The sequence below is a fragment of the Nonomuraea sp. B10E15 genome, assembly GCF_039871615.1.
GTDB lineage: Bacteria > Actinomycetota > Actinomycetes > Streptosporangiales > Streptosporangiaceae > Nonomuraea.
Genome location: NZ_JBDPMB010000001.1, coordinates 796,120 through 909,657, shown reverse-complemented (window position 1 = coordinate 909,657; position 113,538 = coordinate 796,120). Strand labels below are relative to the sequence as shown.

The following is a 113,538-nucleotide window of genomic DNA, read 5'->3' as shown; positions in this document are numbered from 1 at the left end:
CGCCAACAGAGGTCGGGCGCCCGCCACCTGGGCGTCTGCCCCTTCTGAGGCTTAGGGAGGGTTGTACGCCGATCATGGCGCCATGCCCATGACTTCCCGGCTCCGTTGCACTGTGCAATCATGGAGGCGACCCCGATCGCCGCACGTCCCGGGCGGGGACGTCGCGGATGCTGGGAGCGGAGGAGCGGCATGGGGAGCGAAGACCGGACCGGGTTCACCTGCGTCGTCACCCAGCGCGATGGAGCCGCCGTCCTGACGGTGACGGGCGACCTCGACATGACCTCGGCGCCCGAGTTCCGCCGTGGCCTGCTGCAGGCGATGTCACGCCGCACGCCGCCCTTCATCATCGCCGACCTGCGTGAGGTCGCCTTCTGCGACTCCTCGGGGCTGGGCGCGCTGATCTCGGCCGCCAACACCGCCGAGGCCGCGGGCGGCCGCCTCGTGCTGAGCGGGGTCCAGTCCCGCCTGGCCCGGCTGCTCAAGGTGACCGGGCTGGACAAACGTTTCCAGTTCTGCGACCCGCCCGGCGGTCTCCTGGCCACGCTGACCCGGGTCCACAACGCCGGCACGGCGGTATGGAACTGACGGGGACGTCCCTCACCGTCCGCCGGTGAAGGCACACCGCCGCGGCGGTGGATCCCCGGAGGCGTCCTCACTCACGCGAGCTCCACGTCGTGCGCGAGCACCGTGCCCGTGCCGTCGAGCCGGCAGGTCGCCGGGTAGCCGTACACGCCGAACGCCGTGGACAGGCTCTCCCCGCGGCGCTCGGTGAAGACGCGGGCGACGGGCCGCAGGGCGCCGGCCGGCTCCGCGGTCTCGCCGGGCTCGCCGACGACGACGGCGATCACGTTGTCGTGCCGCGCGGCCAGCTCGATGAACCGGGGCAGCCGCTCGGCGCACGCGGGACCGGTCGCGGAGAAGAAGCCCACCAGCCCGGCGCCGAGGTCCTGCCTGGACATCTTCGCGCCGTCGACGTCGGCCGCCACGAAGTCACCCGGCGCGCCGCCCACCGGCAACATCACCGGCGGGCGGGCGTCGGCCGCCCGGATGGGCTCCGCCGGAGCGAACAGCACGGCGAGCCCTCGCCGCCGCGTCACCAGGGCGACCCCGGCGAACACGGCCAGCACCGCCGCCGCGAGGGCCAGCCCGGCCGCGCGCCACGGGGTGAGCAGCAGGACCGCCGTGACGAGCTCCGCACCGGCCGCTGTGCCCGCCGCTGTGCCCGCCACTGTGCCCGCCACTGTGCCCGCCACTGTGCCCGCCCACCGGTCCGGGAGCAGCCGCAACGCGCGTACGGAGGCGGCGAAGCCGCGGAACGCCTCCGCGCCGGAGACCTTCGCCAGCGACGAGACCGCGAAGACGACCACGAGCAGCACCGGCGGAAAGACCCGCAGGAACTCCCCCATCCTCACCCCCGGCCCGTCGGCGTCGCCATCGGCACACCCTGCACCTGGCCGTTGGCGTCCGGTTGGTCTTTTCCTGGCGCGCCTGGACGGCCGCGCCCTACCGGAGCGCGATCAGGTCGGCGTACCCGGGGTTCCACAGGTCCTCGGCCCCGTCGGGCAGGAGCAGCACCCGGTCGGGCCGCAGCGCCTCGACGGCCTCGGGGTCGTGCGTGACCATCACCACGGCCCCCCGGTACGCCCCGACCGCCGCCAGCACCTCGGCCTTGGACGCCGGGTCGAGGTTGTTGGTCGGCTCGTCGAGCAGCAGCACGTTGGCCCGCGAGCTGACCAGCCCGGCCAGCGCCAGCCGGGTCTTCTCCCCGCCCGACAACACTCCGACCGGTTTGTCGACGTCGTCGCCGCCGAACAGGAACGACCCGAGCACCGTCCTGGCCTCGCCGCCGGTGAGGTGCGGGGCGACGCCGGCCAGATGTTGCCCGACGGTGTGCGCCGGGTCCAGGGTGTCGTGCTCCTGGGCGAAGTAGCCGAGCCTGAGCCCGTGGCCGGGCACGACCCGGCCGGCGCTGGGACGTTCGTGCCCGGCCAGCAGCTTCAGCAGCGTCGTCTTGCCGGCGCCGTTGAGCCCCAGCACCACGAGCCTGCTCCCCCGGTCGATGGCCAGGTCGATCCCCGGCAACACCGGCACCGTGCCGTAGGACTTGGTCAGGCTGATCGCGCCGAGCGGCATCCGGCCGCAGGGCGCGGGCTCGGGCAGCCGGATGCGCGCCACCTTCTCGTCCCGCCGTACGGGCTGCGTCTGGGCGAGCATGCGGTCGGCGCGGCGGGCCATGTCCCTGGCGCGCACGGCGGTGGCCGACCTGGCGCGCATGCGCCCGGCCTGGGCGTGCAGCGCGGCGGCCTTGCGCTCGGCGGCGGCCCGCAGCCGGGCCCTGCGCCGGTCGTCGGCCTCGCGGTCGGCCAGGTAGGTGTGCCAGCCGGTGTTGTGCACGTCGAGCGCGGCCCGGTCGCCGTCCACGTGCCAGATCCGGTTGGCCACGTCGGCCAGCAGCCCGGTGTCGTGGCTGATCATGACCAGGCCGCCCGGGTAGCCGGCCAGGAAGGAGCGCAGCCAGGCGATGGAGTCGCCGTCCAGGTGGTTGGTCGGCTCGTCGAGCAGCAGGACGCCCTGCTCGGCGAAGAGCGCGCGGGCCAGCTCGACCCGGCGGCGCTGCCCGCCGGACAGGGTGCCGACCGGCCGGGCGAGGGCCTGGTCGGGCAGGCCGAGCCCGGCGGCGACCCTCGCGGCCTCGGCCTCCGCCGCGTAGCCGCCGCGGACCTGGAACTCGGCCTCCGCACGGGCGTAGCGGGCCATCGCCCGCTCGTCCGCGGCGTCTGCGAGAGCGCTCTCGGCGGACCGCAGGGCGCGTACGGCCTGGTCGAGCCCGCGGACCGAGAGGATGCGGCCGAGGACGGCGGTGTCCGGATCGGCGGCGGCGGGGTCCTGCGGGAGGTGGACGACCGGGCCCGAGCGGGTGACGGAGCCGGCCGCGGGCTGCGCCTGGCCGGCGAGGATCTTCATGAGGGTGGTCTTGCCGGCGCCGTTGCGGCCGACCAGGCCGACGCGGTCGCCGGGGGCGACGTGGGCGGTGACGCCCGACAGCAGGAGGCGGGCGCCGACGCGCACGTCGACACCACGGAAGGTGATCATGGGATGACGCTCCGGATAAGCTCAAGGACACACAGGTGACGCGGAAGCGGGTGTCCTGGCTAAGAGATCCGGGGCGTAGACATGCGGCCAGTGTACCGGCCGCTTCGCGAACCTTCCTCCCCTTTACCGCCGGGCCCGCGCGGCACGCCGGTCCTGTTACGCGGACGAGGCATTGACGTTTCTGGAAGCAGGGCCGATGATGCTCTGCAAGCCGATGTCAACGTTGACATATGTCAACGTTGACACTCGCACTCCCCGAGATGGAAGGCCCTGATGTCATGAGACGGCTCGCCCGCGGCTTAACGTCCCTCATCGCGCTCACCGGCATGGTCGTCGCCGCGGCTCCGGCCGCCGCCCAGGCCCCCGAGCACCCCGAGTTCCCCTACCAGCCGACCACGTACACCGAGCCGTACCGGGGCCAGTTCCACTTCAGCTCGCGGGGCGGCTGGATGAACGATCCGAACGGGCTCCTCCACTACAAGGGCACCTACCACTTCTTCTACCAGCACAACCCGCACGGTCTCGGCTGGGACACCATGCACTGGGGCCACGCCACCAGCACCGACCTGGTCCACTGGACCCAGAAGCCGATCGCCCTCGAACCCGGCGTGCACCCCGGCGACCTGTGGTCAGGGGCAGGAGTCGTCGACGCGGCCAACACCTCCGGCCTGCGCGAGGGAGCCGAGGACCCGCTCGTCGTCTTCTCCGGCACCAACGGCGTCTCGGTCTTCTACAGCACCGACGCGGGCCGCACCTTCAAGGCGTACGACAACGGGCGCAAGGTCGTGACCATGCCCGGCACCAGCCGCGACCCCAAGGTGTTGTGGCACGCCGCCACCAAGCGGTGGGTGATGCTGGTCTGGTCCGACGCGGGCGGCAACGGCGTCAACATCTACTCCTCCCCCGACCTGCTCGACTGGACGTTCCAGAGCAGGTACGCGGCCGACTGGCTGTTCGAGTGCCCCGACTTCTTCGCCCTCCCCGTCGACGGGGACAGGCGCAGGACGAAGTGGGTGCTCACCGACGCGAGCGGCGAGTACGTCGTCGGCGACTTCGACGGCACGGCCTTCACCACCGGCTGGGACAGGCCGCAGCGCATGGACCACGGCACCAACCACGCCGGCGGCTCCTTCTACGCCGGGCAGGTCTTCAACGACATGCCCGACGACAGGGTGGTGCAGATGGCCTGGATGGGCGGCAACCAGGGCGCGACCTGGACGGGCAACGCCAGCTTCCCCGCCGTGCTCGGCCTGCGCACGACCGGCGACGGCGTCCGCGTCACCCGGCAGCCCATCAAGGAGCTGGAGAAGCTGCGTTACCGGACCTCCTCGTGGCACGGCCGCGGGCTCACCCCGGCGTCGGCCGCGAAGCTGCTGCGGGACCAGTCCCTCGACACGTACGAGGTGGAGGCCGAGTTCGACGTGAGAGGCGCCACCGCCAAGCGGTTCGGGTTCAAGCTGGACGTACGGCCGGGCGGCGACGCCGGGAGCGAGGTCCTCTACGACATGGCGGCCCGCACGCTCATGGGCGCTCCCCTGGAACCCTCCCGCGGCCGGGTCACGATGCGGCTCCTGGTGGACCGGGGGCAGCTGGAGGTGTTCGGCAACGACGGCCTGGCCTCGATCACCAGGAACGTGGCCTTCGATCCGCGCGCCGACAGCAGGGGCGTGGCGCTGCACGTCGAGGGCGGCGGTGTCAGGCTCGTCTCGCTCCGCATCCACGAGCTCGCCCCCGCGTGGGGCATGGGCGAGCCGACGCTGGAGCACAACCTGCCCGGCCAGTGGCGGGTGGTCAGCGGCTCGTGGACCGACGTGGCGGCCGGCAAGCAGGGCTCGGCCGGCGGCGACGCGTTCTACCTCAGCGACCACACCGGGTCGGACTTCACCTACGAGGGCGACGTGCGGCTGGTCGACGGCACCGCGGCGGCGCTCACGTTCCGGGCCGACCCGTGGGCGGGGAGGCACTACACGGCCAACGTCGACAGCAAGGCGGGCGTGGTGAAGTTGTGGCGGCCCGGCCGCGACATCGCCACGTACAGGGCGCCCATCAAGGCGGGTCAGACCTACCACCTGAAGGTCGTGACGCGGGGGCAGAACATCAAGGTCTATCTGGACGATCGTGCCGAGCCCGTCATCGACGCGCAGGACGACCAGTACGCGGGCGGCCACTTCGGGCTCAACGTCTTCGACGGCACGGCCCAGTTCCAGAACATCCGGGTGAGCTGACCACGAAAGGCCACGGCTCCAGGGCTGCGAGGCAGCCCGCCACCTCCGCGAACTTGGCATCGAGTCCCCGGCCCACCGTGCCGAGGTCCCGGTGCCGCGTCCGGGGTCACGGGCTCGGCCTCGTCACTTCCAGGACAGCAGGCGGTTCTTGAACTTCGGATGCTTGGTCTCCCAGTAACGCCAGCCCTCCACCCGGGAGGGGACGTTCGCGATGCCGGTGCCGACCTCGACGTGGCGGCACGTGCCGAGCACCCGCCAGGCCGACCAGCCGACGCGGTAGCCGAAGACGCGGTACCACATGTTGCCGTACTTGCCCTTGGTGATCTCCCGGGTGTATTCGTGCCCGGTGAAGACCATGTGCCGCTCCTCCAGGTGAGGAAGCCCCATCTTGCGCAGGGCTCTGACCACCTCGGTGACGTGGAAGCGCGAGGGGTCCTCGGGGGTACGTGTGGAGGTGACGTCGATCCTCCTCTCCCGCTCGGTCTCGAGGAAGGCGAGCACCTCGTGCTCGCGCGTGACGGACACCGTCATCGAGCCGCCGGGGCCGTCGATGAAGCGGGTGCGCGGCACGAAGAAGTTGCGCGGCGAGAGGCGCTTGACCCTGAAGAACGTGTGCGGGCTGCACCGTCCGTGGTGGTCGCGGTGACGGAACTTGCGGAGGCGGTCGTCGTCGTCCTTCGCGAGCGCCGCCGGGGCCATGGTGACGACCAGGGCCATGGTCAAGGTGCCGTGCACTGTCGATTTCGTCATACGCCGCAGCGAATGTCCCATTCTGGACCGGGCGGACATAGCTGTTTTCTCGGTTCGGGGAATAAGTGTGAACATGTACCGTTCCTTTCGGAATGCGACCCGTGGCCGCGACTGTCGGCCGGGCAAGCCAACGAGATCGGTACGATGCTTACAGTTGCCGCGACCTGCGCAACAACGCCACGCCGCGCCCGAAGTCCCAGCACCGGGAAAGAACCAGTGAAAAAAAGTCAATATCGACTCATCAGCTCGATACGGGCACTCCACGCAACCCTACTCAAGACAAGTCGACATGGCACGAAATAACGGACATTCGCCTCTATATGTTAGGCGCGACAAGAAAGCGCGAGAAACTGTGATAACGCTTGATAACTGCGATCGCACGGAAACACGAAAGGGCCGCGAGCGGATCGGACGCTCCGCTCGCGGCCCGCGGCGGCCCTAGGCCGCCGTGGACAACATGTTGTGCGGGTCGAGCACGTACTTGCGCGCGGCACCCTCGTCGAACTCGTGGTAACCCTGCGGCGCCTGGTCGAGCGAGATGGGCGTGGCGTTGACCGCCTTCGCGATCTGCACCCGGTCGTGCAGGATCGCCATCATCAGCTCTCGGTTGTACCTCATGACCGGGCACTGGCCGGTGACGAAGCTGTGCGACTTGGCCCAGCCGAGACCGATCTTGATCGACAACGATCCGTGCTTGGCGGCCTCGTCGGCCGCACCAGGGTCTCCGGTCACGTACAGGCCGGGGATGCCCAGCGCACCGCCCGCCCGCGTGACGTCCATGAGCGTGTTGAGCACCGTGGCCGGATGCTCCTCCTCCGACTCGCGCCCATGGCCGCGGGCCTCGAAACCCACGGCGTCGACGGCGCAGTCGACCTCCGGCGCGCCGAGGATCTGCTCGATCTGGTCCTTGGGCTCGCCGGCGGACACGTCAATGGTCTCGCAGCCGAAGCTGCGCGCCTGGTCCAGGCGCTCCTTGTTCAGGTCGCCGACGAACACCACGGCGGCGCCGAGCAGGAACGCCGACGCGGCGGCGGCCAGCCCCACCGGGCCGGCGCCGGCGATGTAGACGGTCGATCCCGGGCCCACGCCCGCGCTCACGCAACCGTGGAAACCCGTCGGGAAGATGTCCGCGAGCATGGCCAGGTCAAGGATCTTGGCCATGGCCTGGTCCTTGTCCGGGAACTTGAGCAGGTTCCAGTCCGCGTAGGGAACCAGCGCGTACTCCGCCTGTCCTCCGACCCAGCCGCCCATGTCGACGTAGCCGTACGCCGACCCGGGACGGTCGGGGTTGACGTTCTCGCAGACGCCCGTCTTGCGCTCCTTGCAGTTGCGGCAGCGCCCGCAGGAGATGTTGAACGGCACGGACACGAGGTCGCCGGTCTTGATGAACTCGACGTCCGGCCCGGTCTCCACGACCTCGCCGGTGATCTCGTGGCCCAGCACGAGGCCCGGCGGAGCCGTGGTGCGGCCGCGGACCATGTGCTGGTCGCTGCCGCAGATGTTGGTCGCGACGGTCTTCAGGATCGCGGCGTGCGGCAGTTTGCGCCCCACGTTGGCCTGGTTCACCCCCGGACCGTCCTTGAGCTCGAACTCGGGGTAGTCGGTCTCGTGTACCTCGACCTTGCCTGGACCTTCGTAGACGACGGCTTTGTTGCCAGGCATGACGTTCCTTCCCTCGCGCAGTGGAGTGACGGTCTTCTCGGAGAGAGGGCATCACCTCCAGCCGCCGCGGCTGTGCCGCGATCTGCGGAATTCATACCTCAATGCCCGATTCTACCCGTCGCGACGGGAGTCACCCAGGAGCCGGACAGGGCCGGCCTCGGCGGCACGAGCGGGCCGCCGGTTTCGCCGAGCCGGCACGCATGCCTTTTCCCACTGTCTGGGCTATGGTCGGCCTTATGACGGGACCGTGGAGAACACCACGCGGGCCCATCGCGTTCACCAGCGTGATGGGCCTGGTCCTGCTGTCCCTGTTGCTGGTCGGATCCACCTACAACTGGCACGGCGGCGGCCGTGCGTACCAACCCGGCCTCGGCGCCACGCAGACGTGGACACCGGAGGCATGGGACGCGCAGCTGTCGAGCATGCCGCCGCAGACGGCGACCGGCGAGCGGCAGGTGCTGCCGTTGTGGCCGCCCCTGCGCGGTGAACGCCGCCACGAGGCCGGCCGGCTCGCGATGTCGCCCGCGTCCGGGCTCGACCCGGGCGGGATCCGCGATCCCCAGCAACTCGCGCACCGCACCGCCGGGTCGCGCAGCCCGCCGCTGATCTAGCGCTCCTCTTCTCCTGCCGCTCGCGCGGCGCCAGGCCCGGTCACGCATGCCCGGGCCCGCTCGCGAGCGCTCCTTCGGCCACCCCGGAGGTGTGCCGTTTCCCGCAAGCAAGGAGCCGAGCATCGACATGGCCGACGTCAGATCAGTCCACACGCACCTGCAGCACTACGAGCGGCACCTGGCGCGGCTGGAAGAACTCCGTGAGCTGCTGCAGGACCAGCTCGCGGCCGCCCTGTCCCGCCCCCGGCCGGCGGATGCCACCCCTGGCGTCACGGCCGATCCGCGCACGTCCGAGATCGAGGCCGCGCTCGACCGCATGGACCGGGGCATCTACGGCACGTGCCGGTGCTGCGGGACTTTCATCGCCTACGAACAGCTCCTGCGGAGGCCGTACCGGAGCATCTGCGACCGGTGCGCGCTCCAGAGAGGACATCAGCATGACTGACACCAACGGAACGACCCACCTCAGCAGCGTGCAGGCCGAGACGCTGCGTCAGGAGCTCCAGGAGCAACTGTCCCGGCGCAGCAACCAGCTGACCGGTCTGCAGGCGGCGGCGCGCGAGGGCAGTGGTGCCGACGACACGTGGCAGGAACTGCTCGTCAACATCGCCGCCGCCGACCGTGCCATCGCCGAGCTCGGCCAGGCCCTGGAACGACTGTCCGAGGGCACCTACGGGCGCTGCTCGCACTGCGAGGCGGGCATCCCGTTCGAGCGGCTCAAGATCCGGCCGCTGGCCCGCTACTGCATCGGCTGCCAGCGTCGGCACGAAGCCGCCTGACGGCGCCGGGCCGGGAAGAGCGGAGTCAGCCCCGCTCTTCCCGGCGCGACCATCGGGGCGCCGGCCGGCCGTACGGTTCGGCGCGCGGGAAGTACGCGTGCCACGCGCCCGGCCGGGCCCCTGGCAGCCGCCCCTTCTCCCATTCCAGGAGGAACGGCGCGGGAACCGGCCGGCCCTTGTCGACGGCCACCACCCGCTTGCCCGCGTCCTGGGCGTCGCGCACGGCGGACGGCGTCTCGTCGCCGCGCGGCCAGTCCAGCACGGTGTGCCCGTCGCAGCCCAGCCGGTAGGCGATGATCACCGCGTGCTCGCCGTACACCAGGCACGGGCCGTGTACACCGGCGGCCCGCAGGGCGCCGGCCACCTCGACGTCGGCCTGCCGCTTGGTCACCCGAAGGGCCACGACCTTGTCGAGCGTGAGCCCCTGCATCGTGAACTGGGCGAGCAGACCGGCGGCGACGAGGCCGAACCCGGCCCGCCGCGACCTCTCCAGCGCCCAGACCGCACCGTACGCGATGGGCAGGGCCAGCAGCGCGTACGCGGGAAGCAGGAACCGGGGCGCCGCGTAACCGACGAGGAAAACGTACGGCACGGCCAGCGCCAGCCCGGTGGCGGCAGGCAGCGCGCACTCGGCCAGGAGGGCCGAGCGCCGAGCCGCGTACAGGCCGAGCAGGACGAGGACCGGGATCGTGCTCCACCACACCAGCCAGGGCAGTACGACGGGCCCGCAGTGGGCGGGCGGCCGGCACAGCAGCGGCCCGTTGAGTGCCCGGGCGTGCTCGTACAGGGAGACGTGCAGGCCCGTCTCGTTCGCCGCGCCTGCGGCCTGCCAGCGTGCGGCGAGCCCGCCGAAGCGCACGTACGCCTCCACGATCCAGTCGGCCCAGCCCGCGGCCAGGCCCGTTCCGAGCGCGATCACGGCCTTGACCCGCCGCCGGCCTGGTGTGATCAGCAGCGCCACAGCCAGCGGAAGGGCGAGCCAGACGCTGTCCGGCGGGCGCAGCAGCCCCACCGCGGCCACACTCGCCGCCAGCCCCAGCAGCGGGCCGAGCCCGCCATCCTGGCGCAGGCAGCGCACGCACCACCCGGTCGCCGCGACCGCCGAGAACGCCACCCACAGGTTCGGCATGGCCTCGTTGCCGTAGAACAGCGACGACCACAAGGACGCGAACAGCAGGGCCGCCATCGGCACGACCGGTCCTGGGCGCACCCGCAGCCAGGTGCCGAACGACACGGCCAGCGCCAGCGCCGACAGCACGCACAGGTAGATTCGCAACGCCTCCGTCGACGACGTGACCAGCACGAGAGGGGCGACGATCAGGGTGATGCCGCGGGCGCGCGGCGCGATGAACTCAGCCGCGGGCACACGCGGGTCGACCTGGCTGACGTAGACGACCTCGTCCCAGCCCAGCCCCATTCCCGGGCCGACCAGGAGCAGTTGGGCGATCCCGTAGGAGGCGGCCACCAGAACGAGCAGCACGCGCCACGGGTCGGCGCGCAGCCGTGAACGCAACGATGAACTCACCGGCATGTTCTTAGCGCGCGACGCGGGCGCGGGACGGCCGTAACGGCAGGACTTTTCCGAACGTATGCCCGCCGGTGACGCTCACCCTCGATGGGCGCGCATGTCGAGGTGGAGATGCGAGCGGTGCAACCGCCGCGTCCGCAGCAGCCGCCTGATGTCCCCGGCGGACTGGTGGCTGAGCTGCCAGTGGAAATAGTTCACGTACTCGGCCACCGCCAGCAGGTAGAACAGGAACCCCGGCGCCGACCCGAACCCCGGAGCCTCGCGCGCCACGGACACCGCGAGGATGACGAGCCCGGCGATCAGGCCGGCCTCGCACAACCGGCGCAACCACCCGAAGGCGCCGATGAACGGCGGCTCCGGCAGCCGCGCGCGCAGTTGCCGCACCTTGATCGCCCAGTAGCCGCCGCCGATCAGCAGGTGCACGGCCACCAGGACGAACCCCGTCACGTTGACCGCGTTCAGCGGCGCGGGCAGGAGCACGAACGCCACCACGCCGAAGATCACGATGTTCACCGGCTCGAGCACCGCCAGGTTGCGCAAGCGGCGTACGAGCATGGTGCGGGGGATGATCCTGGACGTCACCCTTGAGAGGATGCCTCACGCCGCCACGCGGCGCATCACCGGCCGGTCGCTCCAACGGCCGCTCTAGCGGTCGCGGGCCGCCTCGACCAGCGGTGTGTCCACGAGGTGCTCGATGAGGAACCACGTCTGCAGCTCTCCCGTGCGGATGACGTCGGAGACGAGCAGGTCGTTGGTGCCGTCGTCGCCCATCTCGGCGGCGCGGGCGGCCGCGTCGTGCGCCGCCACCAGGATCGCCTCGTGCGCCTCGATCAGCCGCGACAACATCGCGGGCACCTCCTCCGCGCCGTCCGGCGGGCGCGGGATGACGGTGATCTCAGAGACGTGCCGCGGATCGCCGACGGCCACGCCGCCGAGGGTCTGCACCCGCTCGGCGAGCGCGTCGACGAGCTCGAGCTGCTCCGCGGCATGCTTGTCGAGCAGCAGGTGGAGCTGGTAGAAGGTCGGGCCGCGCATCAGCCAGTGGTGCTTCTTGTACAGGCTGTAGAGGATCTGGGTGTCCGCGAGCACCTGGTTGAGGCGCTGGCAGGAGTACATCCGCGCTTCGTACGTGAGCCCGAGCGGGAACATGCGGACCGTGCCGAACTCCTGGATCTCCACGCCGTCCTGGTGAATCCACGGCTGGCTGGACCCTTTCCGGCGAGACTTGGCGGTGCGTTTGATGGTGGCCACGGTCCGATCCTTCCTGTACGGGTCACGTCGGACCGAACATTCCCCTGGACCAGGGCGTACGAGCACCACGTTCGCCCATCAATCGGAAAAGACCCGTGCGCCCGCTACAGCAGGTCGCCGGCGCCGGAGCGGGTGAGCTCGGCGAACGCGTCGTCGACGGAGTCCACCTGGTCCAGGGCGCCCAGCTCCAGGCGCTGCGCCCCGCCGCCACCCGCGACGATCATGCGCCCGCCCGACGCCCGTGCGTGCCGGTCGGCCGAGCGCAGCGTCTCGCGCCCCGAGTCGTCGGTCTCGGTGAGGCCCTCGACGTTCACGATGAACAGCGGCGGTATCCGGGCGACCAGCACCTTGACGAGGTATTGCTGGAGGACGAGCGATGCCACCCCGGCGAGGCGGCCCTTCAGGTGCAGGAGCGCGATGCGGCCGTGGCGGTCGAACCCGATGTCGAAGTCAGGATGAGCCCCGTAGGCGCCTGGTTCCATCGGGTTCATGGCATCCGTCCAGGTGGGGGGAGCGTGTTGTGCGAGCCCACCCTAGCAGTCCGTTGCTTCGCGCAACGGACTGTCGCCGCATTCCGGCCCAACGCCTCGCGCCTTTTCGGCCCGCCACCTGAACGCTTCTCGCGGACGCCGCGTATCCCGTAGTGACCCGGCGCAGCCCATGCAGGGGCCGAGCCCTGAAACCCAGAGGGGATGACGGCACATGCGACTCCGACGCAGCCGTCCGGTTATCGTCGTCTGCGGCCTGGCCGCGATGGTCCCGCTCGGCGCGTGCGCCCCGTCGTTCCCCGCGCAGAGCGCCGGCCTGCCTGATGTCGCCGCCGTGCAGACCACCGCCCCGCTGCCGACGGACACGGCGTTCCCCGAGGAGACGCAGGACGCCGCGGAGACCCCCAAGGCGGATCAGGAGGGCGATTCGGGCACGTGGCTCACCAAGTGGGGGCCGCTGTCGGAGACGGACCGCTCGCTGATCAAGAAGGTCCGGCTCGCCACCCTGTGGGAGATGGTCATCGCCCAGGAGGCCGTCCAGAAGGCGAGCACGGCCAAGGTCCGCAAGATCAGCTCCGAGATCGCGTCGCAGCACCACGAGCTCGACGAGGCGGCACGCGACCTCGCGACCAAGCTGAACGTGGAGCTGCCCGTCAGGCCCACCGACGACCAGCAGAGCTGGATGTCCGACATTTCCGGGCGCACGGGGATCGACTACGACACCACGTACGTGAAATGGCTGCGCCTGGCCCATGGCCAGATCTTCGGCCTCATCGGCACGGTCCGCGGCAGCACGCAGAACACCCTGGTCAGGGCGTTCTCCGAGCAGTGCAACGCGGCCGTGCTCAACCACCAGCGCCTGCTCGAGAGCACCGGACTCACCACGCCGGAGAGCTTCCCGACCCCGAGCGCCTGACGCCGGGCAGCCCCTGTCACAGCGACCCCTCCCTGGGCGACATGACCGGGCGGCCGTCCGGCACCAGGCCCAGCGAGATGGACAGCTGGCGCGCCGCCTCACCGACGGCGGCGCCGATCTCGTGCAGCCGGGCCGCCGTGTGCGTCCGGGTCACCGACACGCTGAGCGCCGCCGTGATCAGCCCCCGGTGATCGCGTACGGGCGCCGACACCCCGGCCTTGCTGTCCTCCAGCTCGACGTCCGTCACGGCGTAACCACATGACCGTACGTGGGCCAGGTCGGCCAGCCACTCCTCCGTGCCGCTGACCGCCGAGTCGAGCCCGGAGGGCAGGGTGGTGGCGCGCAGCAGCTCGCGTATCCGCTGGTCGTCCCAGTCGGCGACCAGGGAGCGGCCCGCGGCGGCCATGAGCAGCGGCACGGAGATGCCCTCCCAGACCCGGTGGTAGACCCGCGACGACGGCACCGACATCAGCGTCAGCACCAGGTTGCCGCGCAACACGCACAGGTAGGCGTCCTCGTCGAAGGCGGTGGCCAGGCCCCGCAGGTAGGGGGCGGCGACCTGGACCAGCCTGGCGTGCTGGGTGCGTGCGGCCAGCGCGAACAGCCGCCACCCGAGGCGGTAGCGCCGGGTGATCGGGTCGCGTTCGACCATGCCTTCGAGTTCGAGCGCGCGCAGCGCTCTGGACACCTGGCTCTTCTCCCGGCCCAGCCGCTGCGCGATCCAGCTGACACCGAACCCGTCGGCATCGCGGCCATCCCCGTGACCTGCGAGAAGTTCGAGGATCTCCATGTCCCGGCGTAGACCTGCCGAGGGCACCATCGGCTTGTCCGTCATCCCTATCCGTTCATAACAGAACCATTGCACTACTGTTGCGCTAGTTGCACCTAGTTTTGCGCTCACCGCAACTAATCGCATACGTTTGCGAACCCATGCAAGCGTAAAGGAAGCCGGTACCCCCATGAATTTCAGCGAGTACGTGGTCTCACGCTGGGACACCCTCTCGCTGGCTGCAGCCGAGCACGCCCTCGTCGTGGGGATCGCCATAGCGATCGCCACCGTGGCGGGCGTCGGGATCGGGCTCCTCGCCTATGACGCCCCGAAAGTGCGGAGCACCTCGGTGGCGATCTCCGCCGGGATCCTGACGGTCCCGTCGCTCGCGCTGCTCACCCTCCTCATCCCCATCGTCGGACTGGGCTGGGGATCCACGCTGGTCTCGCTGACCGCCTACGCGTTCCTGCCGATCATTCGCAACACCGTCACCGGGATGCGCGGCCTCGACGCGGCCACCGTCGAGGCGGGCCGCGGGATGGGCCTGAGCCGCACCCGGCTGCTGCTGCGGGTCCAGCTTCCGCTGGCCTGGCCGCTGATCCTGACCGGCGTGCGCATCTCGACGCAGATGCTGATCGGGATCGCCGCCATCGCCGCCGTCGTCGACGGCCCTGGCCTGGGCACGCAGATCTTCGAGGGCCTGTCCAGGCTCGGCTCGGTGAACTCGCTCAACGCCACCCTCGCGGGAACGCTGGGCATCGTGGTCATCGCCATCCTGTTCGACCTGTTCTTCTTCGCCGTTCGCTACATCACCACCCCGAGGGGGCTTCGTGTTCGACCGTGACACCGAAGGCGTGCGCATCGAGCTGCGCTCGCTGACCAAGCACTATCCGGGCCAGCCCGCCCCAGCGGTCGACAACGTCACCCTCGACATCCCGGCCGGCGAGCTGGTCGTCTTCGTCGGCCCCTCGGGCTGCGGCAAGACGACCACCATGAAGATGATCAACCGCCTGGTCGAGCCGACGTCCGGCGAGATCCGCATCGGCGGGCAGGACGTGCTGAGCCTCGACCCCGACCAGCTGCGCCGCCACATCGGGTACGCCATCCAGCAGGTGGGCCTGTTCCCCCACCAGACCATCGCGCAGAACATCGGGCTGGTCCCCAACCTGCTCGGCTGGACGGCCGACCGGATCTCCGCCCGCGTCGACGAGCTGCTGTCGCTGGTGAACCTGGAGCCGTCGGCCTTCCGCGACCGCTACCCCCGCCAGCTCTCCGGAGGCCAGCAGCAGCGCGTGGGCGTGGCCAGGGCGCTGGCCGCCGACCCGCCCGTGATGCTCATGGACGAGCCGTTCGGCGCCACCGACCCCATCACGCGCGAGCACCTGCAGAACGAGTTCGTCAAACTGCAGAAGCAGCTGCGCAAGACGATCATTTTCGTCACGCACGACTTCGAGGAGGCCATCAAGCTGGGCGACCGCATCGCCGTGCTGCGCGAGGGCTCGCACATCGCGCAGTACGACACGCCCGCCGCCATCCTCGCCGACCCCGCCGACGACTACGTCGCGAGCTTCATCGGGCAGGACGCCACGCTCAAGCGGCTCGCGCTGATGCGCGTGTCGGACGTGCCCGCCACGGGCTCGCCGGCCGGCCCGGGCCTGCCGCGGGTGTCCGCCGACGCCAGCCTCCGCGAGGCGCTGGACACCATGATCGCCCATGGGGCCGACAGCTGCGCCACACCGGCCGGGGTGCTCACCTACTCCGCCCTGTGCGAGGCCGTGGGCACCCGGTCCGGCGCGCAGGAAGACGTGGTGTCCAGTGACCGCTGAGACCCTGGCCGTCGGGCGGTCCCGGAAGCTCGGCCGTACGTTCGGCGCGCGCCACCTGTTCACGCCCGTCGCCCTCTGCGCCGTCCTGGTCGCCCTGTACGCCTGGGTCAGCACGCTCGAACTCGACTCGATCGAGCAGCGCAGCCTCAACCAGGCGGTGATCCTGGCCAAGGCCGTCGAGCACATCCAGATGACGGTGGCCGCCACCACGCTCGTGGTGATCATCGCGATCCCGCTGGGCATCGCCGCCTCGCGGTCGAGGAACCGGCTGATCACCCCGATCATCCTCACCGTGGGCAACCTGGGCCAGGCGGTCCCGTCCATCGGCCTGCTCGTTCTGGCCACGTTCCTCATGGGCGTCGGCTTCCAGACCGCGCTGGTCGGCCTCGTCGCCTACGCCGTGCTGCCCGTCCTGCGCAACACCATGGTCGGGGTCCAGCAGGTCGACCCGGCGCTCATCGAGGCCGCCCGCGGCATGGGCATGACCAGGGGCCAGATCCTGCGCCGGGTCGAGCTCAAGCTGGCCGTGCCCGCCATCCTGGCCGGCCTGCGCACCGCGCTGGTGCTGACCGTGGGCGTCGCCACGCTCGGCGCCTTCGTCGCCGCCGGCGGCTTCGGCGAGCTGATCGTCAACGGCCTCAAGCTCAACCGCATGCCCGTGACCATCGTCGGAGGCGTGCTCACCGCGTGCATCGCCTTCTTCATCGACTGGCTCGGCGGGCTCGCCGAGGACCTGCTCAAGCCACGCGGCATGTGACCACGCTTTCGGTAATCACCCGATCACATAGCAAGAAGGTGCTTCGAATGTTCTCCCGCCCGCTTCGACGGACGTTCACCCTGCTCGCAGCCGCCGCACTCTCGATCACGACCCTGAGCGCCTGCGGTTCCTCCGACGCCGTCGAGGCCGGCAGCGCGGGCGACGAGCTCAAGGGGACCAAGTACATCGTCGGTTCCAAGGACTTCACCGAGAACATCGTCCTCGGCAAGATCGCCGTGCACCTGCTCAAGGCGCACGGGGCCGAGATCGTCGACAAGACCAACCTCGGCGGTACGGTGCCCAACCGCAAGGCCCTGGAGTCCAAAGAGATCGACATGTACTGGGACTACTCCGGCACGGGCTGGATCGAGTTCCTGAAGAACACCAAGCCGATCCAGGACTCCGCCGAGCAGTTCAAGGCCACCGCGGAGGCCGACCTCCAGAAGAACAAGATCCACTGGATCGGCCCCACCCCGCTGAACAACACCTACGCCCTGGCCATCCGCTCCGAGAAGGCCAAGGAGCTGGGCGTCAAGACGGTCTCCGACGTGGCCGAGCTGGCCAAGACAAACCCAAAGGAAGTCACGATCTGCATCGAGACGGAGTTCTCGACCCGTGACGACGGGCTGCCCGGCCTGAGCAAGGCGTACGACATGACCATCCCCAAGGACAACATCTCCCTGCTCGACACCGGCGTCGTCTACACCGAGACCGACAAGGGCGAGACCTGCAACTTCGGCGAGGTGTTCACCACCGACGGCCGCATCGCCGCTCTCGACCTCACCGTGCTGGAGGACGACAAGAAGTTCTTCCCGATCTACAACGCGGCCATGACCCTGCGGGAGGAGACCTACCAGAAGAACCCGGCGATCGAGAAGGTGCTCCAGCCCGTGATCGCCAAGCTGGACGACGCGACCATGCAGCAGCTCAACGCGCAGGTCGACGTCGAGGGCATGGAGCCGGGCAAGGTCGCCGCCGACTGGCTGGACAAGCAGGGTTTCCTCGGCAGCGCGGCCTGACCCCCTGATCGCGCGGTCCGTCACCTGGGGTCCATCAGGTGACGGACCGCCGGACCCGGCGCTCGCCCAGGTTGCGGGCCCGTCGGGCCGGGTGGCACGTGGCGTGCCCGCTCAGGCGTCGGGCCAGCCGAGCGGGTGACTGCCGGCTCCCAGGGCCGGCGCCGCCGGCTCGCCGCCCGCCTCGTTGAAGGCCGTCATCGCCGAGACCAGCGCCTGGCGCTCCGCCGGCGACATGCGCGAGACGATCGCCGCGATCTCGTCCCGGCGGCGGGCTGTCACCTGGCCCACGATGCGCCTGCCCTCATCGGTCAGGCGCATCAGGCTCTCCCGCCGGTTCATCGGATTGACCTCGCGGACCACCAGTCCCGCGGCGGCGAGCCGGTCGGCCATCCGCATGGCGGTGGAGGAATTGACGTCGAGCAGCTCCGCCATGGTGACGAGTTTGGTCTCGCCGTGTCCCGAGAGCACCACGAGCATCCGGAACTGCGGCAACGTCACCCGGTCGGCGACGGCGCCGAGCGAGCGCGCCGCGATCGCGACCAGCAGCCGCGAGCCCGCCAGCACCGCCGAGATGACAGCGGCCTGATCCTCACCGTTCATCTGGGCGGATTGACGCTCTGGCATAGAACTGTTCTACACGGTCGAGGCCGTGGATCCGCAGGGCGACCCGGCTGCCGATTCCGTGGATCCGCAGGTCGCGTGATCGCGGGCCGGCCTCGACAACCACGGCGCGCCACGCGCGCGGGGACGGATCCCGGAACTCCGCCCGCGGTGACAGCGGAGTCACTAATGTTGCATACTGCAAGAATGTGGAGAGCCACGTTGGGAGTCCCTCAGGTGCATGTGCCCCCTCTCCAGACCGGCCGCCGTTCCCGTCATGTGGAGACGGCCTGAGACATGGCGATGTCCAGAGACGAGCGGCGAGCGCTCGCGGAGATCGAGGAGCGGCTGGCGCACGAGGATCCCGTGCTCGACAAGCTGCTGGCGGGGCCGCGCGGCAAGGGCGTCGAGCTCGATCCGCCCCGCGGGCTCGACGCCCTGAGCACTCCGGCGGTCGTGTTGTGGGCGCTGGCCGCGGCCACCAGCGTCGTCCTGGTGCTCGCGGTGGCCATCCTGCTGTCCTACCAGGACTGGTCGGGCACGCTGCGGCCGTCTCCGACCGCGATCCCCTTCAACGGCCCCTTCCCCGGCCCCGGCGCCACCGAGCTCAACGACCAGATGAGCTGACGCCGCTCCAGTGAGCGGCGGTGGAGGCGCGTTCGACCAGGTCGGGCTGGTAGACGACCTGGCGATGTTCGTGACCGGCCGGCTGGTTGGCCTCCTCCAGCAGCATCAGCGCGGCGGTGTGGCCGAGTTGCTCGCGCGGCTGCCGGATCGACGACAGCGGCACGGCAGCCGCGGCGGCGAAGTCGATGTCGTCATAGCCGAGGATCGCCACGTCGGCCGGCACCCGCAGGCCCCGCTGGGTCATCTCCTGCAACGCCCCGATCGCGACCAGGTCGTTGGCGCAGAAGAGCGCGGTGGGGCGTTCGTCGGGAGGGAGCCCGGCGATCTCCGCGCCGGCCGTGCGCCCGGTGACCACCGTGAGGTCGGGCAGCGGGATGACGGTCAGCGCGTCGGCCGGGCCCAGCACGCTCGCCAGACCGTGGTGCCGCTCGCGCACCTGGCGGACGGTGAACGGCCCGCCGGTGAAGGCGATGCGGTGATGCCCCCGCTCGCGCAGGTGCAGCCCGGCCAGGCGCCCGCCGAGCACGTCGTCCACGGCGACGGCACAGCCGTGGCTGTGCGGGGCGGAGCTGTCGAAGCGCACCACCGGGATGCCGCGGGAGAGGAGCCGGCTCAACCGCTCCTCCTCGCCGCTGTCGTTGACCGGCGTGATCAGCACGCCCAGCGGTCGCTGCTCCTCGAACGTCTGCAGCAGCCCCGCCTCGCGGGCGGCGTCCTTGTTGCTGTTGAAGACCATGACGTTGACGTCGAGCGGCTGTGCCGCGGTCTCCACGCCCCTGAGCACGTCGATGAAGAACGGGTTGGCCAGATCGAGGGCGACGACGCCGAGGGTCCGGCTGCGACCGGCCCGTAACTGCCGGGCGGAGCCGTTGCGGACGTAGCCGAGCCTGGCGATCGCCGCCTGCACCCGCAGCCGCGTCTCGGGGGCCACCATCTCGGGCCGGTTGAGCACGTTGCTCACGGTGCCGACGGAGACCCCGGCGAGCCGGGCGACCTCTTTGATGCTCGACATCGTTCCTCGTGTCCGGTGGTCACCGCTGATCCTACCGCTTCTTCGCACGGTTGTTCCTGGACGCTGCGCCGACCCGCGTCACTGCGTGGACGTGCCTTTTGTGGGTACGTGGAGCGGACACTCGTACCGTGGGGAGGGCGGATGCGCTCATCCATCAGTCTCGGCCGGATCGGGGGGATTCCGGTCGGGCTCAACGCCAGCGTGCTGGTCATCGTGGTGATCCTGCTCGTCGGGCTCGCCTTCGGCCGGTTCCCCGCGGTCTTCCCCGGCTACTCTCCCGTGGTGTACCTGCTGGCCGGGCTGGCCACGGCCCTGTTGTTCCTGGCCTCGCTGCTGGCCCACGAGCTCTCCCACGCGCTCATGGCCAAGCGCCATGGCATCGACGTGGCGCACATCACGTTGTGGCTGCTCGGAGGGGTGGCGGAGCTGCGCGGCGAGCCGCGCTCGCCGGGAGCCGACCTGAAGATCGCGGCGGTGGGCCCGCTCACCAGCCTCGTGTGCGGCGTGATCTTCGGGGCCATCGCGCTCCTCGTCGCCGCCGCCGACGGGGCGCCGCTGCTGGCCGGGATGTTCGTCTACCTCGCCGCGGTCAACGTGATCCTGGCCGTGTTCAACCTGATCCCGGCCGCGCCGCTGGACGGAGGGCGCGTGCTGCGCGCCGCCCTGTGGTCGCGGTGGGGCGACCGCACCAGGGCGGCGGTGACCGCCGCCCGCGCCGGCCGGGCCTTCGGCTACGTCCTCATCGTTCTGGGCTTCCTGCAGATCGTCACCGGGAGCGGGTTCCAGGGGCTGTGGCTGGCCCTGATCGGCCTGTTCCTCGTCAACGCCGCCAGCGCCGAGGAGCAGCAGGCGCAACTCGGCTCCGCGCTGCACGGCGTCAGGGTCGGGGACGTCATGTCGGACCGGCTGGTCATCGCCCACCCGGACGAGACCGTGGCCGAGCTCGTCGACCGGGTCGTCATGCGCGAGCGGCTGTCGACGTATCCGCTGGTGGAGCACGACATGCGCTTCCTCGGGCTGGTCACGCTCAACCGCATCCGGCAGGTGCCGCCGGACGCGCGGCCGGTGACGCGGCTGCGCGACATCGCCTGCCCTCCCGGCCAGGTGCCCGCCGCCCGGCCGGACGAGGCGCTGACCGACCTGCTGACCAGGATGGGCGGGTGCGCCGACGGCCGCGCCGTGGTGCTCGACCCGGACGGGCGGCTGATCGGGCTGCTCACGCCCAGCGACATCAGCCGCGTGATCCAGACCGCCGGGCTGCACGCCGGCGACCCCTACCACGCCCCCCGGGGCGCCGACCTGACGACGCGTCATCCGGACCGGCCCCTCGACCGCTCAGGCCGCTGACCCGCCGCCGCGCAGGATAGGGCAGCCGGGTGCGCGTTCCCGCACGGGGAAACGCGCACCCGCCGGGCTTACGGTTGCCTCGCAACGCACGCCGAGAGGACGGGGAGAGTAACGTGCGAGCGAGGACTGCGGCCGTCGCGGCCGCACTTTCACTGACAGGGACCCTGGTCGCGGCGAGCCCCGCGGCGGGGTCGGCGTCGTCCACCTTCTCCTTCAGGCCCGCGGTCACCACCCATGAGGCTGGCACCGACAAGTGCCCGGGCACCGACCAGTGGTTCAGGGACTCCGCCGAAGGCAAGGGGATCGCCTGGACGTGGACCAACGGCAGGCATGTCTGCGTCCAGGTCGCCTACATGGTCAGGTACACCTGGACGACGTGCGACTTCTTCTTCTACGTCCCGCCGAAGCTCGCGACGGCGGTCGTACGGTTCCACATCCGTGGGGACGGTGACTTCCGCCCGGCACGCAGTGTCGTGCGAGGGCCGGGCATCCCGGTGAATGAGGAACCGGTCAGTGGCTGGGTGCGGATCGGAAGCGGGAACCGGGTCAGGTCGATCCACTTCACCGACGCCAACAGGCAGGACTACCGGGCGGCGCGCATCGGCTGGGGCATGGAGGCCGACAACGGGATCAAGCAGGTGTGCGGCCCTGAGCGCCGCCGCCCGCTCTAGCGGACGCGGCGCCGGACAGGCGGAGCCGGCCGCGGATGTCGCCGAGGCGCTCGGCGGCGTGCGCGGCCAGCACCGGGTCGATGGTGCCCCGGTGCCGGCGCAGGCGTTCCTCCGCGGCCCGTACGTCACGTTCGACCAGCTCGAACACCTCGGCCCGCCCTCGCGCGTGGCCCTCGCGCTCGGCGGCCCGCCGGCGGCGGGCGATGAGGGCGTCCAGGTCGGCGGAGTCCTGGCGCAACATCGTCCGCACGCCCGTCGCCCCCACGGCGAAGATGGCCGGCCACACCAGGATCACGAGGTCCCGCGGCTGCGGCGGCGCGGGCAGCAGCGCCGTCCCGGCCGCGACGATGGCCGCGGACGCGGCGACGGCCGCCCACCGGTGCTCGCGGCGCAGGTCCGGCCAGGAGAAGACGACGAGCGGGATGACGAAGTCCAGGAAGTAGAGGAACGGCGCGCGGATCAGGCCGCCGCTGGCCACGTTGCTCATCAGCAGCGTGCTGGTGATCGCGTCCACGGCGCCGAAGAGCAGGGCGGCCGCGACGACGCCGGGCCGCGCCGCCGCTTTCCCCGCGCGTACGGCGAGGTGCGCGCGCCAGGCCAGCAGGAGCCCGGCGCAGGCGAGGGCGACGCCCGCGGGCCACGGCACCGCCTCGAACGACGGAAGGCAATGGGCGAGCGAGCCCAGCGTGCTCAGCCCGATGATGAGCGGGCCCAGATCGTACGGCCCGGCCACGCGTCCCGGGTCGGCCGCCAGCCGCACCGGCCGGCCGTCGACGACGAGCCGGCGCTCCTGCCCCAGCGGGCCCGTGCCGCGCGCCGACACGGTGACCCGGCCGCGCGGCCGCAACTCCGTCAGCACGTGACCGAGCAGCTCGACCTGGCTGGGGACGAGCAGCAGCGTGCCGTCTCCCTCCCTGACCCTGAACTCGACGTCGTGGGTGAGGTCGGGATCGGCGCTGTTGTGCAGGACCTGCCACGCTGCCCTGCCCGGCCAGCCGCGCCCGGCTCGCGGTCGCCTCCCGCTCGGCGTCCGCCTCCCGCAGCCGCTGGGCGAGCTGCCGGTCCAGTTGACGCGCTCCCCGGCCTGACGGCCGGGGATTCAGCCCGTGTCGCTTCATGCGGCACCTCTGAGGCTTCCTGCTTCACCGGCCTGCGCCACCGTGAGCGGTGGTCTTACCTGGCCTCCACAGGCGTTTAGCCTCTCCGCCCGTCCGGCGGCGAGGATGTTGAGCGCGGCGTTGACGTCCCGGTCGTGGGCCGCCCCGCACGGGCAGGCCCACGACCGGACGTCCAGCGGCATGGACTCGGCAACCGCGCCGCAGGCCGAGCACAGCTTGCTGCTAGGCAACCAGCGGTCGACCTTCACCAAGATCCGGCCGTGCCGGGCGGCCTTGTAGGCAAGCATGTTCACGAACGCCGACCATCCGGCGTCGTGCACACTCTTGGCCAGCTTCGTGCGGGCCAGGCCCTTCACAGACAGGTCCTCCACCATCACCGCTTGGTTCTCACGGATGATCCGGGTGGAGAGCTTGTGCGCGAAGTCCCGGCGCGCGTCGGCCACCCTCGCGTGTGCGCGGGCGAGGCGGACGACGGCCTTCTTCCTGTTCGCCGACCCCTTCGCCTTCCGCGACAGGGCCTGCTGTGCCTTGCGCAGCCGCCGCTCGGCGCGGCGCAGGAACCGCGGGTTGTCGATCTTCCGGCCGTCCGAGAGGACCGCGAAGCGGGTGAGCCCCAGGTCGATACCGACCTCGTTCGTGGCCTCTGGCAGCTGCTCGTCTCCGACCTCGACCACGAACGAGGCGAAGTATCGCCCGGCTGCGTCCACAACGACCGTGACGCTGGAGGGCTCCGACGGCAGGGAACGCGACCAGCGCACCGGCACGTCCCCGATCTTCGGCAGGCGCAGCTTCCCACCCGCCGTGACCGAAAACCGGGAGTTCTTGGTGAACCGGATCGCCTGCCGCCGATCCTTGCGGGACCGGAACCGGGGCGCGGCGGCCTTCGGCCCCTTGCGCTTGCCGGTGATCGAGGCGAAGAAGTTGCGGTAGGCCGTGTTCAAGTCGGCCAGCGCCTGCTGCAGCACCACCGCCGACGCCTCGCCCAGCCAGGCCCGCTGCGAGGTCTGCTTCGCCTGCGTGATGACCCGCTTGGACAGCTCAGCGTCCGAGACGTACGGCAGTCCCTGCTCGCGGGCGTCCTGCCGTGCGCGCAGCCCGTCGTTGAACACCGTCCGCGCACACCCGAACGCCCGCGCCAGCGCTTGACGCTGACCGGCGGTCGGGTAGAGGCGGAAGTTGTACCGGAGCTGCACGGTACGATCCTATCCGATATGACACTACGATGGTGTCATGATTCGGATGACGCTCCGGCTGCCCGACGACGTCCACGCCCGGGTGGCCGCCCGCGCCGAGACCGAGCGGCGATCCCTGAATTCTCAGATCGTGCACCTGCTTGAGATCGCGCTCGCCGCCGCCGAGGCGCACCACGAATCGCCTTGACGGCGATTCGTGGTTCCCTGCCCCGCTACGCGGGAGAGTCCGCTTCACCCCCGGCCTGAAGGCCGGAGCACTGCGGACGAACCCGGTAGCGGCTGATGACCACCCCGCCGAGCACGCCCGCGGCCGGCCAGAGGAACAGCGCGACGGCCGGCTGCGAACCCGCCACCACCAGGGCGACCCCGGCAAGTTCGGGCGCCAGCGAGCGCAGGCGGGCCAGCGTGATCTCCTCTCGCCCCGTCACAACGCGACCGGCCGGGCGAAAGGTTGCAGGCTCGCGCGGGGTCAGGCCTGGCGCCACTCCGCGACGCCGCCGGGCTCGTGCAGCGTGAGGTCCGGCGCGGCCTCCAGTGCCTTCTCCTCTCCCCCGGGCGTGTACGTGACGATCAGCCGCAACGGCCGCCAGGTGGTGTTGTACGTCGAGTGGTAGACGCCCGCGGGGATGTGCACCGTGTCGCCCTCCTTGATGGTGAACTCCTCGCCGTCGTCCACCATCTGGCGGCCCTCACCCGAGATGACGTAGATGATCTCCTCGGCGCCGGGGTGGTGGTGGCGGGCGTGTCCGCGGCCCGGGTTGACGATGACCTCGCCCAGGGTGCTGCTCGCCCCCTCGACGGCCGACGGGGTGACGAACCACTTGATCGATCCCCAGTCGAAGGCCATCGTCGGCACGCTGTTGGGGCTGACGTGCATGTCGGGTTCCTCGCTTTCAGAACGTGAGGGACTTGAAGGCCCGTACCTGCTCGGTGATGGCGCGCTCGGTCGGCAGCCGCTCGACGGACGAGGCGCCGAAGAAGCCGACCACGCCCTTCGTCCGCGACAGGACGTAAGCGGCGTCGTCCGGCTCGGCGATCGGGCCGCCGTGACAGAGCACGAGCACGTCGGGCCGGACGGCGACGGCCGCGTCGCGCATGGCCTGCACGCGCTCGGCGGCCTCGTCGAGGGTCAGCGCGGTGCCGGCGCCGATGCTGCCCTTGGTGGTCAGCCCCACGTGCGGCACCAGCACGTCGGCGCCCGCCTCGGCCATGGCCCGCGCCTGGGTCTCGTCGAAGACGTAGGGGGCGGTGACGAGGTCGCGTTCGCGGGCCTGGCGCACCATCTGCACCTCCAGGTCGTAGCCCATGCCGGTCTCCTCCAGGTTCTGGCGGAAGGTCCCGTCGTACAGGCCCACGGTCGGGAAGTTCTGCACGCCGGCGAACCCCATCGCCTTGAGCTGGTCGAGGAAGAGCGGCATGACGCGGAACGGGTCGGTGCCGCACACGCCGGCGAGCACCGGCGTGTCACGCACGACCGGCAGCACTTCGGCGGCCATCTCGACGACGATCTGGTTGGCGTCGCCGTACGGCAGCAGCCCGGCCAGCGAGCCGCGCCCGGCCATGCGGTAGCGGCCCGAGTTGTAGATGATGATCAGGTCGACGCCGCCGGCCTCGGCGCACTTGGCCGACAGGCCGGTGCCGGCTCCCGCGCCGACGATCGGCTGCCCGGCCGCGACCGTGCTTCGCAGCCTGTCGAGCACGTCCTGCCTGTTCACGTGGCACCTCCGGAGATCATGTGGTGCAGCCGCTCCGCCATGGCGCGGCCGAAGGCGGGGTCGTTGACGTGCAGGTCGAGCTCCTCGACGGGCACTCCGGAGCCGCGCAGCCCTTCGGCCATGGCCTCGAAGCAGGCCGCGTCGGCCTTCGGGTCGGCGAAGGCGCCGCCGGGCGCGTCCAGGGCGGACACGCCCCGGCGGGGCACGAACAGCACGGTGGGACCGCTCGCGTCGCGGAGCTTGGCGGCCACCCGGCGGCCCAGCTCGGCCATCTCCCCTGCCGTGGTGCGCATCAGCGTCACGGTGGGGTTGTGCACGTACAGCAGGCGCTCCTCGAACTCGGCGGGCACGCTGTCGCGGGGACCGAAGTTGACCATGTCGAGCGCGCCGGGCGCGACCACCTGCGGCACGCCGTGCGCGCCGGCCGCGGTGAGCCGGTCGGGCCCCGCGGACAGGACGCCGCCCACGAGGTCGTCGGCCAGCTCGGTGGTGGTCAGGTCGAGCACGCCGGCCAGCATCCGGCTCGCCGCGAGCCCTTCGAGCGCCCGCCCGCCCGCGCCGGTCGCGTGGAAGACGAGCACCTCGTAGCCGAGCTCGGCGAGCCGTTCGCGCGCGGCGTCGACGGCCGGAGTGGTCACCCCGAACATCGACGCGCCGACCAGCGGCCGGTCGGATCCGCCCGCGGTCAGCCGGGCCCTGGCGAGCTGGTGCGAGCGGGCCATCCCCGCGGCCGCGGCGGCGGCGTTGCCGAGGACGGCTCGGGAGAGCCGGTTGATGCCCGCGATGTCGACCACGCTGTACATCATCGCGACGTCCTTCGCCCCGACGTACGGCGAGACGTCTCCCGACGCCATCGTGGACACGATCAGCTTGGGCAGGCCGATGGGCAGGTCGCGCACGGCCCGCGCGGCGATCGACGAGCCGCCGCTGCCGCCCAGCGCCAGCACGGCGTCGGCGCGGCCGTCGGCGTGCAGCCGGGCCAGGATCTCCGCCGCGCCCTGGCCCATGGTGGTCACGGCGGCGCCCCGGTCGCCGGCGTCGCGCAGCGCCCGCAGGTCGCCTCCTCCCGCCTCGGCGACCTGCTCGTTGGAGACGTCGGCGAGCAGTGTCTGGCTGGGGACGCCGACGCCGGCGTCCACCACGACCACGTCGCTGCCCAGCTCCACGAGCCGGTTGCGCAGCCACGCGTACTCCTCGCCCTTGGTGTCGAGTGTGCCGATCAGCACGACGGACGGCATGTCCTGCCACACCCCTCTGTTCGGAGACCTCCTGGATGTTGCCCGCCCCGGCGCACTCCCACGCCTGGCCCGGCAAGGCCGGCGGGCCGGGCGTGGGAGGGCGCCGGCACCCGCCCGATAACCGGTGTCGGCGGCGGGCGGCTTTCGGATAGATTCGGCACCCCGCCGGCCCAGAACCGCAGGAGCGCACATGACCCACGACCGGGCGGCCGACTTCGCCGACGTCTTCCAGCACTTCGCCGTCGGGGAAGAGGGCAGGCCCGAGCGCTCCTTCTATCCGTACGCCCCTGTCTTCCCCGTCCGGCTGAACGGCGCCAAGGCGGTGATCAAGCGGACCACCGGCCCCGTGTCGGCCGCGGCCGCGATCGCCCGATGGGTGGAGGCGCTCGCCGGGGAGGACGTCGGCGTGGTCACCCCGCTCCCCCTGCGCGTCGACAACCCGGCCCAGGTGGGCGACCGGGTCTGGGTGGCCTACCCGTGGGTCGACGGCCGCCCGTACACCGGCTCCCCTGACGACGTCGCCGCGGCCGGCGACCTCCTCGGCCGCATCCACGCCGCCCGGCCGGCCGGCGACGGCATGCCGGAGTTCGGCTGGCCCGATCACGACGCCGCCTCGGTCGAGGAGGACGTCACCGGGCTGCGGCGGGTGCTGGGCGAGCACGCGCCTGACCTGCGCGACGAGGTGATGGCCCGCTTCGAGCCGTGGCTGGAGTCCTTCATGGCGCAGACGCTGCCGCCGGTGCGCGACGGCGGGCTCCCGCGGGCCGCGGTGTCCATGGACTACAAGGCCGGCAACCTGGTCTACGTCGACGGGGCACCCGTGCTGATCGACCCCGACAACGCCGAGTACGCGCCGCGCATCCTCGACCTGGCGCTGGCCGCCCTGCTGTTCCACAACGAGATGGCCACCGCGCCGCCCCGGCTCTTCACGGGCGGCGAGTGGTCGGCGTTCTCCTCGGCGTACCGGCGGCACGTCCGGCTCACCGAGGCCGAACTGGCGCTGTGGCCGGTGGCCGTGCGCTACATGCTCCTGGAATGGGGCGTGTGGACGCTGATCGACGCCGCCGAGTGGAACGACTGGGACGACCCCCGCAAACGCGGCTTCCTGCGCGACCTCGCCACGGTGGACCCCGGCCGGTTCCCGCTGCGCTGACGGCAGGCGCCCGGCGTCACCGGAGCGCGACGTCCCGCAGGGCGAGGGCGCGCTCCTCCCCGAGCCGGAACCCGGTCTCGCGGTGCACGGCGAGGGCCTGCCCGGCGCACTCCGCCGAGCGCCTCGGGTCGCCGAGGGCACGGTGGATCTCGGCCATGGTGGTGAGGGCGTTGCCTTCCTCGACCCGGTATCCGCCGGCGCGCGCGATGGCGAGGGCCCGGCTGACCTGCGGCATCGCCGTTTCCATGGAGCCGAGGCCGAGGTAGGCGCGGCCCAGGCCGAGCAGCGTTCTGACGATCACGTAGTTCATGCCGGCGGCGCGCGCCTGGCCCAGCACGGCGGTGTGGACGCCGGCGGCCGCCGCGTGATCGCCGGCGGCGGTGTGCACCGTGCCGAGGATGGTGGTGACCAGGCACAGCGCGTAGCCGTTCCTGACCTCCCTGGCCAGGCGCTCGGCCTGCCGCGCGTGGTCGAGCGCCAGGTCGAGGCGGCCCGCGTCGCGGTGGATCTGCGCCAGGACGCCGAGGCTCTTGGGCACCTCCACGGAGCGGCCGCTCTCGCAGTTGCTCTCGAGCCCCCGCCCGGCGAGCTGGAGCGCCTCGTCGATGTGCCCGAGCAGCCGGCGGACGCTCGCCAGGTTGGTGAGCTCGATGCCGTTGAGTCCCTCGCCGGCAGCCTCGCGCAACCTCTCGGCGTCGCGGATGTGCGCCTCCGCCTCATGAAGCGCGCCGAGCTGCAGGCAGACCGCGCCCAGGTTGGAGGCGACGACCGCCTGGGTCCTGAGCTGCCCGGCGGCGTGGTAGATCTCCCGGGCGGCGTGCAAGGTCCCCTTCGCTTCCCGCAACGCGCCCCGTTCCACGTGGACGGCGGCCAGGTTGTTGTGCGCCGCGGCCGCACCCTGCGGCCAGCCGGCCCGCCGGGCCAGCACGGCGGCCGCCTCGAAAGCCGCCACCGCCTCGGCGTAGCGGGAGCGCAGGCGGCTGGTCATGGCCAGGCTGAGCTGGGCCGTCACCTGGCCCAGCGGCTCGTTCTCCGCGGCGGCGGCCCGCATCGCGGCCTCGGCCAGCGCCTCCGCGTCGGCGGGCTCGGCCCCGAAACCGAAGTAGGGGCGCAGGACTTCGGCGATCTGCCAGGCGAAGCGGCGGGGCCCCTCGTCGGCGGCGTGCGCCGCGACGGCGACGAGGTTGGCGCGCTCGACGTCCAGCCAGGCCACCGCGTCGGCGCTGCTCACCGGCTCGGGACCGGAGCTCGCGGACGGGCTCACCGGCTCCTGGCGGGACCCCGCGGGCCGGCTCACCGGCTCCTGGCCGGACCCCGCGGAGCGGCTCACCGGCTCCTGGCCGGGCTCCGCCGCTGTCGGTGAGGTGGTGGGCGCCCAGGTCCGTGACGGGTAGGCGACGCGGGCGACGCGCGTCGCCGTCGAGACGTACCAGGAGCAGAGCCGTTCGACCGCCGCGAGCCGGTCGGCGGGCGCGTCGTCCTGCTCGGCCTGGCTTCTGGCGTGTCGGCGCATCAGGTCGTGGAAGGCGTAGCGGCGTGGCAGGTGCTCGTCGACGAGGTGCGCGGCGGCGAGCCGGTCGAGCAGGCGGGCGGCCTGCTCGGTGCCGGAGCCGGCCAGGGCCGCCGCCGCCTCGGCGGTGATGTCGGGGCCGGGCGCGAGCCCGAGCAGGCGGAACAGCCGCTGGGCGCCGGGAGCGAGCCGCGCGTACGACAGGCCGAAGGCGGCGCGCACCGCCGACTCGCCGTCGATCTCGAGGGAGCCCAGCCGGTCGGCGGCCAGCGCCGCCGCGTAGCCGGCGATCGACCAGTGCGGGTTGACGGCGATGTTGGCGGCGGCCACCCCCAGGGCCAGCGGAAGGTGGGCGCAGAGCCGTACGAGCTCCACCGCGGCCTCCGGCTCGTCGGCCACGCGGTCATGACCGACCGCGGAAGCCAGCAGGGCCAGCGCGTCGGCGTGGCCGAGCACGTCGAGCTTGAGCTGCCGGGCGCCGTGGCTGGCGACGAGCCCGGCCAGCCGGCTGCGGCTCGTGACCAGCGCCAGGCAGCCGGGAGCGGCCGGCAGCAGGGGGCGTACCTGCTCGGCGGTCAGGGCGTTGTCGAGGAGCACGAGCACACGCCTGCCCGCCAGGCACGACCGGTAGAGCCCGGCGGCCGCCTCCTCGTCCGGCGGGATCTGCTCGGCCGGCACGCCCAGCGAGCCGAGCATCCGGATGAGTGCCTCGACCGGCGCCATCGCCGGGCCCTGGGAGTGGCCGCGCAGGTTGACGTACAGCTGCCCGTCGGGGAACGAGGCGGCGTGCCGGTGACCGAAGTGCACGGCGAGGCTGGTCTTGCCCACGCCCGCGGTGCCGGCGATGGCCACGACCGCGGGCGCCGTCTCCGCCGCCAGGCACTCGGCCAGCACGGCGAGCTCGCCGTCGCGGCCCACGAACCCGCCCGAGCCCGCGGGGAGCTCCGCGGGGACCAGCAGCACCGGCGCGCCCGCTTGCCGCGCGGGACGCGGCGGCGCGCGGAGCTCCGGGTCGTCGGCCAGGATGGCCGCCTCCAGCCGGCGCAGCTCCGGCCCGGGGTCGAGCCCGAGCTCGTCGACCAGCAGCCGCCGCCCCGTGCGGTAGACCTCCAGCGCGCCGGCCCGCCGTCCCGACCGGTAGAGCGCCAGCATGAGCAGGCCGCGCAGGCGCTCGCGCAGCGGATGCTCGGCCAGCAGCGCCTCGAGCTCGGCCGCCAGCTCGCTGTGCCGGCCGAGCCGCAGCTCCAGCTCGGCCCGCTCCTCGGCGACGGCCAGCCGCATCTCCTCCCACCGGGCCGCGGCGGCGCGGACGTCCTCCGTCTCCATCTCGGTCAGGACGGGGCCGCGCCACAGGGCCAGCGCCTCGCCGAACAGCGTGCTCGCCTCGGCCTCCCGCCCTTCCTCGGCGGCGCGTCGCCCCTCCGCGATCCTGCTCTCCGCGACCGCCGCGTCGGTCGCGGGGGCGCTCAGGCGGTAGCCCGAGCTCTCCGTCACGATGGCACCGGGATCGGCGCCGGCCTCCCGCAGCGCCCGGCGCAGCACGGCCACGGCGATCGTCACCTGGTTGCGCACCGATGTCGGGGGGTCATCGCCCCACGCCGTGGCCAGCCGGTCGGTGCTCACGACCTGGCCCTCGGCCACAAGGAGCATCGCCAGCACCGCCCTGGCCCGCTGCCCCCGCAGCCGCACCGGCTGCCCGCCGGCCACGGCCTCGAGAGGACCCAGAATCTTGAACGCCACCTCATGCCGCGCCATCCCCGACATGCTATCGCCGGGACCGAAGGTCCTGAGGCGTCGTGCGGCCGGAGCCGTGACCTGCCGTGTTCCCGTCGCGCCGGGAAAGGGTAGGAGTCTGGCGGGCTCGCGAATCACCGTGAACGGCGTCATCGGGGGATAAGTCGCAATGGACGGTGTCTACGGGCAGCGGGTGAGTGGTCTGACCTTCGAGGTGCTGGAGCCGGCGCCCGTGGGGATCGCGGTGACGCGCGGGCCCGACCACCGGCTGCTGTACACCAACGAGGCGTACCGGTCCCTGTTCGGAGAGCGGCCGATCGGGTCCCCGCTCAGGATCGCCTTTCCGCACGTGGCCCAGGAGGACTACGTCCCCATCTTCGACCAGGTGCTCAGGACGGGCACGCCGGTGGTCCGCACCGACGCCCCCGGCGGCGAGTGCCTGGAGGACCGGGAACGTTTCTTCACCTTCAGCCTCTCGCGGGTCTCCTTCGAGGACGGCACGTACGGCGTCCTCGCGGTCTTCCTGGACGTCACCGACCCGGCCACCGTGGCGCAGCGGCTCCAGGCGGTGGCCGACGAGCGCCGCCGCATCCTGCGGCGATACCAGAGCCTGGTCCGGGTCAGCGCGCAGATCGTCTGGGTGGCCGACCCCGGCGGCCTGGTGATCGAGCCGAGCCCGGGATGGGAGCGGACGACCGGCCAGTCATGGGACGACTTCCGCGACGACGGCTGGATGAACGCCGTCCACCCGGACGACCGCGCCTCCACGCAGGCGTCGTGGACCAGCGCGGTCAAGGAGGTCTCCGAGGTGTGGGAGCACGTCTACCGGCTCCGCACGACCGACGGCACGTACCGGCACTTCCAGGCTCGCGCCGTGCCGATCCAGGAGAACGGCCGTCTCGTGGAGTGGGTGGGCACCTGCACCGACATCGAGCAGCAGTGGCAGGAGCAGCGGCGCCAGCGGCTGCTCGACTCGGCCGCCGCCGCGACGGCCGACCGGACGAGCCTGGAGGGCATGCTCGGCGCGCTGGCGAACGTCATCGTGCCCGACCTGGCCGACGGATGCGGCGTGCACCTGGTGATCGACCTCGCCGACGGGCTGGCGCGAGGCGGCGACTTCGTGGCCGAGCGCATCGCCACCGCCGCCCGCGCCGGGCTGCCCAGGCTCCCGCCGTTCAGCGAGGAACGCCTGGCCGCGGACAGCGGGTTCGCCGCCGTGGTACGCCGGCGAAGGCCGTTCCGCACGACGTTCGCCCCCGGGTCGCCGCTGGGTGATCTCGTGCCGGCGGGCACACGCACCTGGCTGGAGGCCACCAGGGCCAACAGCATCGCGCTCCTGCCCGTCGTGGTCGACGGCACGCTCGCGGCGGTGGTCACGGCGGCCGCCTGCGGTGACCGCGCGCCGATCGGCCAGAGCACCGTCGCCCTGCTGCGCGAGATGATCGAGCAGGCCCATGACAACCTGAGCAGCGCGATGCGGTTCCAGCGCACACACAAGGTCGCGGTGGCCCTGCAGCACAGCCTGCTGGCGCAACCGCCGCGGGTGCCCGGCATGCAGATCGCCGCACGCTACCGCGCCAGCCCCACCGCCGCCGACGTGGGCGGCGACTGGTACGACTCGTTCGTGCTGCCCGACGGCGCCACCGTGCTGGCCATCGGTGACGTCGCGGGGCACGACCTGCGCGCCGCGGTCACCATGGGTCAGCTGCGCAACATGCTCAGAGGACTGGTCGTGGACCGGCAGGAGCCTCCTGGGGAGATCCTCGCCCGGCTGAACATCGCTATGAAGACCCTCTACTGCGAGGAGACCGCGACCTGCGTGCTGGCCAGGGTCGAGAAGGACGAGGGCGGTCACCGGCTGAACTACGCGGTGGCCGGCCATCCGCCGCCCCTGCTGGTCACCGGCGAGGGCGCGGGCCGTTTCCTCGAGGACGGCGCCAACCCGCTGCTCGGCATCCCGTACGACACCCGGTGCGTGTCCGCGCGGGAGCCGCTGCCTGCGCTGAGCACGTTGCTGCTCTACACCGACGGCCTCGTGGAACGGCACGACGAGCACCTCGACGAGGGCCTGGAGCGGCTGCGCAGGCACGCGTGCGCGCTCGCGCGCCAGCCTCTCGACCGGTTCTGCGACGAGTTGCTCAGTGCTCTGCCGCTGTCGGCCGACGACGACGTGGCCATGATCGCGCTGCGGCTCCCTGAGCCGGCCGCCCGGCACGAGGTGAAAGGCCGGGCGCCGGTCGAGGACCGGTGAAGCGGTGGTCCTGGCGGACGGCCGGCTCCCATGGGGGCGTAACGGATCAGTCGTCCCGCGGTATGGCGGTGGTTCGGGCGGTAGCGCCAGGGTAGCGAAGGCTGGTCGGGCAGGTGGCCGGCGGCACGCTCGTACAGGGGCCCTGGCCGGCCGATACCCGTTGAGCTGGGAAGACGGAGACCGTACATGACCACGTTCAAGCCCCGGGACGAGCCGCTCGCCTCGCCGCCGGAGCCGCCACGGCTCCGCCGCAAGGGCAGGCTCATCGCGGCCTGGCTGGCCTCGACCGATCACAAGGTGATCGGCTACATGTACCTGATCGCGTCGTTCGCCTTCTTCCTCTTCGCCGGTCTGATGGCGCTGGTCATCCGGAGCCAGCTGATCCAGCCGGACCTGCAGCTCGTCAGCCCGCAGCTGTACAACCAGCTGTTCACCATGCACGGCACGCTCATGATGCTGCTCTTCGCGACCCCGCTGTTCGCCGGGTTCGCGAACGTCATCATGCCGCTGCAGATCGGCGCGCCCGACGTCGCCTTCCCCCGGCTGAACGCGGTCAGCTTCTGGTTGTTCCTGTTCGGCGGGCTGATCGTGGCGAGCGGGTTCTTCACCGCCTACGGGGCGGCCGACTTCGGCTGGTTCGCCTACACGCCGCTGTCGGACTCGGTCTACAGCCCCATCACGGGCGGCGACCTGTGGATCATGGGGCTGGTGCTGGCAGGTCTGGGGACCATCCTCGGCTCGGTCAACTTCATCACCACGATCATCTGCATGCGCGCTCCCGGCATGACCATGTTCCGCATGCCGATCTTCACCTGGAACGTGCTGCTGACCAGCATGCTCGTGCTGATGGCGTTCCCGGTGCTGGCCGCCGCGCTGCTCGCGCTGGAGGCCGACCGCAGGTTCGGCACCCAGGTCTACCTGGCCGAGAACGGGGGGCCGATGCTCTGGCAGCACCTGTTCTGGTTCTTCGGCCACCCCGAGGTCTACATCATCGCGCTGCCGTTCTTCGGCATCATCACCGAGGTCATCCCTGTCTTCAGCCGCAAGCCCGTCTTCGGCTACATCGGGCTCGTGGGAGCCACCATCGCCATCGCCGGGCTGTCGATGACCGTGTGGGCGCACCACATGTTCGCGACCGGGCAGGTGCTGCTGCCGTTCTTCTCGTTCATGACGTTCCTCATCGCGGTGCCGACGGGCGTGAAGTTCTTCAACTGGGTCGGCACGATGTGGCGCGGGCACCTGAGCTTCGAGTCGCCGATGTTGTTCTCGGTCGGCTTCCTGGTGACGTTCCTCCTGGGCGGCCTGACCGGCGTCATCCTCGGTTCGCCGCCGCTCGACTTCCACGTCACCGACTCCTACTTCGTCGTCGCGCACTTCCACTACGTGGTGTTCGGCACCGTGGTGTTCGCCATGTTCGCCGGGTTCTACTTCTGGTGGCCGAAGATGACCGGCAAGATGCTCGACGACCGGCTCGGCGCCTGGCACTTCTGGACCCTGTTCATCGGCTTCCACACCACATTTCTCGTGCAGCACTGGCTGGGCGTGGCCGGGATGCCGCGGCGCTACGCCAGCTACAGCGCCATCGACGGGTTCACGGGCCTGCACCTGATCTCCTCGATCGGCGCCTTCATCCTCGGCCTGTCGACGCTGCCGTTCCTGTACAACGTCTGGCGTACGGCCCGCCGGGCCCCGCGCGTCACCGTCGATGACCCGTGGGGGTTCGGCAACTCGCTGGAATGGGCGACGTCCTGCCCGCCGCCGCGCCACAACTTCACGTCCATGCCCCGCATCCGTTCGGAACGGCCGGCGTTCGACCTGCACTATCCGCACATGTGGCACCCCCGGCACGACACGGAGATCGAGCAGGCGAAGCGCGAGACCTGAGCGACGGCGTCTAGCGGCGGACGGCCGCGTCGAGGAACAGCTCCAGGTGTGAGGCGGCGCGACGCCTGCCCTCGTCGTGCAGGTCATCGGGCCCGTGCAGGTAGGTGAGCCGGATGAACACCAGCGGCGCCAGCAGTTCCCAGGCCAGCTCGCCGCCGTCCAGCTCGCCGGCGAGCAGCCGCGCGCGCACGCGCGGCGACAGCAGGCCGCGCTCGGCCCACCGGGAGAAGATCGGGCCGAGCGTCCGCGTGCCCTGGGAGATCATCTCGTTGACGACACCGGGGTTGTCGGCGATCTCCTCGCGCAGCAGGAGCCGGCTGAACTTGCGCGCGGCCGGCTTCTCGAAGAACTCGATCACGCGGGCGACGCACTCGCGCAGGAACGTCTCGGGGTCGTCCGGCGTCGCCTCGGGGCCGGGGAACAGCTCCACGATCACCTGCCCCACCGCGCCGGGGCCGGCCGAGGCCAGCAGCTCGTCGTAGATCGCGCGCTTGCCGGCGAAGTGGCCGTAGAGGCCGGCGTCGCTGAGCCCGGCGGCTCGGGCGATCATGCGGACGGACGTTGCGGCGTAGCCCTTCTCGACGAACAGGTCGAGGGCGACCTCCAGCAGCACGGCCCGCGTGTCCTTGGCGTCTTCCTTGCGCGGCCGTCCCGCGCGGCGCGGCCTGCCCGTCGTGGTGCTCACACCGCCGATGGTAGGCGGTCCGGCGGGCGGCACCGCGCGGCGGACACCTGGGCCGGGACCGGTCAGGCCGGCCCCGGCCCAGGTGCGGAGGGGGTCAGGGACGCCCGGCTTCGGGGAGCTCGAACCAGACGGCCTCCTCGCCCGCCGTCATGGAGACACCCCAGCAGCAGGCCAGGCGGTCGAGCAGCTTCCGCGCCCGGCGAGCCGGACCGGGGCACTGCCCGACCTCGCACCTGCACCACCCGTCCTCGGCGGACAAGCTGATCACGATCTTGCCGGCGGTGTGCCGCAGCGCCTCGTCGACCAGCATGCCGACCAGTGTCTCGGCGGCCTCGACCCGGTCCCGCAGCCCCCACGCCCGCAGCCGGGTCGCGACCATCCGCCGGGCGCTCGGCACCGCCGACGGCGTCGCCGACAACTCCCAGGACACCGCCGGCTCGTCAGCGCCCCATCCGACCCACAGGGCCACATTGTCCCGAAACGCCAGAAATCGGTTCCCGGTCAGGGCATCCAGACTCATACGGGCGCTCTGCGGCTGTTCAGTGGCTCGCAGCATGTTCTGCGGCTGTTCAGTGACTCGCGGCATGGCCCCTCCCCTCTGGTGTGCACCTCACCAGCGTGCCTCCCGCCCACCGGGGAAAGGGAGGTGAGAAATCCCCGTATGGCTACCCATATACGGGAACGTAGGTACGTCGCGCGCCCCCGCCTCGTCGACCGCCGGCGGTCAGCGCGAGACCGCGGCGCGCCCGCGGGTCAGCAGCACCCCCAGCGCGATCATGCCGACGCCGAGGACCAGGTGGAGCCAGTTGTCAGCGGTGTTGAGCGGAACGAAGTTGGCCGCGCTCTCCTGGTTGACGAGCAGCCCGTACAGCCAGAGCACCAGGTAGACGATCCCGCCGACGATCAGGTAGGCGCGCGCGCCCGGCCACGACCGGGCCAGCGTGACACCGGCGATGCCGAAGAGCAGGTGCACGATGTTGTGCAGGATCGACACCTGGAAGATGCCGAGCAGCATCGCCTCGGAGTGGTGGCCGGCGAACTGGAGATCGCCGTAGTCGGTCGTGATGCCCGGGACGAAGCCGAGCACTCCGACGAGCAGGAACACCAGGCCGACGACCAGCGCGGCGAGTTGCACGGGCGAGCGCGTCGCCGACTTGTGCGAAGTACTCATGCTGAGCCTCCTTGACGTTGACCGGTTTCCCGCTACCCTCCCTCGGGCGGATAAGTCGCACCCACCTGGGCTCGCGTATCGTGTGGCGGTGCACGAGACCACAAGCGTTGGAGAGCCATGAGCACGGGTGTCAGACTGATCCGCAACGAGCGGCTGGCGCAGGACGTCGAATACGCCTACGCCTCGGCCGTGGACGCGCCGCTGCGCACCATCTGGGTGGCGGGCGCGTGCCCGCTCGACGCCAAGGGTGCGACGGTGGCGCCGGGCGACTACGCCGAGCAGGCTCACCAGGTGATGCGCAACCTCGTCACGGCGCTCGACGGCGCCGGGGCCGCGCTGACGGACATCGTCAAGACCACGGTCTACGTCGCCTCCTCCGACCAGGCCGACCTGGTGACGGCCTGGCGGGTCTACCGGGAGTACATGGGGACGCACGACGTGCCCAGCACCCTGCTGGGCGTCACCGTGCTGGGCTACGACCACCAGCTCGTCGAGGTCGAAGCGGTCGCCGTGATCGCCGGCGCCTAGCCTGGCCGGGGACGTGCACGTCCATGACGTACGGCCCTCACCAACCACCGCGCCCCCCGCAACACCCCGGCTTCGCACCGCCTCCCGTCGTGATCGACGTCGGCGGGGACGCCAGGGTCAGGGCGCTGATCGGCGGCTCCGTCGCGGGAGTGATCGGACTCATCTCGATCGTCTCGGCGCTCACCGGCCAGGTGGAGGGCGGCGCGGGCACCGCGGTCGTCGCCGGGATCCTCGGGCTGATCTTCCTGGGCATCGGCCTGCTGCCGGTCGTCGCCTGGCGCAGGATCGGCCGGCCGCGCCGGCTCGTCCTCGACGCCGTCGGCTGCGCTGGGACGATCCCCAGGGCAAGCCGTGGGCCGAGCTGTCCGGGGTCGGCATCTCGCGCACGCAGCAGCGCCGCGTCGAACTCGCCGACTCCATCATGCGCAAGACGATGGTCCGCCTCGACCTCTTCCCCGCCGACCCGGGCTTCCGCTCACGCCACCAGGAGATGGAGCACCTGTGGGAGTTCCACACGGTCAAGAACGGCTACCGGCTGCCGCTCGGCTCCAACCCGAAGTACATCCCGGTCATCGAGGACGGCATGCGGCGGTTCCGCCCGGCGGCGTACCTGGGGATCAAGGACGAGGGCTTCATGGTCGGCCTGGTCTGACGCCGCACGTCAGTCCCAGCCGTAGTCGAAGGGGATCCCGATGTCCAGCGACTGCGTGATGGTCAGCACCGGCTTGCCCTCCTTGCTGGTCACCGTGACGGGAATGGGCGTCCCGCACCCGATCTCGTAGCCGATCGAGAGCGGCACCGACTGCGGGTCGTAGTCGGGCTTGCACTGGCGTTGGGCCTTGGCCAGGGCCTGCCTGGCCTCGTTCTGCAGCTTCTTGTTGCCGGGCCACAGGTGGACCACCGCGATCTCGAAGGCGTCGGTGGCCAGGGCGGCGGTGTTCTTGACGGTGGTGCCCTGGTTCTCGGCGTGCGTCGAGGCCACGATGTCGACCTCGGTCATCGCGGCGCCCTTCGCGCGGTCGTGGGTCTCGTAGCCGATGGAGACGCGCTTCGTGTACGCCTGGTCGACACTGTTCACGGCCTGGCACTCGGGGTCCCTCACCTTGTAGCCGGAACGGTCCTTCTCCCCCGCCTCGTAACACCGCCACTTCAGCGCCTTCCCGATGCGGGCCAGGAAGTCGGGTCCCCGCGTCGTGGACGGGAAACAGTGCCGGCCGCGCTTCTTGCCCGGCTCGCAGGGCACCGGCGCCTCGGCCGCCTTCGGCGGGTCCGGCGTCGCGCTGGGCTCCTTCTCCCGCGTGCTGGGCCGGGTCGGCGCCACCTGCGCCACGGCGGGCTCGGCCGGCCCTCGGTTCAGCACGACCACCACCACGACCGCCGCCGCCAGCACGGCCACGGCGGCCACGCAGCCGGCGACGATCCAGGGCGTGTGGTCCTGCTTCTTGCGCGGCGCCTGGTGCGGGAAGCGCGGGTCGCCCCCGCAGTGCCGCCCGTTCCACTGGTCCACCCACCATCCCGGCGCGTGCCTGTCGGCCTGGATCGGAGCTCCGCAGCGCGCGCAGGGACTCGCTGTCATGGTGATGTCGGTTTCCTTCCCCCGCCCGGCAGGCCGTACGGCTTCCCGCGCGACCCTAGGGCCGGGCGCGCCGGGCGGGGCCTCCTTTCGAGGATCCTCGAAGCATGTGCCGGGCCCGCTTCAGGGGCCGGCCTCGTCGTACTCGACCGCGTAGTCCATGTGGGCGCGGTCCTTGAGCGCGAACGCGGCGGCCACGCTGATCAGGCCGCAGATCGCCATGTAGACGGCGATGGCGAACGAGCTCTCATAGGTGGCGTACAGCCAGACGGCGATCAGCGGGGCCGGCCCGCCCGCCGTGACCGAGGCCAGCTGGTAGCCGAGCGAGGCGCCGCTGTAGCGTAACCGCCCGGTGAAACTCTCGGCGATGAACGTGGCCTGCGGACCGTACTGGATGTCGTGGATGGGCGCCGCCGCCACGATGGCCAGGAAGACCAGCGCGGGCACGCGGGTGTCGAGCAGCGGCCAGTAGACGAACGACCAGACCACCATGGCCGCGGCGCCGATGATGTAGAGCCTCCGGCGGCCGACCACGTCGGAGATGTAGCCCCAGAACGGCACGGTGAACAGCGAGACGACGCCCGCGACGATGACGTACAGGTAGACGTCGCTCGCCTCGAAGCCGAGCGTCTTGGTGGCGTAGGTGAGGATGAAGACGGTGAAGATGTAGAACGGCGCCTGCTGACCCGTGCGCAGCAGGGCGCTCAGCACGATCTCCCGCCAGTTCTTCACGATGACCTGGCGTACGGGGACGCGCTCGACCTTGTTCTCCCGCAGGACCTTGGTGAAGACCGGCGTCTCCAGGATGCCGAGCCTGATGTAGAGGCCGACCCCGGCCATCACGATGCTGAGCAGGAACGGGATGCGCCAGCCCCAGTAGGGGTCGAGCGGCTGGAAGATCTGCAGCGCGAGATAGCCGAGCACGAGCCCGACAGGGACGCCGAACTGCGGCCAGCTGCCCAGGAACCCGCGCCGGCCGCCGCGCGTCTTGCCCCACTCGGTGGCGAGGAGCACGGACCCGCCCCATTCGCCGCCGACGCTGATGCCCTGGAGCAGGCGGAGCAGCGTCAGCAGGATGCCGCCCCAGATGCCGATCTGCGCGTACGTGGGCACCAGGCCGACGAGGGCGGTGGCGACGCCCATGGTCATGAGGGTGATGATGAGGGTGGCCTTGCGGCCGATGCGGTCACCGTAGTGGCCGAAGATCGCGGCGCCGATCGGGCGGGCGGCGAACCCGCCGAAGTAGGTGCCGAGGGCGAGCAGGAGGCCGGTCGTGGGGTCACTGGTGGGGAAGAACAGCTCCGCGAAGATGGTGCTGGCGGCGAAGCCGTACAGGAAGAAGTCGTACCATTCGATCGAGGTGCCGACGGCCGAGGCGATCACCGCCCGGACAACCTGCCGTCGCTTCTGCTGATCTGTCGCGTCGAGTCGCTGGTCCTCTGCCATCTACCGCTCCTCCGGTAGTGCCGCGTTATCCGCGACGCTACAGGACGTGTCGCCGATGGTCATCATGCTCTTTTCGCCGGTTTTCCCGTGCCTGCGCGGGTTCGCAGCGGGCGGCGGTTGGACGGGGTCGTCACGGGTAGCGACTGGGCGATGACGGAGGTGCCGAAGGGGGTTGGGTGCGATGCGTCCCATCGTCTCTGCCATGGTCGCCGTGGCGCTGGCCGCCTCCGGGTGCTCGGCGGCCGAGATCGACAGGGTGCAGTGGCGTCCGCAGAACGACGGCGCCAACGCCGACGGTCAGGGCGGTGTGCGCCTGCGCAACGTCTTCCTCCTGGGTGGCGCCCACCCGGCCCAACCGCCGCCGCGGTTCCCTCTGTACGGCGTGCTGATCAACGCCGGTGACAGACCGCTGCAACTCGAACGGATCACCGTCGAAGGGGGCGGCACGGTGCGGTTGCCCGGCCCTGTCACCCTGCGCCCCGACCAGCCCGTCGGCACGGCCGAGCAGCCGCTCGCCACGGCCAGCGGGATCCGGGGTGGCCTGGTGCCGCTGACGTTCACCTTCCGCGGTGCGCCTCCTCTGCGCGTATCCGTGCCGGTCAAGCCGCGAACGGGTCATTTCGCCCACCTGGGGACCTCGCCCCCGGTCCCGCCGTCGCCCACGTCCGCCACCACTGCCCCGCCGGCCCCGGAGACACCGCGCTAGCCGGGGCGGCCTGGGGCGTAGCCGGCGAATCCGCCGGCCAGCATGGCCAGGGCGCGGCGGGCGGCGGCGACGGCGCGCGGCCCGAGCTGGTCACCAGGCGTGCCGTCCAGCAGGCCGGCGCGCATCAGGGCGAGTGACTCCCGGTGCACGACCATCAGCGCCTCGGCGAGAAGCCGGGGACGCATGTCGTCGGGTGCCGCGCGCTGCTCCCCGGCGATCAGGGCGCACAGGGCGTCGGCGTAGCGGGCGTGGATCCGGCGCTCGCGGGCCCGCAGCGCCGGGCTGGCCGCGACAAGGGTCGCGAACATGCGCGCCCGCTCCCCCGACGCCGGGTCCGTCGCGAGGCGCCGGTAACGCCCGAGGAGGAAACGTTCGGCGGCGGCGAGCGCCGGCTCCCCGGCCGGCCGGGCGCGCACGCTCTCCAGCAGCTCCGCCTCGAAGGCCCGGTCCTCGCCGTAGACGAGGTCCTCCTTGGTCTCGAAGTGGTTGAAGACCGTCTTCTCCGTCACCCCCGCGGCCCTGGCGACCTCCGCCACGGTGACGGCGTCGAAACCCTGGCCGGCGAACAGCCGCAGGGCCGTCTCGGCGATGCGCCGCCTGGTCTCGCGCTTCTTCAGCTCGCGAACGCCCTCGACCATCCGTCGCCCCTTCGGTACAGTGACTGAACTTACAGTCACTGTACCGAAAGGCCGACCATGCCGGTGCTCGCCGAGCTCGTCCCGATGCTGGCCAGGATCCAGGAAGCCCGTCAGCACGTACCGGACGCCTCCACCCCGGTCGCCGAGCGGCGCGCCGCCATCCATCGCGGCATGGACCAGCGGGCCGCCATGGTGGCGCGGCCCGCGCCTCCCGTGACGGTCACGGACCACGAGATCGAGGTCGACGGCGGGAGCATCACGGTGCGCGGCTACACGCCCGAACGTCCCGGGCCGCTGCCCTGCCACATCTACGTCCACGGGGGCGGGTGGTGGCTCGGCGAGCTGCGCCACCGCGACGCCGTCTGCGGCCGCCTCGCCGCCGAGGCCGGCTGCGTGGTGGTCTCGGTCGCCCACCGGCTCGCCCCCGAGCACCGCTTCCCCGTGCCGGTCCACGACTGCCACACCGCCGTCCGGTGGGTCGCCGGCCAGGCGGACCTGCTCGGCATCGACCCCGCGCGGCTGTCGATCGGCGGCGACTCCTCGGGAGCCAACCTGGCCGCCGCCACCGCCCTCATGCTCCGCGACCAGGGCGGGCCCGCGCTGCGCGCCCAGGTGCTGGAGATCCCCGTACTCGACCTCACGGCCGGCCGGCAGGCCGTCGACCCGGGCACGGTCGTGCTGACGCCGGAAGAGCTGGCCGCGAACGTCGAGCAGTACTGCGCTCCGGAGCAGCGCCGGCACGCGTACGCCTCGCCGCTGCTGGCGGACGACCTGACCGGGCTGCCGCCCGCCCTGATCATGACGGCGGAGTACGACATCCTCCGCGGCGACGGCGAGTCGTACGCCCGGGCGCTGACCAGGGCGGGGATCGCGGCCCATGTGACCTGCTGGCCGGGGCACGTGCACGGGTCGCACGAGCTGACCGCGATGCTGGAGTCGGCACGGGAGTGGCAGGCGCGGGTCGCGGCGTTCCTGCGGGCCGAACTCGCCGCCTGACAGCACCGCGGTGCGAGCTCCGGATCAGCGGGTGCGGTAGAAGCGGACGTAGTCGAACTCGGCCTCGACAGCGGGCTGGGCCCCGCCGTGGGCGACCAGGCCGATGCGCGGGGACGTGTCCTTGCCGAACGTCCACACCCCGGCCCACGTCCACGTCTTGCCGTCACGGCTCGACCCGGCGCGGAACTCGTGTTCCCCGGTCTCCCGGTCCACGTGGTGGGCGAGCCGGAGCCAGGTCGTCCTCGCCGGGGCTCCGGCGATGTTCCCGCCGTACGACAGCCGGTCGGCGAACGGCAGCTCGCGGCCGTACTCCACCTGCCGGGTGTTCCAGATGGCCACCTGGGAGAGCCGGGCGAAGTCGTCGTCGGAGGCGTAGGCGACGAGGCCCGCCTGCTGGTGGTTGCGTACGGTGTCCTCGCCCAGGTCGAGCGTCACCTTGGTCTCCACGATGTAGTCGCCGCGCGGCGGCGTGCGCAGCAGCACGCTCGCCGAGTTGCCCGTTCCCACCAGGTCGCCGTTCTGCACCGGCCAGCGCAGCGCGCCGCCGGCGACGCGGGCGGCGGGGTCCTCGCGCACCCACTGCCAGGCGCGGTCCAGGGTGCCGAACTCCTCGGCGTCGAGCTTCCTGCCGGGCTCGGGGACGGGCGCCATGCGGGTGACCGGCTTGGCGAGCCTGGCCACGCTGACGTTGTCGAACTCCGCCGTGCCCTTGGCGACCAGCCCGAACGCGCCGGACAGCGGGACGGGCGAGTCCAGGCTCACGGTGGCCTGGGGGTCTCCGAGCCGGGCCGAGGTCACCTCGGCGATGATCGTCCTGCCCTTGACGGTGACGGCCAGGTTCCGCCAGGTGGAAGCGCCTCCCGGCAGCGTGGCCGTGCGGCGCTCGCCTCCCGCCGTGACGGTCAGGCCGGAGTCCGACACCACCGCGGTGGCCGCGCCGATCCGCAGTCCCGCCGTGCCACCGGGGCGCGCGTCGGCGAGCCGGAGGTCGGTCTCGGCCCGGCGGTCGCCGCCGAGGCCCTTCCTGGACGTCAGCGTCGCCTGCTCACCACCGTCATGCCGGACATATCCGTCCTGTACGGCCCAACCCCCGGTGTCACGCCACCCGGACAGGCCGCCGGAGAACCGTTCCTCGACGTGCCCGCTCGTCACGGGCCGCTCGGAGGAGCGTTCGGACGGTCCCGCCCCGGCGCGGACGACCGGCCAGCCGTCGATCCAGTCGAGCCGGTCGAGCAGCATGGGCCGCTCGTTGACGCCGTACGGCTCGTCCAGGAAGGGGTCGTCGCGGTCGATCGCGTGGTAGAGCATCCAGTCCTGCCCGGCCAGGTCGGTCAGCTGGGCGTGGTGGCCGACGCCGATCCAGCGGTTGCCGTTCTGCGCGACCACGGGGGTGCCGCCGGCGCGGGAGGCGAGCAGAGGCTGTCCCTCCCGGTCGGTGAACGGCCCGAGCGGGCTGGTGGCGCGCCCGGCCAGCACCGAGTAGCCGGTGGTGGGGCCGGCGCAGCAGTTCGCCGACGAGGCCAGCAGGTAGTAGTAGCCGTCGCGGCGCACGACGTACGAGCCTTCGAACTTGTTGTCCACGGCGACCTGGGTGGGCCGGCCGACGGGCCTGAGGCCGTCCGCGGACAGCTCGGTCACCCACACGCCGCCGAAGAACCCGCCGAAGTACAGGTACTTCTTGCCGTCCACGTCCGTGAACTGCGAGGGGTCGATCGTGTTCCAGTACGCGTCGCCGGACGGGCGCGGCGGAACCACCGGCTCGGGTGCGGGCGTCCACGGCCCCGTCGGCGTGGGCGCGGTGGCGGCGCCGATCGAGTAGTCCCATTGGTGTGGCGTGCCCGCCGAGTTGGTGACCGTGAAGTACATGACGTACCGGCCGTCGAGATAGCGGACGTCCGGCGCCCAGAGCAGGGTGCTCGGATCCGCGTACGACGGCAGGTCGTCCTCCCCGAACGCGTCGCCCACGTACGTCCACTCCACCAGGTCGCTGGAGCGGGCGATGGGCAGGCGGTGATGTTCGCCCTCTCCCTCGCGCAGCGGGTCGGAGGTGCCGTAGGAGTACCAGTAGCCGTCGAGCCCGCGGATCACGGCGGGGTCGGCGAAGGTGTCGGCGAAGTCCCGCGACACGGGATTGTCATAGGACGGGGCGCCCACCAGCGACAGGATGAGCGAGGCAACCGCTGCGATATGCATATATCAGCCTTTCAACCCACTGCGAGAGATGCCCTCGATGACGTAACGCTGGGTCAGCGCGAACAGGATCAGCACCGGAACGCTGGCCAGCACGGCGCCCGCCATGATCACCGGATAGTCGATCGTGTAGGCGCCCTGGAGGATGGACAGCCCTGGCGGGAGCGTGAAGTACTCCGGGCTGAAGATCACGAAGATCGGCCAGATGAAGTCGTTCCAGTTGGCCAGGAAGCTCAGCACCGCGAGCGTGGCCAGCGCGGGCTTCGACAGCGGCAGTGTGATCCTGGTGAAGATCTGCCAGTGGTTGGCCCCTTCGACCAGCGCGGCCTCGTCGAGCTCGCGGGGCAGGCCGAGGAAGAACTGGCGCAGGAAGAACACCCCGAACGCGCCCGCCGCGCCCGGCACGATCAGCGCGGTCAGGCTGTCGAGCCAGCCCAGCTGGTCGATGATCAGGAACTGCGGGATGAGGAAGACGAACCCCGGCACCAGCAGCGTGCCGACGATGACGGCGAACATCAGCCGCTTGCCCCGGAACTCCAGCCTGGCCAGCGCGTACGCGGCCAGCGACGACACCACGAGGACCAGCAGCATGTGCAGGGTGGCCGCGATCAGGCTGTTGGCGAACCAGCGCAGCACCGGCGTCTGCGTCGTGCCTTCGAAGAGGGTCCCGTACGCCCGGGTGACCGGCTCGGTCGGGAACAACGTCGGCGGCATCCTGGTGGCCTCCGACTGGCTCTTCAGCGAGGTGCCGAGCGCCCACAGCAGCGGCGACACGAACACCACGGCCAGCGCGGCGAGCAGCGTGTAGCGCTTCACGAGCGCCTCCTGAACAGGCGGAAGTTGAGCACGCTGACCAGGATCAGGGCGAGCGTCAGCACGTAGCTCATGGCCGCGGCGCTGCCCATCTTGTACTGGCTGAGACCCTGGTCGAGGATGTAGTAGATCGCCGTCCTGGTCTCACCGCCCGGCGCCCCCTGGGTCAGCAGGTACGACTGGCCGAACATGTTGGCCGAGGCCAGGATCGTCGTGGTGACCACGAACAACGCGACGGGCCGCAGGCCGGGCAGCGTCACGTGGCGGAACTCGGCCCACCTGCCGGCGCCGTCCACCTTGGCGGCGTCGTAGAGGTCGCGCGGGATGTCCTGCATGCCCGCGAGATAGATCACGCCGTTGAAGCCGATCGTCCACCAGACGGTCACGCCGACCAGCGCGATCCACGCCCAGGGGAGCGAGGTCGTCCAGCCGATGTCGGTGCCGAGCAGCCAGTCGACCAGGCCGAGGTTCGGGTCGAGCAGCAGCCGCCACATGAGGCTGACCACGGCCACCCCCAGCACGTACGGCGCGAAGAACAGCCCGCGGAAGAACGTCCGCCCCCTGAACGGCCGGTGGAGCAGCAGCGCCAGCCCGAGCGGCAGCACCACCAGGAACGGCACGCTGAACAGCGTGAAGATGCCGGTGGCCCGCATCGACATCCAGAAGTCGGCGTAGACCGCCGATTCCGGATCGAACAGGGCGGTGTAGTTGCCCAGCCCGACGAACGGCCTGGCCTCCAGCAGGTAGTCCCAGTCGTGCATGCTGATCCAGATCCCGTAGATCGCCGGGGCCAGCACGAACACGACGAAGAGCAGCAGGTAGGGGGCCAGGAAGAGGTAGGGGGTGGCGCGTCCCGACCGGGGAACGGCGGTGGCCGTGCGGGACGCGGCACCCTTCAGGGTGAGCGAGACCATCAGGCGCCGTACTTCTTCCGGTTCTGCTCAAGGATCTTGTCCGCCTTGGCCGCCGCCTCGGTGAGGGCGTCCTTGGGGCTCTTCTTCAGCAGGATCGCCGCGTTGACGGCCTGGTCGACCACCGCGGAGGCGTCGCCGATGCCGGCCACGGGCGGCAGGAAGTACAGGTGGTCGATCTGGGAGCCGATCGCCGCCTGCTCCTTCAGCTCTTTGAACTCCGCGCTCTCGCGGATGCTCTTGCGCGCGGGCACCTGCCCGGCCTTGGCCCACTCGATGGAGTGGCCGCTGATCCAGTTGATGAACACCTTGGCGGCGGTCAGCTTGTTCTGGTCGGGCCGGCGCTGCTTGAAGATCACGAACTGGTGCGAGCCGGCCCAGGCGGCGGGCTCGGTGCCGATCTGGGGCAGCGGCGCCACGCCCCACTCCAGGTCCTCGTGCTCCCGGAGCGTGTTGATGGACCAGATGCCGTTCCAGTTGAAGGCGGCCTTGCCGTTCTGAAGGGCGATGAAGTCGGCGTCCTGGCCCACGTTCTTCGGGCTGTAGCCCTTGTTGACCAGATCGACCAGCCAGGTGAGCGCCTGCACGCCGGGCTCCTCGGCGAAGCGGGAGACGCCGGCGTCGTCGGCGAACAGCCGGCCGCCGTTCTGGTGGAGCAGGCTGCCGAACTGCATGCTCCCGGTGAAGGGGAACGGCGTGGCCCAGTGACCCTGCACCCCGGCCTTCTTCAGGGTTTCCAGCGCGGCCAGGTATTCCTCGCCCGTCTTGGGCGGGTTGTCCGGGTCGAGCCCCGCCTTGGACAGGACGGTCTTGTTGTAGAACATGCCGAGCGGGTGCACGTCGAGCGGGATGGAGTAGCGCGCGCCCTTGTAGACGCCGGCCTGCCAAACGGGCGGCGAGAAGTCCGCCTCGGTCAGGCTGAGCGAGGCGGCCACGTCGTCGAGCGGCAGCACGACCTGCCGGGCGGCGTTGGTGGCCACGCTGTCGACGTGCATGATGCCGAGGTCGGGCCCCCTGCCTGCGGACACCGCCGCGGGCACCTTCGAGTAGTAGTCGGACCACTGATAGACGTTCATCGTGATCTTGATGTTCGGGTGGGCGCTGTTGAACTGCTCGACGAGCCGCTTCATGAAGGGCCCGTCGCCGCCGGTGAACCCGTTCCAGAAGGCGAGGGACACCGTGGGGCCCGTGTAGCTGGTGGGCGCCGCCGTGGCCGGTCCGCTCGACTGCTGGGCCGCCTGCTTCGGGCCGCCGCCCCCGCCGCATCCGGCGAGCACCATCGCTCCGAGGCCGAGGCCGAGCGCGCGTCGCCGGGTCAGGCTCTCCAGGGACATGTGAATCACTCCTGCCCATGTGATGTTGCCCCGTTCTACATCGTTGGTTCTAACGTTGTAAACAGGCAGCGCGAAAGTCGTTACAGCGTTGTAAACCGGGCACTGTAGGGTCATCGGCGGCGGAAGGGGACCGGAGTGCGGGCACGACTCAAGGACGTCGCGGAGCGCGCCGGAGTGTCCATCAAGACCGTCTCCAACGTGGTCAACGGCCATCCGCACGTGAGCGCGGCCACCAGGGAACGGGTGGAGGCCGCCATCGCCGAGCTGTCCTACCGGCCCAACCTGTCGGCCAGGAACCTGCGGTCGGGCCGCTCCGGCGTGGTCGCCCTGGCCGTGCCCGACCTGGACAACCCCTACTTCGCCGAGCTGGCCACCCGCGTCATCTCCGCCGCCGGCCAGCGGGGCTGGACCGTGCTCGTCGACCAGACCCAGGGCGACCCGGACAAGGAGCGCCTCGTCGTCGGAGGCAGTCGGTCCCACCTGATCGACGGCCTGCTGTTCAGCCCGCTCGCCCTCACCCAGCGCGACCTGACCGGGCGGGAGGACCGCACGCCGATGGTGCTGCTGGGCGAGCGCGTCGGCCGGCGAGCCCCGTACGACCATGCCGGCATCGACAACGTGGCCGCCGCCCGCGCGGCCACCCTCCACCTGGCCGAGCGGGGACGGCGCCGGATAGCGGCGCTCGGCGCCCAGCGCGCGCCCTCGGCGGCGACCGCCCGCCTGCGGCTGAAGGGCTACCGGCAGGCGCTGGCCGCCTGCGGTCTGGCGGCGGACCCGTCGCTCATCGCCCACGCCCCGGCGTGGCACCGGACGGGCGGGGCCGAGGCGATGGCGGCGCTGCTGAAGGCGGACGCGCCCGACGCGGTCTTCTGCTTCAACGACGCCCTGGCGCTCGGCGCCCTGCGCACGCTGCTCTCGCGCGGATACCGGGTGCCGCAGGACGTCATGGTGATGGGCTTCGACGACATCGAGGACGGCCGTTTCGCCACGCCCTCGCTGTCGACCGTCTCCCCCGGCAAGGCGCTGATCGCCGAGTCGGCGGTGTCGCTGCTCGCCGACCGCCTCGCCGGCGCCACGGGCGAGCCGAGAGAGGTGCGCGTCCCCCACCGGCTGACGCCCCGCGAAAGCAGCTCGTCCGGCGCGTTCCCGTGACCGGCCCGTTCCTTCATCATGCCCCTCTGACAGAGATGATGTAGGGGAGCACCTCCCGCCAGTCCTGACCCACCCTCTGACAGCGCCTTCATTTGTCCAACCTCCGCTGGACAATGTTCGGACATTGATGGCTTGGCAGGAGCCTGGGCGGCGGGCAACAGTGGTGGGGGAAAGCACCGCGACGGCAACCGGCCCTCGACGTCGTAGCGGCAGGACCAGGTGCTTCACCTGCTCCTACGGCGACGAGGGCATCCGCACCGTCACCGCCTCCTTCCCCCACCGCTGCGGCGGCTGACACGCCGCTCCTGATCGCCTGGGCGCTCGCCGCCGAGGCGCCTCGGGGCCCCGGCCGAGTGAATTCGCGGTGGCATCCACCCGGCCGGGGCCCGCACCCGAGAGGGCTCCCGCCAGGGGTCCGGCCGGCCAGGACACCTTTGATAACCTCGTTCCGTCTGGACGTGGTGCGGTTCTGCAGCCGCACGGGCGCTCGACCGAAGCAGGGGTGGGATGGCGGAGTCCTCCGGACCGCAGGACGAAGGCACGGGATCCCGGCGAGGGCGCCGGCCGATCCGGCCTGACCCTGGCGCCGGTCCCGTCTCCCTGCTCGCCCACCGCCTCTGGGAGCTCAAGGAGGAGGCGGGCGACCCTTCGTTCGCCGACATGGCCGGCCGGCTCGGCGCGGCGGCCTCGAAGTCGTCGCTGGCGGCCGCCGCCCGGGGCAGCGCGCTGCCGAGCTGGGAGACGACGTGGGAGTTCGTCCGCGTCCTGGCGGTCGACCGGCTCGGCCGCGATCCCGAGCAGGTCAGGCGCGAGTGGCGGAGGCTCTGGGAGCAGGCGCAGGCAGGGGAGGCCGGCGCACCGCTCGACGGTCCCGGACCACCTCCCGATGGTTCCGCACCATCCTCCGGCGGCCCGGAACCGTCCTCCGGCCCGCGACCGGGCGCTCGCCGTACGCCGCCGGTCAGGAAGGCGACCGTGCTCGCCGCGGCGACCGGCGTGATCGGGGTCGCCGCCATCCTGCTCGGCTGGGTGCTGCCGCTGCTCGGAGAGAGCGACGAGAACGAACCCACGGCCCAGCCCACCCCGTCGCAGACCGTCTCGCCGCGCGACGACTCCGCCTTCGAAGGGGACGTGACCTTCCCCGACGGGAGCGTGGTGGAGCGGGGCGCCTCCTTCGACAAGGTCTGGCGCATCCGCAACGCGGGCACCGTCCCGTGGCAGGACCGCTATCTGACCCGCATGAACGACACCCCGTGCAAGGCGCCGGAACGGGTCGGGATCGGACCGGTGCTGCCCGGGGAGACGGTCGACATCAAAGTACGCGTGCGCGCCGCCGACTCCCCCGGCCGCTGCAAGATCTTCTGGAAGATGACCGACGAGGACGGCACCCCGCTGCTGGCCGGCAAGAAGCCCATCTTCCTCGACGTCACCGTCGGCTGAGACGTGGGGTCCGCACTCGTGTGAGCGCATGCTGCGCGAACACCCGGATCGGCGCTTGACGGGCCGTCAGTTCGTCGGGAACGGCAGAGCGAGGAGGTTGTAGGTCATGGCCATCTTGAAGAACATCACACCGGCCAGGGCGAGCGCCGTGTAGCACAGCCGTCCTGGCCGGCCCCACCAGCCCTTCACCCAGGCCGCCACCGCGCAGCAGGCGACCAGGACGGAGAGCACGAGCCCGGCCGTGGCGACGATCGGCAGCACGGCCAGCCGGGGCGCGTAGAGAGTGGTCAGCTCTATGACCACGTTCGGGTCGGACATGGTCATGGCGATCCCGCCGACGAAGACCGTCACCAGGGCGGCGGTGATCCAGGCCATCAGCCGGGCGACACGGGCACCGGCCGGCTGCGGCCGGGCTCCGGGACGGGAACGCCCGCGCAGGACCCGGACCAAGGCCGTGATCGGCAGGGTGAGGAAGGCCAGCACGAAGACCAGGGCGCTGGAGCCCAACAGGACCATGTGCAGCATCGGCTCTTCTGACCAGGCCAGCTTCTCCAGCGCCTCGGACGGGTTCATCGAGCTGGACAGCGTGCCCTCGTCGTCGAAGGCGATCTTCGCCTGGCCGTCGCGCTCCTGGAAGAGACCCGGCCCGATCGGCACCCAGTGCTGGGTCGTCCTTTCCGGATCCGGCGAAAGGCCAGTGGTGGTGAGCGTGCCGTCGGTGTTGGCCTGGACGCTTGGCGTGGCGAACAGCGCGCTGACCTTCATGAGGCTGGTCCGGCTGGTGCGGGTGGAGCGGTAGGTGCCGGCGTAGCGCGTCATGTCCCCGCCGGAGACGGCCGGTGTGCCGGCCGGGAGCAGGGGAAAATACTGGTCGATGATCTGATTGACGAGGCTCTGACCGCTCCAGCCCGCGACCTGGCCGACGCCGTCGCCGTTGTAGACGACGTAGATCCCGAGGTCCTGCTCCGGGAGCAGAGCCATGACGTTGTGGTGGCCAGGCACCTCGCCGTCCTTATAGACAAGCCGGTGGCCGTTGCGCGAGCGCTGCTCGAAGGCGTAGCCCATACCCGGGATGCGTGGGTCCTGGGCATAGTGCTGCTCCCGAAGGCGGCGGGCGACGTTCTCGCCCATGCGCGGATCGTCGCTGAGGTGGGCGAGCATGAAGCGGCCCATGTCGGCGGGGGTGGAGACGGGGCCGGTTCCCGTGGGAGCCCAAGGGCCGTACTGGCCTTTGACCGTGGCGTAGCCCTCCGCGCTCGGGCGGTAGGCGCCGGCGAGGGCGGCGTCGAGTGCCGCGGCGTGCGGTACGGCCAGGCTGGTGGCGTTCATGCCGAGCGGCTCGAGTACGTGCTGCTCGACGTACTCCGCGTACGGCTGTCCGGAGGCGGCCTCCACGAGGTGGCCGGCCAGGGCCATGCCGTAGTTGTCGTAGGCGACGCGCGTGCCGGGCGGACGTACCCGGCGCGGTTGCCGGCCGGCCAGGCTGTCCCGCAGGGAGCCGACGTCTTCCGCATCGGCCTCGGCGAGCCCGACGATGTCGTCGTCGAAGCCAGCCGTGTACGTCAGGAGGTGTTCCAGGGCGACCGGCCGCCCTGGAAAGGTATTCTTGATCTTGAACGTGGTCAGATACCTGTTGACGTCCGCTCGCAGGTCGAGCTTGCCGTCGTCCACGAGTTGCAGCGCGGCCGTGGCGGTGAACAGCTTGGCGAGCGAACCGGTGAAGAAGCCGGTGCGCCGGGGGTCGACCGGCCGGCGCGTGGCCACGTCGGCGACACCGTATCCCTTGGCGAGGACCGTACGCCCGCCGGAGACCACGACGACCGCCGCGCCGGGAATGCGCTCCTTGGCCAACTGCTCGGGGACGATCCGGTCGACCATCTCGGCCAGTCCAGGCAGGTCGGTCATCGGCGTGACCGGGCTTGCGGATGCCGTGGCCTGGCCTGCTGTGAGGATCACGGCGCCGGCCAGTGCCGTGGCCACGATGCGGGTGAGGTGCGCTTTCATGAGCGCAACCCTGCCGATCTATGGTGATATCGGACCAGTGTCAGGGACACCAGTGCTCTTGACGAAATGCACGATCCGTACATCTCGGTATAATTCTTCGCCGTGGTGATCATCCTGGTGGTCCTGGCCGGGGTGGCGTTCGATCCGCTGGCGCCGCTGCCCGGCGTTCCCGCGATCGTCATGGTGATCCTGCAGGTCGTCCACAGCCTGCCGCGCCCGCGCCGCCTGGTCGGCCCGTGGACCCTCGTGGCGCAGGCCTTGTTGTTCGTGTGGGCCGGGCAGGGCGCTCCCGGGCTGCTCGCCGCCTCCGTGCTCCTGATCGTGCGCGGCCCCGCGCGCTGGGTGCTGACCGGAGCCGTTGTGGCCGTCACCGGCCTGCTCAACACGGCCGACGCCTACACCTGCGTGAACGCCATGGTCAACGCACTCACGCAAGGCCTGGTGGTGTTCGGCGTCACCCGGCTGAACGACCTGCGCGCCGAACTGCACGCCGCCCGCGACGAACTGGCCGAGGCGACGGTCGCCGAAGAACGCGAGCGGGCCTCACTCGAGTTCGAAAGCGTCCTGGGCTCCAGCTTGTCGGCCATCACCGCCCTGGCGGAGCAGGGGCGTACCGGCGAGATCGTCGCCCTGGCCCGCAGGGCCGCCGCGCGTGCCAGGCAGGCTCCTCCAGCCCCGGCCCAGCCCAACGTCGACGACCTCACACCCCGGCTCGCGCTCCCCATCCTGGTGACCGCACACCTGGGGTTCCTGATCGTCTCTGCGGTGTTCCTGTGGCGTGCGGCGATGCCTCCCGCCGTCCTGGCCCTCAGCCTCCTGATCCTGACCGGGGTCACGGGCCTGCAACTGCGCCACTCATGGCCCCGGCCGCCCGGCGTCCGGCCCGCGCACGCGGCATGGACGCTTCCGCTGCAACTTGCCCTCGCCCTGGCGCCGCTGTTCTTCCCCGAGCGTCCCTACCCGCAGCTGATCGGCTTCGTCGCGGGCTCGCTGCTCATCTTGTGGACACGCTGGGCGGCATTCCCTGCGGTCGGCGCCGTGCTGGCGGCGACCGCCGTCGCGATGGCACTGCGCGGCGTCGCTCCGGCGGAAAACCTGTACTGGACGTTCAACGCTCTGGCCATCGCGGTCATGTTCCATGGCCTGGCCCTGCACACCGACATGGTCGCCCAGGTTCGCCAGGCCCGCCTGGCTCTGGCCGGGATCGCACTGGAGAGGGAGCGCCGCCGCATCGCCCGTGATGTCCACGATCTGCTGGGCTACAGCCTGTCGGCCATCGTGGTGAAGGGAGAGCTGGCCGTCCGGATGCCTGAGCGGAGTGCCGAGCAGCTCGCCGACATCACCCGCATCGCCGAGCGTGCCCTCGCCGACGTGGCCGCCATCCCCCGCGACCGCGGCCAGAAGTTGTCGCTGGCGACCGAGCTGGCCTCCGCCCATGAGGTGCTGTCCGCCGCGGGAGCCGGTGTCCACGCCGATCCCGTCGTCGGGCTCCCCTCCGAGATCGACGCGCTGCTGGCCACGGTGCTGCGCGAGGCGGTCACCAACGTCCTGCGCCACAGCCGTGCCCAGCTCTGCCGCATCGAGCTCACCTCGCAGGACGCCATCGCATGCCTGCGGATCGCCAACGACGGCGTCACCGACACCGGCGCCGCCCCGCCCGGCCAGGGCCTGCGCAACCTGACCCAGCGGGTGAGCGCCCACGGCGGCACCCTGCGCGCCTCCCATGTCCCCGGAGGGTATGAGCTCCTCGTCCTACAGCCAACCGGCTTCGGTCGCGATGCGGACGGCGTCGAGCCGGTTGCGCGCACCTAGCTTGGTGACGATCGCCCCCAGGTAGTTGCGCACCGTGCCTTTGGACAGGTAGAGCGTCGAGGCGATCTCCGAGGCCTCCATGCCACCTGCCGCCATCCGCAGCACCCCGATCTCCCGCTCGCTCAGAGGGTTCGGTCTGCTCATGATCGCCTGCGCGGCCAGATCCGGGTCGAGCACGCGCTCTCCCGCGACCACCTTGCGGATCGCCTCCGCCAGCTGCGCGGGGGGCGCGTCCTTGAGCATGAACCCGCTGGCCTCGGACGCCAGCGCCTGGCGCAACGTCTCCGGCCGCCCCAGCGATGTCAAAATCACCACCCGGCACTCGGGCAACCGCTCCGCCAGGACACCGGCCGCAGCGAGCCCGTCCAGCTCACCGGGCATGAGCACGTCGAGCACCGCCACGTCCGGCCGGTGCTCCAGGGCCGCCGCCACCGCCGCATCCCCCGAGCCCACCTCGGCGACGACCGTCAGATCGCTCTCCAACTCCAGCAGCGCGACGATGGCCCCGCGGACGAGCTCCATGTCCTCCGCCAGCAACACCCGAATCACGATCGTCCGTCCTTCCCGTGCCCAAGGGACGCAGGGTTCGTCATCTCTGCCCCGCCTCCGAACCTGAGTGCGGCGCTCCCGGTCAGCCAGACGCGCTCCCCCACCACTGCGTCAAGGTGACCGAGCATACGGAGGGCGAGCGCGCCGGGGTGAGCCCGGGCATCCCGGCGCCGGCCTTGGCACTCCGCCCCGGCTCCTGCCGCGGTCGAAGATGCGGTCGTCGTGGCGGACGCCGGCCGAAGCCTGTGTGTCCTGCCCGTTCCTTCGCACGGCGACCGTCCTCGCGCAGGCCACGTAGCTCCATACCACCGTAATAGGGGCGATTTGGGACGTCTCCCGGACGCGTGGCGCACATACCGTTGCGGCACCCCCACCCCCGAGGAGGCCCCCATGCCACGATCCCTCCGTCTCATGCTCTCCTTAGCCGTCGGCCTCGCGATCCTGCTGGTCAGCTCGCCCGCGCAGGCCGCATCCATGGTCAGGGTGATCCGGTACGACGCGAGCCGCGCGGCCGAGTTCGTGAGCGCCGTGGACCGGGCGGCGCAGGTCTGGAACTCCAGCGTGTCGAACGTCCGGCTCGTCCGTGGCACACCCGCCGACTTCGTCGTGTACGCCGACAACGGCTGGCCGCGGGCGCTGCCCACCGGGCTGGGCCGCGGCACGATCTGGATGGGCCGGCAGGCGACCGGCCAGGGCTACGACCCGCTGCGCATCGCCGCCCACGAGATGGGCCACATCCTGGGTCTCCCGGACCGGCGCACCGGCCGGTGCTCTGACCTGATGTCGGGGTCGAGCGCGCCGGTGAGCTGCACGAACGCGAACCCGAGCAGCGCCGAGCGGGCCGAGGTCGACCGCAACTTCGCCGGCGCGACCCCGCGGATCGAGTTCGGCAGGCTGCACGTGGACCGCTGACCCTCCGTCCGGCCGGGTGGCCTGGAAGCCGAAGGACGTGGCGGGTGCGAGCGCGCCGTCTCCTCCCCATCGTCCAGCCCGCCCGCGGTGACGTGCCGCTCATCGTCGACGCGGACGCCCGAGCACGGCTCGGAAGAGGGGCCGATCAACCCCTTTCCTGACAAGATCGTGCGATGTATGTTCGGGGCGAAGGAAAGTTTCAAGCATGGAGGAACGTTGGGCAAGAAGCTTCACATGCTGGCGTTACCGATCGCCGCCGCCGCTCTGGCCGCCCTGGCGACCCCGGCCCAGGCGGCCGACGGGTACGACCGGTGCCGTGACGGCTATTACTGCATGTTCTCCGGCCTCGACGGCACGGGCGACCTCATCGAGATCAACGCCGACACCCCCGACCTCGCCGCCCTGGGCATGGCCGACCGCGCCAAGTCCGACTGGAACCGTACCGACTCGTGGATCCACCTGTTCTCCGAGGCCGATTACGGCGGCTGCTCCGCGGTGACCAGCCCGCGCGACCAGGGGAACTTCTACCCCGACTTCCGCGACTTCTTCGACTCCGTCCGCTTCGACGGCCCGAACGGCCCGTCCTGCCAGACCACGCTCAAGGGCACCGTCACCGACTCGCACGGCTGATCAACGCCTGAGCGCCTCCAGGAAGCGGTCGGCCTCCGCGGCGAGCCGCGGCAGGTCGGCCGCCGGGTCCTGGGAGCGGGCCAGCAACATCCCGCCCTCGCACAGGGCACCGAAGACGAGCCGGGCGCGGACGGGCAGATCACCGTCCGCGGCCTGGCCGCCCGCGACCGCCACGCGCAGGCCGTCGTGCAGGACCCGCAGCAGGTGATCGTGCTCGATCGCCCGGACGGTCTCCCAGCTCAGCACCGACGGCGCGTCCAGCAGCACGATCTGCCGGAACCCCGGGTCGAGGCAGTGCTCCAAGAAGGTGCGGCAACCGCGCCGCAGCGCCTCCATCGGCTCGCGTTCCTCGCCCGCCGCCCGTTCCAGCGCGGCGCAGACCTCCTCCAGCTCGCGCACGAACGCGGCGCGGAACAGGGCGACCTTGCCGCCGAAGTGGTGGTAGGCGGCTCCCTTGGTGACGCCCGCGGCGGCGGCCACCGCGTCGATCGACGTGGACGCGTACCCCCCGGCGCCGAACATCTGGCGAGCGGCTCGCACCAGCCGCCCCGTGGTCTCGTCCGAGCGCTCTGCCTGCGTGCGGCCGGCCATCGTTCTCCCCTTGACTTGCATACTCGCGGTACGTAACTTCGAGGCTAGTTACGTACCCTCAGTATGGAACATGGAGGCGAGCCGTGTCCGCAGCGCAGCACATCGCCGTCTACGGCGCCACCGGCCACACCGGGCGCCTCGTGGCGGCCGAGCTCCATGCCCGCGGCCACGAGGTCATCCTGGCCGGGCGCGACGAGGGCGGGCTGAAGGCCCTGTCCGGCGAGCTCGGCGGCGCGCCCGTGCACCGGGCCGCGCTCGACGACCCCGCCGCGTTACGACGGCTCGCCGAACGGGCCGCCGTGCTGATCCACTGCGCGGGCCCCTTCACGCACACCGGCGGGCCCGTCGCCACCGCCGCGGCCGAAGGCGGCTGCCACTACGTGGACCACGCCCTGGAGCAACACCACACGAAGTGGATGTTCGACGCCATGTCCGAGCCGGCCAGGCGGGCGGGCATCACCATGGTCACGGCGATGAGCTTCTACGGCGGCCTGGGAGACCTGCTCGCCGGCGCCGTGGCGGCGGGCATGACGGGCGTCGACCGGGTGATCACCGCGTACGCGGTGAGCGGCTGGCGGCTGACCACGGGCGCCAGGAGCACGGCGGAGCTGCTGTTCGCCGACACCCGGCGCATCACCTACACCGACGGCGCCCAGCACATCGGCTACGTCGAGCCGCGCAACGCCGTCTTCCCCTTCCCCCCGCCGCTCGGCCCGCGCACGATGATCGCGCCCGTCCCGTTCTCCGAGGTGCTGACCGTGCCCAGGCACGTGCCGGCGCGGCAGGTCGAGGCGCAGCTCACGGCGCACACGTTCCAGGAGGAGCAGGCGTTCGGCAGCGAGCACGTCGACGCCGCCACCAGGGCGGGCTCCGACTTCACCGTGGCCGCACAAGTGATCACCGAGGACGGGGGCCGTGCGGGACGGGCGAGCGGCCGCGACCTGTGGCGGATGAGCGCGCTGACCTCCGTGGAGGCCGCCGCGCGCCTGGCCGGCGACGCCGGCCCCGGCTCCCCCGGCGTGTACGGCCCGGCCGAGGCGTTCCCCGCCGGGCCGTTCCTGCGCGACCTGGAGCGGCTCGGGCTGTTCACCCTGACCCTGCCGGAGGAACGATGATCCTCGTCACGGGTGCGGCGGGCGGGCCGCAGGGATCCACCGGCCGGCGCGTCGCCGAGCTGCTGCTGGAAAGCGGCGCGCAGGTGCGGGCGTTCGTGCGCTCCGACGACCACCGGGCCGCCGAGCTGCGCGAGCGCGGCGCGGAAGTGGTGGTCGGCGACCTGCGGGAGATCACCTCGGTACGGCCGGCCCTGCGCGGCGTGCGCCGGGCGTTCCTCACCTACCCGGTGACGGCGGGCCTGCTGGACGCCACGGCCGTGCTGGCGGCGGCGGCCAGGGAGGAAGGGCTGGAACGGGTCGTCGACGTGTCGCAGCTGGACGCCTCACCCGAGGCGCTGACGCCCCGCATGCGCCGGCACTGGGTGGCCGAGCAGGTCCTCGACCGGGCCGGAGTGGGCGCGGTGCACCTGCGGGCCGCGGTCTTCTTCGAGAACCTGGCCGTGGCCGCCGAGGGCGACCGGCTGGCGCTCCCGCTGGGGCCGCGCGACACGCGGATCCCCCTCGTCGCCGCCGCCGACGTGGCCAGGGTTGCGGCCGGCCTGCTGCTCGACCCGGCGCCCGCCGACCCGGTGTGCTTGGTGACGGGGCAGATGGCGACGATCGGCGAGGTGGCCGACGCCTTCGGGGCGGAGTACGCCGACGTGCCGCCCGAGGAGTGGCAGGCCATGGCCATGAAGGTCTACGGCGACCCCTACACGGTCGAGCACCTGACACACCTGTGGGCGATCTTCCGCCTCATCGGGTCCGGCGACCACCCGCTCTACCGGGTCACCGAGAGCATCGAGCGCTACGGCGGCCGGCCACCGACCACGCTGCGCGAGTTCCGGCGCTGATCGCCGCAGGCGCACGCCCCAACCTACTGCTGCATGTTGTCGAACGATGAGGCGCCAGCACTCAACCTGGAGGCCCCATGGGAGCAGCCGGTACCATGGGGTACCAGGAAAGGGTGTGTGCAATGGCCAAGACAGCAGGGTCCGGCGCGACCGAGAAGACCAGCCGGGCCACCGCCCCGCTGAAGGTCGCCCCCGAGGTCGACCAGTTGATCTCTGACGGTGCTCACTTCCTGGGCCTGACGAAGAAGGACCTGGTCGCCGAAGCAGTCCGGGTTTACCTGGAACTACGGCGCGAGGAGATCCGCTCCAGCATGAAGGAGTCCATGCGCAAGCTCGACGGCTCCAACCTCTCCCGCGTCGCACTGCTCACCGGCCTCACCGCCGAGCAGATCAATGCCGTCGGCGGTGTCCGGGAAGACTGACACGGCAATGGAGCACGCTCGCCCCACCCTCCGCACCCTTCGCGACGATCTGCGCCTGCCGATACCGCCAGTGGATGATCCACTCGATGAGATCAACCATCCGGTGCTGGTGAAGGCGTCCGCCATGTTCGCCGACGCCGGCACCCCACACGAGCGGATCCGCGCGATCACCGATCAGATTCTGTTCAAGGTGAAGATCCAGCGTTGGCGCGCAGCCGCTTGGCTGGAAGCGGACCTGCCGTGGGATCATCGCCGCGGGCATGCGCGAGGACGGCGCCGTCGACGACTTCTACGCCGCGCTGGAAGCCAACGCGAAGGCTGCCCGGACCCGATACAACACCGAACACACCCAGCCGATCAACGGAGCCACGTATATCGGGCATCTCCTTCCCTCCGATGAGGACCGCATCCGCTACCAAGCCGAAAGCGGTGTCCGCGCGCTGCGTCACCTGCGCCAGGCCGTCCACGGGTTGACCTGCGCCTCACTGGGTGACGGGTACGAACACAGCGTCGACCTGGGAACCAGTGTGGTAGGCGTCCAGGTACGCGCCGACGATGGCCACGAAACCTACTGCGCTGTCCGGATCACCGGACCCGTCCCTGCCGACCTGGTAGCCCTCGTCCTAGAACTCGTGCCGGGATGCGATCCGCAGAGCTGGGCGCCCGAGGCACGGATGCCCCACCGTTCCTTGATCGGGAACGAGCAGATCTGGTCCACTCTCATGGACCCTCATGCGGCCGCCAAGCTTCTTGATTCCGAAGCAGAACCATAAATCTCAGTCACCTGCGTACGGCCGGCCGCCGACCACGCTGCGCGAGTTCCGGCGCTGATCGCCGCGGGCGCCGCCGGGAGGGTGGCGCCCGCGGCTGTCCGTCAGACGCCGAACGGAGGCGCGTAGCGGATCGTGCCGGACGGCAGCGGCGCACCGTCCAGCGACAGGGCCATCAACGCCTCGTCAGGCACGTCGAAGGTGACGCCGATGCCGTGGCGGGAGGCGATGGTGAAGCCGAAACGGGGATAGTACGGGGGGTGCCCGAGCACGATCACGGCACTTTCGCCGCGTTCCCGCGCCTCCCGCAGCACGTCCTCGACGACCAGCGTGCCCAGCCCCTGGCGCTGCGTCTCGGGCAGGACCGCGACCGGGCCCAGGGCGAGCGCGGGTGTCTCGCCGACGAGGCAGCGGGTGAGCAGGGCGTGGGCGACGACACGGCCACCGGAGACCGCCACCCGTGACAGGGCGGGCATCCAGGCCGGGTCGCGGCGGAGCGCCTCGACGAGGTCGGCCTCCTCCGGCCTGCCGAAGGCGGCCGCGGTCACGGCCCTGATGGCTGCCACGTCACCGGCCTTCTCGGCGCGCAGGGTGAGATCGTCGGTCATGCGTGTGCTCCAGTCGTGTGCGGCGGGCAGGGTGAGGTGGACGTCGTCGCATCCGCGAACAGGGATGGATCGAACAACGGAGAAGCCCTTCTCAGAGGGAGGACTCCCGCGCCGGCGCGCAGGGCGGGGCCCGCGTGACACCACGCGGCGACCCGGCTCAGCTGCGGTGACCGGCTCCCAGGGAGCCCGGACGGGCAGAGGAACGGATGCTGCTCGCGGCAGCCACCCAGCGGGCGGTCATACGCTCCTCGCTCCTTCCTGCTCCTCCGGCGACGCCTCCGGGCGCTCGCCACACCACCATGCCTTCGTGTCGACGGAAGGCACCGATTCGGGCACGACCCTACCCGACGACCACAGAGCCCGCCAACAGGCTCCACGGACACGCGAAACCCCCGGCAGGGCGGGCCCGGCCGGGGGTTCGTCGTGCGCGAGGATCAGCCGGTGAAGCCGATCGACGTCCAGTCGTTGTACTTGTAGCCCTCAGCGCCGTAGTTGGCGAGGGTCTTCTTGGTCGCCTGGATGTCAGGACGCTGGTACAGCGGGATGGTGTGCACCATGTCCCAGATCAGCTTGTCGGCCTCGTTGGCCAGCTGGGCGGCCTGCTCCGGGTCCGTCGAGGACACCGCGGCGTCGATCGCCTTGTCCACGGCCGGGTCGTCGGACTTCGGGAAGTTGCTCTCGGAGCCGGTCTTGTAGATCTGCGCCAGGCTGCCGATCGGGAGCGGCGTGCCGATCCAGGAGAACGGCACCAGGTCGAAGTCGCCCTTGATGATGAAGTCGGTGAAGAACTTGTCATCGGGCACCGGGCGGATGGTCAGGCCGATGCCGGCCTCCTTGAGCATGGCCTGGGTCAGCTCGCCCTCCGTCTTCGCGTACGGCACGCCCGCCGGGACGACGAAGGTCAGCGACATCTCCTTGCCGTCCTTCTTGCGGAGCTGGCCCTCCGCCTCCTGCTTCCAGCCGGCCGCGTCGAGCAGCTGCTTGGCCTTCTCCAGGTTGTACTTGCCGAGGTCGCCGGAGTTGTCGACGTAGCTCTTGTGGTTGTTCATGAAGACGTGGTTGCCGAGCGTCTGCAGCGGCCAGTCCATGTCCTTCAGGTCGGACTGCGTGATCACGTCACGGTTGATCGCGTACTGCACGGCCTGCCGGACCGACTTCTCCTTCAGGAAGTCGCTCTGGTTGTTGACCGTGATGTGCCGCCAGTTGGGGCTCAGCGCCTTGCGGATGTCCACGTCGGGGACTTCCTTGGCCCGCTTGAGGTCGGCAGGGCTGCCCGGCGGGATCTCCACGGCGTCGATCTCGCCGTTGGCGAAGGCGTTCACCTGCGCGGCTGGCGTCTCGATCGTCCGGATGATGACCTTCTCGAGCTTGGGCTTCTTGCCCCACCACTTGTCGTCGGCCACCAGGGTGAGGGTCTTGGTGCCCTCGTCGAGCTTCTCGACCTTGAAGGGCCCGGCGGTGACCGGGATCTTCTGCAGGTAGTCCTTGTCGTACGCCTCAGGCGTCTCGATGTGCTTGGCCGGCAGCAGGTGCGAGGTGCCGCGGTTGAACATGCCCTGCCACTCGAGGTAGGGCTGCTTGAAGGTCACGATGGCGACCTTGTCGGAGTCGCCCTTCTCGACCGACTCGATCTTGTCCCAGCCGTCCTTCGAGGCGGGCTTGAACTTCTCGTTCTCGCCGCTGTTGGCCTTCCACTGGGCCTCGAGGTCCTTCCACGTGATCGGCGTGCCGTCCGACCACTGGGCCTTGTCGTTGAGCGTGTAGGTGACGACCTGCTTGCCGTCGGCGACCTCGCTCTTGACGTCGGTCAGGTAGTCGGGGTTGGCGGTGAAAGTAGCATTCTCGTCGGAGACCATCAGCTGCGGCAGGAACGCGTCGAGCATGAACGCGGTGTCGGCCTGGTTGCCGTCCACGTGCTGGCCGTTCCACTGGCTCGGCCACTGGCCGATCGCCACGGTCAGCGTGCCGCCGTCCTTGACCTGCTCGTACGGGACGGGGTTGATGCTGATGGCCGGGGTCTCCGACATCTGCTGCTGAGCCTGCTTGGACTGCTCGGCGTTCGGTTGCTTGGTCTCGCCGCCGCCGCCACAGGCGGCGACGGCCATGGCCAGGACCGTCAGCCCAGCGGCTGCACGGTAACGAACCTTCACTCTTCCTCCTGATTGTCCGAGGCCGTGATGACCTCGACTTCCTCCGCGTAGTGACAGGCGGCGCCGTGGTCGACGGCGTTCGCCAGCCTGGCAACCGAGGGCTCCTCGTCCACACACCGCCGCCGCTCCGCCTCGCTGAGCACGGCGAACTTGGGGCAGCGGGTGCGGAACCTGCATCCAGACGGCGGGTCGGCCGGGCTGGGCAGGTCGCCTTCGAGCAGGATCCGCTTGCGGGTGCGTTCCATCTCGGGGTCGGGCAGCGGAATCGCCGACAGCAGAGCCTGCGTGTACGGGTGCGCGGGGCTGTCGTAGACGTCCTCGACCGTGCCGATCTCGGCGATCCTGCCCAGGTACATGACGGCCACGCGGTCGGCCAGATGCCTGACCACCGCCAGATCGTGCGCCACGAACAGGTAGGACAGGCCGAGCCTGCTCTTGAGCTCGTCCAGCAGGTTGATCACGCCCGCCTGGATGGACACGTCGAGCGCGGAGACCGGCTCGTCGAGCACCAGCAGCTTCGGCTCCAGCGCGAGCGCGCGGGCGATGCCGATGCGCTGCCGCTGGCCGCCGGAGAACTGCTGGGGGTAACGCTCGGCGTGCTCCGCGGCCAGCCCGACGAGCTCCAGCAGCTCCTCGACCTTCTCGCGCACCTCTTTCTTGCCGTGCGCCCGCAGCGGCTCGGCGATGATGTCGCCGACCGGCATGCGCGGGTCGAGCGCGGCCATCGGGTCCTGGAAGACGATCTGCAGATCGCGGCGGAGGCTCTTACGCCCTGCCTTGTCCAGTTCGGCGCTGTCCTTGCCGAGCACCACGACGCGCCCGCCCTCCGGCGGCTGCAGCTGCATGATCTGCTGCAGCGTGGTGGTCTTGCCGCAGCCGGACTCGCCGACCAGGGCCAGCGTCTCGCCCTGCGCGATGTCGAAGCTGATGCCGTCGACGGCGTAGACGGTGCCGACGCGGCGCTTGACGATCGCGCCCTTCAGCAGCGGGTAGTGCTTGATCATGTCGTCGAGCTCGAGCACCGTGGGGCGCTCGGCGCGCGGCACCCTGACCACCTCGTTGGGCGGGATGACCGGCACCGGGAACACGTCGGCCCCGGTCAGGCCCTTGTGCTCGATCTCGTGCGAGCGGATGCAGGCCACGTGGCGCCCGCTGCCGAACGGGGTCAGCGACGGCTCCTCGTCGTCGCACATGTCCACCTTCATCGGGCAGCGCGGCGCGAAGGGGCAGCCGGGCGGCAGCGACGCGGGCGAGGGCGGGTTGCCGTCGATGGGCACGAGCGGGCCCTCCTCGCCGTCGATCCTCGGGATCGAGGCGAGCAGGCCCATCGTGTACGGCATCCGCGGCCGGTAGTAGATGTCGTCCACGAGACCCTGCTCGACCGGGCGGCCCGCGTACATGACGACCACCCGGTCGGCCATGCCCGCGATGACGCCCAGGTCGTGCGTGATCATCACGATGCCGGCGCCGGTCTCCTGCTGGGCGGTCTTGAGCACCTCCAGCACCTGGGCCTGGATGGTCACGTCGAGCGCTGTGGTGGGCTCGTCGCAGATGAGCAGGTCGGGGTCGTTGGCGACGGCCATGGCGATCATCGCGCGCTGCCGCATGCCGCCGGAGAACTCGTGCGGGAACGCCTTCGCGCGCAGGCTCGGATTGGGGATGCCGACCAGGTCGAGCAGTTCGACGGCGCGCTTGGCGGCTTTGTCCTTGCCGACGTTCTGGTGGACGCGGACGGCCTCGGCGATCTGGTCGCCGATGGTGTAGACGGGCGTGAACGCCGACAGCGGATCCTGAAAGATCATGCTGATCGTCTTGCCGCGTACCTTGATCTGCTCGTCCTCCTTCATGCCGAGCAGTTCCTGACCGTGCAGCTTGACCGAGCCGCTGACCACGGCGTTCGCCGGCAGCAGGCCCATGACGGCGAGAGAGGTGACGGACTTGCCCGAGCCGGACTCGCCGACGATGCCGAGCACCTCGCCGCGCTCGACCTCGTAGCTGACGCCGCGCACGGCCTGGATGCCGCCGGGGAAGGTGACGGTGAGGTCCTTGACCTCCAAGATGCTCACGAGTTGCTCCCCGGGTCGAGTGCGTCACGCAGGCCGTCGCCGATCAGGTTCACGCTGAGCACGAGCAGCACCAGCAGGCCCGCGGGGAAGGCGAACAGCCAGGGGTAGCCGGTGGCGTTGCGCGAGCCCTCGGCGATCAGCGTGCCGAGCGAGACGTCCGGCGGCTGGATGCCGAAGCCGAAGAAGGACAGCGCCGCCTCGCCGATGATCGCGCCGCTGACGTTGAGCGTGGCGTCGATGATCAGCAGCGACGACAGGTTGGGCACGATGTGCCGGAAGATGATCTTCCAGCGGGGGATGCCCATGTAGACGGCGGCCTGCACGTACTCCCGCTCGCGGAGCGAGAGCGTCATGCTGCGCACCACCCTGGAGGTGATCATCCAGGAGAACGCGGCGAGCAGCGCCACGAACCAGAGCCAGGAGGCGCCCTCCCGCAGCCGCGGCGAGATGATGGCGATGATCAGGAAGCTCGGCAGGACCAGCAGCAGGTCCACACCCCACATGAGCGTCTTGTCCACCCAGCCACCGAAATATCCGGCGAACGCACCCACGATCGCGGCGAGCCCTGTGGAGATGAGCGCCACGAGCAGGCCGATGATGATCGACTTCTGCATGCCGCGGAGCGTGACCGCGTACATGTCCTGGCCGATCGTGGTGGTGCCCCACCAGTGGTCGCCGCCGGGCGGCGACAGGAAGGCCAGGAAGTCCTTCTCGGTCCAGTCGTACGGGCCGACGAACGGCCCGAGGTAGGCCAGGCCCACCAGCACGACCAGGGCGATGGAGCCATAGCGGGCCTGCTTGTTGCGGAGCAGGCGCCGCAGGACGACTTTCGAACGCATGTCAGCTCACCCGCACCCGAGGATCGAGGGCCGCCACCAGCAGGTCTGACAGGAAGGCGGCGAACAGCACGCAGACGGCGGTGAAGAAGGTCACCGCGGCGACGGAGTTGACGTCGTTCTGGTTGATCGAGTCGACCAGCCAGGCTCCCATGCCGTGCCAGGCGAAGATCTTCTCGGTGAAGGTGGCGCCTGTGAACATCGTCCCGAACGCGAAGGCGAAATAGGTGGCGGCGGGGATCAGCGCGGTGCGCAGCGCGTGTTTGGTCAGCGCCGTCCTGCGTCTCAGGCCCTTGGCCATGGCGGTGCGGACGAAGTCCTGGTTGAGCACGTCGAGCATCATGTTGCGCTGGATGCGGCTGTAGAAGGCGATCAGGCCGAGGCTGAGCGAGATCGTCGGCAGGATCAGATGGTTCAGCCGGTTGAGGAACTGGTCGAAGCCCGACAGCCGGGGGTTGTACTCGCCGGTGTACTCGATGAGCGAGAACCCCAGCCCTCTGTTCAGGTTGTACGTGGCGATCGCAAGGAGGGTGGCCAGCACGAACACCGGAACGGCCATGATCACGAAGGAGCTGACCCCGATGAACCGGTCGGTGAGTTTGTACTGTTTCACGGCGGAGATCGCGCCGAGCGCCACACCGACGGCGAAGCCGACCAGCGTGCCGATGAGCAGCAGCCGGAGGCTCACCATGATCCGCCGGCCCATCTCGTTGTTGACCGAACCGCCGTTCCAGGTGCGGCCGAAGTCGCCGGTGATGACGCCCTTCGCCCACGTGCCGTAACGGACGAGCACCGGAGTCTTGTCGTTCAGGTTGTACTCATCGAGCGTCGCGTCGATGACCGCCTCTGCGACCGGTGGCTGGCGACCTTCGTACGCCCCCCGCGGGTTCATGGTGGTGGCCGCGAGCATGTACGCCAGGCTGGCCGCGATGGCGACCAAGATCACATTTATTGCCAACCTGCGGAGCAGGTACTTGCCCATTACTCTCCGTTCGCGCTGACCGCGGGCGCGGACTTCCGGCAGGAGAGAGGCGCCCTCGCAACGTAAACCCATCTCGCTCGGTGAAATCCACTTGACGCCGAGATGGCGATCAGAGCGCAGAATATATGTAAAAATATAACGGGCAGAAACCGTTCGGCGTAACGTTCAGGTCAAGCGCATTAGCGCCGCGATCCCCGCCACGCACCCCTCGATCACCGGCTTCACCTGCGACGACATCTCCTCATCTGATGCGCTTCACGGCACTTCCGCCGGGGGTAATGTCACAGAATCCGGACACTATTTGACGATCGCGCAAGGTGATCCACCTTGTCGTTGCGAATGTGCTGTGCGCGGCGTCAAGGGCGCCGCCGTCTCCCGGCGGAGCGTTCGCCGAGCGGCCGGCGGAGGGGGCGCCCAGCCGCGGACAGCGGGCACTACGGCATCCACTTGCCGCCCGCGACGTCGATCGTCAGCCCGGTGATCCACGAGGAGGCGCCGGAGGCCAGGAAGGCGGTCACGTTCGCGACGTCGAGCGGTGTGCCGAGCCGCCCCAGCGGATGCTCGGCCCGCAGGCGGTCCTTGAACTCCTGCGGCATCCGCTCCTCCAGCCGGTCCGTCATGATCGTCGAAGGGGCGACGGCATTGACCCGGATTCCCGCGGGGCCGAGTTCGTGCGCCAGTTGCCTGGTCAGCGCGATGACTCCGGCCTTCGCCGCCGTGTAGGCCACGGAGGCGGGCGTGGGGCTGCGCGCCGCCAGGGACGCCATCGTGATGATCGAGCCACTCCCCTGCCGCCGCATGCCGGGCAGGAAGCTCCTGACGGCCAGGAACGTCGAGGTGAGGTTGGCGTGCACGGTGGCGTGCCAGTCGTCCTCGCTCATCTGGTCGATGGGCCGCGGCCGGCCCGTGCCACCGCCGGCGAAGACCGCCAGCACGTCGACGGGGCCCAGCCGGCGCTCCACCTCCTCGCGCATCGACTCGACGGAGGCGGGGTCGGTGCTGTCCGCCGCGACGCCGATCGCCGTCCCGCCGATGGACCGCACGACGTCCTCGACGGCGACGGGGTCGCGGCCGTTCACCACCACCCGCATGCCCTGCCCGGCCAGCACCCGGGCGGTCTCGCTCCCGATGCCTCCAGAACCGCCGGTGACCAGCGCCACCTTTCCCTCAAGATCCGGATACATCATGACCGTGCTCCCTCCGCCGTCGGTGTTTCCGGCTTCACCTTGCCCGGTGCGGGCGGCCGGCGGCGTCGGACACACGGGTGTTTCCCGCCTGCGTCTCCAGGAGTGCGCGCCACCGCCCCGGTACTCCTCCCGTCGTATCCGCCCGGCTACCGCGCCGCGGATCCCAGGCTGGGCGGGGAGAGACGGCACGGTGCCGGCCGGCGGACGCGGATCAGCAGGTGGCGGCGAGGCCGGCCGCGGCGCGGAGGAAGAAGTCGTCGCCGCCCACCTGGCCGCCCTTCAGCGCCACCTCGACCCCGTCGACCGCGGGATCGTCCGAGGCCAGCACGCACACCGGCCCGCCGGCGGCCAGGCTGCCGGTCACGTCCAGCGACCGGGCGCCGAGCGCCGCGACGACCTGCCCCGAGGTGTCGCCGCCCGCGACCACCAGCCGCCGCACCAGCCCGGCGCGCACCATGGTCGCGGCGATCCGGCCGAGCGACTTCCCGATGCCGTCAGGGTCCCTCGCCGGTCCACGCGTCGACTCGACGACGGTGTGACGGCCGTCGCGCAGGCTCGCCTCGACCTGCTCGACGAGGCCGGCAGGCCCCGACAGGTCTCCGAGCACCCGCCACCCCGCGCGCTCGGCGGTGTCGATCTGGCGGGCGGTGATCGGCGACCGGCTCCCCGACAGGACGAGCACCGGCGCGACCGCTCCCAGCGCTCCCTGCCCCACCGTTGTCGCCGGGGTGGGGGCGGCGGTGAGGGCTGAGGCGAGGGCGCGGCTGAGGCCGCCGGAGCCGACGCAGCACAGCGGGGTGCGGGTGGCGGCGTCGGCGAGCAGCAGCCGGCCGAGCGCCCTGACGTGGTCGTCCGTCATCGCGTCCGCCACGAAGGCCGCGTTCCCGGTGTCCCCGGCCCTCGCCCGGTACGCCTCCTCCGACGGCGACGCGGGCAGCCATCCGGTCCGGCCGGCGCCCTGCCCGGCCAGGCGCGCCCGCAGGTCCGCCTCCGTCGCGGGGGTGACCGGGTGGTCGCGCGCCGGCGGATACCGGTCGAGCCGGTGGACCTCGTCGCCCGCCCGTACGAAATGGTTGGCGAACCACGTGTAGCGGCCCAGCTCGGGCTGCGCGGCCAGCACCGGCACGGGGCCCCGCGCCAGGCCCGCACGGCGCAGGGCCGCGATGACGGCCCCGATGCTCCCACGCTCCGGGGACGAGTCGAAGGTCGAGCAGACCTTGTACTGGATGGCCAGCGGCCGCAGCGCCGCCAGCGCCGTGAACGCGGGCAGCACCACGGACGCCGGGTCGGCCGACGCCCGAGCCGTGGTGGCGATGCCGATGACGTCGTCCCGGTCGTGCAGGTGCGCCACGCCGGTGACGAGGGATCCGCTCAGCCCGAGCCGTCTGAACTGCCACAACGCGTCGGTCGCGCCCGTGAAGTCGTCGGCGGCGAAGGCGATGCGCGTCATAGCGGCCTCACTTGCGCACCACCCCGCCGAAGTACCGCAGCGCCCGGGCCAGCTCGGGCTCGCGCACCTCGGCCAGCGGCACGCCCGCCTCCGCCGCCGCCCACGCCTGCCGGATGCTGGTGATCCCGGCCGCGGGCCCGTCGGGGTGCCCGAGCACGCCGCCTCCCGCCAGGACGAGCAGATCGCTGGTGCCGGTGCGTTCCAGGGTGACCGGCGCGGTGCCGGCCCACTGGGCGGACGACAACACGGGCAGGCACGGGAAACCGCCGAGCAGCGGTTCGCGCACGGCCGCCACCGTCCGCTGCACGTCGTCGTCGGTGACGTAGAACTTGCTGTGGAACCCGCCGCAGTGCAGGTGGTCGACCCCGGCCAGGCGGGCCAGCTTCTGGTAGGCGACGTGCGCGATGCCGATCCCCGGGTGGCGGAACAGCGCTCCGGTGCCGGTGACGTGCCCGTGGATCGGCACGCGGGAGTGCCGCCGCAACATCGCGACGGCCGGGAGGCCCACGACGTTCAGGTTGACCATGACGCAGGTGCCCCCCGCCGCCACGACGAGGTCGTGGTTGGCGAGCATCCGGTCGGGTTCGTCGCTGATGTTGAACGCGTACATCGGCCGCCGCCCGGTCCGCCGTTCGACCTCGTCGAGCGCGCCCGTGACCGCGCGCACCCGCTGCGGCAGCGGCGCGGGCGGGCAGTCGCCGTTCACCTCGTCGTCCTTGATGAAGTCGGCCCCGGACAGCCCGAGTTCGAGCACCAGGTCCACGTAGTCGGAAGGGCGCAGCCCGACGTTGGGCTTGACGATGGTGCCGATCAGCACCCCGTCCGGACGCCCCACCAGCCGGCGCGTGCCCTCCACCGCGAACCGGGCGGGCAGGTACGCCTCCCCGAAGGCCGCGGGCAGGTCGAGGTCGGCCAGCTTCAGCCCGGCCAGCTCGCGCAGCTCGAACAGGTTGCCCGCGACCACGGGAAGCACGTTCGTGAGCGACGGCCCGGTGTTGTCGAGCGGGAACCCGATCCGCACCAGGCCCGCCGTGAGCGGCCCGTCGCCGGCCGCGCCCGGCAGGGCCTCGGCGACCGGCGCGGGGATCTCGGTCATGCCGAGCACCACCGCGCCGTGCCGGGCGCGCAGCTCGTCGCTCTCCCCCGCCACGCTGACGAACGTGCCGGTGCTCTGCTCGCCCGCGATCGCGCTCACCGCCTGGTCGAGCGGGAGGCGGGTGAGCACGTGGTACGTGGCGACGGTCAGCTCGCGCCCCGCCCCGTGCGAGGCGGCCGGTACGTGTTCCGTCCCCGGAGAGGTGGTCATCGGCGCGTCCGCCCGCCCAGGAGCTCCCCGGCCAGGTGTTCCATGGCGAGGGGCGGGCTGGCCAGGATCGGCGCCGCCGCGGGCACCGTACCGGCGACGCGGGCCATCGACGCCTGGGCCAGCACGATCACGTCGGCGTCCCCGCTGAGCTCGCTCAGGGCCTGCGCCACGCGCGCGTCGTGGGTGGCGGCGTCGCCGCTCATCAGCGCCTCGAACGCGCCCTCGCACACCCTGGCGGTCAGCTCGATCTCCCTGCCGGCCGCGGCGGCGCGCCGGCGTACCAGGTCGGCGGTCGGTTCGAGGGTGGTGCTCAGGGTGGCGAGCACGCCGATCCGGCGGCCGAGCGCGACGGCGCGGTCGGCCATCGGGCGGTCCACCCGCGTCACCGGCACGCCGGTCAGCGGCTCGGCGGCCTCGACGGCGGCGCCGATGGAGGAGCAGGTCACCAGGATGTGATCGGCCCCCGCGGCCTCGGCGGAGCCGACGTGACCGGCGACGCGACGCGCGGTCCTGGGGGTGAGGCGGCCCGCGGCGATGGTGTTCTTGATCAGGCTGTCGTCGACGATGTTGAACGTGTCGATGCCGGGGAGGTGCTCGGCGCACAGCTTGGCGAACACGTCGACCAGCGTCGCCGAGGTGTGGATCAGTCCCAGCCTCATGGTGTCTCCCTATGGGGTCGGTGACCAGCGATGGCGGGTGGCGGTCTGCTCGGGTGGCTGGTCGTGCCGCTCCCAGGCAACGTACTACCGAGATCGCGGATTGTTAAGAGTCTTCATCGGATGAAGTTCGAACTTCATCCGATGAAGGGTCTAGGAAAAGGCGCGCGCTCGGGGTACCTTGCGGAACCGTGGCAACAGATCCCCAGCCGGACGCGGCCCGGCACGTCCAGGTCGTCCAGGCGCTCGGCGCCCAGATCGTCGGGGGCGCGCTGGCCCCCGGCACGTCCATCCCCATCGAGGAGGAGCTGGTCGGCGAGCTCGGCGTGGGCCGGTCCGCCGTCCGGGAGGGCGTGAAGGTGCTGGCCGGCAAGGGCCTGCTGGAGACCAGGAGGAGTGCGGGCACCATCGTGCGCCCCCGCGAGTCCTGGAACCTGCTCGACGCCGACGTCCTGAGCTGGCGGTTCATGCCCGAGCCGCAGCCCGGCGACATCCGGGTGCTGGCCGACCTGCGGGTCGCGCTGGAGCCCGGGGCGGCGCGGGTGGCGGCCGAGCGGGCGGACGCGGTGGCCGTCCGGCGCATCGACGAGGCACTGGCCGCGCTCTACGCCACCGCCGACGACCCCGAGCCGTTCATCGAGGCCGACCTGGCCTTCCACAAGGCGGTGTTCGCCGCGGCGGACAACGACCTGCTGCTCTACGTCTACGACATGATCAGCATCGCCCTGCGGTCCGTGCGCCAGGTGCACACCCGCTCGGTCGCCCACAACAAGGAGACGCTGCCCGGCCACGAGCGGGTGGCCGTGGCGATCAGGCGCCACCACCACCGCAAGGCCGAAGAGGCGATGCGCGAGGTGGTCGAGGTCGCCCGCGCCGACGCCGAGCAGCACGCCCGCCTCTGCTGCTGAAGACCCCACCGAAATGAGCGAACAAGTGCACGTTCACCTCGACGTCGACGGCCCCGTGGCCGTCGTCACCCTGAACAGACCCGCCAAGCTCAACGCCATCACCCCCGGCATGGCCGCCGCGCTCCGCGCCGGCCTGGACCGGGTCGGCTCCGACCCGGCCGTACGGGTGGCCGTGCTCACGGGCGCGGGCGAGCGCTCGTTCTGCGTCGGCAGCGACATCGGCGAGCTCGACGACTACGCGACGCCGTGGGAGTTCCGCAACCGCGGCGACTACGGCGACGCCGTACGAGCCCTGCGCAAGCCGATCATCGCGGCCGTCAACGGCTACGCCTACGGCGGCGGCCTGGAACTGGCCCTGGCCTGCGACATCCGGCTGGCCGCCGACACCGCGACGTTCGCCGCGCCCGAGATCAAGCTGGGCTGGATCGGCGGCAGCGGCCAGTCGGCGCTGCTCGCCCACGCCGTCGGCTCGAGCAACGCGGCCACCATGCTGCTCACCGGCGACCCGATCGACGCCGCCCGCGCCCTGCGCTGGGGCCTGGTCACCGAGCTCCACCCGAGGGAGGAGCTGCTGCCGGCCGCGCTGGAGCTGGCCGGCCGGATCGCGGCCAGGCCGCCGATCGCCGCGCAGACGGCCAAGGCCAACGTCAGGGCGGCCTACTCCATGCCGCTGGAGCAGGCCATCCAGTACGAGCGCGACCTGCAGACCGTCTGTTTCGCCACCGCCGACGCGGCCGAGGGCAGGGCCGCCTTCGCCGAGCGGCGCGAGCCCGTCTTCGAGGGGCGCTGATGGGCATTCTCGACGGTTACCGCGTGGTCGACCTGTCCATCGCGATGGCGGGTCCGCTGGCCGCCATGCGGCTGGGCGACCTGGGCGCCGACGTGGTCAAGGTGGAGCCGGTGACCGGCGAGTGGCAGCGGCACGCCCCGGCGGGCGGGGCGACGGGCAACCGGGTGAACGCGTCGTTCCTGTCGCTCAACCGCAACAAGCGCAGCCTGGCCGTGAACCTGAAGGCGGACGAGGGCCGGGCCATCGTGCACAGGCTGGCCGCGACGGCCGACGTGTTCCTGCAGAACTACCGTCCCGGCGTGGCCGAGCGGCTCGGCATGGACTACGCCACGATCAGCGAGATCAACCCCCGCATCGTGTACGTCTCCATGTCCGGCTACGGCGAGACCGGGCCGTACGCGTCGCGGCCTGGCCAGGACCTGCTGCTGCAGGCCATGAGCGGTGCCATGCTGAGCACCGGCCGCGAGGGGGACCCGCCGGCCCCCGCGGGCACGTACGCCATCGACGCCATCACCGCCTACAGCGCCTTCGAAGGCGCGCTCGCCGCGCTGCTGCACCGCGAGCGCACCGGGGAGGGGCAGCGGGTGAGCGTCAACATGCTGGACGCGGCCGTCGCCGTGCAGATGCAGGAGCTGTCGATCTTCACGGTCGGCGGCGTGCCGCAGCGCCGCGGGAGCGAGCCGCACGGCCACACCTACATCCGCGCGCCCTACGGCGTGTTCGCCACGAAGGACGGCTATCTCGCGCTCGGCATGCCCCGGCTCGACGCGCTGGCCGTCGCCCTCGACCTGCCCGAGCTCGCGGGCATGGACGGCGACGCCGACGGCCACACCAGGCGCGACGAGATCACCGCGATCGTGGCCCGCCGCCTGCCCGCCCGCACGACCGCCGAGTGGCTGGAGATCTGCGCCCGCCACGACCTGTGGGCCGGCCCGGTGTACGGCTACGCCGACCTGGTGGCCGATCCGCAGGTCAGGCAGAACGGGTCGTTCGTCACCTACGACCACCGCACCGAGGGCACGGTGACCACGCCCGGCTTCCCGTACGGCTTCAGCGCCACCCCTCCGGAGGTGCGCAGGGGCGCGCCGCTGGTGGGCGAGCACACCAGGGAGCTGCTCGACGAGCTCGGATACCCGCCGGAGCGCACGGCCGAGCTGGTGGCGGAGGGCGTGCTGGCATGCGAGGACTGACCTGGGACCATCCGAGGGGGTACGCCCCGCTCGACGAGCTGACCCGGCTCGACCTGGCCGGCTCGAACCCGTACGGCGATGTGCCCGAGCCGATCGTGTGGGACCGGCAGCCGCTCGAGGGGTTCGAGTCGGAGCCGATCGCTGGGCTCTGCGAAACGTACGACGTGCTCGTCATCGACCATCCGGGGCTGGGCGCGGCGGTGGACGCGCTGGTGCCGATGGAGGAGCTGTTCGAGCCGGACGAGCTGGCGGGCCTGCGAGCCCGCTCGGCGGGTCGTTGCTTCGACAGCTACCACCTGGACGGGCGCCAGTGGGCGCTGCCGCTCGACGCGGCGACGCAGGTGGCGGCGGCCAGGCCGGGCGTGCGGGTGCCGGCGGAGTGGACGGAGATGGCGGCGTTCGCCCGGGGCACGCGGATGGCGTTGTGCCTGGGCGGGCCGCACGCGTTCCTCATGTTCTGCGCGCTCTGCTCGGGCGACTTCCTGGACGAGGAGGCCGGGGTCAGGGCGCTGGAGCTGATGGCGGAGCTGCTGGCCGCCGCCGACCCCGGGCTGTCGCTGCGCAACCCGATCGGCGTGCTCGACGCGCTGGCGGCGGGTGAGATCGACTGCTGCCCCCTGCTGTACGGCTACGGCTCCTACCCGCTGACCTTCTCCGACGCCCCCGCCTGGCCGGGCCTGCCGCCGGGCAGCGTGCTCGGCGGCACCGGGCTGGCCGTCTCCAGGCGGCGCGCCGGCACGATCCGCGAGGCGGTCCGCGCCCACCTGCGCCGCCTGCTGTCGGAGCCGGTGCAGGCGGGGCTGTTCCCCGCCACCGGCGGGCAGCCCGCGGCCCGCGCCGTGTGGGAGACGGGCGGCTTCTACCGCGACACCCGGGCCACCTTGGAGGCCGCCTGGATCAGGCCGCGCTTCCCCGGCTACATCGCCCTGCAGGAGAGGGCGTCCGCGCTGATCCGCGACGGGCTGCTCGCCCGCGTCCCGGCCCTCGACCTGTTCAAGGACCTGCACAACGAATGGAGGCACAGATGACCACGGCCCTCGTCACCGGCGCCGCCGGCGCGCTCGGCCGCGCGATCGTCCGCCGGCTGGCCGCCGACGGCCACCGGGTGGCGGCACTCGACGTCGACGCGAAGACGCTCGAAGGCGCGCTCAACCTGGAGACCGACCTGCGCGATCCGGCCGCCGTCGAGGCCGCGTTCGCCGAGACGGAGGCGCGGCTGGGGCCGGTCGGCATCCTCGTCAACAACGCGGCCGTCTACCCGGCCCGGCCCTTCCTGGAGGTGCCGCTGAGCGAGTACGACGACGTGCACGCGGTCAACCAGCGCGCGTACTGGCTGGCGGCCCAGCTCGCGGCCCAGCAGATGAGCAGGCAGATGAGCAGGCAGGTGGGCGGCCTGGGCGGCGCGATCGTCAACATCGCCTCCATCACCATGCACGGCGGCTGGTCCGACCTGGCCGCCTACGTCGCCACCAAGGGCGCCGCCGCCGCGCTCACCAGGGCGCTGGCCCGCGAGCTCGGCCCGAAGGAGATCCGGGTCAACTGCGTCTCGCCCGGCGCGTTCCCGACGGCGGCGGAGAGCATCCATCCGGATCCGGAGGCGTACGACCGGATGGTGCTGGAGCGGCAGGCGCTCCAGCGGCGCGGCAAGCCGGAGGAGCTGGCGGCCGTGGTGTCGTTCCTGACCGGCCCGGACGCCTCCTTCGTCACGGGCCAGACCATCGAAGTCAACGGAGGGTGGGTGATGGCATGACGCCGGACCGCAGGCGGCTGGCCGAGCTGACGGGCGATCTGAGCGCGGCCGGCGGGGTCCGGCTGGTGACGCTCGGCGACGGGGCCGAGCGCGGCATCAGGACGCTGGAGTTCAGGACGGGCTCGGGGCTGGCGTTCGACGTGCTGGTGGACAGGTGCATGGACATCGGGCACGCCGAGCACGGCGGGCGCGCGTTCGGCTGGCGCTCCCCCACGGGTTTCCGCCATCCGGGGCTGCACGAGAACGCCGACGAGGACGGGCTGTCCTGGTTGCGCTCGTTCTCCGGGCTCATCGTCACGGCCGGGCTCGACCACACGCTGTTCGGCGGCGACGTGCCCGCCGGCACCTACCGCTACCCGCCTCGCACGTCGGTGCGGCACGGCCTGCACGGGCGCGCGGGCAACCTGCCCGCCCGGCTGACCGGCTACGGCGAGCGCTGGGACGGCGAGCGCTGCGTGTTGTGGGCCGAGGGCGAGGTGCGCCAGGCCGCGGTCTTCGCCGAGAACCTGCGCCTGGTGCGGCGGATCGAGGCCGACCTCGGCGGCGAGGAGATCAGGCTGGTGGACACCGTCACCAACGCGGGGTTCGAGCCGACGCCGCACATGTACCTCTACCACATCAACCTGGGCTGGCCGCTGCTCGACGAGGGCGCCAGGTTCGAGGCCGCCATCCGCGAGACGCTCTGGCAGAGCGACAGCGTGGCCGAGCAGAAGGCCGATCACATCGTCTTCCCCGGGCCGGTGCCGGGGTTCGTGGAGCAGGTGTACGAGCACGCGCTCGTCCCCGGCGACGACGGGCTGCACCGGGTGGCCGTGGTCAACGACCGGCTCGGGATGAAGGTGTCCGTGGAGTGGCCGGCGGAGGAGTTCCCGTACTTCTTCGAGTGGCTGAACCTTCGCTCGGGCAACTACGCGGTCGGGCTCGAACCGTCCACGCACCACGTCGCCGGCGACGCCGCGGCGAGGGAGGACGGCAGCATGATCTGGCTCGGCCCGCAGGAGTCGCGGACCTACCACACCACGTTCCGTGTCGAGGCGCCCTGAGGCCGCCGGGCGGGCGTCAGTCCAGCCGGTACGCCCGCCGCGCCGCCCCGGCGAAGACGTCGGCGCGCTCGCTGTCCGACAGGCCCGCGCAGAGCTCGTCCGCGGCCTCGGCGACCTGTCCGTAGCCGGCCGCGAGCAGGCACACGGGCCAGTCGGAGCCGAACATCACCCGCTCGGGCCCGAACGCCTCCAGAACGGTCTCGGCGTACGGCCGCAGGTCGGCCACCTGCCAGGACGCCCGGTCGGCCTCGGTGACCATCCCGGACAACTTGCAGAAGACGTTGGGATGGCGGGCCAGCTCCAGGATCCGGCCGCGCCACGGCTCCAGCTCGCCCGAGGCGATCGGCGGCTTGGACAGGTGGTCGAGCACGAACGTCAGCTCCGGCACGGCGGCCACCGTGTCGATGGCGGCGGGCAGCTGGTGCGGGAGCGTGAGCAGGTCGTAGGCCAGCCCGGCGGCGGCCACGGCGGCGAGCCCGCGGCGCACGTCGGCGCGGGTCAGCCAGCCGGGATCGGGCTCGGACTGCACGCCGTGCCTGACGGCGACCAGCCCGCCGCGCTGTCCATGGGGCAGCCCGGCGAGGGTGTCGGCGGCGTCGGGCGCGGTCAGGTCGATCCAGCCGACGACGCCCGCGACGAGCTCGGACCGGGCGGCCAGGGCCAGGAACTCGCGGGTCTCGTCAAGGTCGGGCAGCACCTGCACCAGCACGGTGCGGCTCACCCCGGCCGCGGCGGCGGGCCCGGCGAGGTCGTCGAGGGTGAACGTGCGGCGCACGGGGGCCATGGGCTCCGGGTCGAGCCAGGCGTGGGGGCGGACGGACAGATCCCAGACGTGGTGGTGGGCGTCGATGCGGGTCATCACGGCTTCCGGCTCGGTCGGGAGCCGGCGGCGGCCGCCCACTCCACGAGGAGATCGTTTCCGGACCGGAACCTAACATACATCCTACGTTAGAGCCAGAAATGAGGGAAGTATAGACATCAGAGCCCTCTTCGCGTAGACATACATCCCATGTTCGCGGCGAACCTCCGCTGAACGACTCGCCTTCGACGTCCCCCGCGGTCCGAGAGACATCCGGACCCCTGACGGTGCGATCGCCCTCATCGCTCTCATGACATCCCGCCCCGGCGGCGGCATGCGTTCTGGAAGAGGAGTAACGGTGACCAACGACGGCTACACACGACGAGGCGTGCTCGCGACGGGCTTAGGCGCCGCGGCCGGATCCATGCTCGTGACCGGGGTGAGCGCCGGTCCCGCGCGGGCCGGTACGCAGCACGGCCCGGAGGGCAACCCGCTCACCCTCTGGTACACCCGCCCGGCCGAGGAGTGGCTCGAAGCGCTGCCCGTCGGCTGCGGGCGGATCGGCGCCATGGTGTTCGGCGGCGTGGCCACCGAGCGGTTCCAGCTCAACGAGGACAGCATCTGGGCCGGCGGGCCGCACACCTACGACAACCCCGAGGCGCTGGCCGCCCTCCCGCAGATCCGGCAGTGGGTCTGGGAGGACAAGTGGCAGAAGGCGCAGAACCTGGCCGACGAGAAGTTCCTCGGCATCCCGAGCGAGCAGGCGCCGTACCAGGTGCTCGGCGACCTCACCCTGACCTTCCCCGGGCCGGCCGAGTTCACCGACTACCGGCGCGAGCTCGACCTGACCCGAGCCGTCACCACCGTCACCTACGTCCGCGACGGCGTCCGCCACACCCGCGAGGTCTTCGCCAGCAACCCCGGCCAGGTCATCGTCGTGCGCCACACGGCCGACAAGCCCGGCTCGGTGACGTTCCAGGCGGCCTTCTCCAGCCCGCAGGCCACCACGACGGCCGCCGCCGGCTCCGCCACCATCGCCCTCGACGGCGTCAGCGGCGACACCCAGGGGCTCAGGGGCGAGGTGCGCTTCCGCGCCCTGGCCAGGGCCGAGGCGAAGGGCGGGACGGTCGGCACCGACGGCGGCACGCTCACCGTGACCGGCGCCGACGAGGTGACGCTGCTCATCTCCATGGGCTCCAGCTACCGCAGCTTCAAGGACGTCGGCGGCGACCCCGCCGAGGTGGCCGAACGGCATCTGAAGCGGGCCGCCGGGCAGCCGTACGAGGTGCTGCGGCGCAAGCACGTCCACGACTACCGGAAGCTGTTCGGCAGGGTCGAGATCGACCTCGGCACGTCGGAGGCGGTCGCGCTGCCGACCGGCGAGCGCATCGCCCGCCAGCAGCTCGACACGGACCCGCAGCTGGCCGCCCTCTACTTCCAGTACGGCCGCTACCTGCTGATCTCCTGCTCCCGGGCGCCCGGCCACGCGGCCAACCTGCAGGGCATCTGGAACGACTCCCTCACGCCGGCGTGGGAGTCGAAGTACACCATCAACATCAACTGCGAGATGAACTACTGGCCGGCCGGTCCCGGCAACCTCATCGAGTGCATGGACCCGCTGTTCGACCTGATCAAGGACCTGGCCGAGACCGGCGCGCGCACCGCCAGGACGCAGTACGGCGCGAAGGGCTGGGTCGCCCACCACAACACCGACGGCTGGCGCGGCACGGCGCCCGTGGACTTCGCGTTCTACGGCGTGTGGCCGACCGGCGGGGCGTGGTTGTGCCTGACGCTGTGGGAGCACTACCTCTACACCGGCGACGAGCGGCGGTTGCGCGAGCACTTCCCGCTCATCAAGGGCTCGGTGGAGTTCTTCCTCGACACCCTCCAGACCGACCCCAGGACCGGCCACCTGGTGACCAACCCCTCCCACTCGCCGGAGGTGGGCCACCACGAGGACGGCGACGAGAACGTCAGCATCTGCGCGGGGCCCACCATGGACATGCAGATCCTGCGGGACCTGTTCGGCGCGTTCGCGGAGGCGTCGGAGGTCCTCGGGGTCGAGGAGGACCTGCGCGCGAAGGCCGGCGAGGCCCGCTCGCGGCTCGTGCCCAACCAGGTGGGGCATCTCGGGCAGATCCAGGAATGGCAGGAGGACTACCGCGGCGACGCCGCCCTGTCGCGCAGCCGGCACATCTCCCACCTGTGGGGGCTGTTCCCCGGCCACCAGATCGACCCGCGCCTCTCCCCCGACCTGGCCCAGGCGGCCCGCCGGACGCTGGAGCTGCGCGGCGAGGCGGGTGCGGGATGGTCGCTCGCCTGGAAGATCAACTTCTGGGCGCGGCTGCTGGACTCCGCCGAGGCGTACAAGCGGCTGGGCAACCTGCTCGTGCCCGCGCGCACCGCCCCCAACATGTTCGACCTGCACCCGCCGTTCCAGATCGACGGGAACTTCGGCGGGGTCTCCGGGATCACGGAGATGTTGCTGCAGAGCCACGGCGACCAGGTGCACCTGCTGCCCGCCCTGCCCGGCGCCTGGCCCGCCGGGTCGTACCGGGGGTTGCGGGCGCGCGGCGGGTTCGAGGTGGACCTCGCGTGGGAGGGCGGCGCCCTGCGGCGCGGCCGGATCCGCTCGGACCTCGGACGCGAGCTCACCCTCCGCACCGCCCGCCCGGTCACCGTCACGGAACGAGGCCGCCCCGTCAAGGCCGACCGGCCCGAACCCGGGGTCCTCGTCTTCGGCACCCGCAAGGGCGCGACGTACGAGATCACCCCGGCCTGACGTCCTCCCGGCCCGGCGGGGCGGCGCCGGGCCGGGAACGCGGGCGCGTGCGGGAGGCCTCGCCGCGGGCGTGGGCGGCGAAGAGGCGGGCCGCCTCGTCCGGGTCGCCGGACGACAGGGCCGTCACCAGGTCGTCGTGGTGGCCGGCCATCGCCGTCCAGTCGCCTTCGTAGAGCGGGTTGCCCACCACGTGCAGGCTCCACAGGTTCGACTCGATGGTCCGCCACAACCGCAGCAGGAAGGAGTTTCCGCACGCGGCGCACACCCGCCGGTGGAAGGCGAGGTCGGCGTCCCTGAACGCTCCGATGTCGCCGTCGCCCGCCGCCCGCCGCATGGCCAGCACATCCCCCGCGAGCTGCTGCAACGTCTCGGGCTGGATGCGGACGGCGGCGCCGCGTGCGGCATACTCCTCCAGCAACACCCTGATGTCACGCACCTCCCGGGCCTGCTCGTCGGAGATCTCCGCGACGTAGCTGCCCCGGTTGGGATAGGAGATGACCAGTCCCTCGTGCGCCAATCGCTTGATAGCCTCTCTCGCCGGGGCCTGGCTGGTGCCGACCCGGCGGGCGATCTCGGCCTCCACCAGCCGCTGCCCGGCCACGAGCTCCCCCGAGACGATCCAGCCGCGCAGCAGTGCGTAGACGCGGTCGGACAGCAGCTCCCTGGGCAGCACCTGGCTGGCGGGCGGCGCGATCTGCTGCTCCTGCCAGATGCGCGCGACCGTCGACTGCGACAGCCCGAGCTGCCTGGCCATCGAGCGGGTGGAGGGCAGGAGGGAGGGCGCTGCGGAGCCATGAGCCGCGGCGGCGATCACGCGCTCGGCCTCCTGCCGCTCCGTGCTGCGCGGCCGCCCGGGTCTCGGCGCGTCGGCCAGGCCGTCGAGGCCGCGCTCCACGAAGCGGGCGCGCCACTTCGCGACGGTCGCCGAGCTGACGTCGAGCCGGGTCGCGATCTCCTTGCGCGACAGCCCGTCGGCGCACGCCAGCACGATGCGGCTGCGCAGGCCCAGCCCGCCCCCGGCTTCCTCCGCCCACGCCTCGAGCGTGGCGCGCTCCTCGGCGCCCATTACCAGCCGTTTGTCGTCAACGCGTCCAGTCACGCCCCGACTCTAACGTACTTATGACTCAGACGGCCGCTGGAAACGTATTTGTAGCAGAGCAAAACCCCTTGACCGACCACGGTTACCAACGTATTAAATAATCGCTAATCGAGTATCGACCCATTAAAAGGCGTCGCAGATCTCGCCCCTTGGAGGTGCGATGCGGTCCCCCCGTTCATTCCCCGTCCTGTCAGGCATCGGATGCCTGCTCCTGCTCACCGGCTGCGGCGGGGGCGGCTTCGCCGGCGACTCCCAAGCACAGCAGAGCGAGGGCGGCCAGGTCACCGTCAGGATGCTGGTCAACATCAGCCCGAACCTCACGCAGGCGTTCTGGGACGGCCTGGTCAAGCCGTTCGAGCAGGCGAACCCCGGCATCGACGTGAAGATCGAGGCGCCTACCGGCAAGGGCGTGGCCGACACGCTGCCGCAGCAGCTCGCCGCCGGCAACGCCCCCGACGTGGTCGAGACGCTGATGGCCGACGAGACGCTGGCCAAGCAGATGCTCGACCTGAGCGACCAGCCGTGGGCGAAGGACACGCCGCTGGTCGAGCAGGCCAAGCTGGGCGGCAAGATCTACACCGTCGGCGTCGGCGTGCAGGCCCAGTCGCTGGTCTTCTACAACAAGGCCGCCTTCGGCAAGGCCGGGATCGACAAGCCGCCGACCACGTGGGACGAGCTCGACGCGGCCATGGGCAAGCTCAAGTCGGCCGGCTACCTGCCGCTGCAGACCGGCGGCGACTTCCTGACCGGCCTCCAACTGCTCCAGCTCTCCAACCCCTCCCGGGCCCAGCACCACCCCACCTGGCAGCAGGACGTCACGTCGGGCAAGATCAAGGCCGGCGAGTCGCTACTGCCGTACCTGGAGCGCTACCACGGCTGGATCGGCAAGGGGTACGTCGACAAGAACGCCCTGGGCATGAAGTACGCCGACGCCGAGACCGCGTTCCTGTCCGGCAAGTCGGGCATGTACGTCATGGGCAGCTGGTTCACCGCCGCCGAGGCCAAGGCCGAGAAGGACTTCGAGGTCGGCGTCTTCCCTGCCCCGGTCGACAAGGGCCAGCAGCACCCCGGCCCGCAGGGCGCGACGCTCGCGGCCCCGTACATGATCCTCAAGTCCAGCCCGCAGAAGGACGCGGCGCTCAAGCTGGTCCAGTGGCTCGTCACCGACCCGGCCGCGGTCAAGAGCCAGCTCAGCCAGGACGGCAACTTCCGCACCGGCGTCGAGCGCGAGTTCACCCCGCTGGAGAAGCAGGTGCAGGAGATCCTCGACCAGGCGCCGGCCGGCGTCCCGCAGGGCGAGGGCTACGGCGACGCCACCCTCCCCAAGGGCTTCAACTCCGCGTGGAACACCGAGGTCCAGGGCCTGTACGTGGGCAAGTCGCCCAAGGAGGTCGCCGAGGGCGTGGACCGCTGGCTGGCCGGACGCTCATGACCCTCACCCGGGAAGCACCCGTGGCCGCCGCGCGCGAGACGCCGCGCAGGCCCAGGCGGCGGCACGACGGCCTGACGACCGCGCTGATGGCCGGCCCGGCCACCATCCTCTACGTGGTGATGCTGGTCATCCCGGTCGGCCTGGCCTTCTACCTGAGCCTGACCGACTGGGACGGCTTCAGCGCCGACCCCGCCTTCGTCGGCGCCGCCAACTACGCGAGCCTGCTCGACGACCCCGAGCTGCGCCGCGCGGCCCTGGTCACCCTGCTGATCGCGGCGGCGGGCACGGCCGGGCTCAACCTGCTCGGCCTCGGCTTCGCCCTCCTGGTGAACGGTGCCTCCCGGGCCAACACGTTCTTCCGGATCGTGCTGTTCTACCCGCACGTGCTCAGCGCCCTCGTGGTCGGCTTCCTCTGGTCGGCCATCCTCGGCACCACCGGCGCGGTCAACAACCTGGTGACCACGTGGGGCGGTGAGGTGCTGCCGTTCCTGTCCGACCCTGCCTGGGCCACGGTCACGATGATCGCGGTGCTGGTGTGGGCCGGGTTCGGCGTCAACGTCGTGCTCTACCTGGCCGGGCTCCAGGCGGTGCCGCACTCGCTGATCGAGGCCGCGAAGATCGACGGGGCGACCCGGTGGCAGGTGTTCAGGAACGTGACACTGCCCGCGCTGGGACCGTCGGTGACGATCAACATCGTGCTGTCGCTGGTGACGCTGCTCAAGACGTACGACCTGGTGGTGTCGCTGACGGCGGGCGGCCCCGCCGGGCAGACCCAGACCGTCGCCTACCTCATCCTGTGGAACTCCTTCCACGACGCCCGCCTCGGCTTCGGCTCGGCGCAGTCGGTGATCCTCATGCTGGTCACCGCGGCGCTGGCGTTCGTGGTGACCAAGCTGCGCCGGCGCGGCGAGATGGCGGTGCACCAGTGAGAAAAACCTTCCTCTGGGCGACCGTCGCCTTCATGCTCGTCCCGCTCTACGTGCTGACCGTCAACGCGTTCAAGGGCCAGCAGGACATCCTGAGCGACCCGTTCGGCCTGGGCGGCCTCACGCTGGAACCGCTCGGCAGGGCGCTGACGAACCCGCAGTTCGACGTGGTCAAGGGGTACGCGGTCACGCTGCTGTTCGTGGTGGCCGTCAACGTGCTGTCGGTGCTGCTGGCCGCGCCCGCCGCGTACACGATCGCGCGCAGCCCCAAGCGCCGGTTCCGGGTGCTCATGCTGTTCTTCCTGGCCGGGACGTTCATCCCGGGCCAGGTGCTGGTCATCCCCGTCGTGTACGTGCTCAAGACCCTCGGCCTCATGGGCACCATCCGCGGGTTCGTGCTGTTCGAGACCACGCTCACGCTGCCGTTCTCGATCTTCCTGTACGCCGGCTACATCGCCACCATCCCCGCCGTGCTCGACCAGGCGGCGGCCGTCGACGGGGCGGGGCGGCTGCGCACGTTCTGGCAGATCGTCTTCCCCCTGATGCGGCCCGCGGTCGCCACGATGGTCATCCTCAACACGTTCTCGGTGTGGAACGACTTCGTGAACCCGCAGATCATCCTGGGCCCCGGCAGCGGCCTCTACACGGTGACCACGGGCGTCTACGCCGCCGTCAGCCAGTACTCCACCGATTACACGGTGGTGTTCCCGACGCTGCTGCTGGCCATCGCCCCGCTCCTCGTCTTCTTCGTCTTCATGCAACGGCACATCATCAGCGGCCTCACCGCCGGGGCCACGAAAGGTTGAAGATGCGCACAGTGCCCTCACCGTCCGAGCCCTCGAAACCCGAGTCCCCCGAGTCCCCCGAGTTCTCGGCGCCCTCCGACCCCGCCGTGCCCTCCGTCACCGCGACCGTCCCGCTCGGCACGCCGCCCGCCTGGGCGGTGCTGGAGCGCCGCCTGTTCGACACGCTCGACGAGGCCTGGCGGGCCTTCGCCGCCCGCTACTGCGGGCCCGACGGGCGGCTCATCTACCACGGGCCGGCAGCCGACCGGGACGGCGCCGACGACTTCTACGAGGCGTTCTTCAACTGGCCGACGCTCTACCAGCTGGGCGGCGCGGACGACCTGCTGGACGCCGCCAAGCACCACTGGGAGGGCGTCACCACGCAGCTCACGGAGCTCGGCTACCTGGTGGACGAGTTCGAGCGCGGCTATGACTGGTTCCACCAGGGCGAGTCGCTGCTGCTGTTCTACGGCATCTGCGCCGCGGACCCGCGCGACGAACGTTTCCGCGAGCGCGCCCGCCGCTTCGCCGACCTCTACCTCCCGGGCTCGGCCAACTACGACGCCGAGCGCGACATCATCCGCGCCCCGCACAACGGCGCCGGCGGCCCCCGCTACGGCCTGCAGTGGGAGTGGGCCTCCTACCACACCGACCTGGTCAGCATGCGGCCGTTCGGCCTGCCGCTGCGCGACCTGCCGGGCATCACGCGGTGGGAGGACCTGGCCGACCCGTGCAACGCCGCCCGCATGGGCGCGGCGATGAGCGAGCGCATCGGCCGCGGCGACGTGGCCGTCAACCTGGCCGCGACGAGCCTGGCCGTCAACGCCTGGCTGTACGACGGCGACGAGCGTTACCGCGACTGGGCGCTGCGCTACATCGGCGCCTGGCAGCGCAGGGCGGAGGCCAACGGCGGGATCCTGCCCGACAATGTCGGCCCGTCCGGCGCCGTCGGCGAGCTGCACGGCGGCCGCTGGTACGGCGGCAACTACGGCTGGCAGTGGCCGCACGGCATTTACAGCGTGGGCGCCGCCGCCGCGATCGCCGCGGTCAACGCCCACCTGCTGACCGGCGACGACGCCGCCCTCGCCATCGGCCGCGACCCTCTGGAGGCCGTGTACGGCCACGCCGTCCAGGCGAGCGTCACCGAGACGGACATGAGCATCAGCGACCGCTGGCTGGCCGAGCTCGGCGACGAGGCCGGCAAGCCCACCATGCTGGTGCCCAACCGGCACGACGACCAGGGCTGGTTCGACTTCCAGCCACCGCAGCTGGGCCTGCCGGTCTGGCTCTGGCACGCGAGCCAGTCCGGCGGCGACGCCGACCGGCTCGACCGGCTGCGGGCCGGCTCCGGCTACGACTGGACGACCGTGCGCCCGTTCCGCAACAAGGAGGAGGCCGGGCACGAGGCGCCCTGGCTGGAGTTCCTGCGCGGCGCCAACCCCGGCTTCCCCGAGGCCATGCTGTCGGCGGCGCTCGGCCAGGTGCAGCGGCGCATGGCGCTCATCGACGCCGACACCGCGGACCTGTCCACCATCCACGTGCACCACTGGCAGCGGCTCAACCCGGTCGTCACGGAGGCGCTGCTGCAGCTGGCCACCGGCACCCCGCAGGTGCTCTACAACGGCGGGCTGCTGCCCGCCCGGCTCGCGTACTTCGACGCCGACCGCCGCCGTCCCGGCCTTCCTCCGGACGTGGCCGCGCTGGTCGACTCGGTACGCCCCGGCGCCACCGGCGTCGAGCTGGTCAACCTCGGCGTCGCCCGCACCCGCAGGGTCGTGGTGCAGGCGGGCGCGTTCGGCGAGCACCGGATCGACCGCGCGGTGGTCACCAGGTCCAGCGGCGACGCCTACCCGGGCGACCCGCGCGCCTACACCACTCCCCCGATCACCGAGGCCGGGCAGGAGGTGGCGGTGGACGGCCCGCGCCTGCTCGTGGAGCTGCCGCCCGGCCGCCGCATCCGGCTCGACCTGCACACGACCGCGCGCGCCCGCACGCCGTCGCACCAGCACTACTGAGGAGTTTCATGGACGACGCCATCTGGGATCTGCCTGTTCGCGGAGAACTGCCCGCCGAACCCGATCCCGCCCTCGTGGAGGGGCTGTCCCGGATCAGCGCGGCCACCGCCTGCGCCAAGCTGCACGCGCAGGGCATCCGGCGCACCTTCATCGAGGGACCGCGTCCCATCGCCCAAGGACAGAAGATCGCCGGCCGGGTGCGCACGCTGCAGTTCATGCCGCAGCGCGAGGACATCGCCTCCGGGCTCGGCCAGGAGTACGTCGAGCGGCACACCGCCCTGTGGGCCGTGCTCGAGGAGATCCGGCCCGGCGACGTGCTGGTCGTGCAGGCGTACGGCAGCGCCTACACCGGGTGCTTCGGCGACATGCTGGTCCGCTACTTCAAGCGCAAGGGCGGCGCGGGCATCGTCGTCGACGGCCGGATCAGGGATCTGCCCAGGGTGGGCGGCCTCGGCCTGCCGATCTGGTCGACGGGTGCCACCCCCCACTACGCCTCGCAGGCGGAGCTGTTCCCGTGGGCGTACGACGTGCCGGTGGCCGTCGGCGGGACGCTGGCGCTGCCCGGCGACCTGTGCGTGGCCGACGACGACGGCGCGGTGGTCGTGCCGCGCCGTCGCGCCCAGCAGGTGCTGGAGGCGGCGGCCGACCACGAGCAGTGGGAGCTCTACAGCCGCGCCCGCATCGAAGAGGGCGGGGCGCTTTCCGACTACTACCCACTCACCCCCGAAACCCGCGCCGAGTACGAGCGGTGGCGGAACGTCAAGGAGAGCCAGTGATCATCAGGTCTGTCGGCGCGATCATCTTACTCATCGGCGGATTGACCGCCCCGGCCTCCGCCTCCGCTCCTTCGGCGGCGGCCAAGCCCACCTGTGACTACTACGTCTCCCCCTCGGGCGGCGACCGGGGCGACGGCACCGAGAAACGCCCGTGGAAGTCGATCGAGCAGGCCCGCGACGCCCTGCGGGCCGACAAGAAGCCCCAGAAGTGCGACATCGTGGTCAACGTCAAGGCCGGCGACTACGTCGTCGACAAGACCATCGAGTTCACCGAGGCCGACTCGGGCGAGAACGGCCACACGATCACCTACCGCAGCGCGGACGGGCCGGGCAAGGCCCGCCTGCTCGGCGCCAAGCCGCTCACCGGCTGGCAGAAGTACAAGGGCGACATCTACAAGACCAAGATCGACCGGAACTTCTACACGCTGTTCGAGGACGGCAGGCGCGCCACCACCGCCCGCCACCCGAACAGGACGAGCGACGAGCTGTGGTCCCCCTACCTGTTCTCCATCCTCGGCGAGCCGGAGAAGGAGGCGGTGCGCCAGTGGCTGTACTTCAAGCCGGAGGACGTGCCGCAGGAGTGGGACGCCGACTTCGACCAGAACGCCCAGGTCGTGGTCTGGTCGGGCGGCTCGTGGAGCTGGTTCACCGACACCGTGCCGCTGGGCGGCGCCGACTTCCGCAAGAACTTCTTCACGCTCAACCACTGGGCCCGCTACTCGTTCGTCAACAGCCGCAGCGGCTCGCGCTACTTCCTGCAGAACACGCTGCGCTTCCTCGACCAGCCGGGTGAGTACTACTTCGACTTCGCCAAGGGCGAGGTCTACTACTGGCCGCGCGGCTCGATCGACAAGGTCATGGCGCCGACGGTGAAGACGATCCTGCAGATCGCGGGCAGCACCCCCGAGCAGCGGGTGCACGACCTCGCCTTCGACGGGCTGGCGCTGCAGTACAGCGACTTCGTGGACTGGTATCGCGCGGGCTGGATCAGCGAGGGCGACTCGGGCTACGTGCACAAGTACCCGGTCTACGACCGGCAGATCGAGATGCCGCGCAACCGGTTCGGCATGATCACGGTGACGAACTCGCGGGACATCGACCTGACCAGGCTGCACCTGTCGGACAGCGGCTTCATGGGCGTCTACATGTTGTTCGCCAACGAGCGGGTCAGGGTGTCGGACAGCCTGCTGGAGAACATCGGCGCCGACGGGATCAAGGTCGAGGGCGGCTATCCCGGCGAGGGCGACATCTCGGGTCATCACACGATCACCAACAACTACATCCACCACGTCGGCGAGCTCGTCCCCGGCGACGCGGCCGGCATCGAGCTGATGAGCACGGGCAACAACGAGATCAGCCACATCAACGTCCGGCACAGCGCCCGCTACGGCATCAGCCTCGAGGTCCGCCCCGAGATCAAGGACGAGGACAACTACGCCCGCAACAACCGCTTCTCCTACATCCGCATCGACGAGGCGGGGCTGGACAGCGGCGACATGGGCGCCTTCTACACCTACGGCGTCAGCAACACCGAGCCGCACGAGATCGACAACCACGTCTCGCAGATGGTGATCGGCGACGTCATCAACGACCCGGCCGGCGCGATGCCGGACAGCGGCACCCGGGGCGTGCACATGGACGCCGGCGGCTGCGGCTTCTCCTTCGCCGACATCGAGGTCGGCGAGGTCAGCGACGACAAGTACCAGAGCTACCAGTGCAACGAGGTCACCAACGCCAACTGGGCGGACGGCTTCGACGCCTCGAAGATGGAGTACGACAAGATCGGCGTGACCGACGCGTTCCCGTACCCGCTGCCGGAGGCCAAGGCGGCGCCCGGGAAGGTGCGGCAGTGAAGGTCGTGAGCGCGGCGGTGGTCGTCCTGGCGGCGCTGGTCGTCGCGCCGGCCGCGAGCGCGCAGGCCCCGTGCAAGCCGGTGGAGTTCTACGTCGCGCCCGACGGCGCGGACCGTGGGGCGGGCAACGCGCAACGCCCGTGGAAGACGATCGAGCACGCCCGCGACCAGGTCAGGGCCAAGAAGAAGCACCAGAAGTGCGACATCGTGGTCAACGTCAAGGCCGGTGACTACGTCGTCGACAAGACCATCGAGTTCACCGAGGCCGACTCGGGCGAGAACGGCCACCGGATCATCTACCGCAGCGCGGACGGGCCGGGCAAGGCCCGCCTGCTCGGCGCCGAGCCGCTCACCGGCTGGCAGAAGTACAAGGGCCACATCTACAAGACGAAGGTCGACCGGACCTTCTACACGCTGTTCGAGGACGGCAGGCGCGCCACCACCGCCCGCTTCCCCAACCGCAGGTCCGACGACGTGTGGGCGCCCTACCTCACCTCCGTGCTCAAGGAGCCGGAGAAGGAGGCGGTGCACCAGTGGCTCTACTCCAACCCGGGCGAGTGGGACAAGAGCTGGAACCTCGACAACGCGCAGGTGACGGTCTGGTCGGGCGGCAGCTGGAGCTGGTTCACCGACACCGTCCCGATCCAGAACCCGTCGTGGGACGACAACCAGATCACCCTCGAACACTGGACGCGCTACGCCCTGGTCAACAGCCGCGGCGGCTCGCGCTACTTCCTGCAGAACTCCCTCGACTTCCTCGACCAGCCGGGTGAGTACTTCTTCGACTTCGGCAAGGGCGAGGTCTACTACTGGCCGCGCGGCTCGATCGACGAGGTCATGGCGCCGACGGTGCAGACGATCGTCTCGCTGGCGGGCAGCACCCCGGACAAGCGGGTCCAGAACCTCACCCTCGACGGGCTGGCCCTGCAGTACAGCGACTTCGTCGGCTGGTACCGCAACGGCTGGATCAGCGCGGGCGACGCCGGCGTGCCGCACAAGTACCCCGAGTACGACCGGCAGATCGAGATGCCGCGCAACCGGTTCGGCGCGGTCACCCTCACCAACACCCGGGGCGTCGACCTGACCCGGCTGCACATCGCCGACACCGGCTTCACGGCGGTCTACCTGCTGTTCGCCAACGACCACATCCGGATCTCCGACAGCCTGCTGGAGAACATCGGCGCCGACGGCATCAAGGTCGAGGGCGGCTACCCGGGCGAAGGCGACGTGGCGGGTCACAACGTCTTCACCAACAACTACATCCACCACGTCGGCGAGCTCGTGCCCGGCGACGCGGCCGGCGTCGAGCTCATGAACACCGGCGACAACGAGGTCAGCCACACGGTCGTCCGGCACAGCGCCCGCTACGGCGTCAGCCTGGAGGTGCGCCCCGAGGTCAAGGACGGCGACGGGTACGCGCACGGCAACGTGTTCAAGTATCTCCGCATCGAGGAGGCGGGCCTGGACAGCGGTGACATGGGCGCCTTCTACACCTACGGCGTCAGCAACACCGATCCGCACCCGATCACCAACCACGTCTCCCAGGTCGTGATCGGCGACGTCATCCCCGACGCGTCGATGCCCGACAGCGGGACGCGAGGGGTGCACATGGACGCCGGCGGCTGCGGCTTCTCCTTCGCCGACATCGAGGTCGGCAAGGTGACCGACGACAAGTACCAGAGCTACCAGTGCAACGAGGTCACCAACGCCAACTGGGCGGACGGCTTCGACGCCTCGAAGATGGAGTACGACAAGATCGGCGTGACCAGCGCCTTCCCGTACCCCGTCCCGAGTTAGACGGCGCCCGCGGGCGGCGACCGATCCCCCGCCCGCGGGCGTTCTCCACCCCCGCCCTCCGGCCCGCTGGAGCATCCCCCATGAACGATCTGACGCGCCGCGGCTTCCTCTTCCTGAGCACCGCCACGGCCACGCTCGCCCTTTCCGGAACGCCCGCCGCCGGTGGGCCGGGGAGGATCTGGTCCTCTCGCCCGGCCCGGTCCGCGCGGCCCATGGTGCGCTGGTGGTGGCCCGACGCCCACGTCGATCCCGCCGAGATCCGGCGGGAGGTCGACCAGCTCGCCGCCGCCGGGTTCGGCGGCGCGGAGATCGCGGCGGTGCACCACAGCATCCGCGACAAGTCCGTGCTCGACCCCGCCGGCCACGGCTGGGGCACCCCCGCGTGGAACGCCGCCGTCGAGGCCGCGCTCGACCAGGCGGCCAGGCGCGGCATCCGCATCGACCTGACCATCGGCCCGTCCTGGCCGGCGGCGGTACCGTCCATCACCCCGGACAGCCCGGCCGCGGTCAAGGAGCTCGCCCACGGCTCGGTCACGGTCGCCGCGGGCGCCACGTACGCGGGCGCCGCGCCGCCACCGGCCGTACCGCCCGGCGAGGGCGTCACCGAGCGGAAACTGCTGCTCGTCCAGGCCGCCAGGATCGAGCCCGCCCACTCCACCGGCGACGAGACCGGCCTCGACCCCGCCTCCGTGCGGGAGGTGCCCGTGACCGGCCAGAACGTCACCTGGACCGCGCCCGCCGACGGCGAGTGGGTGCTGATCTCCTACTGGGAGCGCGGCTCCGGCCAGCGCCCCGAGTCCGGCCCGCACACCGCGCCCGAGGCGTACGTGGTCGACCACTTCAGCGCGGCGGGCACCCAGGCGGTCATCGACCACTGGGAGTCGGAGCTGCTCACGCCCGCCACGCGCCGGCTGCTGAAGAAGGCGGGCGGCGCGCTGTTCGAGGACTCCATCGAGATCGAGACCGACGCGCTGCCGTGGACGCCGGGGCTGCTGGAGGAGTTCGGGCGGCGGCGGGGCCACCCGCTCGCGCCCCTGCTGCCGGTGGTGCTGCTGGCCGAGGAGGACCCGGTCTTCGCGTACGAGGCCGCCATGACCCGGCACGCCCGCAAGGACTACTGGGACACGATCTCCGAGCTGTTCAACGAGCACCACTTCGCCGGGCTGCGCGACTGGGCCCACTCGCTCGGGCTGAAGCTGCGCGCGCAGCCGTACGGGTTGCGGACCGACGCCATCGCGGCGGCGGCCGTGCTGGACATCCCCGAGGGCGAGTCGCTCGGGTTCAAGAACCTCGACGACTACCGCTGCCTGGCCGGCGGCCGGGACCTGGCGGGGCACGAGCTGCTGTCCAGCGAGGCGGGGGCGTACGCTGGCGGCGCCTACACCACGACGTGGACGAGGCTGCTCACCACCATGGGGGGCGCGTACGCGGCGGGGCTCAACCAGACGGTGCTGCACGGGTTCAGCTACGCGAGCGCGCCGGGGGCGGCCTGGCCGGGGTTCGCCGCGTTCACGCCGTACGACGGGACGGCCGGCTACGCCGAGTCGTGGGGGCCGCGCCAGCCGACCTGGCACCACGTATCCGATATTTCTGGATATCTCGCCCGTGTCCACGAGGTCCTGCGTGAGGGCGTGCCCCGAGCCGACGTCGCCGTCCTGCGGCAGACCGGCTACACCAAGACCGGCATCGGCGCCTCCTGGTTCACCGGCGACGGCATCCCCACCGGCTGGACCCACCAGTTCGTCAGCGGCCCCCTGCTCGACCTGCCCGCCGCCCGCGTCTCCGGCGGCCGGCTCGCGCCGTCGGGGCCCGCCTACAAGGCGCTGTTCGTCGAGGGCGACAAGTTCTACGCGGCCGAGCCCACGATGACGGTGCCGGTGGCCGGGCGCCTGCTGGAGTACGCGCGGGCCGGGCTGCCCATCGTGCTGCTCGGCGCGTGGGAGTCGGCCTCGGTGCCGGGCCTGCCCCGGGACGGCGAGAACGAGCGGCTGCGCGAACTCGTCGCCGCGCTGCTGGCCGAGCCCACGGTGCGGATGGTCGCCGGCCAGGCCGACGTCCCCGGCGCGCTCGCCTCCCTCGGCGTGCGGCCCGACGTGCGGTACGCCGCCCCCAGCACGCTGCTCACCCTGCGACGGTCAGCCGGGAAGATCGACTACTACTACCTGTGCAACGGCAAGCACGTCGAGAACCCCAAACCGCCGGTCGCCCCGATCGACCACGACGTCACGCTGGCCCGCGCGGACCGCCACGGAGTCCCGTACCTGCTGGACCCGTGGACCGGGCGGGCCGAGCGGATCGCGCTGTACACGGAGGAGCCCGACGGGATCCGCCTGCGCGTCGCCCTCCGGCCCGGGCAGGCCCGGATCGTCGCGATCGCGCGGGCCGGGCTGTTCGGCGACCGTACGGGCCGGCTCCCCCACGCCACCGCCACCGACGCGGACCGCGCCCTCTACACCGGCGGCGACCTCTCCATCCGGGCCGCCAAGGCAGGCGCCTACACCACCACCCTCTCCACCGGCCGCACCGTCACCACGGCCGTCGGCGAGGTCCCCCCGCCCGTGGAGCTGTCGTCGTGGCGGCTCAGGGTCGAGGACTGGCAGCCCGGCGCCACGCCGACGCAGACCTCGAAAGTCATCCACGAGCTGGACCTGGACACGCTCGCTCCCTGGGCGGAGCTCCCCGGACTGGCCGACGTGTCGGGCATCGGGACCTACACCACCACGGTCGACCTGGACGGCCCGGCGTACCTGGAGCTGGGCGAGGTGACCGACACGTGCCGGGTGCGCGTCAACGGCCGGCGCCTGGACCCCGTCGACCAGCTCCACCCGATCGTGGACCTCGGCCCGCACGTCCGGCGCGGCCCCAACACCATCGAGGTCGAGGTGGCCACCCCGCTGGGCAACCGGCTCAGGGTGGCGGACCCGGACGTCTACGGCGGGCTGAAGCGGCAACCGTACGGGCTGAAGGGACCGGTCAGGCTGGTGCCGTACGGGGAGGGACGGGTGCGGCCATGAACGCGGTATGCCGGTTCCGCTTCCGTTGGTGATCGACGAACTCCTCTACCTGGTGAAGGTCTACCCCGAGCCGCCGTCCGCCCTCCAAGCAGCCCTGGACCTGCGGCGGGCCTGGAACTGGTCGTCCCCACTCTGGACTACCGGCTGGCAGCGGAATCGGACATTGCGCGTTACACCATGACTCTTGAGCATCTCCGGGCCGTCGCGGTGAGCCCCGAGGTAACGAGGCGCCTCCTTGCCGAGGCCGGAGACGAGCTGAAGTGAAAGGACGTGCGGGCATGGCCGAAACCTCCGACCTGTCCCAAGCCCAATGGCGTAGGAGCAGCAAGAGCGGCGGCAACGGTCAGTGCACCGAGGTCGCGTTCATCGGCGACAGGGTGGCCGTCCGAGACTCTAAGGATCGCGGCGGCCCTGTGCTGATGTTCACTGCCGATGAATGGCGAGCGTTCATCGCCGGCGCGAAGCTGGGTGAATTCGACCGGCCGTAAGCCTGCACCGCGCCTTCTTCCCGCCACGACCGGTCACGACAGAGCGCCGGGTGCCGCTCCGATCCACAGCACTCTCACCGACGTCGGCCACGACGTCATCGACAGGGCCGTCACCGACCACGTCAGCTGCGAGGCCCAGTCCCCTTGCAGCGCTCTCGCCGGGCTACCAGTGCCGCCAGGTCGAGTTGGTCGCCGTGGATGTCGGCGAGCCATGGGGAGTGGATGTATTCGAAAGCGTAGGTTCGGGTGTCGAGCAGGCCGATGCTGCCTGGAGCGATCTGTTGCCGGGGGTTGATCGGCAGGGAGTCCCTTCTCCTGACCTTGGGCGGGATGAGTTGGGCAAGTGCGTAGGAGGTTGTCGCGCCATAGCGGCGTGGGCCGTTCTGATGGTGGTAGTGGCCGCTGATGTGCAGGCGGGGCTGTAGGCGCTCGATGAGTTCGGTCAGTTTCCTTGATCCTTGGGTGGTGCCGCGCCAGGACGACATGCCGTAGGGGCCGTCATGGGTCACCAGGATGTCCACGCTGCCCGGTTCGAGGGTCATGAGTCGGGTGTAGGCCTCATGGTCGAGGTCCATCGACTCCGGCCATTCGATCTTTCCGAGGAACGCGATGCGTTGTCCTGCGATGTCGGCGATGTGTCCGCAGGTCGTGTGGTGATACGCGCCGAGAGGGTCGACCGGGGTCACGGCGGCGGCGCTGGCGTCGTGCAGGCCGGCGAGCCATCGGTGATCCTCGTGGTTGCCGCTGCGGAACAGGAACGGGGGGATCTGCTGGAGGGCGAGGCGGACCCCTTCAGCCAGGCGCGGTGAGGGATTCAGGAGACGGAAGAAGTCACTTTGAGCCGGATTGTCGGCCCCGAATCGGTGGCCTGCCTCGTCCCACTCTGCAGGGCTCGGGAAGGCGCCCAGATCTCCGACCTGGATCACGGCGTCGAGCTCGACCGCCTCGCGGCGAGCGAGCGTGACGGCTCCTGCCAACGCGTGCAGGACACAACCGTGGACATCGCCAAAGAATGCGATCTTCATCGCGAGCCTCCACGGGTCTCTCGAAACAGGTGGATCCAAAACGTATACCGACGATTACTGAACCCCGCCCGGCCACCGTTCCACGAGGCGCGTTACCTCCTTGCGGAGGAGCCGGACCTGCGCGACGCGGCTCTCTACCACTCGGTCCTGGCTGCGGTGGCCGAGGGGAACGCCTCACGCGACGGCATGAGGCGCGCCTGCCGGAGCCGGTCCGGATCGAGCGCGCCACGTGGCCGTTGCCTCGGTGTACAGCTCACCTGGTCAGGGAGCGGCCGGTGGCCCAGACCGCCAGGCCCGCGACGACGCCGAGGACCGCTCCGATCCACAGCACGCCGGTGGTGCCGGTCGCCGTGACGCCTTACGGACTGCTGGGACCCGCCGGGCTGGTGCCCTACGGGAGGAGCGTGTGCGCCCGTAAACCGCGGGACGTGCGCTAACGGCACTGTTCACCCGGTTCGTTGAACAGGTCCTGGAGGATCCGGGCGGTGGCCGCGCGGGTAGCCCAGTTCTCGAGCTGCGCCAGGTCGGTGCAGGAGATGATCCGGGTACGGGTGTCGTCGGGGACGTCGAAGCCGCGGGCGGTCAGCACGAGCAGCACCATCCTGGCCGCCTCTTCCGCTTTGCCTTCTTTGAGGCCGCGGCCGTAGTGCTCGCGACCCCAGGGTGTGTAGACGGGCCAGTCGGTGGACGTCATGATCTCCTCCATGAGGCAGCGAATTTCGGGCGCGGACATGCTGTAGGCGTATTCAGCGTACTTCGTAGCGTGATCGTCACGGGTGGTGGACAGTGCTGTGGCGAACGCCTCGATGACCTTGCGGTCACGACCGTGGACCATGACGGACATGGCTGCAAGGCCCGGGTGAGCGGCGGCCTCCTGGGGGTCGGTGATGACCGGAATGCCGTCCGGCCCCAGCACGCGCGCCTGCAGGCGGTAGCCGGTCAGCCCTGAATCGATCGGCTGCGCGTAGTAGGCGGCGGTCGCACGGTCGGGACAGACGACCAGGACCGTGACGTCGCAGCCCAGCAGCAGCCACAACGAGGCGGCGTAGCGGGCGAACTGCCGAGGATCCTTGGACGTGCCCTGCTGGATCTCCACGATGACGGCGTGTGCGGGGGACTGCGGTGGCCCAAGAGTGAGAACCAGGTCGGCCTCGATGTCGTCGGAGGGCCGCGTGTTGAAGGTGCGCTCCTCCTGCTGGATCAGTGGAGTGTCGGGCAGGTTCACTCCCATCTGGTCACGCAGGATCTCCACCACCAGCTGAGGGCGGTCGGTGAACATCTGGACGAGGGCGTCGTGTCGGGGGGACGGCATGACACTCATTGTCACATAACGAACTCGAACAGTGACGGAGATTCTGTCGTAACGAAGAGTGGTTCCCGGAGAAGTACTGCCGGCTGGCTCGTCAAGCACGGCAGCGGCACCCTCGCGGTCCGCGACGCCCGCCCGCTCTTTCGAAGAGGTCTGCCGCGCCTGGGCCGCGGACTTCGCAGGAGCCGAAGCCTTCAACGGCGTCTTGGCGGAGGTCGGTCACGGCGTCGTCAATGATCGGGAACGCCGGTCCGGCCACGAGGTGGACGCGGTGGTCCTGGGGGAGCCGGACGGCGGGCCTCGGAAGGTGCTCTCCCTGGGCGAGGTCGAATGGGGGACACCATGTGCGAGGGACACGTCGAACGGCTTCGCCACGTTCGTGACCTGCTCGCCGGCCGGGGATATGACACGCGATCAACCCAGCTGGAACAGCGTGCGCGCCCGTCTGTGACCGCTCAAAAGGAAGCGCGCCCGCCGGAGCCGGTCCGGATCGAGCGCGCCACGTGGCCGTTGCCTCGGTGTACAGCTCACCTGGTCAGGGAGCGGCCGGTGGCCCAGACGGCCAGGCCGGCGACGACGCCGAGTGCCGCGCCGATCCACAGGACGCCGGTGGTGCCGGTCATCGAAACGATGACGCCGCCGACCGCCGCGCCCACAGCGATCGCCAGGTTGAACATCGAGGTGTTCAGCGCGGTGGCGGCCTCGGCTGCCTCAGGAGCGGCCTTGAAGATCCAGCTCTGCACGCCCACGGGCACCCCGCCGAAGGCCAGGCCCCAGACGACCAGCAGGACCAGGCCGCCGGCCGGCGTGGCGCCGACGAGGGGGAACAGGGCCAGGGAGGCGGCCAGCAGCACACCGGCGACGATGAGCGCGCGGCGCGGGTCGCGGGCGGCGGCGGACCCGGCGACGAAGGTGCCGAGGATCCCGGCGACGCCGAAGGCCAGTTGCGCGGGGCCGATCAGCGTGGCGTCGAGCCCGGAGGTCTGCTGCAGGATCGGGCTGATGAAGGTGAAGGCGGCCCAGTGCGCCCCGACCAGGAGGAAGGTGGCGGTCACCGCGGCGCGCACGGCGGGGTTGCGCAGCTGGGCGACCAGGGTGCGCGGCGAGACGGTCGTGGTGGCGGGCAGCTTGGGCAGCAGGGCGTGCAGCGCGACGGCGACCAGGGCGCCGAGGGCGGCGACCACACCGAAGGCGATCCGCCAGTCGGTCAGCCCGCCGATCAGGGTGGCGGCGGGAGCGCCCAGCACGTTGGCGGCGGTGGCGCCGCCGAAGGCCAGCGAGGTGGCGCGGGGGATGTGACGTTCGGGTACGAGCCGGACGGCGACGCTGGCGGCCAGCGCCCAGAAGCCGCCGATGGCGATGCCGACGAAGACGCGGGAGGCCAGCAGCACGCCGAAGTTGGGCGCGAGCGCGGATGTGAGGGTCGCCGCGAGCATGACCGTGAGCAGGCTCAGCAGCACCAGACGCCGGTCGAGCCGGCGGATCAGGATCGGCAGGACCGGGGCTGAGATCGCCGCCAGCAGCCCCGGCAGGGTCACGGTCAGCCCGGCCAGCCCTGGGGAGACGCCGAGACCGCCGCTGATGGCGGTGAGCAGCCCCACCGGCAGCGACTCCACGGTGACCATCGCGAAGGTGGCGGTGGCCACCGCGATGACGGCCAGCCAGCTCCGCAGCGGAACGTTCGGGGACGGGGGCGCCGGCGTGGCGCTGGCGACGGGTGCGGTGTCCACGGACATGACAACCACCTCAAAATCTCAATGTTGAACTTTTCAACACTGAGGATCGTAGAAGATGGGTTATCTTGGTGTCAAACACTTCAATGTTAAGGAGTCTTGATGGAGCACTCCGAGGACCACGTCGACCACGTGCTGCGTCAGTGGCGGGCCGAGCGCCCCGACATCGACCCCTCGCCCATGGGCGTGATCGGCCGCATCTCCCGCGCCGCCCAGACGCTCAGCAAGCGCAATCGTGCCGTGTTCGCCCGCCATGAACTCCAGCCCTGGGAGTTCGACATCCTGGCGACGCTGCGCCGGTCAGGGCCGCCGTACCAGATGACCGCCGGCGGCCTCAGCGGCGCGTCGATGGTCACCTCTGGCGCGATCACCAACCGGATCGACCACCTCGTGAGCCGCGACCTGGTCACCCGCGAAACCGACCCGGACAACCGCCGCAGCGTCCTGATCACCCTCACCGACGCCGGCCGTGACCTCATCGACCAGGCCGTCACCGACCACGTCAGCGGCGAGTCCCGGTCCCTGGCCGCGCTGTCACCCACCGAACAGGACCAGCTGGCCGCCCTGCTGCGCAAACTCCTGCTCAGCCACGGGGACGCCCCGGCCGGGGCGCAGGCGGGCGCGGCGCCGTCCCGCAGATGACCGGCCATCCCACGCGCGGGCCCGCCGCCGCCGGCCCGCGCGTGGGATCACCCGCGGGCCGATCTCCATACCGCTGGCGTTCTCTCGCGCAGGGGTCGCTGTTCAGCTAGCTCCGAAAAGATCGTCCGGCCGGCCATGACGGCCGCACCGAACGACTCACCGGAGAACGCTTATGTTGAGTCCCTCCCGAGCAGGCATCAGACTCCGCGTCGCCCTGACCCTCACCTCCCTGGCCGCCGGCTCAGCCGTCGCGATCGGCCCCGCCTCGGGCGCCGCGGCGAGCACGCTGCACGGTGCCTGGAACACCACCGCCTACCGCGGCCACGTCGAGGTCGTCCGCACCCCTGACGGCCCGGCCGACCCCTCGGTCCTGACCGGGACCGTCTTCGACGACCGTGACCGAGACAGCGTCCACGACCGGCACGAGCGCGGCCTGCGCGACGTCGTGGTGTCGAACGGGCGCGACGTGGTGACCACCGACTCCCGCGGCCGCTACCGGCTACCCGTCCACGACAACATGACGGTGTTCATCACGCAGCCGGCCGGCTACCAGGTGCCGGTGGACGCGTCCAACGTGGCGCAGTTCCACTACAACCACCTGCCCGAGGGCTCGCCCGAGCTGCGCTACGGCGGCATCGCCCCCACCGGCGCCCTTCCGAACGCGGTGAACTTCCCCGTCGTCCGGAGCACGCGGACGAAGACCAGGGAACAGCACTGCGTGATCGCGGGCGACCTGCAGCCCTACAACAAGACGGAAATCGGCTACGCTCGCAAGGGTGCGATGGCCGACCTCGCGAAGCGCCACGACTACCAGGGATGCGGCACCCTCTTCATCGGTGACGTCGTCGGTGACGACCTGTCGCTCTACCCGGACGTGAAGGAGCTCACGAGCCTGACCAACGGGCCGGCCCGGTTCCTGCCCGGCAACCACGACCTCGACTTCGACGCCGAGACCGCCGAGCACTCGTTCGACACCTTCCGCGCGCAGCTCGCGCCCGCGTACTACTCGTACGACGTGGGCGAGGTGCACGTCGTCGCGCTGAACACGGTGCGCTACCCGTGCACCCCCGACGTCGACAACGCCGACGGCCTGCGGCCCCAGTGCGACGACCCGGCGGGCAAGCCGGCGTACAACGGCAGGCTCAGCGAGGACCAGCTCACGTGGCTGGAGCGGGACCTGGCCGAGGTCGACCGTGGCAAGCTCATCGTGGTCGCCAGCCACATCTCCCTGCTGAACTGGGCCGACGAGGGCAGCCCGATCCACAACGTCGACCAGGTCCGCAAGGTGCACGAACTGCTGGACGGCCGCAAGGCCGTCGCCGTCTCCGGGCACAGCCACTCCATCGAGAACATGAAGACCGGTGACCTCGCCCAGGGCTGGCGTGACCTCTTCGGCGTCGAAGGGCTGCCGTTCCCGCACATCACGGCGGGCGCCATCTCCGGTGACTGGTACTCGGGTGAGCTGACCGACGAGGGCTACCCCGTGGCCGTCGGACGCGACGGCGGCATGCCGGGCCTGCTCACCCTCGACATCAGGGGCAGCTCCTTCAAGGAGCGGTACACGGTGACCGGCAAGAGCGACAGGGTGCAGACGCAGCTGGGCCTCAACAGCCCGGCCTATCGTGAGTGGTACGCCGCGCGGCAGGCCTGGAACGAGGATCAGCAAGGAGAGGCGCCGGAACTGGGTGACCCCAGTGTCGTGGATCGCGATGATCTGAACGGGCGCACCTGGCTCACGACCAACTTCTGGATGGGCTCCACCGGCTCCACGGTCAAGGTCTCGATCGACCACGGCCCGGCGCGCGAGGCCACGCGTACGCAGGAGCTCCGTGGCGAGGACCAGCTGGTCGGCCCCGAGTGGTCCGACCCGCACGCCGTCGCGCGGCAACTGGTGGGCGACGCCAGCATCGCGGACCGGTCGATGCATCTCTGGCGGTTCGAGCTGCCCGCCGACCTCGCCGAGGGCGAGCACAGGGCGAGGGTCACCGCGACCGACTCCTACGGCCGGAAGTTCACCGACGAGTTGCGCTTCACCGTCGCCGAACAACGGTAGGGCTCTCCCGCCCGTCTCTCCGGGGCCGCCACCCGCATCGGGTGGCGGCCTTCGCGCGTCCGCGGCCTCTCCTCGTCGGCCCTTTCCCGGCCTGGGAACCTGCCCGACGCCCTGCGGAAGCCATGGATGCGAGCGAACAGAGGGCTTTGCGGCCTTGACCGGACCTGTTGAGACGTATACATATTTATTCACAGCCAACTATCCATTCGCCATGAGAGGTGCAGGTGAAGGCAACCATCACGGTGCTCGCGACCGCGGCGGCGCTCGTCTTATGCCCGGTGACCGCACAGGCCGAGGCGGGTGACGAGCCGCGCTTCTCGGTGCCCGGGCGGGGCGGCGGGACCTGCGTCGACGCGCCCCTGACCATCACGTTCCCCGAGCCGCCGGCCCTGGGCACGACCGGCGCGATCGAGGTGCGCCGCGCCGACGGCACGCTCGCCGACCGCATCGAGGCCGCCACCGCCAGGACCGACAGGAAGAACGTCGGGAGCGCGATCTCCGACACGGGACTACCGCACGACTTCTCGTACGAATCGATCATGATCGAGGGGCGCCGGGCCGACGTCTACCTGCACCACGGGCTGGAGTACGGCCAGGAGTACTACGTCACCGTCGACCAGGGCGTGTTCGCGGGCTTCGACGGCGTGCGGGACCCACGGGCCTGGCGGTTCACGACGACCAGGCGCGAGCCCAAGCCGGGCCGGCTGACGGTGTCGGCCAAGGGAACCGGCGACTTCTGCACCGTGCAGGGCGCCATCGACGCGGTGCCGACCGGCAACACGACCCCGGTGACGATCGACGTGCGGCCCGGCGTCTACACCGAGATCGTCTACGTCCGCGAGGACCGCCCGCACATCACCATCAAGGGCTCGGGCGCGAAGCGCACCGTGATCCGCTATCCCAACAACGACCTGCGCAACGGCGACAAGGCGCTGAGCGACGGCGGCCCCGAGGACGTGTGCCCGCGCCGCGTGCTGGAGACGTCCGACCTGCACAACTGCTGGCGGGCCTCGTTCGGGGTGGACGCGTCCGACTTCCGGATGAGCGACGTCACCTTGCACAACACGACGCCGGACGGCGGCTCGCAGGCCGAGGCGTTCCGGGGCAACAACGAGCGCATCGCGCTCGAACGCGTGCACCTGCGCAGCTTCCAGGACACGCTGCGCCTGCAGGGCAAGGGCTTCGTGAGCGACAGCCACATCAGCGGCGACACCGACTTCGTCTGGGGCACCGGCACGGTGTTCATCCAGGACACGGTGCTGGAGTCGACGGACCGCGGCTACATCTCGCAGAGCCGCAACGACGAGACCCGCCCGGGCACGGTGTTCGTCAGGACCAAGCTGACACGGGCGCCCGGCGTGCCGGACGGCTCGGTCGCGCTGAGCCGCAGCGCGGTGTGGCGGTTCACGCACAGCCAGGTCGTGTACATCGACACCGAGATGGACGGCCACATCGACCCGGCCGGCTGGCAGATCGACCCGAACGACTGCGCGCAGGCCCAGCAGACGTCCTTCTGGGAGCACGGCAGCACCGACCTGTCCGGCCGCGCGATCGACACCTCGCAGCGGCTGGCCTGCTCGCGCCAGCTCACGGACGCCGAGGCGAAGCAGTGGAGCGACCCGGCGTTCGTCCTGGGCGGCTGGGATCCGGAGCGGGGCCACCGCGGAGAGCACGGGAGCCGATCTGATGCACACGAGTGACGAGAAGGGCCCCGGCGCGGCCGGCCCTGTGAGTGGCGCGGCGAGCCGGCGCGGCGTGCTGGGCGGGATTCTGGGCGGGCTCGGCGCGGCCGCCGTCGCGGGCGCGGCGGCGCCGGCCTCGGCGGCCACGACCCGGAGCCCGGCCCGGGCCACGACGGGGACGGCCGCGGCGGGCGGGCCCGGGGCCAAGCGGCCGCCGCGCCCGGTGGCGCCGGTGAACCAGGAGATCGCCGCCAGGTTCGGCCCCGAGTACCGGACGCTGCCCGGGGCCGTGGCGGGCGTCGACATCGAGCCGCTGATCGGCATCCACTCGGCCGCCGACATCGCGGCCAGGCGCACGGCCATGGCGGACTACATCTGGAAGGGCGCGGGCCTGCCCACGTCACTGCCGGAGGTGGAGAAGGGCGTCGACGCGCCCGACTTCGCCTCGCTGACCGGCGTGCGCAGGATCGACCTGCTGACGGTCCCGCTGCGCTACCGCGTCTCGGCCAAGGTGTACGACCTCCTGCCGCGCAAGGGCTGGAACCGGCGGCTGGCCCTCTACCACAACGGGCACGGCGAGCCGTTCGACACCATGCTCCGCACCGTCCAGGCGCTGCTGGACAGGGGCTACCGGGTGATGGCGTACGCGATGCCGTTCCACCACTGGAACGCCCAGCAGATCGCCGACCCGGACGACCCGGACACGCTGCTGCCCGGCCCCTCGCACAAGGAGCTTCCGCCCTGGGAGAGGTCCGGGTTCTCGACGCTGACCTTCTTCCTCGAACCGCTCACGGTGACCCTGAACTACGCGGCGGCGACGTACCGGCCGGCCTCCGTGGAGATGGTCGGATTGTCGGGCGGCGGCTGGACGACCACGGTCTACTCCGCGCTCGACCCGCGGGTGACGCGCAGCTATCCGGTGGCCGGGTCGCTGCCGTTCTTCCTGCGCCCGGCCTCGCCCAAGCCGAGCCCGACGATCGGCGACTTCGAGCAGACGAAGGCGGCGCTGCCGGGCTTCTACGCCGCCGAGTCCGACGACTTCCTCGACATGTACGTGCTGGCCTCGATCGGCCGGGGGCGTGGCCAGCTGCAGATTCTCAACCGGTTCGACGACTGCTGCTTCAACGGGGTCGGGCACCGCGCCTACCACGCCCCGGTGCGCGACCGGGTGGCGCTGCTCGCGGGCGGGCGGCCCGAGGAGGGGCGGTGGGACATCCTCGAGGACGCCACGCACGAGGACCACACCATCTCGCCGCACGCGCTGTCCGTGATCCTCTGGGATCTTGACACCTCAAATATCACAACCTAATATCGGAATATAGATACATTACTGAATAAATATTCAGGCGGAGGATTCCGTGGCGGTCAGGACTTTTTCCCACCGGCGCCGGGTGATCGTGAACACCGATGCCAAAAATGAGGCGGACGACCAATTCGCGATCGTGCACGCCCTGCTCTCCCCGAGCCTCGACATTCGAGGTCTGGTGCCCGCGCATTTCGGCAACAGACGCACCCGGTCGAGCCTGGAGGAAAGCCGGGAGGAGATCGAGCTGCTGCTGCGGCTGATGAAGCTCGACGGCCAGGTGCCGGTGGCCGACGGCATGCCGTACGCGCTGCCCGACGTCGGCACCCCGGTCATGACGCCGGGCGTCGAGCTGATCATCTCCGAGGCCATGCGCGACGTGGCCGAGCCGCTCTTCGTGGCGTTCCTCGGCCCGCTCACCGACATGGCCTCGGCCCTGCTCCTGGAGCCGCGCATCGCCGAGCGGGACGTGACCGTGATCTGGATCGGCGGCGGCGGTTACGACGGCAGAGGGGGCGACCCGGGACGCCCCGAGTTCAACCTGTCCAACGACATCGTGGCGGCCAACATCGTGTTCTCGTCGGCGCTGCGGGTCTGGCAGATCCCCGCGCCGACGTACCGGATGATGGCGGTCGGCTACGCCGAGCTGGACGAGAAGGTCGCGCCGTACGGCGAGATCGGCGACTACCTCGTGCGCCAGCTCGTCGAGTGGAACGAGAGCCAGCACGGCGGGTCGATCGAGTTCCGCGTGCTGGGCGACTCCCCCGCGATCGGCCTGATGTTGCACCCGGCCTGCGGGACCTGGGTGGAGCGGCCCGCGCCGAACTTCCGCCACGACGGCTCGCACGACTTCTCCGTCGCGAACCGGCCGATCCGCACCTACGACTCGATCGACGCACGGTTCATCCACGAGGACTTCTTCGCCAAACTGCGGGCCTTCGCGCAGAGGAGGGTGTGACATGAGCGGGCTGACGTTCGGCGCCGGGATATGGGCGTTCGGGCAGATCGTCGACCGGTACGCGACCGACGGCTACGGGCCGTCGAGGACGATGACCGAGATGCTCGACCTGGCGGCGTCCGTGGACGGGCTGGAGTGCCTCGACATCAACGTGCCGTTCGCCGAGGGCGTCTCCAAGACGTCCGAGCTGGCGGCGGCGCTGGCCGAGCGCGGCCTGCGGGCCAGGGCGATCACGCCGCACCTGTACACGCGGGAGTTCGTCAAGGGGGCGTTCACCAACCCCGATCCCGCCGTGCGCGAGCGCGCCGTGGAGCGCGTGCACGAGGCGGTCGCCGTCGCGCGGGAGCTCGGTGCCGGCTACGTGAAGTTCTGGCCCGGCCAGGACGGCTTCGACATGCCGGGACAGGCCGACTACGCGCGGTTGTGGGACCTGACCGTCTCCGCGATCCGGGAGCTGGCCTCGGCACACCCGGACGTGCAGTTCGCGATCGAGTACAAGGCCAAGGAGCCGCGGGTGCGCATCACGCTCTCCGACGCGGCCCGCACCCTGCTGGCCATCGAGGAGGCCGGCCAGCCGAACGTCGGCATCGTCATGGACTTCGGCCACTCCCTGCTGGCCGGCGAGACGCCCGCGGAGGCGGTGCAGCTCGTGCACCGGCGCGGGCGGCTCGTGTCGGTGGAGCTGAACGACAACTGGCGCGGCTGGGACGACGACCTGCCGGTGGCGTCGGTGCACCTGTTCGAGACCATCGAATACCTGCTGGCGGTGCGGCGCATCGGCTGGAGCGCGCCGGTCCTGCTCGACCAGTTCCCCTTCAGGGAGGACCCGGTGCGTGCGCTGTCGCAGAGCATCGCCACGATCCGCATGCTGGAGCAGGTGTGCGACCGCGTCGACCTCGACGAGCTGCGTGACGCGCAGGAGCGGCAGGACGCGCTCAGGGCCCAGGCGCTGCTCTGGGCGGCGCTCGGAACCGCACGCGAGACGCCGTGACCCTCACGCAGACCGCCGGCGGCCTCCTGCTGCCCGACCACGACGCCATCGGTGAATGGCGCCGGCTACGCGACCGCCTCGCACACGCCGACCGGGCCGCCTCGGCCGCCGCGCTGGCCGCGCTGGCGGGCGGGATCCGGCGCACGGTGATCAGCACGATCCACGCGGCGGGCCTCGGTCACACCGGAGGCGACCTGTCCGTGACCGACATTCTCACCACGCTGTACGGCGCCGTGCTGCGCATCGACCCGGCCAGGCCGGACTGGCCCGAGCGCGACCGCCTCATCCTGAGCAAGGGACACTGCTCGGTCGCGCTCTACACCACGCTCGCGACCTGCGGCTTCTTCCCCGCGGACCGGCTGGCCACGTTCGCGGCCCCGATGTCGCCGCTCAACGGCCATCCCAGCCGCAAGGCGGTGCCGGGGGTCGAGACCAGCTCGGGCCCGCTCGGGCACGGCCTGCCCGTCGGCGTCGGCGTGGCGGTCGGGCTGCGCCTGCGCGGGTCACCGGCCAGGACCGTGGTCGTTCTCGGCGACGGCGAGCTGCAGGAGGGCAGCAACTGGGAGGCCGCCATGACGGCGGCCCACCGGGGGTTGTCGTCCCTGACGGCCGTCATCGACCGCAACGGACTGCAGCAGGGCGCGCCCACCGGCGACACCAACGACCTGGAACCGCTCGCGGACAAGTGGCGGGCGTTCGGGTGGGAGGTCGCCGAGGTCGACGGGCACGACCATCTGGCGCTGCTGGACGCCGTGACCGCGCCGCGAGCCGGACGGAGGCCGCGGTGCGTGATCGCGAGGACCGTGAAGGGGCGAGGGGTGTCGTTCATGGAGGACCGGGTGGAATGGCATCACAAGGTGCCGGATGCCGAGCAGACCCGCATGGCGCTCGAGGAACTGCGTTGATCGTCGAGGAGACGCACGACTGCAGGGACGCCTTCGCCGCGGAGCTGGTGCGGCTGGCCCGCGCCGACAGCCGGATCGTGGCCGTGTGCAACGACTCGGTGGGATCGAGCAAGCTGGGCGCCTTCGCCCAGGAGTTCCCCGACCGGCTGATCAACGTCGGCATCGCCGAGCAGGACATGGTGGGCATCGGCGCGGGGCTGGCCAACGCCGGGCTGGTGCCGTTCGTGTGCGGGGCGGCGACGTTCCTGACCGCGCGGGCGCTGGAGCAGATCAAGGCCGACATCGCCTACAGCCTGGCCAACGTCAAGTTGTGCGGGATGAGCCCCGGGCTCGCCTACGGCGCGCTCGGGCCCACCCACCACTCGACGGAGGACCTGTCGTGGTTGCGGGCCATCGCCGACCTGCCCGTCGTCGTGCCCGCCGATCCAGCGCAGACCAGCGCGGCGATCCGGTGGGCGGCGGAGACGACGGGGCCGGTGTTCCTGCGGATCGGCCGCTTCCCCGTGCCGGACGTCTCGCCGCCCGGCGGCCCCGCCTTCGCCTACGGGCGGGCGGCACGGCTGCGGGACGGCGACGACGCGACGCTCGTGGCGACCGGCACGATGGTCAGCCGCGCGCTCCAGGCCGCCGCGCTGCTCGCCGAGCACGGAGTGGACGCCCGGGTGGTGAACGTGTCGACGATCTCCCCGCTCGACCGCGAGGAGATCGTCGCCGCCGCCCGGCAGACCAGGGCGGTCGTCACGGCCGAGGAGGCGGTGCCCACCGGCGGGCTCGGGGCGGCGGTGGCGGAGGTCGTGCTGGAGACCAGGCCGGTGCCGATGCGGCTGCTCGGCCCCCGTACGTTCGCGCCGACCGGCGAGACGGCGTTCCTGCTGGAACACTTCGGGCTCACCGCCGAGGGCATCGCCCGCTCGGCGCTGGACGTGCTGGGCCTCGGGCACGGCGACCTCGGAGGTGCTGACCTCCCGGCCGCTGACCTCGGAGCCGGCGGCCGCGAAGGCGGCGGCCACGGCGGCGACCTTGCGGGTGCGGACCATGACGGCTGACCCGCTGGTCCTGGGCGTCGACCAGGGAACCAGCGCCACCAAGGCGATCCTCGTGGACGCCGCGGGCGAGACGGTGGCGCGTGCCTCCGTGCCGCTCGCGCAGCGGCATCCGGCTCCGGGCATGGTCGAGCAGGACGGCGAGGAGCTGTGGCGCGGCGTCCGCGACGCGGTGTCGGCCTGCCTGGCCGGTGCGCCGCCGGGACGGGTGGTCGCCGTGGGGCTGAGCGTGCAGCGCGAGTCGCTGATCCTCTGGGACCGCGCGTCGGGCGCGCCGCTCAGCCCGCTGGTGAGCTGGCAGGACCGCCGGGGCACCGCCCTGTGCGCCCGGCTGGCCGCCTCCGGCGCCGCGCCCATGGTGCGCGGGATCAGCGGCCTGCCCCTGGACCCGATGTTCTCGGCGGCCAAGGCGGCCTGGCTGCTCGACCACCACGGCCGGGAGAACGGCCGGCCGGGCGGGCTCTGTCTGGGCACGGTCGACTCGTGGTTGTTGCACCGGCTGGGCGCCGGGCACGTGATCGAGGTCGGCAGCGCCTCCCGTACCCAGCTCATGGACGTCCGGGAACGCCGGTGGAGCCCGGAGCTGCTGGAGTTGTTCGGGATCCCCGAGGAGACGCTGCCCGCGATCGCGCCGTCCGCGGCGCCCTCCGTCAAGGAGCACGCCGACGCCGCCGCGCTGCACCCGTCCCTGGCCGGCGTGCCGGTCAGCGCGGTGCTCGGCGACTCGCACGCCGCCCTGTTCGCGCACGCGGCGGGCCGTCCTGGACGGGTCAAGGTCACGTACGGCACGGGCTCCTCGGTGATGGGACTGGCCGACCCGGGAGCCGACGGGGACGAGGGGTTGTGCCTGACCATCGGCTGGCAGGACGAGGCGCCCGCGTACGCCCTGGAGGGCAACATCCTGTCCGCGGGGGCGACGATCACCTGGCTGGCCGGGGTGCTCGGCACGGAGCCGGAGGAGCTGGCGCGGCTGGCGACCCGGGGCCGCAGGGGCGCGGTGCAGCTCGTGCCGGCCTTCGGCGGCCTCGGCGCGCCGTGGTGGGACGACCAGGCGGTGGCGGTCATGACGGGGTTCGGCTTCGGCACCGGCAGGGAGGACCTCGCCAGGGCGGCGGTCGACTCGGTCGCGCTGCAGGTCGGCGATGTCGTGGCGGCCCTGGAGCGGGCGGCGGGCCCGGTCGACGAGCTGCTGGCCGACGGGGGTCCCACCGCCAACGCCGACCTCATGCAGTGGCAGGCCGACGTGACCGGGCGCGCGGTGCGGGTGGCGCGACGGCCCGAGCTGTCCGCGCTGGGGGCCGCTCACCTGGCCGGGGTGTCGTCCGGTGTGTGGTCCCGCCGGGAGCTGTCCGGGCTGCCCCGCCACGGCCGGTGCTACACGCCCGGCCTTCCGGTGTGCGAGCGCCGCCGCGCCCTAGCAGAATGGCACTCAGCAGTGGGCCGGGCTCGCCACCGGACCAGCAGGAGCGGCGGAGCCGAAGCGGAGGCCAGCGATCGTGGGAGCTGACAGTCAGTTCGAGAAGAGCCGTGTCGGCGGCGAGCCCGTGAGATACTCCGGGCGCCGGCTCAGCCAGGAGTCCGAGCGCATGCGGCTGCTGGTGCGGGTCGCGCGTCTCTACCACGAGCACGGCGTGCGCCAGCCGCAGATCGCCGCCCAGCTGCGCATCTCGCAGCCGCGGGTGTCCCGGCTGCTCAAGGAGGCCGCGGAGATCGGCATCGTGCGCACGGTCGTCGTGGTGCCCAGCGGCGTGCACGCGCTGCTGGAGGAGGACCTCGAGCGCAAGTACGGCGTGGAGCAGATCATCGTCGTGGACGCCGCGGGCGACAACCACGACGTGGTGGCCGCGCTGGGCTCGGCCGGGGCGACCCACCTCGACGCCACCCTCATCGGCGGCGAGCACCTCGGCATCTCGTCGTGGAGCGCGAGCCTGCTGGCCACGGTCGAGGCGATGCAGCGCCGTCCGGTGCGGGTGGCCGAGGAGGTCGTGCAGCTCATCGGCGGCGTGGGCAAGGGCTCGGCGCAGGTGCAGGCCACCCGGCTGGCCGCTCACCTGGCGGATCTGACGGGCGCCGAGCCGGTGTTCCTGCCCGCTCCGGGTCTGGTCGGCACGCCGGAGGCCCGCCGGGCCCTGTCGGAGGATCACGTGGTGCGGCAGGTCGTCGAAGCGTGGTCGCGGCTGACGACCGTGCTGGTCGGCGTCGGCAGCCTCGACCCGTCGCCGTTGCTGCGCGACAGCGGCAACGCCATCGACGAGGAGGAGCTGGAGACGCTGCGCGGTCTGGGCGCGGTGGGCGACGTGTGCCTGCGGTTCTTCGACGCCGACGGCCACCTGATCGACTCGCCGCTGGAGCGGCGCATCCTGGGCATTCCGGCCGACGACCTGCTGCGGGTGCCCCGGCGCATCGCGATCGCCGGGGGCCGGCGCAAGGCTGCCGCCATCCGCGCGGCGCTCAAGGGCGGCTGGGTGAACACTCTGATCACGGATGTGGGCGTGGCCGAGCAGCTGCTCAAGGACTGACCCCCGCTCCCCCCCGGGCGGCCATTCCGCCCCTGGGCTCTCTCTCGTGCGCGAAGGCCGCCGGGCATCTGGCCCGGCGGCCTTCGCCGTCTCCGCTCCCAGGACGCCGTGACGCGTCTGTTAACTGACTGTTTCATCCACGTACGTAACCACTCTTGACAGCCACAACCGTGTCGTTCACGATGTGATGAATCCACTCCATTCATGCCTGAATAAAAATTCTCAGCAAGCGCCAGCGTGGTTCCGGAGTCGTGCCGAAAGACGGCACAGCCCTGTCTGTTCGGGGCGGAAAGAGAGCGTTCCGCATGACCGAGGCCCTTGGCTTCGATCGCCATCATTCATCATTCAGCCGCCGGAATTTCGTGCGATCCGCGGCGTTGGCCCCGCCCGCCGTGGCATGGGCGAGCACATCGAGCGTGGCGGCGAAGCCGAGCCCGAGCCCGAGCCCGACCCCCACGGTCGAGGCGAAGGTGCGGGCCAAGGGCGTGCCCGCCTTCCCCGGCGCCGAAGGGGCCGGGATGTACACCACGGGCGGCCGGGGCGGCGCCGTGTACGAGGTGACCACCCTTGACGACGACGGCCCCGGCTCGTTACGCGAGGCGGTGGCGAAGTCCGACGGGACGATCGTCTTCCGGGTCGCCGGCAACATCCGGATCAAGGGCGGCCTCGACATCACCGGCTCCAACCTCACCATCGCCGGCCAGACCGCTCCCGGCCACGGCGTCACCGTCATCGGCAACGAGACGCAGATCAAGGGTGACAACATCATCCTGCGCCACCTGCGCTTCCGCGGCGGCGACGAGCTCGGCACCCCCATCGACACCTTCGGCGCCCGCGGCGTGCGGGACCTCATCATCGACCACTGCTCGTTCAGCTGGGGCGTGGACGAGTGCTTCTCCGTCTACGGCAACACCAACGTGACCGTCCAGTGGTGCGTCATCTCCGAGGGCCTGGTGAACTCGGTGCACCCCAAGGGCCGCCACGGCATGGGCGGCCTGTGGGGCGGCGACACCATCACCTACCACCACAACCTGCTCGTCCACGAGAACGGCCGCAACCCGCGCTTCAGCTTCACCGAGGGCATGAACCTGGTCGTGGACCACCGCAACAACGTGATCTACAACCCCGGCATCACGTCCTGCTACGGCGGCGAGTGGTCCAACGGCATCAACATCGTCGGCAACTACTACAAGCCAGGAGCGAACACGCGGCCCCCGATCGCCAGGACGATCGTGGCGCCAGGACGCTTCGGCCAGTGGCACGTCAGCGGCAACACGGTCGAGGGCCACGACGACATCACGGCCGACAACACGCTCGGCATCACCTACCCGGTCGGCGGCATCACGCTGCTGCCCAGGCCGGTGGAGTTCGAGAACGGCATCACGGAGCAGACGCCGGCGCAGGCGTACGCCACGGTCCTGGAGCAGGCAGGAGCGACCCTGCCGCGGCGGGACGCCATCGACGCCCGGCTGGTCAACGAGGCGCGCACCGGCACGGGGCGGCACATCAACTCGCAGAAGGACGTGGGCGGTCCGCTGCCGCTGCCGTCCGAGGTGCCCGCCCCCGCCGACGGCGACCACGACGGCATGCCGGACGACTGGGAGACCGCGCAGGGGCTGGACCCGGAGAACGCCGACGACGCCAGGACGGTGGACGGCAGCGGGTACACGAACCTGGAGCGCTACCTGAACTCCATCCAGCGGGCCGGGGCCCGCAACCCCGAGGTGGCAATCCTGTCCC

Annotated in this window: 102 protein-coding genes (1 of these 102 only partly in view); 57 read left to right on the top strand and 45 right to left on the bottom strand. The window is 71.2% G+C overall.

What is annotated here, in order from left to right:
* Window positions 1–189: 189 nt before the first annotated feature.
* Complete coding sequence (locus ABGB14_RS04200; protein ID WP_347642178.1) at window positions 190–585, top strand: STAS domain-containing protein; 396 nt, start codon at window positions 190–192, stop codon at window positions 583–585.
* Between the two features lie 71 nt (window positions 586–656).
* On the opposite strand, the gene ABGB14_RS04195 is transcribed toward ABGB14_RS04200, so the two are convergent.
* Together ABGB14_RS04195 and ABGB14_RS04190 are read right to left on the bottom strand one after the other, a co-directional pair.
* Window positions 657–1,406 carry a MauE/DoxX family redox-associated membrane protein gene (locus ABGB14_RS04195; RefSeq protein ID WP_347642177.1) on the bottom strand — a complete coding sequence of 250 codons (750 nt, stop codon included), beginning with the start codon at window positions 1,404–1,406 and terminating at the stop codon, window positions 657–659.
* 97 nt (window positions 1,407–1,503) lie between these two features.
* Window positions 1,504–3,093: an ABC-F family ATP-binding cassette domain-containing protein gene (locus ABGB14_RS04190; RefSeq protein WP_347642176.1), complete on the bottom strand. Its 1,590-nt coding sequence runs from the start codon at window positions 3,091–3,093 to the stop codon at window positions 1,504–1,506.
* A 278-nt stretch (window positions 3,094–3,371) separates the two neighbouring features.
* Between ABGB14_RS04190 and ABGB14_RS04185 the strand changes: the two genes are divergently transcribed.
* The gene (locus ABGB14_RS04185) at window positions 3,372–5,318 is read left to right on the top strand and encodes a glycoside hydrolase family 32 protein (RefSeq protein WP_347642175.1); all 1,947 of its coding nucleotides are present in this window, start codon (window positions 3,372–3,374) and stop codon (window positions 5,316–5,318) included.
* Window positions 5,319–5,441: 123 nt separating this feature from the next.
* Here ABGB14_RS04185 and ABGB14_RS04180 read toward each other — a convergent pair whose 3' ends face one another.
* Complete coding sequence (locus tag ABGB14_RS04180) at window positions 5,442–6,068, bottom strand: hypothetical protein (RefSeq protein ID WP_347642174.1); 627 nt, start codon at window positions 6,066–6,068, stop codon at window positions 5,442–5,444.
* 438 nt (window positions 6,069–6,506) lie between these two features.
* Window positions 6,507–7,730 carry a formaldehyde dehydrogenase, glutathione-independent gene (fdhA, locus tag ABGB14_RS04175; RefSeq protein ID WP_347642173.1) on the bottom strand — a complete coding sequence of 408 codons (1,224 nt, stop codon included), beginning with the start codon at window positions 7,728–7,730 and terminating at the stop codon, window positions 6,507–6,509.
* Window positions 7,731–7,966: 236 nt separating this feature from the next.
* Here fdhA and ABGB14_RS04170 point away from each other — a divergent pair, with 236 nt between their 5' ends.
* From ABGB14_RS04170 to ABGB14_RS04160, 3 genes are all read left to right on the top strand, one after another.
* A complete protein-coding gene (locus tag ABGB14_RS04170) occupies window positions 7,967–8,341 on the top strand; it encodes a hypothetical protein (RefSeq protein WP_347642172.1) in 375 nt (124 codons plus the stop codon).
* 127 nt (window positions 8,342–8,468) lie between these two features.
* Window positions 8,469–8,786 (top strand): TraR/DksA C4-type zinc finger protein, encoded by a 318-nt coding sequence (locus ABGB14_RS04165; protein WP_347642171.1) that lies wholly within the window; start codon window positions 8,469–8,471, stop codon window positions 8,784–8,786.
* Window positions 8,779–9,120, top strand: a complete 342-nt coding sequence (locus ABGB14_RS04160) for a TraR/DksA family transcriptional regulator (RefSeq protein WP_347642170.1) — start codon at window positions 8,779–8,781, stop codon at window positions 9,118–9,120. Before ABGB14_RS04165 ends, ABGB14_RS04160 begins: the two co-directional genes overlap by 8 nt.
* A 25-nt stretch (window positions 9,121–9,145) precedes the next feature.
* On the opposite strand, the gene ABGB14_RS04155 is transcribed toward ABGB14_RS04160, so the two are convergent.
* From ABGB14_RS04155 to ABGB14_RS04140, 4 genes are all read right to left on the bottom strand, one after another.
* Window positions 9,146–10,645 (bottom strand): hypothetical protein, encoded by a 1,500-nt coding sequence (locus ABGB14_RS04155; protein WP_347642169.1) that lies wholly within the window; start codon window positions 10,643–10,645, stop codon window positions 9,146–9,148.
* 81 nt (window positions 10,646–10,726) lie between these two features.
* Window positions 10,727–11,230, bottom strand: a complete 504-nt coding sequence (locus tag ABGB14_RS04150; protein ID WP_347642168.1) for a hypothetical protein — start codon at window positions 11,228–11,230, stop codon at window positions 10,727–10,729.
* Between the two features lie 63 nt (window positions 11,231–11,293).
* Window positions 11,294–11,899, bottom strand: a complete 606-nt coding sequence (locus ABGB14_RS04145; RefSeq protein ID WP_347642167.1) for a DNA starvation/stationary phase protection protein — start codon at window positions 11,897–11,899, stop codon at window positions 11,294–11,296.
* Between the two features lie 104 nt (window positions 11,900–12,003).
* Window positions 12,004–12,381 (bottom strand): hypothetical protein, encoded by a 378-nt coding sequence (locus tag ABGB14_RS04140; protein ID WP_347642166.1) that lies wholly within the window; start codon window positions 12,379–12,381, stop codon window positions 12,004–12,006.
* A 220-nt stretch (window positions 12,382–12,601) separates the two neighbouring features.
* Here ABGB14_RS04140 and ABGB14_RS04135 point away from each other — a divergent pair, with 220 nt between their 5' ends.
* Entirely contained in the window at window positions 12,602–13,303 is a 702-nt protein-coding gene (locus ABGB14_RS04135) for a DUF4142 domain-containing protein (RefSeq protein WP_347642165.1), read from the top strand.
* A gap of 16 nt (window positions 13,304–13,319) precedes the next feature.
* Here the strand turns inward: ABGB14_RS04135 and ABGB14_RS04130 are convergent, their stop codons facing one another.
* Window positions 13,320–14,138 (bottom strand): IclR family transcriptional regulator, encoded by an 819-nt coding sequence (locus tag ABGB14_RS04130; RefSeq protein WP_347642164.1) that lies wholly within the window; start codon window positions 14,136–14,138, stop codon window positions 13,320–13,322.
* A 124-nt stretch (window positions 14,139–14,262) separates the two neighbouring features.
* Here ABGB14_RS04130 and ABGB14_RS04125 point away from each other — a divergent pair, with 124 nt between their 5' ends.
* From ABGB14_RS04125 to ABGB14_RS04110, 4 genes are read left to right on the top strand one after another with little or no spacing between them, the layout of a single operon-like run.
* A complete protein-coding gene (locus ABGB14_RS04125) occupies window positions 14,263–14,916 on the top strand; it encodes an ABC transporter permease (protein ID WP_347642163.1) in 654 nt (217 codons plus the stop codon).
* A 16-nt stretch (window positions 14,917–14,932) separates the two neighbouring features.
* Window positions 14,933–15,898 carry a betaine/proline/choline family ABC transporter ATP-binding protein gene (locus ABGB14_RS04120; protein ID WP_347643120.1) on the top strand — a complete coding sequence of 322 codons (966 nt, stop codon included), beginning with the start codon at window positions 14,933–14,935 and terminating at the stop codon, window positions 15,896–15,898.
* Window positions 15,888–16,655, top strand: a complete 768-nt coding sequence (locus tag ABGB14_RS04115) for an ABC transporter permease (protein ID WP_347642162.1) — start codon at window positions 15,888–15,890, stop codon at window positions 16,653–16,655. Before ABGB14_RS04120 ends, ABGB14_RS04115 begins: the two co-directional genes overlap by 11 nt.
* Window positions 16,656–16,702: 47 nt before the next feature.
* Entirely contained in the window at window positions 16,703–17,674 is a 972-nt protein-coding gene (locus ABGB14_RS04110) for a glycine betaine ABC transporter substrate-binding protein (RefSeq protein ID WP_347642161.1), read from the top strand.
* Between the two features lie 111 nt (window positions 17,675–17,785).
* Here the strand turns inward: ABGB14_RS04110 and ABGB14_RS04105 are convergent, their stop codons facing one another.
* Window positions 17,786–18,298 carry a MarR family transcriptional regulator gene (locus ABGB14_RS04105; protein WP_347642160.1) on the bottom strand — a complete coding sequence of 171 codons (513 nt, stop codon included), beginning with the start codon at window positions 18,296–18,298 and terminating at the stop codon, window positions 17,786–17,788.
* Window positions 18,299–18,571: 273 nt separating this feature from the next.
* On the opposite strand from ABGB14_RS04105, the gene ABGB14_RS04100 reads away from it, so the two are divergent.
* On the top strand, window positions 18,572–18,901 hold the full coding sequence (locus tag ABGB14_RS04100; protein WP_347642159.1) for a DUF3040 domain-containing protein: 330 nt from the start codon (window positions 18,572–18,574) through the stop codon (window positions 18,899–18,901).
* Here ABGB14_RS04100 and ABGB14_RS04095 read toward each other — a convergent pair.
* Complete coding sequence (locus ABGB14_RS04095) at window positions 18,882–19,913, bottom strand: LacI family DNA-binding transcriptional regulator (protein ID WP_347642158.1); 1,032 nt, start codon at window positions 19,911–19,913, stop codon at window positions 18,882–18,884. The genes ABGB14_RS04100 and ABGB14_RS04095 overlap by 20 nt on opposite strands.
* Before the next feature lie 141 nt (window positions 19,914–20,054).
* On the opposite strand from ABGB14_RS04095, the gene ABGB14_RS04090 reads away from it, so the two are divergent.
* Both ABGB14_RS04090 and ABGB14_RS04085 read left to right on the top strand, forming a co-directional pair.
* Window positions 20,055–21,260 (top strand): site-2 protease family protein, encoded by a 1,206-nt coding sequence (locus ABGB14_RS04090; RefSeq protein WP_347642157.1) that lies wholly within the window; start codon window positions 20,055–20,057, stop codon window positions 21,258–21,260.
* 113 nt (window positions 21,261–21,373) lie between these two features.
* Window positions 21,374–21,931, top strand: a complete 558-nt coding sequence (locus tag ABGB14_RS04085; protein ID WP_347642156.1) for a hypothetical protein — start codon at window positions 21,374–21,376, stop codon at window positions 21,929–21,931.
* Here the strand turns inward: ABGB14_RS04085 and ABGB14_RS04080 are convergent.
* Window positions 21,891–22,790, bottom strand: coding sequence for a hypothetical protein (locus ABGB14_RS04080; protein ID WP_347642155.1), 900 nt, complete (start codon window positions 22,788–22,790; stop codon window positions 21,891–21,893). The genes ABGB14_RS04085 and ABGB14_RS04080 overlap by 41 nt on opposite strands.
* A 255-nt stretch (window positions 22,791–23,045) precedes the next feature.
* Window positions 23,046–24,242: a transposase gene (locus ABGB14_RS04075; RefSeq protein ID WP_347642154.1), complete on the bottom strand. Its 1,197-nt coding sequence runs from the start codon at window positions 24,240–24,242 to the stop codon at window positions 23,046–23,048.
* 37 nt (window positions 24,243–24,279) lie between these two features.
* On the opposite strand from ABGB14_RS04075, the gene ABGB14_RS04070 reads away from it, so the two are divergent.
* Entirely contained in the window at window positions 24,280–24,429 is a 150-nt protein-coding gene (locus tag ABGB14_RS04070) for an Arc family DNA-binding protein (RefSeq protein ID WP_347642153.1), read from the top strand.
* Window positions 24,430–24,454: 25 nt separating this feature from the next.
* Here ABGB14_RS04070 and ABGB14_RS04065 read toward each other — a convergent pair whose 3' ends face one another.
* From ABGB14_RS04065 to ABGB14_RS04050, 4 genes are read right to left on the bottom strand one after another with little or no spacing between them, the layout of a single operon-like run.
* Complete coding sequence (locus ABGB14_RS04065) at window positions 24,455–24,670, bottom strand: hypothetical protein (protein WP_347642152.1); 216 nt, start codon at window positions 24,668–24,670, stop codon at window positions 24,455–24,457.
* A gap of 41 nt (window positions 24,671–24,711) precedes the next feature.
* Complete coding sequence (locus ABGB14_RS04060) at window positions 24,712–25,119, bottom strand: cupin domain-containing protein (RefSeq protein WP_347642151.1); 408 nt, start codon at window positions 25,117–25,119, stop codon at window positions 24,712–24,714.
* A 16-nt stretch (window positions 25,120–25,135) separates the two neighbouring features.
* The gene (locus ABGB14_RS04055; protein WP_347642150.1) at window positions 25,136–25,957 is read right to left on the bottom strand and encodes a phosphoenolpyruvate hydrolase family protein; all 822 of its coding nucleotides are present in this window, start codon (window positions 25,955–25,957) and stop codon (window positions 25,136–25,138) included.
* The gene (locus tag ABGB14_RS04050) at window positions 25,954–27,195 is read right to left on the bottom strand and encodes a Tm-1-like ATP-binding domain-containing protein (RefSeq protein ID WP_347642149.1); all 1,242 of its coding nucleotides are present in this window, start codon (window positions 27,193–27,195) and stop codon (window positions 25,954–25,956) included. The genes ABGB14_RS04055 and ABGB14_RS04050 overlap by 4 nt, the downstream gene beginning before the upstream one ends.
* A gap of 190 nt (window positions 27,196–27,385) precedes the next feature.
* Between ABGB14_RS04050 and ABGB14_RS04045 the strand changes: the two genes are divergently transcribed.
* Entirely contained in the window at window positions 27,386–28,348 is a 963-nt protein-coding gene (locus ABGB14_RS04045; RefSeq protein WP_347642148.1) for a phosphotransferase, read from the top strand.
* Window positions 28,349–28,364: 16 nt separating this feature from the next.
* On the opposite strand, the gene ABGB14_RS04040 is transcribed toward ABGB14_RS04045, so the two are convergent.
* Window positions 28,365–31,613 carry a BTAD domain-containing putative transcriptional regulator gene (locus ABGB14_RS04040; protein WP_347642147.1) on the bottom strand — a complete coding sequence of 1,083 codons (3,249 nt, stop codon included), beginning with the start codon at window positions 31,611–31,613 and terminating at the stop codon, window positions 28,365–28,367.
* A 148-nt stretch (window positions 31,614–31,761) separates the two neighbouring features.
* On the opposite strand from ABGB14_RS04040, the gene ABGB14_RS04035 reads away from it, so the two are divergent.
* Window positions 31,762–33,843 carry a SpoIIE family protein phosphatase gene (locus ABGB14_RS04035; protein ID WP_347642146.1) on the top strand — a complete coding sequence of 694 codons (2,082 nt, stop codon included), beginning with the start codon at window positions 31,762–31,764 and terminating at the stop codon, window positions 33,841–33,843.
* Between the two features lie 186 nt (window positions 33,844–34,029).
* Window positions 34,030–35,727, top strand: coding sequence for a cytochrome c oxidase subunit I (gene ctaD / locus ABGB14_RS04030; RefSeq protein WP_347642145.1), 1,698 nt, complete (start codon window positions 34,030–34,032; stop codon window positions 35,725–35,727).
* Window positions 35,728–35,737: 10 nt separating this feature from the next.
* Here the strand turns inward: ctaD and ABGB14_RS04025 are convergent, their stop codons facing one another.
* The 3 genes from ABGB14_RS04025 to ABGB14_RS04015 form a co-directional block, all read right to left on the bottom strand.
* On the bottom strand, window positions 35,738–36,412 hold the full coding sequence (locus tag ABGB14_RS04025) for a helix-turn-helix domain-containing protein (protein WP_347642144.1): 675 nt from the start codon (window positions 36,410–36,412) through the stop codon (window positions 35,738–35,740).
* 94 nt (window positions 36,413–36,506) lie between these two features.
* Window positions 36,507–36,842: a hypothetical protein gene (locus tag ABGB14_RS04020; protein ID WP_347642143.1), complete on the bottom strand. Its 336-nt coding sequence runs from the start codon at window positions 36,840–36,842 to the stop codon at window positions 36,507–36,509.
* Between the two features lie 294 nt (window positions 36,843–37,136).
* Window positions 37,137–37,583: a DUF4383 domain-containing protein gene (locus ABGB14_RS04015; protein ID WP_347642142.1), complete on the bottom strand. Its 447-nt coding sequence runs from the start codon at window positions 37,581–37,583 to the stop codon at window positions 37,137–37,139.
* Window positions 37,584–37,700: 117 nt separating this feature from the next.
* Between ABGB14_RS04015 and ABGB14_RS04010 the strand changes: the two genes are divergently transcribed.
* The gene (locus ABGB14_RS04010; protein ID WP_347642141.1) at window positions 37,701–38,111 is read left to right on the top strand and encodes a RidA family protein; all 411 of its coding nucleotides are present in this window, start codon (window positions 37,701–37,703) and stop codon (window positions 38,109–38,111) included.
* A 421-nt stretch (window positions 38,112–38,532) separates the two neighbouring features.
* A complete protein-coding gene (locus tag ABGB14_RS04005; protein ID WP_347642140.1) occupies window positions 38,533–38,763 on the top strand; it encodes a hypothetical protein in 231 nt (76 codons plus the stop codon).
* Between the two features lie 9 nt (window positions 38,764–38,772).
* On the opposite strand, the gene ABGB14_RS04000 is transcribed toward ABGB14_RS04005, so the two are convergent.
* Entirely contained in the window at window positions 38,773–39,687 is a 915-nt protein-coding gene (locus tag ABGB14_RS04000) for a hypothetical protein (RefSeq protein WP_347642139.1), read from the bottom strand.
* Between the two features lie 120 nt (window positions 39,688–39,807).
* The gene (locus ABGB14_RS03995) at window positions 39,808–41,130 is read right to left on the bottom strand and encodes an MFS transporter (protein WP_347642138.1); all 1,323 of its coding nucleotides are present in this window, start codon (window positions 41,128–41,130) and stop codon (window positions 39,808–39,810) included.
* 181 nt (window positions 41,131–41,311) lie between these two features.
* On the opposite strand from ABGB14_RS03995, the gene ABGB14_RS03990 reads away from it, so the two are divergent.
* Window positions 41,312–41,836 (top strand): hypothetical protein, encoded by a 525-nt coding sequence (locus ABGB14_RS03990; RefSeq protein WP_347642137.1) that lies wholly within the window; start codon window positions 41,312–41,314, stop codon window positions 41,834–41,836.
* Here ABGB14_RS03990 and ABGB14_RS03985 read toward each other — a convergent pair.
* Window positions 41,833–42,474, bottom strand: a complete 642-nt coding sequence (locus ABGB14_RS03985; protein ID WP_347642136.1) for a helix-turn-helix domain-containing protein — start codon at window positions 42,472–42,474, stop codon at window positions 41,833–41,835. The genes ABGB14_RS03990 and ABGB14_RS03985 overlap by 4 nt on opposite strands.
* Before the next feature lie 57 nt (window positions 42,475–42,531).
* Between ABGB14_RS03985 and ABGB14_RS03980 the strand changes: the two genes are divergently transcribed.
* Window positions 42,532–43,470, top strand: coding sequence for an alpha/beta hydrolase (locus tag ABGB14_RS03980; protein WP_347642135.1), 939 nt, complete (start codon window positions 42,532–42,534; stop codon window positions 43,468–43,470).
* 24 nt (window positions 43,471–43,494) lie between these two features.
* On the opposite strand, the gene ABGB14_RS03975 is transcribed toward ABGB14_RS03980, so the two are convergent.
* Genes ABGB14_RS03975 through ABGB14_RS03960 form a run of 4 tightly spaced genes read right to left on the bottom strand, consistent with a single transcriptional unit; the run spans window position 43,495 to window position 48,718 of the window.
* Window positions 43,495–45,663 (bottom strand): family 43 glycosylhydrolase, encoded by a 2,169-nt coding sequence (locus tag ABGB14_RS03975; protein WP_347642134.1) that lies wholly within the window; start codon window positions 45,661–45,663, stop codon window positions 43,495–43,497.
* Between the two features lie 3 nt (window positions 45,664–45,666).
* Window positions 45,667–46,476 carry a carbohydrate ABC transporter permease gene (locus tag ABGB14_RS03970; protein ID WP_347642133.1) on the bottom strand — a complete coding sequence of 270 codons (810 nt, stop codon included), beginning with the start codon at window positions 46,474–46,476 and terminating at the stop codon, window positions 45,667–45,669.
* A complete protein-coding gene (locus ABGB14_RS03965; protein WP_347642132.1) occupies window positions 46,473–47,387 on the bottom strand; it encodes a sugar ABC transporter permease in 915 nt (304 codons plus the stop codon). Before ABGB14_RS03965 ends, ABGB14_RS03970 begins: the two co-directional genes overlap by 4 nt.
* A complete protein-coding gene (locus ABGB14_RS03960) occupies window positions 47,387–48,718 on the bottom strand; it encodes an ABC transporter substrate-binding protein (protein ID WP_347642131.1) in 1,332 nt (443 codons plus the stop codon). The genes ABGB14_RS03965 and ABGB14_RS03960 overlap by 1 nt, the downstream gene beginning before the upstream one ends.
* Window positions 48,719–48,853: 135 nt before the next feature.
* On the opposite strand from ABGB14_RS03960, the gene ABGB14_RS03955 reads away from it, so the two are divergent.
* Both ABGB14_RS03955 and ABGB14_RS03950 read left to right on the top strand, forming a co-directional pair.
* Window positions 48,854–49,870 (top strand): LacI family DNA-binding transcriptional regulator, encoded by a 1,017-nt coding sequence (locus ABGB14_RS03955; protein ID WP_347642130.1) that lies wholly within the window; start codon window positions 48,854–48,856, stop codon window positions 49,868–49,870.
* 507 nt (window positions 49,871–50,377) lie between these two features.
* Window positions 50,378–51,310 carry an NBR1-Ig-like domain-containing protein gene (locus ABGB14_RS03950; protein WP_347642129.1) on the top strand — a complete coding sequence of 311 codons (933 nt, stop codon included), beginning with the start codon at window positions 50,378–50,380 and terminating at the stop codon, window positions 51,308–51,310.
* A 66-nt stretch (window positions 51,311–51,376) separates the two neighbouring features.
* On the opposite strand, the gene ABGB14_RS03945 is transcribed toward ABGB14_RS03950, so the two are convergent.
* Window positions 51,377–53,314, bottom strand: a complete 1,938-nt coding sequence (locus tag ABGB14_RS03945) for a serine hydrolase (RefSeq protein WP_347642128.1) — start codon at window positions 53,312–53,314, stop codon at window positions 51,377–51,379.
* A gap of 102 nt (window positions 53,315–53,416) precedes the next feature.
* Between ABGB14_RS03945 and ABGB14_RS03940 the strand changes: the two genes are divergently transcribed.
* Window positions 53,417–55,126 (top strand): histidine kinase, encoded by a 1,710-nt coding sequence (locus tag ABGB14_RS03940; protein WP_347642127.1) that lies wholly within the window; start codon window positions 53,417–53,419, stop codon window positions 55,124–55,126.
* On the opposite strand, the gene ABGB14_RS03935 is transcribed toward ABGB14_RS03940, so the two are convergent.
* The gene (locus tag ABGB14_RS03935; protein ID WP_347642126.1) at window positions 55,067–55,675 is read right to left on the bottom strand and encodes a response regulator transcription factor; all 609 of its coding nucleotides are present in this window, start codon (window positions 55,673–55,675) and stop codon (window positions 55,067–55,069) included. The two genes, ABGB14_RS03940 and ABGB14_RS03935, sit on opposite strands and share 60 nt — an antisense overlap.
* A 390-nt stretch (window positions 55,676–56,065) precedes the next feature.
* Between ABGB14_RS03935 and ABGB14_RS03930 the strand changes: the two genes are divergently transcribed.
* Both ABGB14_RS03930 and ABGB14_RS03925 read left to right on the top strand, forming a co-directional pair.
* Window positions 56,066–56,587: a snapalysin family zinc-dependent metalloprotease gene (locus ABGB14_RS03930; protein WP_347642125.1), complete on the top strand. Its 522-nt coding sequence runs from the start codon at window positions 56,066–56,068 to the stop codon at window positions 56,585–56,587.
* Between the two features lie 234 nt (window positions 56,588–56,821).
* Entirely contained in the window at window positions 56,822–57,217 is a 396-nt protein-coding gene (locus ABGB14_RS03925; RefSeq protein ID WP_347642124.1) for a peptidase inhibitor family I36 protein, read from the top strand.
* Here ABGB14_RS03925 and ABGB14_RS03920 read toward each other — a convergent pair whose 3' ends face one another.
* Window positions 57,218–57,808: a TetR/AcrR family transcriptional regulator gene (locus ABGB14_RS03920; RefSeq protein ID WP_347642123.1), complete on the bottom strand. Its 591-nt coding sequence runs from the start codon at window positions 57,806–57,808 to the stop codon at window positions 57,218–57,220.
* An 83-nt stretch (window positions 57,809–57,891) separates the two neighbouring features.
* Between ABGB14_RS03920 and ABGB14_RS03915 the strand changes: the two genes are divergently transcribed.
* From ABGB14_RS03915 to ABGB14_RS03900, 4 genes are all read left to right on the top strand, one after another.
* Complete coding sequence (locus ABGB14_RS03915; protein ID WP_347642122.1) at window positions 57,892–58,923, top strand: saccharopine dehydrogenase NADP-binding domain-containing protein; 1,032 nt, start codon at window positions 57,892–57,894, stop codon at window positions 58,921–58,923.
* Window positions 58,920–59,756: an NAD(P)H-binding protein gene (locus ABGB14_RS03910; protein ID WP_347642121.1), complete on the top strand. Its 837-nt coding sequence runs from the start codon at window positions 58,920–58,922 to the stop codon at window positions 59,754–59,756. Before ABGB14_RS03915 ends, ABGB14_RS03910 begins: the two co-directional genes overlap by 4 nt.
* Window positions 59,757–59,878: 122 nt before the next feature.
* Window positions 59,879–60,178 (top strand): hypothetical protein, encoded by a 300-nt coding sequence (locus tag ABGB14_RS03905; RefSeq protein ID WP_347642120.1) that lies wholly within the window; start codon window positions 59,879–59,881, stop codon window positions 60,176–60,178.
* Window positions 60,179–60,438: 260 nt separating this feature from the next.
* Entirely contained in the window at window positions 60,439–60,951 is a 513-nt protein-coding gene (locus ABGB14_RS03900; protein WP_347642119.1) for a hypothetical protein, read from the top strand.
* 101 nt (window positions 60,952–61,052) lie between these two features.
* Here ABGB14_RS03900 and ABGB14_RS03895 read toward each other — a convergent pair whose 3' ends face one another.
* The 9 genes from ABGB14_RS03895 to ABGB14_RS03855 form a co-directional block, all read right to left on the bottom strand.
* Window positions 61,053–61,556, bottom strand: a complete 504-nt coding sequence (locus tag ABGB14_RS03895) for an N-acetyltransferase (protein WP_347642118.1) — start codon at window positions 61,554–61,556, stop codon at window positions 61,053–61,055.
* Between the two features lie 434 nt (window positions 61,557–61,990).
* Window positions 61,991–63,706, bottom strand: a complete 1,716-nt coding sequence (locus ABGB14_RS03890) for an ABC transporter family substrate-binding protein (RefSeq protein ID WP_347642117.1) — start codon at window positions 63,704–63,706, stop codon at window positions 61,991–61,993.
* A complete protein-coding gene (locus ABGB14_RS03885; protein ID WP_347642116.1) occupies window positions 63,703–65,772 on the bottom strand; it encodes an ABC transporter ATP-binding protein in 2,070 nt (689 codons plus the stop codon). Before ABGB14_RS03885 ends, ABGB14_RS03890 begins: the two co-directional genes overlap by 4 nt.
* Window positions 65,769–66,611, bottom strand: coding sequence for an ABC transporter permease (locus tag ABGB14_RS03880; protein WP_347642115.1), 843 nt, complete (start codon window positions 66,609–66,611; stop codon window positions 65,769–65,771). The genes ABGB14_RS03885 and ABGB14_RS03880 overlap by 4 nt, the downstream gene beginning before the upstream one ends.
* 1 nt (window position 66,612) lies before the next feature.
* A complete protein-coding gene (locus tag ABGB14_RS03875; RefSeq protein ID WP_347622537.1) occupies window positions 66,613–67,590 on the bottom strand; it encodes an ABC transporter permease in 978 nt (325 codons plus the stop codon).
* A gap of 434 nt (window positions 67,591–68,024) precedes the next feature.
* A complete protein-coding gene (locus ABGB14_RS03870; protein ID WP_347642114.1) occupies window positions 68,025–68,777 on the bottom strand; it encodes an SDR family NAD(P)-dependent oxidoreductase in 753 nt (250 codons plus the stop codon).
* A gap of 211 nt (window positions 68,778–68,988) precedes the next feature.
* Window positions 68,989–70,227, bottom strand: coding sequence for a four-carbon acid sugar kinase family protein (locus ABGB14_RS03865; RefSeq protein WP_347642113.1), 1,239 nt, complete (start codon window positions 70,225–70,227; stop codon window positions 68,989–68,991).
* 7 nt (window positions 70,228–70,234) lie between these two features.
* Complete coding sequence (locus ABGB14_RS03860; protein WP_347642112.1) at window positions 70,235–71,533, bottom strand: RuBisCO large subunit C-terminal-like domain-containing protein; 1,299 nt, start codon at window positions 71,531–71,533, stop codon at window positions 70,235–70,237.
* Window positions 71,530–72,192: an aspartate/glutamate racemase family protein gene (locus tag ABGB14_RS03855; protein ID WP_347642111.1), complete on the bottom strand. Its 663-nt coding sequence runs from the start codon at window positions 72,190–72,192 to the stop codon at window positions 71,530–71,532. Before ABGB14_RS03855 ends, ABGB14_RS03860 begins: the two co-directional genes overlap by 4 nt.
* A gap of 188 nt (window positions 72,193–72,380) precedes the next feature.
* Here ABGB14_RS03855 and ABGB14_RS03850 point away from each other — a divergent pair, with 188 nt between their 5' ends.
* From ABGB14_RS03850 to ABGB14_RS03825, 6 genes are read left to right on the top strand one after another with little or no spacing between them, the layout of a single operon-like run.
* Window positions 72,381–73,097: a FadR/GntR family transcriptional regulator gene (locus ABGB14_RS03850; protein WP_347642110.1), complete on the top strand. Its 717-nt coding sequence runs from the start codon at window positions 72,381–72,383 to the stop codon at window positions 73,095–73,097.
* A gap of 13 nt (window positions 73,098–73,110) precedes the next feature.
* Complete coding sequence (locus tag ABGB14_RS03845; protein WP_347642109.1) at window positions 73,111–73,887, top strand: enoyl-CoA hydratase/isomerase family protein; 777 nt, start codon at window positions 73,111–73,113, stop codon at window positions 73,885–73,887.
* Complete coding sequence (locus ABGB14_RS03840; protein WP_347642108.1) at window positions 73,887–75,077, top strand: CoA transferase; 1,191 nt, start codon at window positions 73,887–73,889, stop codon at window positions 75,075–75,077. The genes ABGB14_RS03845 and ABGB14_RS03840 overlap by 1 nt, the downstream gene beginning before the upstream one ends.
* Complete coding sequence (locus ABGB14_RS03835) at window positions 75,065–76,105, top strand: hypothetical protein (RefSeq protein WP_347642107.1); 1,041 nt, start codon at window positions 75,065–75,067, stop codon at window positions 76,103–76,105. The genes ABGB14_RS03840 and ABGB14_RS03835 overlap by 13 nt, the downstream gene beginning before the upstream one ends.
* A complete protein-coding gene (locus ABGB14_RS03830; protein ID WP_347642106.1) occupies window positions 76,102–76,827 on the top strand; it encodes an SDR family oxidoreductase in 726 nt (241 codons plus the stop codon). The genes ABGB14_RS03835 and ABGB14_RS03830 overlap by 4 nt, the downstream gene beginning before the upstream one ends.
* Complete coding sequence (locus ABGB14_RS03825) at window positions 76,824–77,870, top strand: aldose 1-epimerase family protein (RefSeq protein WP_347642105.1); 1,047 nt, start codon at window positions 76,824–76,826, stop codon at window positions 77,868–77,870. Before ABGB14_RS03830 ends, ABGB14_RS03825 begins: the two co-directional genes overlap by 4 nt.
* A 16-nt stretch (window positions 77,871–77,886) precedes the next feature.
* Here ABGB14_RS03825 and ABGB14_RS03820 read toward each other — a convergent pair whose 3' ends face one another.
* Window positions 77,887–78,729, bottom strand: coding sequence for an amidohydrolase family protein (locus ABGB14_RS03820; RefSeq protein WP_347642104.1), 843 nt, complete (start codon window positions 78,727–78,729; stop codon window positions 77,887–77,889).
* Between the two features lie 298 nt (window positions 78,730–79,027).
* Here ABGB14_RS03820 and ABGB14_RS03815 point away from each other — a divergent pair, with 298 nt between their 5' ends.
* A complete protein-coding gene (locus ABGB14_RS03815; RefSeq protein ID WP_347642103.1) occupies window positions 79,028–81,451 on the top strand; it encodes a glycoside hydrolase family 95 protein in 2,424 nt (807 codons plus the stop codon).
* On the opposite strand, the gene ABGB14_RS03810 is transcribed toward ABGB14_RS03815, so the two are convergent.
* Window positions 81,438–82,550, bottom strand: a complete 1,113-nt coding sequence (locus tag ABGB14_RS03810) for an FCD domain-containing protein (protein WP_347642102.1) — start codon at window positions 82,548–82,550, stop codon at window positions 81,438–81,440. The two genes, ABGB14_RS03815 and ABGB14_RS03810, sit on opposite strands and share 14 nt — an antisense overlap.
* A 160-nt stretch (window positions 82,551–82,710) precedes the next feature.
* Between ABGB14_RS03810 and ABGB14_RS03805 the strand changes: the two genes are divergently transcribed.
* The 9 genes from ABGB14_RS03805 (at window position 82,711) to ABGB14_RS03765 (ending at window position 95,635) form a co-directional block, all read left to right on the top strand.
* A complete protein-coding gene (locus ABGB14_RS03805; RefSeq protein ID WP_347642101.1) occupies window positions 82,711–83,982 on the top strand; it encodes an extracellular solute-binding protein in 1,272 nt (423 codons plus the stop codon).
* Window positions 83,979–84,911, top strand: a complete 933-nt coding sequence (locus ABGB14_RS03800) for a sugar ABC transporter permease (RefSeq protein ID WP_347642100.1) — start codon at window positions 83,979–83,981, stop codon at window positions 84,909–84,911. Before ABGB14_RS03805 ends, ABGB14_RS03800 begins: the two co-directional genes overlap by 4 nt.
* Entirely contained in the window at window positions 84,908–85,714 is an 807-nt protein-coding gene (locus ABGB14_RS03795; RefSeq protein ID WP_347622522.1) for a carbohydrate ABC transporter permease, read from the top strand. Before ABGB14_RS03800 ends, ABGB14_RS03795 begins: the two co-directional genes overlap by 4 nt.
* A 2-nt stretch (window positions 85,715–85,716) precedes the next feature.
* Complete coding sequence (locus ABGB14_RS03790) at window positions 85,717–87,708, top strand: hypothetical protein (protein WP_347642099.1); 1,992 nt, start codon at window positions 85,717–85,719, stop codon at window positions 87,706–87,708.
* A gap of 8 nt (window positions 87,709–87,716) precedes the next feature.
* On the top strand, window positions 87,717–88,484 hold the full coding sequence (locus ABGB14_RS03785; RefSeq protein ID WP_347642098.1) for a hypothetical protein: 768 nt from the start codon (window positions 87,717–87,719) through the stop codon (window positions 88,482–88,484).
* A complete protein-coding gene (locus ABGB14_RS03780) occupies window positions 88,481–90,337 on the top strand; it encodes a right-handed parallel beta-helix repeat-containing protein (RefSeq protein WP_347642097.1) in 1,857 nt (618 codons plus the stop codon). The genes ABGB14_RS03785 and ABGB14_RS03780 overlap by 4 nt, the downstream gene beginning before the upstream one ends.
* Entirely contained in the window at window positions 90,334–92,133 is a 1,800-nt protein-coding gene (locus ABGB14_RS03775) for a right-handed parallel beta-helix repeat-containing protein (RefSeq protein WP_347642096.1), read from the top strand. Before ABGB14_RS03780 ends, ABGB14_RS03775 begins: the two co-directional genes overlap by 4 nt.
* Before the next feature lie 80 nt (window positions 92,134–92,213).
* Window positions 92,214–95,147, top strand: a complete 2,934-nt coding sequence (locus tag ABGB14_RS03770) for a glycosyl hydrolase (RefSeq protein ID WP_347642095.1) — start codon at window positions 92,214–92,216, stop codon at window positions 95,145–95,147.
* A gap of 278 nt (window positions 95,148–95,425) precedes the next feature.
* Window positions 95,426–95,635, top strand: coding sequence for a DUF397 domain-containing protein (locus ABGB14_RS03765; protein WP_347642094.1), 210 nt, complete (start codon window positions 95,426–95,428; stop codon window positions 95,633–95,635).
* 122 nt (window positions 95,636–95,757) lie between these two features.
* On the opposite strand, the gene ABGB14_RS03760 is transcribed toward ABGB14_RS03765, so the two are convergent.
* The 3 genes from ABGB14_RS03760 to ABGB14_RS03750 form a co-directional block, all read right to left on the bottom strand.
* Window positions 95,758–96,660: a metallophosphoesterase gene (locus ABGB14_RS03760; RefSeq protein WP_347642093.1), complete on the bottom strand. Its 903-nt coding sequence runs from the start codon at window positions 96,658–96,660 to the stop codon at window positions 95,758–95,760.
* Window positions 96,661–97,093: 433 nt separating this feature from the next.
* Complete coding sequence (locus ABGB14_RS03755) at window positions 97,094–97,972, bottom strand: hypothetical protein (RefSeq protein WP_347642092.1); 879 nt, start codon at window positions 97,970–97,972, stop codon at window positions 97,094–97,096.
* 524 nt (window positions 97,973–98,496) lie between these two features.
* Entirely contained in the window at window positions 98,497–99,705 is a 1,209-nt protein-coding gene (locus tag ABGB14_RS03750; protein ID WP_347642091.1) for an MFS transporter, read from the bottom strand.
* 99 nt (window positions 99,706–99,804) lie between these two features.
* Between ABGB14_RS03750 and ABGB14_RS03745 the strand changes: the two genes are divergently transcribed.
* From ABGB14_RS03745 to ABGB14_RS03695, 11 genes are all read left to right on the top strand, one after another.
* Window positions 99,805–100,344 (top strand): MarR family transcriptional regulator, encoded by a 540-nt coding sequence (locus ABGB14_RS03745; protein ID WP_347642090.1) that lies wholly within the window; start codon window positions 99,805–99,807, stop codon window positions 100,342–100,344.
* Between the two features lie 172 nt (window positions 100,345–100,516).
* Window positions 100,517–102,397, top strand: a complete 1,881-nt coding sequence (locus ABGB14_RS03740; protein WP_347642089.1) for a calcineurin-like phosphoesterase family protein — start codon at window positions 100,517–100,519, stop codon at window positions 102,395–102,397.
* Between the two features lie 224 nt (window positions 102,398–102,621).
* Complete coding sequence (locus ABGB14_RS03735; protein ID WP_347642088.1) at window positions 102,622–104,097, top strand: pectinesterase family protein; 1,476 nt, start codon at window positions 102,622–102,624, stop codon at window positions 104,095–104,097.
* Window positions 104,084–105,388 (top strand): hypothetical protein, encoded by a 1,305-nt coding sequence (locus tag ABGB14_RS03730; protein ID WP_347642087.1) that lies wholly within the window; start codon window positions 104,084–104,086, stop codon window positions 105,386–105,388. Before ABGB14_RS03735 ends, ABGB14_RS03730 begins: the two co-directional genes overlap by 14 nt.
* A gap of 88 nt (window positions 105,389–105,476) precedes the next feature.
* Window positions 105,477–106,340: a nucleoside hydrolase gene (locus ABGB14_RS03725; RefSeq protein WP_347642086.1), complete on the top strand. Its 864-nt coding sequence runs from the start codon at window positions 105,477–105,479 to the stop codon at window positions 106,338–106,340.
* Between the two features lies 1 nt (window position 106,341).
* Window positions 106,342–107,331: a TIM barrel protein gene (locus ABGB14_RS03720; RefSeq protein ID WP_347642085.1), complete on the top strand. Its 990-nt coding sequence runs from the start codon at window positions 106,342–106,344 to the stop codon at window positions 107,329–107,331.
* Window positions 107,328–108,236 carry a transketolase gene (locus tag ABGB14_RS03715; protein WP_347642084.1) on the top strand — a complete coding sequence of 303 codons (909 nt, stop codon included), beginning with the start codon at window positions 107,328–107,330 and terminating at the stop codon, window positions 108,234–108,236. Before ABGB14_RS03720 ends, ABGB14_RS03715 begins: the two co-directional genes overlap by 4 nt.
* Window positions 108,233–109,282 carry a transketolase C-terminal domain-containing protein gene (locus ABGB14_RS03710; RefSeq protein ID WP_347642083.1) on the top strand — a complete coding sequence of 350 codons (1,050 nt, stop codon included), beginning with the start codon at window positions 108,233–108,235 and terminating at the stop codon, window positions 109,280–109,282. Before ABGB14_RS03715 ends, ABGB14_RS03710 begins: the two co-directional genes overlap by 4 nt.
* Complete coding sequence (locus ABGB14_RS03705; protein WP_347642082.1) at window positions 109,272–110,786, top strand: FGGY family carbohydrate kinase; 1,515 nt, start codon at window positions 109,272–109,274, stop codon at window positions 110,784–110,786. The genes ABGB14_RS03710 and ABGB14_RS03705 overlap by 11 nt, the downstream gene beginning before the upstream one ends.
* Window positions 110,776–111,798 carry a sugar-binding domain-containing protein gene (locus tag ABGB14_RS03700; RefSeq protein ID WP_347642081.1) on the top strand — a complete coding sequence of 341 codons (1,023 nt, stop codon included), beginning with the start codon at window positions 110,776–110,778 and terminating at the stop codon, window positions 111,796–111,798. The genes ABGB14_RS03705 and ABGB14_RS03700 overlap by 11 nt, the downstream gene beginning before the upstream one ends.
* 416 nt (window positions 111,799–112,214) lie before the next feature.
* A protein-coding gene (locus ABGB14_RS03695) for an Ig-like domain-containing protein (RefSeq protein WP_347642080.1) crosses the window boundary here: on the top strand, window positions 112,215–113,538 show its 5' portion. It continues 899 nt past the right edge of the window; 1,324 of the gene's 2,223 nt are visible here — the first part of the coding sequence; the start codon lies at window positions 112,215–112,217; its stop codon lies beyond the right edge, outside the window.

Bases quoted from the DNA above. Each gene is read 5' to 3' on its own strand.
- ABGB14_RS03830 (WP_347642106.1), top strand. From the start codon at position 76,102: ATGACCACGGCCCTCGTCACCGGCGCCGCCGGCGCGCTCGGCCGCGCG.
- ABGB14_RS04140 (WP_347642166.1), bottom strand. From the start codon at position 12,381: ATGGAACCAGGCGCCTACGGGGCTCATCCTGACTTCGACATCGGGTTC.
- ABGB14_RS04185 (WP_347642175.1), top strand. From the start codon at position 3,372: ATGAGACGGCTCGCCCGCGGCTTAACGTCCCTCATCGCGCTCACCGGC.
- ABGB14_RS03975 (WP_347642134.1), bottom strand. From the start codon at position 45,663: ATGCATATCGCAGCGGTTGCCTCGCTCATCCTGTCGCTGGTGGGCGCC.
- ABGB14_RS03855 (WP_347642111.1), bottom strand. From the start codon at position 72,192: ATGAGGCTGGGACTGATCCACACCTCGGCGACGCTGGTCGACGTGTTC.
- ABGB14_RS04005 (WP_347642140.1), top strand. From the start codon at position 38,533: ATGCGCAAGACGATGGTCCGCCTCGACCTCTTCCCCGCCGACCCGGGC.
- ABGB14_RS04160 (WP_347642170.1), top strand. From the start codon at position 8,779: ATGACTGACACCAACGGAACGACCCACCTCAGCAGCGTGCAGGCCGAG.
- ABGB14_RS03880 (WP_347642115.1), bottom strand. From the start codon at position 66,611: ATGCGTTCGAAAGTCGTCCTGCGGCGCCTGCTCCGCAACAAGCAGGCC.
- ABGB14_RS03925 (WP_347642124.1), top strand. From the start codon at position 56,822: ATGCTGGCGTTACCGATCGCCGCCGCCGCTCTGGCCGCCCTGGCGACC.
- fdhA (WP_347642173.1), bottom strand. From the start codon at position 7,730: ATGCCTGGCAACAAAGCCGTCGTCTACGAAGGTCCAGGCAAGGTCGAG.
- ABGB14_RS03965 (WP_347642132.1), bottom strand. From the start codon at position 47,387: ATGGTCTCGCTCACCCTGAAGGGTGCCGCGTCCCGCACGGCCACCGCC.
- ABGB14_RS04105 (WP_347642160.1), bottom strand. From the start codon at position 18,298: ATGCCAGAGCGTCAATCCGCCCAGATGAACGGTGAGGATCAGGCCGCT.
- ABGB14_RS03930 (WP_347642125.1), top strand. From the start codon at position 56,066: ATGCCACGATCCCTCCGTCTCATGCTCTCCTTAGCCGTCGGCCTCGCG.
- ABGB14_RS04190 (WP_347642176.1), bottom strand. From the start codon at position 3,093: ATGATCACCTTCCGTGGTGTCGACGTGCGCGTCGGCGCCCGCCTCCTG.
- ABGB14_RS03755 (WP_347642092.1), bottom strand. From the start codon at position 97,972: ATGCCGTCCCCCCGACACGACGCCCTCGTCCAGATGTTCACCGACCGC.
- ABGB14_RS03835 (WP_347642107.1), top strand. From the start codon at position 75,065: ATGCGAGGACTGACCTGGGACCATCCGAGGGGGTACGCCCCGCTCGAC.
- ABGB14_RS04015 (WP_347642142.1), bottom strand. From the start codon at position 37,583: ATGAGTACTTCGCACAAGTCGGCGACGCGCTCGCCCGTGCAACTCGCC.
- ABGB14_RS03895 (WP_347642118.1), bottom strand. From the start codon at position 61,556: ATGACCGACGATCTCACCCTGCGCGCCGAGAAGGCCGGTGACGTGGCA.
- ABGB14_RS03705 (WP_347642082.1), top strand. From the start codon at position 109,272: ATGACGGCTGACCCGCTGGTCCTGGGCGTCGACCAGGGAACCAGCGCC.
- ABGB14_RS03820 (WP_347642104.1), bottom strand. From the start codon at position 78,729: ATGACCCGCATCGACGCCCACCACCACGTCTGGGATCTGTCCGTCCGC.
- ABGB14_RS03950 (WP_347642129.1), top strand. From the start codon at position 50,378: ATGGCGGAGTCCTCCGGACCGCAGGACGAAGGCACGGGATCCCGGCGA.
- ABGB14_RS04095 (WP_347642158.1), bottom strand. From the start codon at position 19,913: ATGTCGAGCATCAAAGAGGTCGCCCGGCTCGCCGGGGTCTCCGTCGGC.
- ABGB14_RS03875 (WP_347622537.1), bottom strand. From the start codon at position 67,590: ATGGGCAAGTACCTGCTCCGCAGGTTGGCAATAAATGTGATCTTGGTC.
- ABGB14_RS03920 (WP_347642123.1), bottom strand. From the start codon at position 57,808: ATGGCCGGCCGCACGCAGGCAGAGCGCTCGGACGAGACCACGGGGCGG.
- ABGB14_RS03845 (WP_347642109.1), top strand. From the start codon at position 73,111: ATGAGCGAACAAGTGCACGTTCACCTCGACGTCGACGGCCCCGTGGCC.
- ABGB14_RS04090 (WP_347642157.1), top strand. From the start codon at position 20,055: ATGCGCTCATCCATCAGTCTCGGCCGGATCGGGGGGATTCCGGTCGGG.
- ABGB14_RS03800 (WP_347642100.1), top strand. From the start codon at position 83,979: ATGACCCTCACCCGGGAAGCACCCGTGGCCGCCGCGCGCGAGACGCCG.
- ABGB14_RS04125 (WP_347642163.1), top strand. From the start codon at position 14,263: ATGAATTTCAGCGAGTACGTGGTCTCACGCTGGGACACCCTCTCGCTG.
- ABGB14_RS04010 (WP_347642141.1), top strand. From the start codon at position 37,701: ATGAGCACGGGTGTCAGACTGATCCGCAACGAGCGGCTGGCGCAGGAC.
- ABGB14_RS03860 (WP_347642112.1), bottom strand. From the start codon at position 71,533: ATGACCACCTCTCCGGGGACGGAACACGTACCGGCCGCCTCGCACGGG.
- ABGB14_RS04200 (WP_347642178.1), top strand. From the start codon at position 190: ATGGGGAGCGAAGACCGGACCGGGTTCACCTGCGTCGTCACCCAGCGC.
- ABGB14_RS03990 (WP_347642137.1), top strand. From the start codon at position 41,312: ATGCGTCCCATCGTCTCTGCCATGGTCGCCGTGGCGCTGGCCGCCTCC.
- ABGB14_RS04000 (WP_347642139.1), bottom strand. From the start codon at position 39,687: ATGACAGCGAGTCCCTGCGCGCGCTGCGGAGCTCCGATCCAGGCCGAC.
- ABGB14_RS03720 (WP_347642085.1), top strand. From the start codon at position 106,342: ATGAGCGGGCTGACGTTCGGCGCCGGGATATGGGCGTTCGGGCAGATC.
- ABGB14_RS04045 (WP_347642148.1), top strand. From the start codon at position 27,386: ATGACCCACGACCGGGCGGCCGACTTCGCCGACGTCTTCCAGCACTTC.
- ABGB14_RS03980 (WP_347642135.1), top strand. From the start codon at position 42,532: ATGCCGGTGCTCGCCGAGCTCGTCCCGATGCTGGCCAGGATCCAGGAA.
- ABGB14_RS03765 (WP_347642094.1), top strand. From the start codon at position 95,426: ATGGCCGAAACCTCCGACCTGTCCCAAGCCCAATGGCGTAGGAGCAGC.
- ABGB14_RS04135 (WP_347642165.1), top strand. From the start codon at position 12,602: ATGCGACTCCGACGCAGCCGTCCGGTTATCGTCGTCTGCGGCCTGGCC.
- ABGB14_RS03805 (WP_347642101.1), top strand. From the start codon at position 82,711: ATGCGGTCCCCCCGTTCATTCCCCGTCCTGTCAGGCATCGGATGCCTG.
- ABGB14_RS04070 (WP_347642153.1), top strand. From the start codon at position 24,280: ATGATTCGGATGACGCTCCGGCTGCCCGACGACGTCCACGCCCGGGTG.
- ABGB14_RS04100 (WP_347642159.1), top strand. From the start codon at position 18,572: ATGGCGATGTCCAGAGACGAGCGGCGAGCGCTCGCGGAGATCGAGGAG.
- ABGB14_RS03825 (WP_347642105.1), top strand. From the start codon at position 76,824: ATGACGCCGGACCGCAGGCGGCTGGCCGAGCTGACGGGCGATCTGAGC.
- ABGB14_RS03910 (WP_347642121.1), top strand. From the start codon at position 58,920: ATGATCCTCGTCACGGGTGCGGCGGGCGGGCCGCAGGGATCCACCGGC.
- ABGB14_RS03730 (WP_347642087.1), top strand. From the start codon at position 104,084: ATGCACACGAGTGACGAGAAGGGCCCCGGCGCGGCCGGCCCTGTGAGT.
- ABGB14_RS03870 (WP_347642114.1), bottom strand. From the start codon at position 68,777: ATGATGTATCCGGATCTTGAGGGAAAGGTGGCGCTGGTCACCGGCGGT.
- ABGB14_RS04180 (WP_347642174.1), bottom strand. From the start codon at position 6,068: ATGACGAAATCGACAGTGCACGGCACCTTGACCATGGCCCTGGTCGTC.
- ABGB14_RS04060 (WP_347642151.1), bottom strand. From the start codon at position 25,119: ATGCACGTCAGCCCCAACAGCGTGCCGACGATGGCCTTCGACTGGGGA.
- ABGB14_RS04110 (WP_347642161.1), top strand. From the start codon at position 16,703: ATGTTCTCCCGCCCGCTTCGACGGACGTTCACCCTGCTCGCAGCCGCC.
- ABGB14_RS04050 (WP_347642149.1), bottom strand. From the start codon at position 27,195: ATGCCGTCCGTCGTGCTGATCGGCACACTCGACACCAAGGGCGAGGAG.
- ABGB14_RS04130 (WP_347642164.1), bottom strand. From the start codon at position 14,138: ATGACGGACAAGCCGATGGTGCCCTCGGCAGGTCTACGCCGGGACATG.
- ABGB14_RS04035 (WP_347642146.1), top strand. From the start codon at position 31,762: ATGGACGGTGTCTACGGGCAGCGGGTGAGTGGTCTGACCTTCGAGGTG.
- ABGB14_RS03745 (WP_347642090.1), top strand. From the start codon at position 99,805: ATGGAGCACTCCGAGGACCACGTCGACCACGTGCTGCGTCAGTGGCGG.
- ABGB14_RS03985 (WP_347642136.1), bottom strand. From the start codon at position 42,474: ATGGTCGAGGGCGTTCGCGAGCTGAAGAAGCGCGAGACCAGGCGGCGC.
- ABGB14_RS03785 (WP_347642098.1), top strand. From the start codon at position 87,717: ATGGACGACGCCATCTGGGATCTGCCTGTTCGCGGAGAACTGCCCGCC.
- ABGB14_RS03865 (WP_347642113.1), bottom strand. From the start codon at position 70,227: ATGACGCGCATCGCCTTCGCCGCCGACGACTTCACGGGCGCGACCGAC.
- ABGB14_RS04195 (WP_347642177.1), bottom strand. From the start codon at position 1,406: ATGGGGGAGTTCCTGCGGGTCTTTCCGCCGGTGCTGCTCGTGGTCGTC.
- ABGB14_RS03840 (WP_347642108.1), top strand. From the start codon at position 73,887: ATGGGCATTCTCGACGGTTACCGCGTGGTCGACCTGTCCATCGCGATG.
- ABGB14_RS03750 (WP_347642091.1), bottom strand. From the start codon at position 99,705: ATGTCCGTGGACACCGCACCCGTCGCCAGCGCCACGCCGGCGCCCCCG.
- ABGB14_RS03740 (WP_347642089.1), top strand. From the start codon at position 100,517: ATGTTGAGTCCCTCCCGAGCAGGCATCAGACTCCGCGTCGCCCTGACC.
- ABGB14_RS04040 (WP_347642147.1), bottom strand. From the start codon at position 31,613: ATGGCGCGGCATGAGGTGGCGTTCAAGATTCTGGGTCCTCTCGAGGCC.
- ABGB14_RS03770 (WP_347642095.1), top strand. From the start codon at position 92,214: ATGAACGATCTGACGCGCCGCGGCTTCCTCTTCCTGAGCACCGCCACG.
- ABGB14_RS03905 (WP_347642120.1), top strand. From the start codon at position 59,879: ATGGCCAAGACAGCAGGGTCCGGCGCGACCGAGAAGACCAGCCGGGCC.
- ctaD (WP_347642145.1), top strand. From the start codon at position 34,030: ATGACCACGTTCAAGCCCCGGGACGAGCCGCTCGCCTCGCCGCCGGAG.
- ABGB14_RS04165 (WP_347642171.1), top strand. From the start codon at position 8,469: ATGGCCGACGTCAGATCAGTCCACACGCACCTGCAGCACTACGAGCGG.
- ABGB14_RS03900 (WP_347642119.1), top strand. From the start codon at position 60,439: ATGCGCGAGGACGGCGCCGTCGACGACTTCTACGCCGCGCTGGAAGCC.
- ABGB14_RS03995 (WP_347642138.1), bottom strand. From the start codon at position 41,130: ATGGCAGAGGACCAGCGACTCGACGCGACAGATCAGCAGAAGCGACGG.
- ABGB14_RS03760 (WP_347642093.1), bottom strand. From the start codon at position 96,660: ATGAAGATCGCATTCTTTGGCGATGTCCACGGTTGTGTCCTGCACGCG.
- ABGB14_RS03790 (WP_347642099.1), top strand. From the start codon at position 85,717: ATGCGCACAGTGCCCTCACCGTCCGAGCCCTCGAAACCCGAGTCCCCC.
- ABGB14_RS04170 (WP_347642172.1), top strand. From the start codon at position 7,967: ATGACGGGACCGTGGAGAACACCACGCGGGCCCATCGCGTTCACCAGC.
- ABGB14_RS03960 (WP_347642131.1), bottom strand. From the start codon at position 48,718: ATGTCCCTGGAGAGCCTGACCCGGCGACGCGCGCTCGGCCTCGGCCTC.
- ABGB14_RS03945 (WP_347642128.1), bottom strand. From the start codon at position 53,314: ATGAAAGCGCACCTCACCCGCATCGTGGCCACGGCACTGGCCGGCGCC.